The following is a 110,975-nucleotide window of genomic DNA, read 5'->3' on the forward strand; positions in this document are numbered from 1 at the left end:
TGCCAGGGCAGGGCCATGATATTGATTTGCCCCAGTTCCCAGCCTGCCACCGGATAGAGCAACACAGTTCCAATAGCTGTACTCCAGGCGGTGGCACTCAATACCGGTATTTCCTTCATCACCTGGCGGCTGCTGAAAATATAGACTGTCCAGATGAACAAATCCAGCACCATGGTCAGGTCGCCCCAGTTCAAACCCAGCCGGGTCAAGCGCTGCCAGGAACCCTGGCTCACTACCCAGACCACCCCGGTGAGGGACAGGCCCAGCCCCAGCAGCTGGCGGCGGTTCAGTTTCTCCCGAAACAGGAAATAGGCCAGGGCAGCGATCACTACCGGATTAGCACTGCTGATCAAAGCTGCATTAGTCGGAGTAGTATATTTCAAGGCCAGATACACCAGGGAGTTGAACAAAAATACCCCGCTTATCCCCATTAACAGTAAATGCTTCTGGTATTTTTTTATCTGGGGCCAGGCCAGTTTTTCCTGCCACCAGGCCCAGGGCAGCAAAATCAAGGAAGCTACTGTCCAGCGCAAAGCGGCCAGGGTCCAGGGCGGAATCATTTTAACCAGGAATTTGCCAAAAACGAAATTACCGCCCCAGAGCAGGTTGGTTAACACCAGTATCAGCATGGCCAGACGGTTTTTGTTCAATGCTTACACCTCCAGTAAAGAAAAAAGCACCCCTGTTAGGATGCTACCATGTTACCATTCTATAATAGCTATTATATCATTCCCTGTACCCAGTACAAAATCCTAATGTCATCCTTTTTCCCCGCAATAACCGCAAACCCCCATCCTGGGAGAATTGACTACAGGTAGCATCATATCCTCACCACATTCATGTTCCTCGCCACATTCAGTACAATAAAAGGCATCTTCTTTATAAATACAGCAACTGCACAATTGTACCGCCGGTCTCCCACACTCTACACAAACAAACTCAGGTGGAAGGTTGCGGGCCATTAGTATTACTTTTTCTTTGCGCTTTGCTCCTGTCTTTGTTGATATTACCTTTAATTTTAATACTGTAGTTGAGCCAAAATCATATTCATGTATAAATTCAAGTCCTTCATACAAAACATCATTCAACTTCACTTTCATACTCTTATTTCTTCCAAACATGATATCTGGGTCAGGGTCTGAATCATAAATTTTGCCCTCAATTCTGAATCTGCTCAAATGACCACAACACTCCAGCCACCTGTCTCTTAAAAACTGATCCAGATCCTTTAAAGAAGCTTTCGCAGACACATCCAAATACATACAATATTCTTTCTGATAGTAACCCTGAACCTGGACCCAATAATACACCTCTTCCCCGGGCTGAGTTTTTTCTTTTCTAACCTCACACTTCTCCAGATGCCTCTTGATGGCAACCTTTCCGAAAAGTTCCCCACAATAATTACATTTGATACCTTCATTTTTCTTCTTCATTTTATTCCTTCCTTCTATTTCCTTTGTGTTTACTTTTACACCTTTTTAGCAGTATTTTATCAAATTCACCTTGCCATTTCCATGGTTTATTACTCTTTTATATCATTAATTACCATTCCCAATCAACCAGTTGTACTTCAATAATATATCGTTCCCTGAGCCGCCGTATCCTGCTCTGGGGAGTGACCCCTTCCAGCACCCCTCCCTGCAGGCGAAAGGAGGAAAAAAGCAACTCTTTGGCCTGCCCCTGCCAGTAATATATGATCCGGATGCCTTTTCCTTCCTGCCAGGCCTGCTGCAACAGGCCCCTGATTTTTTCCCTGTCCGCTTCCTCCAGCCTTTTCCAGGGCGGTTTGCCTGCCTGTTCGTGAATAACCAGTTCCCGCATTTCCGGCAATAACATGCGATGTCCCTCCCACAGCTTATTCCCTCTGTCCATAATGAATCCCCGCCTCAGTCAAGGTTCCTCCCCGCATGATGCTGTAACGGCCAAAGCGTTCCCGAATCAGATCACAGGTCTGGTTTAACCGCTCCAGTTTCAGCTTTTCCCCGAAAACATCCAGCTGCAAGGCGGTTTTGGGGCGCAATTTAGAAAGGCCCACTCCTACCAGCCGTACCCTTTTCCCTTCCGGCCAGTAGCGCTCCAGCAAAGTGCAGGCCTGGCGGTAAATATCCTCGGTCAAATCCGAATATTTCCAGAGGCTGGCCGACCAGGAATAGAAATGGAGTTCACTATCCCGCAGGGTCAGGGAAACGGTTTTGCCTTCATATCCTCCCTGACGTACCCGCCGCCCTACCATTTCCGCCAGTTCCAGAATCGCTGCCCTCAACTCCCGGTAACTGGCATAGTCCCGGGGCAAAGTCATCTGATTGCCAATGGATTTGGCCGTTTCCAGGGACCCCGGACTGACCGGGCTGTAATCAATGCCATTGGCTGACATATGTAATACCCGCCCGATGATGCCAAACCGCCGCTCCAGCACCTCTACCGGGAAATTGGCCAGGTCACCGATGGTCTTGATGCCCATAGCCTGCAATTTCCGCTCCGTTCTGCTACCCACGCCAAAAAGCTCCCGCACCGGCAGGGGCCAAAGCCGCCGGGGCACATCTTCCCCGCGCAGCAAAGTTAAACCATCGGGTTTTTCCAGTTCTGCCGCCATTTTGGCTACCAGCTTATTGGGCCCAATCCCGACCGAACAGGTCACTCCTACTTCCTCCCGAATCCGCCGCTTCATCTCCCGGGCCACTGTAAGAACATCACCAAATAACCCCTCACACCCCTTGAGATCAACAAAGGCTTCATCAATGGAAAAGGGCTCCACCAGGGGCGAATATTCCCGGATGATTTGCAGGATGCGGCGGGAGAAAGCCAGATACTGGCCATAGTCAGGACGGACATAGATACCATGGGGCAAAAGGGTTCGGGCCTCCCAGGCAGTCATCCCCGTTTTGACCCCGTATTTTTTGGCTTCATAGGATGCTGCCAGCACAATCCCGCGCCGCTGCTCCCGGTCCCCGCATACCACCACCGGCTTACCCCGTAAGCCCGGGTCCAGGGCCTGGTGAACCGAGGCAAAAAAGGCATTCATATCAATCAGTAGAATAGTGGGCTCCAACGCAACCCCTCCTCTGAACAAATGTTCCGTTTCAGCTCTATTATAATCTTTGAACATCTGTTCTGTCAAGCCCAAAAATAAAACAGAGGTTCGCACCTCTGTTTTATTGCCGGGCACACTCCCCTGTTTGTCCCTTCATAATCTCAATCCCATGGGGCAGGGCGGGCAGGATAACTTCCAGGCATTCCTGTACCGCCTTGGGACTGCCGGGAAGGTTAATGATCAGGGACCGTTTCCGCTGCCCGGCTACCGCCCGGGACAGCATGGCCCGGCTGGTTTTTTTCAGGCTTTCCATCCGCATCACTTCTGCAATTCCAGGAACCAGGCGGTCTATTACCTGCAGGGTAGCATCGGGGGTAACATCCCGCGGCCCCAGCCCGGTGCCACCGGTGGTAAGGATAAGATCCACTCCTCGTTCATCCACCAGCCAGAGCAGTTTTTCCTTAATTACTTCCAGCTCATCGGGAATCACCAGATATTCTGCCAGTTCTCCGCCGATTTCTTCCACCAGCTCCCGGATGACCTGGCCGCTCATATCCTGGCGCTCCCCCCGGGAGCCTTTGTCCGAGGCGGTCAACACCGCAAAGGTGAATTTAGCCATCCTGCAGCACCTCCACCTGGTCCCCTACCTTGATGGGACCACCGGTCAGGATTTTGACAAAAATCCCCTCTTTGGGCATGACACAATCCCCCGCCTGATAATAAATAGCGCAACGGGTGTGGCACTCTTTGCCGATCTGGGTTACCTCCGCCACAGCCTGCGGACCCAGGCGCAATTTGGTGCCCACCGGCAAGCTGAGCAGGTCAATCCCTTCTGTGGTCAGGTTTTCGGCAAAATCTCCGGGGCCTACCTCCAGTCCCAGCTGCCGCATTTTCTCAATGCTCTCCAGAGCCAGCAGGCTAACCTGGCGGTGCCAGGGTCCGCCATGGGCATCTCCGGCCAGACCGAAATCAGGCACCAGTTCCCCGGCACCCACATTTTTCTTGCGCATGCCTTTTTTCTCACTGATACACACTGCTACTATTTTCCCCATTGTTCTTCCCCTTCCCGTAGATAGTGGCCGCTTTTGCCCCCCGTTTTTTCCACCAGGCGAATTTCGCCGATAACCATGTCCTTGTCCACGGCCTTGCACATATCATAGATGGTCAGAGCCGCAATGCTTACTGCCGTCAGGGCTTCCATCTCCACTCCCGTTTGCCCGGCCGTCTTGACCCGGGCCTCGATCAGCACCCGGGAATTGTTTTCATCCAGCTGAAAATCCAGGCGCGCCCCGCTGATAAAAAGAGGATGACACATGGGAATCAGGCTGGCAGTAGCCTTGGCACCCATGATGCCCGCTACCTGGGCTACAGCCAGCACATCCCCCTTGGCCATTTTCCCCTCCTTGATCAAAGCCAGGGTCCGGGGGTGCATTCGTACTTCCCCGCGGGCTACCGCCTCCCGCCGGGTCACTTCCTTGGCAGAAACATCCACCATACGCGCCCGGCCCTGGGAATCAAAATGGGTCAGTTCCACCGCTTCACCCTCCTATCTGAAACATTTTGCGCTCATTTTCACCCCAGCCCGTTTCCCCCATGCTGTGGGCCTGGGGCTTCTGGCCGATGACATCCTGAAAAATTGCCACCAGTTCCTCGAACCTGGCCCCCTGCCGGAGGGGGGTTTTGATATCCACTTCCCGTCTGGCATGGAGGCAAGGTCTGAGCATCCCTTCGGCTGTCAGGCGCAGACGGTTACAGGTGCCACAGAAATGCTGGCTGATGGGGCTGATAAATCCCACCGTCCCCCGGTAACCCGGCACCTGATAATAGCGAGCCGGTCCCCAGCCGGCAACCCTGGGCCCTGGTTCTAAGGTATAGCGACGGCCCAGCTGCAAAAGAATCTCTTCCATCGTCAGACGGCGCTGATGGGCCCAGGCATCGGCCGTGCCAATAGGCATCAGCTCGATAAAGCGGACGTGCAATTCCCGCTCCCTGGTTAGTTCCACAAAATCAAACAATTCATCATCATTGAAGCCGCGCATGACTACCATATTGAGCTTCACAGGAGTGAGACCATGCTCCAGGGCCGCCGCCAGCCCCTCCCAGACTTTTTCAATTTGTCCCCCCCTGGTCAGTTCCCGAAACCGGTCAGAGCGCAGGGTATCCAGGGAAACATTTACCCGGTTTAACCCGGCAGCTTTCAGTTCTGCTGCCAGAGGAGCCAGCAAAACCCCATTGGTGGTCAGGGCAATATCGTCTATGCCGGGAATAGCCTTGAGCTGGCGGATAAACTCCACCACACCCCGTCGGACCAGGGGCTCACCGCCGGTAATGCGGATTTTGCTGATACCTACTGCCGCCCCGGCTCGCACTATTTCAGTGATTTCCTCCAGGCGCAAAATGTCCTCATGTTCCTTTAGCTCCACTCCGTCTGCCGGCATGCAGTAAAGGCAGCGCAAATTGCAGCGATCAGTAATGGAAATGCGTAAATAATTAATTTCCCGTTCAAAGGTGTCCTTCATCTCAGGTCCCGCCTTCCCAGCGGTCCAGCAGGAAGGCCTTTTCCGGCCGTACCAAAAGCCAGACCTGTTCCTCCTGTACCGGTTTAAATTGCAACTGATAAAGTTCAGCCACTTCCTGACTGCACCAGGCCCTGGGCCACAGCCCCGCCATCACTGCTGCCGCACCTTTAAGGAGATGACTCTCCTCCCTGCCCGGTTCCGGGCCAGGCTCGCTCTCCCGGTAAGCCCAGCCCATCAGCCGTTTTCCCAGCAACCGGGCGGGAAAAGCAGCCGGGGGCTGTTCTCCCGCCCAGAGAGTTCCATGAACTTCCCCCCGGCTGAGGGCGAGAAAACCGGCCTGGGAGCCGGTGGGGTAATAGCCCACTTTTTGCCCTTGCTGAGCCAGTTCCAGCAACTTTTCTTCAAAGGGCTGCCAGTAAGTACCGCCAAACCACCACTGTTCCTGGATTTCCGCCAGGGGGCGGAAAAGCTGGACTTCCACTTCCGTCCCGGCTTCAAAGCCCTCACTGAGGCGCGGAACCACCAGCAAACCATCGGCCTGGACCAGGGAAGAAATGGCTCCTGCTCCCCGGCCCAGGGGCACAGCGACCAGCTCCGCTTCCTGGGCCAGCAGTTTAACCCGCACAAACTCCTCCTGGCCCAGGGGAGATACCACCTTGCGGACCAGGCGGGCCCGGGCCGTCGCCCGCCCTGGCAACTGCCCGCCCCGCAGCAGTTCCAGCACCGGTTTCACGAAAAGTTCACAGGTAAGGGCCGCGGATACGGGATAACCGGGCAGACCGATCACCGGCTTACCCTGAACCTCGCCCAGAATCACCGGTTTGCCGGGCTTGATGGCTACCCCGTGACTGACCAGGGTGCCCAGTTCCGCAATCACCCGGGCGGTAAAATCCTCGGAACCGGCAGAAGAGCCGGCATTGATGACTACCAGGTCATAGTTTGCTGCCGCTTCCGCCACCCTGGCCTTGAGCAGCTCATAGTCGTCAGGCAGAGCGGGTTGCCGTTCTGCCACTGCATCCCATTCCTCGATCAAACCGGCCAGCAAACGGGAATTGAATTCCAGGATATCCCCAGGCTTCACTTTACTCCCTGGTTCCACCAGTTCCGTACCGGTGGGGAAGACGGCCACCCGGGGCCGGGCCCGTACTTCTACCTCAGTTACATTGGCAGCCAGCAAAGCCGCCGCCAGATATGGAGTAATGCGATCCCCCGGCCAGGCCAGCACTTCACCGGCAGCAATATCCTCCCCTACCAGGCGTATGTGCTGCCAGGGCGCAGCCGCCCCATTGATTTCCACATACTCTCCCCGGGGAGTCGCCTGTTCAATCATTACCACTGCATCATAACCGGCGGGAATCACATCCCCGGTATCCACATAAACCGCCTCCGACCCCACCAGGAGCCGGGCCGGTTTGGTCTCGCTGGCCCCAAAGGTGGTTTCCGCTCTGACCGCATACCCATCCATAGCTGAAGCCGGATAATGGGGATTGGCCAGCTGGGCCCGAATGGCCCTGGCTACCGTCCGGCCCAGGGCCTGTTCTACCGCCAGCCGCTCTGGAAGCAGCGGTCTTACCCCTGCCTGCTCCAGCTGGCTCAGATAATTGGCCAGGGTTTCCTGCCGCGGTAAATTATCCAGATAGACTTTCTTGCCCAAATTTAACCCTCCTCAAACAAGCCGATACTGACCAGTTCCCCGGCACTGATGCCATCCTGTTCCAGAGGAATGCGCAAAATGCCATCGGCTTTGACCATGGTGGATAATAGGCTGGATTTGCCCAGAATGGGGACTGCCCACAATTCCCCCTCCCGCCACTCCAGGGCACAGCGCACATGATCCTCCCGGGCCGGACCGGAGAGGACATTCCGCTCCAGCCGGGCAGTGACTGTCAGTCTGCCTTCCCGGTCCCGGTAGGGAGCAGGAGCGGGTAGCCCCAGCAGAGCCCGTAAAATGGGGCGCAGGAACAGGTCAAAAGTCACCATCGCCGAAACCGGATGTCCGGGTAAACCCACCGCCAGTTTCTGGCCACAGCGGGCCAGAATAGTGGGCTTGCCCGGCCGCACCGAGATGCCGTGCACAAATACCCCCGGTTCCCCCAGGGAGGCCAGCACTTCCCCGGTAGCATCCCTGGTTCCCACCGAACTGCCCCCGGAAACGATCAGCACATCATTTTCCTCCAGGGCCTGGCGGGCCACCGCCAGCAACTGCTCTTTCTGGTCCCGGATAACACCATACAGCCGGGGTTCACCCCCCAGTTCGTCCACCAGGGCATATAGGGTATAGGAATTCATATCCCGCACCTGGCCCGGTCCCGGTTCCTGTTCAGGAGCCACAATCTCGTCTCCGGTGGAAATCAGAGCTACCCGGGGTTTGACCGCTACCGTAACCTCGGTGATGCCCAGCCCGGCCAACAGCCCCAGATCCTGGGCCCGCAGGCGCCGTCCCGCCGGCAATACCTCCTGACCAGGAGTCACATCCTCCCCCGGCCGCACCACATTTTCCCCCGGCGCTACCGGTTTCAGTACCGCCACCATTCCCGGTGCCATTTCCGTATATTCCAGCATCACAATGGCATCCGCCCCCTCAGGTAACATGCCACCGGTGCTGATGGCCATGGCACTGCCGGGCGGCAGGGGCCCGGGAGGGGCCTGTCCCATCAAGACCTCCCCCACCAGGGGCAAAAAGACCGGCAAATCCTCCGTAGCCCCGAAGGTATCCGCTCCCCGCACCGCATAACCATCCACGGTAGAACGGTAAAACCCCGGCACTGCCGTCGGACTGACTACCTTTTCTGCCAGCACCCGGCCCCGGGCTGCCAGCAGGGGCACCCGTTCCGGGCGAGGGCGAAAGTCCTGCAAATGTTGTTCCAATCTGGCCAGTGCCTCTGGCACAGTGATTACCTTCCCGAACTCAGCCATATAAACCTCCTAGAAACAGCCCAGCTGACAGGCCTTAATACGAATTCCCAGTTCATTGCATATTTTCCCCACCAGTCCCTTTTCTACGCCCAGCTCTTCCGCCAGAGCCCAGGCCTGGGCACAGGTGATTCTGCCTTCAGGCGCAGCTTCTTTTAATAATTGCCGCAATTTTTCTACCTTGTCCATCTTTCTCCCTCCTGTGATCAAAATAAAACAGCCGGCTTCCCGGTGTCAGCCGACTGTTTTCCTTCCATCCACAGCAGACTGTTCCTTTCCACCGGGAGGCAAAAGGGTTTCCCCCTTTACCCTCGAGCCTCAAGCATGGCTCTGGCCAAAGGCCTTGGGCAAACAGCCTGTAGGTCCTTTGACTCGGAACATAAGTTAAATTATGGTTGCCGCCAGCTCAGCCAGCTCTGACCTTTCCCCTTTGGTGAAGACCACATGGCCGGCGATAGGCTGGTCCTTGAATTTTTCGGCCACAAAAGTGAGGCCATTGCTATTGGAATCCAGATAAGGATGATCCACCTGGAATGGATCACCGGTTAAGACTATTTTAGTACCTTCTCCCACCCTTGTCAAAATGGTTTTAACTTCATGAGGGGTCAGGTTCTGGGCCTCATCCACAATAACAAACTGATGAGGGATGCTGCGGCCCCGAATATAGGTTATGGCTTCCAGCTCCAGCTGGCCCCTTTCCTTGAAATAGCGCAAAGTGGTTTCAATACTGGTAGGTTTGCTGTCCTTTTCCTTTTTGCCTTCTTTGACTCCACTCAGTATATATTCGATATTATCATAAATGGGACTCATCCAGGGACGCAGTTTCTCATCCTTCTCCCCGGGCAGAAAACCGATATCATTGCCCAGGGGCACGATGGGCCGGGTTACCAGCAATTTTTTGTAATCCTCTGTTTCTACCACCTGTTCCAGACCGGCGGCAACAGCCAGCAGGGTCTTACCGGTTCCGGCCTGGCCTACCAGAGTCACCAGTTTGATGTTAGGATCAAACAGCAATTCCATGGCAAAACGCTGTTCCTTGTTACGGGCTCTGATGCCAAAAGCATCTTTGTTGCCATAGCGCAAAGGCACAATCGCCTTTTTGCTATGGTCAAACCGTCCCAGAGCAGACTGTCCCGTCTCTTCACAGAGCAAGGTAACAAACTGGTTGGCAACCAGCTCCCCGCCGGTGAAATCAACCAGCTGTCCCTCCTGATAGAACCGATCAATCTGGTCTCCTGCTACCTTAAGGGTAGTGGTACCGGAGTACATCTCTTCCACATTGACCCGGTCGGTTTTGTAATCCTCGGTCTTGATGCCCAGGGCATCAGCCTTGATGCGCAGGTAAATATCCTTGGTCACCAGGGTAACTTCCCGTTCCGGATATTTGTCAGCATACATTTTGGCCAGAGCCAGGATGGAGTTATCCGCTTTGTGGCTTTTGATTTCCGGGATTTTGGGCAAATCGATGGCCAGTTCCACCCGCAGGAAGCCTCCACCAGGAGTGGGAATGCCTTCATGCAATTTACCGGATTGGCGCAGCTGATCCAGAGCTTTGGCAACCCGCCGGGCATTGCGCCCCACCTCATCCATGCGTCTTTTCTGTTCATCCAGCTCCTCAATCACCAGCAGGGGTAAAACCACCTCATGCTCCTGAAAGCGAAACAGGGATTGCGGATCATGCAGCAAAACATTGGTATCCAGTATGAAGAGTTTTTTCAAGCCGCCTACCCCTTTCTGTATCTATTTCCTGTTAAATTCGCCATCAGCTGCAGTTTTTCCTTCCTGCCTGAATATTATTTCTTTTTTCGCCATCTTTACGCTTATCGAAAAACAGCTTATAATATAACTGTAAATACGACATCCTCGTATGGATGGTCGTAAGCTGCCCTATAAGTTCTCCATGATTAAGGACGTTCGAAGTTCGAGGTTGAAGATTGAAAGGGACAGTAGTAAGCTATACTACTGTCCCTTTATTTGTCTATTCTTTTCTGTGCCAGTAAGTAAACCTCATCATCTGCCCTGGCAGAAATAATAATAATCTTCATAACCTCTTTTTCTCTTACCAGCTTATATACCACTCGAAGGCCAAGCACCTGTAAGCGCTGGCTGTGGTCAAGGCGCATCAAGTCCTTGATTGCTTCTTTCAAGTATTCTACCTGCCACATAGTTATTCTATCTCCACATCTACATTTTCTAAATCCGTGCTAATTATACCAAGATCAGATAAAACTTTTTCCTGAGGGATAAAATCATCCTCTTTGGCTTTTTCCATACGCCTTTCGGCTTCCAGCAGCAGACGGTACTCCTCTATAGCTTCAAGCATTTGTTCATACAGCTCAGGCTTTAAAAGCACGCATGCCGGAGTGTTATTTTTCACCACAATCTTAAATCCCGTTTCCCTGACCTCTTCAAAGATTTTATTAGCCTCCCCTTTATTAAACCTGGAAATTGGCACTAGAGAATTTAACACCCTGCTTACGGTGATTTTTTCAAACATAATATCAGCCCCTTTCATAATAGACTTCCTGAAAATATTGTATGTTTGATTGATAAATTTGTCAATATTTTTATTGATATTTCTCTCCTGCCGGAGAATATAAAAATCGCCCCTGCACAGGGGGCGATTTTCGCTTTTCGTCCTATTTTTTCTTTTCCACTGACAGGGCACAATCAGGACATACGGTCTGACAAATGCCGCAGAGGATGCATTTTTCCATATCAGCCACTACGGCCGGAGTCCCATATACACCCAGGGTTTTGGACCAGGAAATACAGGAAACCGGGCATTTTTCGATGCACAACCCACAGCCTTTGCAAAGGCGCGGAAAAATGGCCCACTGCCCTTTTTGTCCCTCGTGGATTTCAACCTTCTTCAAGTAGTCCACTGTTTTTTCCCTCCTCGGTTAAGCCTGCTGGGCCAGGGCATAGCCCTTCTCCAGGGCAGCGAAGTTCAAGTCTCTCAGTTTGGGGTTTTGTTCAAACTTGTAACCGAGTTTCTTTTCAATAGCATTTTTAGCCTGTTCTAAAGTTACCACCCCGGTTGCCCCGATAACTGCACCCATAATAAGGATATTGAAAACCCGGGGGTGCAACTCGTTTTTGGAAATTTCCAGAGCCGGAATGCCCATGACTTTCTTAGCATTTTTAGGGAGGTATTCTTCTACCTCTTCGATAGATGTATCATAAACAAACAGGGTATTAGGCCCTACATATTGCTGAGTGCGAACTACTGCCCGGTCGCTCAAAGCCACTACGATATCACCTTTAACGAATTTGGGTGCAGCAATTTTTTCATCATCGATCTGCAAAAAGGCAATGGATACGCCACCCCGTTGCTCCACGCCGAAGTTGGGAATATAGAGGGCTTCCCGCCCGGCCTGGTTGGCGGCCTCAGCGATAATTTCCGCTACGGATTGAACCCCCTGGCCCCCTTCACCGGCCAGAGCGATTTTCACCAGTTTGCTGGACATATTCTTAGCCCTCCTTCTGTGCCGGGGTCTTGATTTCCCCTACTTTGAAGTACTTGGTCATTTCCTTTTCAATAAAGTTCCAGGTATCCCGGGCATTGGTCCGCCAGTTGGTGGGACAGCCAGAGAGAGCTTCCACAAAGGAGAAACCATTGCCTTCCATCTGGTTTTGCAGGGCTTTCTTGATGAAGCCCTTCAGCTGCCGCATATTGGCTACTGTACCCCGGGCCACATAGGCTCCATCCTGTGTAATAGCTGCCACTGCCTCCGGACCCTGGGTGGGATAGCCCATGGTTTCCACATCGCGACCATAAGGAGAGGTTTCGGTTTTCTGGCCCGGCAGGGTAGTAGGAGCCATCTGACCACCGGTCATACCGTAGTTGGTGTTGTTGACCAGGATAACAGTTACATTTTCGTTGCGAGCAGCAGCATTGAAAAGGTGCTGAGAACCGATGGCATAACCGCCACCATCCCCCATATAAGCAACTACAATCCGGTCGGGGCGGGCCCGTTTGATCCCGGTCATCACCGGGGTTGTCCGGCCATGGTGGGTCTGTACACTATCTACATCAAAAAAGTCCCAGGCCAGCAGGGAGCAACCGATATCACAACCGAAAACTACTCTATCCTGAATCCCCAGTTCATCAATAGCTTCCCCCAGAGCCTTTAACACATCACCGTGACCGCAACCGGGGCAAAACTTGTGGGGTTTGGATTCTTTCCGCCAGCATTTAGGCATACGCAACAATTCCACGGACATGGCTTAACCTCCTTCCGTTATCTACCCGATCCTAAAGCAAAGATTTTACTTTTTCTTCCACTTCTTCAGCAGTAATGCCCACACCGGGTTTGAACAGGCCTTCAATGGGAGTATTGATACCATAAATAGCCTGCTTGACCAGCTTATCCAGCTGACCCAGAGCGGATTCCACTACCAGCAGCTTGCCGGTTTTGGCAGCTACTTCTTTCAGCTGCTGCTCCGGGAAAGGCCGCAGGGTGATGGGCCGGAAATATCCAACTTTATACCCGGCAGTCCGCAGGGCCTGGTAAGCCCCCAGAGCGGCCCGGGAAACTACGCCAGCGGAGACGATGACCAGATCGGCATCTTCACAATCGCGGGCATCATATTCGATGATTTCCGGTGCTACCCGGTTGTACTCCTCAGCATAGCTCATGACGATTTCATACAATTCTTCTTCGGTGTTGTAGGTATTGCGCATATGATTGGGCTGCCGGTCAACTCCGATGGAACCTTCCTTACCTACAAACGGATAGGGTTCAACCAGCTTGATACCTCTTTCTTCGGGATCATAGAGAACTACTGATTCCCGCATCTTGGCCTGGTAGCCATCCCCCAGCACAAAGGTGGGCCAGCGATAGGTCCAGGCAGTATTGAAGGCCTTGATGGTGTAGTCGAACAGCTCCTGGTGAGTGGCAGGAGCATATACAATCCGGAAGCCTTCTCCGTTACCACCATATGTAGTCAGAGTGACTTCCTGCTGGGAGTAGATAACGGTAGCTGTAGACGGGCCACCCCGCTGCTGGACAATCAGGACAGTGGGAATGCGCATCATTTCTGCCATGGCCATGGGTTCCTGCATCAACACATTACCAGGGCCTGCAGTAGCGGTAAAGGCTTTTTTCCCCGCCAGCACGCCGCCAATGGTAGTAAAACCGGCAGATAATTCGTCTTCAGTTTGGAGGAATTTCTTGTCATACTTGGGAGCAAGACGAGTCCAGTAATGCATGATTTCGTTCTGGGGAGTAATGGGGTAACCATACATGATGTCAGCTTTGGCAGCTACGGCCGCCCAGGCGATGACCTCATTACCGGTCATAAATGCTTTCTTCTCCCCTTGAATGGGCTTTTCAGCCATGTAACCTACACCTCCTGTATACTTCTCCACGGGCGGGTTTATACCCTTACCACATGGCTTTCGGCATCAGTCTTCGCAAAAAACGCACGGGGTTTCCCAGAGGGTCTCTGCCTTCCGGAAAAGCAGAGCGAAATTTCTCGTCTACTGAAGTAGCAACAATGGGCATACCCAGAATTTCAGCTGCCTCAGCCACCAGCCGTAAACCTTCTACGATCACTTCCAGGGTGGTTTCATCCCCCAGATGGGTATTATTGATCAAGCCATGAACAGTTCCCATTTCCCGGACATGCTGAACGATATCGGCTACCGCAGCAGTCATGGGTCGACTGGCATTGATCACAGCCAGTACTTGCAGCTCCTCGCTTTCCCGGGCCCCTTCCACCAGATTCAGGGTTTTGGCCCCCTCCACCCCATAACCGATGTCCAGGATAATATCTCCCGGCCGCCAGAGAGCCCAGCGCATTTCCGGTTTTATCACCGAGCCAGCCTCGCCCAGACCCATAGTTTCGGCAGTATCCCAGGCGATTACATCCACTTGCTGCTCTTTTAGCTCCTGTTTAATGGGGCGTAAAGTATAAAAGGGCTCTACCAGATCAAGGTCCACCAGTGTCACCTGCCGTCCCAGAGCCGCCAGCTCCAGAGCCCGGTTAACGGCGTTTTCCGATTTGCCACTGGCATATTCACCAATATAGGCTTCGACAATGCGCGCCAACGCCCCACCTCCCCGTTGTGGGTATCAAATTTAGTTTGCGCAAAAAGCCGCAAACTATTAGGTTCCTGCCGGGACACTTCACGTCCCCCCATAAACATGATGGTCCCAGAGTTATTTGAACCATTAGTTTAAGTATAACTTTAATAATGGTCCAGGTCAAGAAAGTATATGGTATACATGGGGCAAAAAAGAGAAGAGGACTAATGGTTAGACCATCAGTCCTCGAAGTTTAGCTTTTTAAGTGCTTTTTGCAAAATATCAGGAGGCAATTCCGAGCCAGTTATTTCCTTGATTTTTCGCCCCACCAGCTGAACAGTTTCTTGCGGCGGCATATTTTTGATTGCCTTCACAGCTTCTTGATGTCCTTTAACAAAATTATCTATCAAAGCTTGTTTGGCTTGATATTTTTCGGGAGTAGTTACCATAACAGCACTTACACCTTCATCCTGGTATATCACCTTTGCCAGCCCTTTTGCTTCCAGCATACTGGGCCAGGGTTCAGCCAGGAGAGCTGCATCCAGCTGTTTTTGTACAAACAACCCGCTGATGGTTGCAGGTTTTTGAGCGCGAATTTCCACGTCCCCGCCTTCATAGGTCGACTTCAGTCCTGCATCATTCAATAATTTACGCAGAATTTGATCCTGGGTATTTCCAATACCCGGGACAGCGACTTTTTTACCGGCCAGGTCTTTAATGTCCTTGATATCTACTCCCTGTCGCACCACCAGAGCCGATCCTCCCCGGGTTACTTCAGCCAGGACCTTTATCTTTAATCCTTGTTTGCTCCGTTGTTCCACCGGTCCCGGGCCTACATAGCCCAGGTCCACTTCCCCTACTGCCAGAGCATCCAGCAATTCCTGACCATGGTTAAAATATCTTTCTTCAATCTTAATATCCCGGCCTATATATTTTTGAAATAATCCTTTTTCAATCCCTACCATGGCAGGTGCGTGAGTTATATTAGGGAAATAGCCGATCTTCAAAGTTTTCTGTTCCTCCGTTGCTTGATTGCCACAACCGACCAGTCCAAATAAAAAGGTAACTATTCCCAGAAGAAAAACCCATTTTTTCATTAACCCTCACCTCCTGAAAACTATGCTCGGTTTAACCCCCAGCGCATCATTACTCGTTGTTCCAGACGACGGAACAGGAGACTATCCGTTAACATTCCCAAAAGGGCAATTATCACCATAATTGCCAGTACCAGAGCCATGTTCCCCAGGTCTCTGGCCCACATCAATACCTGGCCCAATCCTGTCCCGGTGCCGATTAGCTCCCCGGCCAGCAGAGCCCGCCAGCAGAAGGCCCAGGCTAGCCGCATAGCTGTAATTAAATGGGGAACAGAGGCTGGCAATTTCACCCGCCAGAAAAGAGGTAATCCCTTTAACCCCATGGTTTTCCCTACTCTAACCAGTAGTGGAGGAACGTTTTTAATACCAGCTACCGTACCCATAGTCATTGTCCAGACCCCGCCCAGAGTAACTACAAATAGAATGGCTCCTTCCCCCATTTTAAACCAGAGCAAAGCCAGGGGTAGCCAGACAATACTTGGAACACTCTGCAAAGCGACAATTAACCCCCCCAGGGTATCCTCCCACCATTTATGACTGCAAATTAATAAACCAAGAGCCAGCCCTATAATCACTGCCAGAAAATATCCAACTATCAATCGCAGCAAGCTAACGCCAACTGCTTTAACTAATGTGCCATCAGCAAAGCCAGTCCAAAGAGCTTTTACCACCTGTCCTGGCGAAGGAAAAAGAAAATCTGGCCACACTTTCAGATTATATATAACTGCCCAGATCCCGATCAGGATGCCAAGGAAAACCACTCTTCTTAAGATGGTAGTCATCCCCCAGTTCCTCCTTCAACACTTTTTCCATTTCTTCCCGCAGTTCACGCAGGATCTGGTTTTCCAGCTGCAACAACAGTCCATCCCCTTCCAGCCGCGGATGAGGAGCCTGGACTTTGAACTCGGCTTTAATCCGTCCCGGCCGGGTGGCAAAAACCAGAATACGATCGGCCAGACGCACCGCTTCCCGGATATTATGGGTAACAAAGATGATTGTCTTGCCCGTTTGCTGCCAGATATCCTGCAGCTCCACATGCATGGCCATGCGGGTTTGTTCATCCAGAGCAGCAAAAGGTTCATCCATCAAGAGAATCCGCGGATTGAGAGCCAGAGCCCGGGCGATGGCCACCCGCTGTTTCATTCCGCCTGATAATTCATGGGGCCAGGAGTGGGCATAGCGGCTCAGATGGACCAGTTTCAACAGCTCCAGGGCCCGTTCTCGCGCCACCGCCTCGGTCAGCCCCTGCCGCCGCAGGGGAAAGGCCACATTTTCCAGGACATTTAACCAGGGAAACAGGCCGGGCTCCTGAAAGACCATGCCCCTTTCCGGTCCAGGAGCAGTCAATACCTGCCCGTCCAGACGCACTTCCCCCGAGGTCGGCTGTTCCAGTCCAGCGATAATATTCAGCAAAGTGGATTTACCACAACCCGAGGGCCCCAGAAAAGCTATGAATTCCCCCTGTTCCACTTGCAAATCCACCGGAGCCAGCACCTGGTGCTGAAAATATTTAGTGACCTGGCAGATTTCCAGCATCTCCCTCACCCCTTATATCCGAGTATTTCGATATGTTTTCTTATATTTTTGGTTAGTATCATTTTACTGATAATCCCCTTCTGCGTCAAGAGAAAAAAGAAAAAACCCGACAGGAATTTTCCCATCGGGCTTACATGGCAATTTTTAAAGCTGTCAGTAACACAAATCCCGGTATGCCCAGAAATCCCACCAGGGCCGTACTGGCCCAGTTAAAGGGATAGCTGAAACCCAGCCAGCCGGTAAGCCAGTTGACCAGCAGCAGAGTTGCCGCCCCCAGGGCCAGCCGCGTTACCAGCCACCAGAGAATTTTCAGGGGCCGGGTCAGATAGAGCCCCACCGCATATAAAAGCAACAGCAGGACCGCCGCTGCGACCAGGTAACTGAGGACCATGCTTGTCACCCCCCGTTACCTTCAGCATATGCGGCAGGCTGTCCCGATATTACTGCCTAAATTTCCCGCCGCCCCGCCAGGGCACTGGCCAGGGTCATTTCATCGGCATATTCCAGTACACTCCCCGCCGGCAAACCATGGGCCAAACGGGTTACTTTGACCCCCAGGGGTTTAAGCAATTTGGCCAGATACATGGCGGTAGTCTCCCCCTCGATGGTGGGGTTGGTGGCCAGAATTACCTCTGTGATGGGCTCTGTCTGCAGGCGCTGCAACAGCTCCTTGATTTTCAGCTGTTCCGGGCCAATGTCCTCCATGGGCTTGATGGCTCCATGCAGAACGTGATAATAACCCCGGTAATCCCGCAAACGCTCAAAAGCTGCCACATCCCGGGGCTCCTCCACTACGCAGAGCAAATCCCCCTGCCGGCTGTCATCCCGACAGATTTCACAGAGATCGGCCGTAGTGAGGTTGCAGCAGCGCTGACAGAAGCGGATTTGCTCGCGGGCCTCCAGGATAGCCTCCGCCAGCTCCCGGCTCACTTCGGCAGGGGCATTTAACAGATAAAAAGCCAGGCGCTGGGCAGTTTTGGGCCCGATGCCCGGCAAGCGGGAAAAGCGATTAATCAAACGGGCGATAGGCTCAGAATAACTATACATGCCAATCATCCTCTGTCTATCAGATTAGAAAAGACCGGGAATTTTCAACCCTCCCGTGATTTTGGCCATTTCCGCTGCCACCATTTCCTGGGATTTGCGCAGGGCTTCATTGACAGCTGCCAGAATCATATCCTGCAGCATTTCTACATCTTCCGGATCCACTGCTTCCGGCTTGATTTCCAGGCTCAGCAGCTCCTGCTTACCATTGGCCACTACTCGCACGGCACCGCCGCCGGCAGTGGCTTCCACTGTTTTCAGAGCGATTTCCTCCTGCAGTTTGGCCATTTCCTTTTGCATTTTCTGCACTTGTTTCATCATTTGATTCATATTGCCACCAAACATTTTCCTGCCTCCTAATCCTTTATTTCCACCGGTACCGCCGCCCCAAAGGTTTCCTGGACAGTTTTGACCAGCTCCTCAGGAGCCAGATCCGGTTTATTCTCCTCTTCAACAGCTGCGTTGGACGAACCGGCAATCTCACTGGTCAGCAAAGCCTGCACCCTGAGGGGCCGGCCCAGCACTTTCTGCACCGCGGCTTCCAGTATCTCCAGATTCGTACCCTGCAGCAGCCGATCGCGATGAAAGCTTTTTCCGTCAGGGAACACCAGACTCAAGGTCTGGCCATCACAGTGCAGTGGCTCCCCTTCCACCACGAAGGCACGCACCTGCATACGCTTGCGCAACAGTTCCAGCACCCGGGGCCATTCCTCCTGAACCTGTTTCATTAATACAGGGTCACTGGCTGCCAGTTCCACTTTTTTGCCCCGTGTAACCGGCCTGGCGACCGGTGTTGTCCGAGGGGCCGGTCCAGCCGTTACCGGTCCTGCTGCCTTCAGTCGTTCCAGTTCAGCCTGCAGCTGAGCTACCTGCTGTTGCAGATTGTTCTCTACCTCAGACCCTTCCTGACTTAGCCCCTTGATCAAAGCCAGCTCCAGCAACAGGCGGGGCTGCTGACTCCAGCGCATGCCCTGTTCGGTTTCTGTTAAAATATTAATCATTTGCTGTACCCGGGCCGGTGACAGAGCTTCGGCCTGGGCCTTCAAGCGTTCCCAGTACTGGGGGGAAGTGCGTAGAACCTGATCCACATCCCTGGCTACCCGGATAACCAGCAAATCCCGCAAATATTCCAGTAAATCGCGCACAAACTGGCGCAAATCCTTGCCCTGTTCCACCAGTTCCCCTACCAGCTGCAAAGCTCCTGCCAGATCGCGGCGGATCAGCTGGTCCAGCAGCCGGGCGATTTTTTCCCCGCTGACCGCCCCCAGGATGGCGCGAATATGGTCGCCTTCCACCTGTTCTCCCGCCATGGCCCGCGCCTGGTCCAGCAAGCTGAGGGCGTCCCGCATACCCCCTTCCGCTGCCCGGGCGATGAGGAGCAGGGCTTCTTCTGTTACCTTAATTCCTTCTCCTGCCGCCACCTCCTGCAAGCGCGCCATAATATCCTCTAATGGTATGCGTTTAAAATCAAAGCGCTGGCAACGGGAAAGGATGGTGAGAGGGATTTTATGGGGTTCCGTAGTCGCCAGAATGAAAACCACCTGGCCCGGGGGTTCTTCTAAGGTCTTGAGCAGGGCATTGAAGGCTTCATTGGTCAGCATGTGTACTTCATCGATTATGTAGACTTTATAATAACCCTCGGTAGGGGCAAATTTGACCTTTTCCCTCAGTTCCCGAATTTCATCGATACCGCGATTGGAAGCAGCATCGATTTCCAGGACATCCATGCTGTTGCCCTGGTTGATACGCTGACAGTTTTCGCATTCATTACAGGGTTCCGGCACCGGTCTACCATGGCCCGTGCGGCAGTTCAATGCTTTGGCCAGCAATTTGGCTGTGGTAGTTTTGCCGGTTCCCCGCGGCCCACAAAACAGATAGGCATGGGCGATCCTGCCGGTGCGCAGGGCATTTTGCAAAGTCCGGCTGACATGCTCCTGCCCTACTGTTTCCGCAAAGGTTTTGGGCCGCCATTCCCGATATAAGGCCAGATAAGCCATACCTATCCCCCCATGGCTTTAAAAAAAAGGCGGTTAAAAAACCACCTGCTGGAGCAAATTTAATGGCCGTGCACCCGGCATTGAATCCTGCCTCCCAGGCGTTATCCCCGCAGTTAGCTCAGGCCAGGCACTCCCGCGGCACACCCAAGACATCCCTTAGTGCTGCTTCCGTCAGGACCTGACACGGTTCGAGAGCTTGTGTTGCGCAGGACCCAACCGTCCACACCACTTACGGAGACCGGACCCCATGAAACAGACCCGCTGCCGGGCATCGACCCCACTATAGCGGATTGTGGGTTACAGGGCACCGCTACCTCCCCATCTAGCACGACCAAACTTTATTGACTGCTTTGACTTGTTTATTATACCCTGAAAGCAAGGATAAATGCAAGAGGAAAGGAGTGGCATAAATATTTTAGTGCCACCACATGGGCAGCATAGATGCCTGTTTCAATTTTACTATCAACTTCTATCAAATAATCATAAAGTTGACAGCAAAAGCAGTTTACGCTCTCCGAGAGGCCGGGTACCCCCACCTGCCCGGCTGACGGGGCAGGCGGACCACGGGCTTCTGGAGTCCCGCCCGAAACAGTCACGCTGCAAAAACGCTTCCAAACGGCGGGGTGGTGTTGACACCCGGCGCACAGTTGCCTGAGTACCGGGCTCCCACCTGAAGGGCAGGAACGGTTTGGCCGGCCGAAATGCCGTTCGCCGTACATCTCAGCCCCAGCTACCCGGCGGCGCTCAGTTTCCCGGAGGGGAAACCTCATCGTCAAAGCCCGCTTCGCGTGCGCCGCTGTCAGCCAACGCCCGTTCCGTCGGAGCTTTCTCCCACCCGGGCCAATCCCTGCCCTTTCCCGGGAACATCCCGGGAGACTAAAAGGTTAATTAGCCTTTTGATTATAACGCTGGAGCAATATTTCTTTCACTGTTTTATACGGGGTGTAACGGGTTATCTCTTCGTCGTGCAGCCTTTTTTTCAGGTTCATAGCTGCTACCTGGTCAGCATCGGCAGTAAAACCGCATTGGCGGCATTTAAAAATGTCTCCATTGCGATTCTTGGCGTCAACCCAACCGCACTGCGGGCACTCCTGGCTGGAATAGGCCGCGTTTTGCGGTCCGGGGTCGGTGACGGAGTAGACGTAGTTCTTGTATTCCCGGCGCTCCTTGATGATGTTTCGCTGCCAGCCGCTCACCTTGCGGGAGAGGCCTTTGCTTTTGGCTTTGCCGCGCAGGTGGGCGAGGTCTTCATAAGCGATGATCTGCGGCCGGCGTTTTTTGTAGAGTTCGTTAAACGCCCGGTTGATTTCGTTTTCGCACCTAGCCCGATATCTTTTGTTTCTCCTGGTTTGCTTGATAAGGCCCAGGTTGTGTTTTAAGATACGCCGGGCTTTGGGTGGGTCCTGCTCCAATAATTTCCGGCGCAAGGCCCAGAGTTTTCCGCGTTTCCGGCTATTGTCCAAAATATGGTCGGACATTTCTTGCAGAGCCTCACCATATTCGGGCCGGTATTTTCTGCCAGTATCATCGGTAAATACTTCCGTCACGCCCAGGTCGATGCCCGCCTCTCCCTCACCAGGCGAGTAAGTATGCGGTTCCCTGCTCAGATGGATTTCCACCGCTTGTTCGTCCGGAAAGAGGACTACCCGCAGGTTGCCTCGCATGGCGTGTATCCCAGTCAAGGGTATGACCGCCCTTTCGCCGGGGGTTAATGTCGCTACGGCAATATACTGCCGCTTTCCCCTGTTAAATACACGGTACATTTGCTGGTCTACCACGAAACTGCGGGCTTTTTTGACGCGGGGCCTTGTGCCTAAGATGCGGCGAAAGGCGCGCTTCAGATAATTTCTCACCTTGGCACGGCCCTCTGAGTCCAAACTTATTTTTTGATTAACCACGTCTTCATGAGTGAAAATCGCCTGGAGCCTCTTCCAATCCCGGCCGCGCTTTTCATCTCTATATAAAAGCCAGAAGGCGTAGTGCTTTTCTTCGTCAGACAGGCCTTCATGACGGTAAAGCCGCTCTTTGACCCCGACGATGGCGGCCTCCCACTGCCTCTCCAGGGTGAACAGGGCGTCGTCCAAAACCAGCTTCCACTGGCGGGCCTGTAGCCCGAAAGGGCTGGTGAAACCGGCTGCAACCAGCTCGTCCCGCAGCTTCCGCTTTTTACCCAGATAGTGCAGGTATTTCACATGCCCGTACTCCACCAGGAAGGAGTTCTTCTGCCTGGCATATGCTTCTGCCGTCTCAGTTATCCTGGCCCACTTATCTTTGTTCAGCGGCAGACTTTTCTGCTTGACCGTCTGCTGCACTGGCTAACACCTCCCTCACCGTTTTGGTCAACTTGCGAGCTTTATAGGTCCTCTGGCCGTACAGCCGTGCCGCGAAATGCTGGACGATGCTGATCAGGTCTTCGGCCAACTCTTGGGCTGGGGACATGTCTTCGGATTTGTTGGCCACGAGGATTTCGCAGCCGAATTTGGCGAACAATTCCTCGAAGAAGTCGAATCCAAACCGAACCAGCCGGTCTTTATGGGCGATGATGACCGTTTTGACTTCTCCCCGGGTGACCATCCCGCACAACTTCAAAAAATTCTTGCGCTTATAATTGAGGGCAGAGCCGACATCGGAAAGTATTTCGTCCACAGCCAGCCCTTTGCCGGCGGCGAATTCCTTCAGATAATTCAACTGGTTTTCCAGATCAGGCTTTTGCCCGGAGGACGATACCCGGGCGTATAAAACAATTTTCTTTGGTTCCTGGCGGTTCTTTATTCCCAGCGCCCGGTATAACATTTCTTCCGTGTATCTTCTTTTATTGGTAGGCGTGCTCAGGGCGACCAATTTGCCTTCTTTGTCCCATGCACGCAAGGTCGATACGCTGACCCCAAGTTTTTCAGCGAATTCGCTCACTGTGTAAAGTTTCATAAAACATCACCATATTGGTGTATCAGGTGATGTTGGTTGTCAATACCTATTTTGGATAATTGCTAAAAGAAAAGAAGCTGTTTCTTACCTCCTGGCCCCAGCTCCACTAAGGCCCGGTCAAAAGGATCAAATACTGCCTGCCGGTACAGAGGCGGCAATTTGCCGCGACAGGCAGCCAGCCGCTGTCGCAGCTCCTGGTAGTCCGCGGGATCAGGTGGGCCAGGTTCATATTTGAGAGCCGCCTCCCTGACCTCCTCAATACAGGCAGACAGATTGCGCAATTCCCCCATCTTTACTCCCCCATTTTTTGTCTTGATTTCATTTTTCTGTTTTCGCCAGAAGGTGGAAAATTCCTGCTGCCTGTTGACAGGCGGAATAAAAAAGTCTAAGGTTTAAATATAAAATATTTAAGGAAGGATAAAATACCCATGAATGTGCCAGAAATCAGTGAAAAACAAATCAAACAAGCCGCCTCCAGCCCCAAAGTCTACGAACGGGGCCTGGAATATTTTGCGGACGGTCTGGTTAAGCACATTGAATATGACCATGACAGGGACGAATTTCGGGCCATAGTCAGCAATCGCAATCTTTACAATATTCGTCTCCGCTTTTACCCTTCAGGTACCTGGCATTATTACTGCACCTGTCCCGCCCATGACCAGTTGCCAGGAATCTGCAAACATGTAGTTGCGGTACTGAAGGCATTACAAACCGGTTATGCCTTTGACCCTCAGGCTATGCAAAACCGGAGAGCCCGTCAGCTGGGGGCTAAACTGCTCAGTCATTTAGCCGTTACCCCTACTTCTCCCATTAAGCAGGAACTAAATCTGGAAGTTGAATTGACCCTGCAACCAATGGATCATGTTATTTTTGCTTACCTGGGCCTGAAAATCGGTCTGTCCCGCCTCTATGTCATAAGGGACCTGAATCAGTTTGTCAGTTCTCTTCAAACAGGACAACCGCTGGAATTTGGCCAGAAATTTACATTTGAACCGACCAAACAATCCTTTGCCGCCTGTGACCAGCCGGTAATTGACTTTTTGCAGGAAATGTACGAACAATATGCCGCTGTTGACCGATATGAGACCACTTCCCATTTCAAACAACGTCCCTTGCCCCTGAGCGATTACCATCTGGCCCAGCTGCTACACAGTTTGAAGGAAAAATCTTTTGTTTTATGTTTACCTGGCAATCACAGCAAACTAACCCGGATTAAACAGGGTTTATCCCTTGGCTTTAATTTAGCTGCCGCAAATGACGAACTGGTATTATCCCTGGTGGAAAACGACCTTCCCCCCCGCCCCCTGACCCGGGATGGCAGCTTTTTCTTCTATCAGGAGGAAATCTGGCAGGTCGAAGACGATCAGCAAAGAAGATACTTTTTACCTCTAGCTCAGGTGTTAAATCAGGAAAAGCGATTGATTTTTGCTTCAGAACACAAAGACCGGTTCGCTACCGAGCTCCTGCCCGCTCTGGAAAAAATAAGCAAGCTGGAGATCGCACCAGAACTGGCCAGCCGTTTTATCCGCCAGCCCCTGGCAGCCCGCATCTATTTCGACCGCTACGGGGAACAGGGAATCAGCGCCCGGGTAGAGTTTGAATATGGTACTATTACTATCAATCCCTTCAGCAACCAGATTCCGGCCAGAGATATTTTGCTGGTGCGGAACCAGGAAAAGGAAAATGCCATTCTCTCCCTGCTGGAACTGGCCGATTTCACCGTCAACCAGGGTCAAATTTACCTGGATGAGGAAGAAAAGGTACTGGAGTTTATTACTGCTTATCTGCCCCGGCTGCAGGAACTGGCTGAAATCTTCTATTCCGAGGAATTTAAAAAACTGCGGGTACGCCCGACCCTGGATTTTTCCGGGCGGGTGCGTTTGAATGAGGAAGATAATCTGCTGGAAGTCAGTTTTACTTTCCCCGACCTGCCCGAAGAGGAATTGCGGGAGATCCTGGCTTCCCTGCAGGAAAAGAAAAAATACCACCGGCTCAAGGATGGCTCTTTCCTGCTCCTGCAGCAACAGGAACTCCAGCAACTGGCCCGGCTGCTGGAAAACCTGAATCTCGATGCCAGCGCCCTGCAGGAAGCCACCATCCAGCTGCCCAAATACCGGGCCATGTATCTGGACAGTTTTCTGCGCCAGCACAATCTGCCCAATCTTCGCCGCGACCGGGCTTTTAAACAGCTGGTGCAGTCCATCCTGGAGCCCCAGGACAATGATTATGAAGTGCCTGCTTCTTTGCAAAAGGTGATGCGAGACTACCAGAAAACCGGTTTCCGCTGGCTGAAAACCCTGGCCGCCCACGGCCTGGGCGGCATCCTGGCCGATGACATGGGGCTGGGGAAAACCCTGCAGGTCCTGGCTTTCTTGCTTTCAGAACAGGACACTTCTCCAGGACCATCCCTGGTCATCGCTCCTACCTCCCTGGTCTATAACTGGGAAGCCGAAGCTCGCAAGTTCGCCCCTGAACTGAAAGTTCTGGTGGTCTCGGGGTCCCCCAAAGACCGGCAGGCCCTGCTGGAAAACCTGAGCCAGTGGGATCTTGTCATCACTTCCTATGGCTTGATCCGGCGGGATATTGAACTTTATGCCCGGCAGCAATTTGTTTACTGTTTTCTGGACGAGGCCCAGCACATCAAAAATGCTCAGACCGTTAATGCCAAATCGGTCCTGCAAATCAATGCCAGAAGCTATTTTGCCTTAACCGGTACACCCATAGAAAACTCCCTGGCCGAGCTCTGGTCCATTTTCAATTTCATTCTCCCGGGCTATTTCCCCCATTATCAGGAATTTCGCCGCAAATATGAATTGCCCATTGCCCGGGGCAATCCCGAAGTTCTGGCCGAACTCAGCCGTCTGGTCAAACCCTTCATCCTGCGCCGGGTGAAAAAGGATGTGTTGAAGGAGCTGCCGGCAAAAATCGAGACGGAAATCAAGGCTCCTCTCACCGCCGAGCAACAAAAAGTCTATCTGGCCTATTTGAAAAAGGCCCGGGGTGAAATCGCGCAGGAGCTGGCTGCCGCCGGTTTTGAGAAAAGCCGAATGAAAATCCTGGCCGCCCTCACCCGGCTCAGGCAGATTTGCTGCCATCCCGCCCTCTTCCTGAACAACTATCGGGGGGACAGCGGCAAATTCCAGCTCTTCCAGGAAGTCCTGACTGATGCTCTGGCCAGCGGCCATCGGGTGCTGGTTTTTTCCCAGTTTACCTCGATGCTGGACATATTGCACCAGTACCTGTTAGGAGAAGGTATCGAGCATTTTTATCTTCATGGTTCTGTCAAGCCAGAAGAACGCCTGAGCATGGCCCACTCCTTTAACCAGGGCCAGGGCAAAGTCTTCCTGATTTCCCTGAAAGCCGGGGGTACCGGTCTCAATCTTACCGGTGCCGATATGGTTATTCACTATGACCCCTGGTGGAATCCCGCTGTCGAGGAACAGGCCACGGACCGGGCCTACCGTATCGGTCAAAACAAGGCCGTTCAGGTGATTAAGCTGATCAGCCAGGGCACTATTGAAGAAAAGGTTTTTGCTCTACAACAACGCAAAAAGGAACTGATCGCTTCCGTCATCCAGCCCGGTGAAACTTTCCTCTCCAAATTGACAGAAGCAGAGCTAAGGGAATTGTTTGATCTGACCACCACTGGTTGACAATTTACAGCCAGACGGTCTAAGGTAGAAATGAAAAAAATGGGAGGTAAGAGAGAAATGAACTGGGAGAAAGTGAAACTGGAACAAAAAGGGGCAGTAGCTTTCATCACCCTCAACCGGCCCCAGGAATTCAACGCTCTGGATGGCCAGCTGGGCGAGGAGCTGATCCAGGCCATCGAGCACTGCCGGGAAAATGACGCCATCCGGGCGGTGGTGATCACCGGTGCCGGCAAAGCCTTCAGCGTGGGCGGAGACTTAAAAAAGGCCAGCAGTGCCATCGGCACTCCCCAGCAGAGTATTTTCTTCCGGGATGTGACCAAGAGCCTGAACCGCTTCATTATGGACCTGCGCCTGCTGCCCAAGCCGGTCATCGCTGCCATCAATGGCGCCGTAGGCGGTGCCGGCTTCACCCTGGCTCTGGCCTGTGACCTGCGCCTGGCTGCCGCATCTGCCCGCTTCAAGCAGGCCTATACCAGCGCCGGCCTCACTCCTGATGGAGCCTTCACCTACCTGGCCGGAGCCGTGCTGGGCCTGGGCCGGGTCAGTGAACTGCTGTTACTGGACCCGGTGGTCAGCGCGGAACAGGCCCTGGCTCTGGGGCTGGTGCACCGGGTGGTAGCCGATGATGAGCTGCTGGCTACTGCGATGAAACTGGGGGAACAGCTGGCCGCCGGACCCACCCTGGCCTTTGCCCGCAGCAAGGCCCTGCTCAATGAGGGGCTGTTGCCGGAACTGGCCCGCATCCTGGAACTGGAACGGCAGACTATCATGCAGTCCTGTATGAGCGAGGATTATGTGGAGGGGGTAAGGGCGTTTTTTGAGAAGAGGAAACCGGAATTCCGGGGAAGGTAGGGGAAAAGGGAGTTTCAGCGTACAGGTCTGAGACTCCCTTTTAGTATTTTTGCAAACCTAATTTCGCACCCGGTCCATACTTATAAAAATCAATTACTTCCTTAATAGTTTTACAGGGAAGCTGCCTCTTTTTATTAATCATCTCTGTCCATACATTTTGAGCCTCAGTTTCTGAAATCACCTTTTTACAAATGGCATCATACATTATTGCTCTGGTGCTCAACAAAGCAAGATTGTATTTCTGACAGTAGCGGAGAACATCTCTCAGGTTATTACTACAAATCGTCCCGCCATTAACTTTTGCATAGGCCATAACAGCGGCCTCATCACTACCGTATTTGCCAGTTTCTCTTAAAGCGACAAAAGTTTGTCCATCATCACCCAATGGCTGTAAACTAACAACCTCGATGTATTTTTTATCTACTGAGCGGGTTAACTCTGCCTTAAGATGTTGAACCCTTCTATTACTAATTTCATATACTACCTCTGCTGGCACAACCATTTTGCCTGAGTAAAGTTTCTCAAGTATATCCATTCTTTTTACCCAGGCAAAACAGGAAATAACATCCGTATCAAGAACAAGAGGAGGTCTAGTCAACATAGTCTAAGACCTCCTCTTCTGTATATAAATCAAGTCCTATTTCTGCTAATAATTCTTCATACCGTGAAAATGTAATTATCCCTTTATCGAAGGCCATTTTAATTTTTTCAGCGTATTCGGATATTATGGCTTCTTCGTTTGTAGGCAAATATAGATAATCGTCATATCCCAAAACCCTGGCATTATATCTAATGTTGGGTGATAATTCTTCTTTCTTATCTTCCGATATCAGTCCAAGCTGCACAAGTCTCGTTAACATTGCCTTATGACTAACACCATATAACTGTTCTAGAAATATTACATCATTAATATCAATGTCTTTAATATTACGAGCTCTTTGGTATATATGATGTAAAATACCATCCTCGGGCATTAAAAAATACGCAGCAAATAGGTCAGCCAGCAACTCTCTTTCATCTTTTTTGTCAAAGCGACTGGTAGAACAAGCAATTTCTACTAAGCCGTCATCAAAATAGCAATGATAAAGCTCATGCGCAGCCGTAAAGTGCTGGTGTCCAACGGTTTTTGACGTATTAATAATTATAACCTTCACCTTCCCTGTTTTCAGATATATACCCGATATCTTGCTCATTGGTTTTTTAATACATGAAATATTTGACAATTTTAACACTTTAAATGTATCAACAGGTTCGATCGTATTTAAATTATTCATTTTTCTTGCTTCAATCGCACAATCTCGTGCCTTTAACTCTAATTGATTCATTATTATTCCTCCAGTAATTGTTTAATAGAACTTAAATTTCTGGCAAACCTTTTGGCCCAGGCCAGAACTTTTAAATCTTCATTGGATAATTCCTCGGTCCGAAAAGCTACCGATAAGGATGATATATCTTCTTCCTTTTCCGATTTTAAAAAATATGATAGCGAATAACCGTAAAGATCAGCTAGTTTGCTAAGGGTAATAGTGTCTATTGGTCGTGTACCATTCTCATAATAAGAGATGTTTTCTCGACGAATGCCCAAATAATTGGCAACCTGCGACTGAGTAAGACCTGAAAGCTCCCTTGCAGTTTTTAGACGTTGCCCGATTAATTCATAAGTCAAGTCAGACATAAATATCCCCCTTTGTTACTTTTATCTGTCATTATATTATATTTGTAACCGTTTTGTTACATTCGTATTCAACACGTGGTCTCGATTTTCCTGCTTTAATTAGCTCGATACAAAAATTTTTCTATGTAATTGAAACCAATGTAATTGCTATCGGCCCCTCTAACCTTTTTCAGAGAAGATAAGGAAAGGGAGTTTCAGCGGAAAGGCTGAGACTCCCTTTTTAAAGCCCTATATTTTTCCCTTTGCTGTCTTGTTAGCATTGGTCATTTTCCTTTAGCTTTTATCTTTGATTGTTTGGCTTTTTTAATCAAGTCACTCTTTACTCTCTTGAAGTAACTACTGGTATATTGCTTAAGCAATTGCAGGCGTTTCTTTTGGTTTCTTTCATCTTTTTTCAGTTCTTTAGCTTCAATACTACCCGGGGTCACTTTCATTTTGCTGTCATAAAAGCGTTCTTTAATAATTAATTCAAGCTGCTTAAAAAGCCATTCTGCCTTTTTTTCGTGGGCTCTTAGTTCTTTTAAAGTCTTTCCTTTAAAAACAAAATTACTGGCAACAAACCGCTTCATTTCATCTTTTGTTAAATCTTTAAAAATAAAGCCACTAAACAAATGATCAATAAATGAATTATAAATGCGCCAGTCAGTTTCTGAACTGGTATATTTAATATCATTAAGTGTAATACCGGCATTTAAGTTATATACCTGAGCTGATACTGAAACATCTGTTCCGCGATTGTTACCCTCTTCTCCGGCAAATACAGGAACTGATGTTGCAAACATGGTCACCATTAATACAGCTGCAATTTTTTTCTTCATAAAAATATCCTCCCTCACGCACGTAACGCCTCCCTCAATAACAAATTATAAATGAATTACTTCAGATCAGTAGCGTTGCATTAATTTTATGAATGGTAGTCAACTATGTTTTGGTCATTACGCATTATGGTATATATGACATTTATGTAATTATATGTAATTAAGGACTCCAGTTCTTTGGCCAAAAGGGCTAGTAGTAATAGAGGGTAGCCCTATTCCACATTTTGTCAGCCATTTTGCTTTACAATATAATTGGGTCATAACTCACTTCATTCAGAAAATTTGTTTCTCCGTCCATTACTTGCCTTACTGTTAACTCATATATTGCTTCGTAATTTAGTCTTCGTCGTCCTTTGGACGTTCGCTTTTTCTGTTTACTTAGTTTTTTCCTAAATACCTCGTAGGGCTCATAAATACAGGCGCAAACAAACCTTTTTACAGTCAGCAGTGGTCCTTCACACCCTGTCCTTATTTGGATCATCTTCAATAAACAGTATGTTGCCAATGCGATATATAACTGATTTTCTACTGCCTGCTGACTAAGACCATATAAATGTTTGACGTGCAGGTGTTGCTTGAGCCACTTGAAGAAAATTTCAATCTGCCAGCGGTAGCGATATAACTGCACGATTTCTTCGGCATTCTTTTCAAAGACATTCGTTACAATTGTAATTTGATTCCCTTCTGTATCCGTTGTTTCAATCAGACGTACAGGGTGCTTCATTCTTGATGAACCCCAGCCCAGGATAGCTATGTAATCCCTGCTAATTTCGCTTTCCGGCGAAAGTGGCAATTCTTTTTGCACATACACCACAGCATTTGACTTGAGACGAGTTACAAAACCTATTCCTTTTTCACAGTAGTGATCGAATTTTTTGTAATCAACATAGCCGCGGTCAAAAATATTAATTGCATCCTTCTCTTCAACTATCAGATTGTCCATTTCTGTCTTATCACTATGTTTTGCTGTGGTAATTGTTGCGCAATCCGGCAGGACCCCTTGCCCAAACAAATTAAGCCTGAGATGAAGTTTTATACCGCCTTTCTCTTTAAGGAATTCTGCCCAGCGATAACGGCTTAGACACAAGCTAATAACCGAGGCATCAATTAGATAAATACGTCCCAATGAATTACGGATTTTCTGGAAACCAACTTTCTCTCCAATTTGCCGCGTAAGATCTTGAAAGATTGATTTAAAAATGCTTACTGGCAATGCGTTCAGCCTACGTGATATCTGAGAATGGCTTATAGAGTCAAGAGCAATGCATATACTTTGAAGATCGTTATTTAAGCTATTGCTAATATCCCGTAGACCTTTTAATTGTTCTAACTGGGCATAGGCCAGAAGATAGAATAGCTTAAGTGCTGTCAGTTTTTTAACGTATTTGTCAACACCTGCGTTATTAATAAGCTGAAAAATTTTTTCGTGAAAAATTGGCTGAAACAATTGAAAAAATGTGGATTTTGTGATATCCTTACCTCGCATTATAGCTTCTCCTTTATATTAGAGATTTGGGCAAGGACTACCCTTAATCTCTATTATAAAGGAGATTTTTATATTTCTCAGCTAAAAAACGCATAATTCGGCCTATTTTGTGTTAAATTGAATTAATTCCCAGCTTGACAAATTCTAAAAAATTTTATGCAACGCTACTGGATATTGCATATTTTTTTTAAAAAAAACTTCAAATCATCACCTTTTGTGAAACCTGATAATTGTGAAGAATTATTTAACCTTACATCAATCAAAGACTCAATCTTATTTTTTTTAAGTAAATTAAAAAATACCTCCGCTCTTTTTTGGGTAAAACCGATAGTATAAATTTTCAATCTTCATGCCCCCCATTGCTTAATTTTCTATTATGAACCTGCCAGAACTTTTCTCTTTCTTCCTTCATTGTTAAACTATGTTTTATTTCGTATCCACGTTCATAAAACTCTTTAGCTACAAGAATTGACCTGTGACAATCAAAAGGATCTTTTTCTGAGCACATCAAAGCAATTCTAAAACCTTTTTCCACCCCTTTCATAACTCTTGATACCTTGCCGAAAAAATTCCTGCTTTGCGACCGCTTCAAAATCAAGATAACCTTCCCGGGTATAAATGTTTTTATCCTTATGTCTTGCACCAAGCTCTTTTCCCATATAAAGATAATAAATATTTAGATTGTGCGCAGGTCAGATGCCAGTTTATCCATATTGAATTGTGGTGCTGCTTTTGAATATGGAGTGCTCCTGATATCAACAATACAGTTAATGTTATAAATATTTATTAAGCTGATAAATTTTCCGATCGAATGGGTAGAATGTCCAATGGTGTATAGTAGTTTTTTCAATTCAACCACGCCCTCATAGCTTTACTCTATACAGATATTATATCATAAATATACCAGGAAAAACCAGAACAGAAAAGCCTGGCGAACCCATCCAGTTCACCAGGCCTTCTTATTATCATATGGCGGAGAGAGTGGGATTCGAACCCACGAGACGGGTTTTGGCCCGCCTACTCGATTTCGAGTCGAGCGCCTTCGACCAGCTCGGCCATCTCTCCGCATGGCTCACGCCCTATATTGTAGCACATTTTTATCAGCTTCACAACTACAAGTTTTGACAACAAAACCCGGGCCTAAACCCGGGCATCTTTCTGCTTATTCAGCCTTAACTTCCGAAAAAACTCTTTCATCAATTCCTGGCATTCCTCCGCCCGCACCCCGGCAGTCACTTCCACCTGATGATTCAAGCCCGGATGCCGGACCAGATCCATTAGACTATCTACCGCCCCAGCCTTGGGATCGGCGGCACCATAAACCAGCCGTTCAATGCGGGCCTGGACAATGGCCCCGGCACACATAGGACAGGGTTCAATCGTTACATACAGGGTAGACTCGGTCAGGCGCCAGCCGCCCAGCCGGCGGGCAGCTTCCCGTATAACCAGCATTTCAGCATGGCCAGTGGGATCCGGGGCCAGTTCCCGCCAGTTGTGGGCAGCAGCCACTACCTCACCCCGGCGCACCAGCACAGCGCCAATAGGTACTTCCCCCAGGGCCATGGCCTTTCTGGCCTCAGCCAGGGCCAACCCCATGTAATATGCATCATCGTGCTCCAGCTGCATCGCAATTCCCTCTGATGGTGTCCTCGTCAGGAGTCGAACCTGAATCTACCGCTTAGGAGGCGGTTGCACTATCCGTTGTGCTACGAGGACGGAAAATGGCGCGCCCGGCAGGATTCGAACCTGCGACCACCAGATTCGTAGTCTGTTACTCTATCCAGCTGAGCTACGGGCGCGTAAATGGCGGAGAGAGAGGGATTCGAACCCTCGATACGGGTTTTAGCCCGTATAGTCGCTTAGCAGGCGACCGCCTTCGACCTACTCGGCCATCTCTCCAGCTTCTGACTGGCGGAGGGGGTGGGATTCGAACCCACGGAGCCCGTCAAGGACTCAACGGTTTTCAAGACCGCCTCCTTAAACCGCTCGGACACCCCTCCGCGATACATAAAAGAGTATAGCATAAGCTATTTTTCCTGTCAATAAACTCTGTTTAATTGCCTGTTAACTACCATTGCAGCCAGCAGCATGAAAAAACAAACTGCACTGAGCCAGAGCCAGCCGCCCCATTGCCAGACATAACCCAGAAAGTAGCCACCAGCAGTTCCCCCCAGATAATAGCAGAGCAAATAGAGAGCCGAAGCCGCTGCCCGAGCCTGTCTGGCTTTACGGCTGACCCAGTTGCTGGTTGCAGCATGGGCAAAGAAAAAGCCGAAACAGAAGAAAATCAAGCCCGCTACAATCAAAAACAGCGGTTTTAGTATCATCATGACCAGGCCCAGTAACATCAAGACCAGACCGGTTAAAATGCGTTGCGGTATGGTCAGCCTGCCATCCAGCCGCCCCGATAAAGTGGAACTAAAGGTACCGGCCAGATAGGTTAAATACAAAAAGCCGGTAGCAGTAGCAGAAAAATAATAAGGAGCCTGTTGCAGGCGGAAACCCAGATAATTGAAGAGGCCAACAAAAACAAATAATATCATGCCACCTAGAAGAAAAGCATTACGCAAAACAGGATTAGACCAGTGTTCCTTGATTTCCGCCAGAGCTTTCTGCCCGTTGAAGGGCCGGCTGCGAAAATGCCGGGAGGGGGGTAGCCACCAGAGGAAAAGCAAATACCCCAGAAGGCATAAGCCTCCCAGGACTAAAAAGGCATAACGCCAGCCCCAGTAATCGGCAATCACGCCGCTGATAATCCGGCCACCCATACCGCCAATGGAATTGCTGCTGATAAACATACCGATAGCAGCAGCCACAGCCTTCTGTTCATATTCCTCCCCAATGTAGGCATAGCCAAGGGCCGGTAAAGCGGCCAGAAATACTCCCTGCAAAGCCCGTAACAGAACCAGCTGAGGAAAGTTCTGCACAAACACAGCCGCAAAAGCCAGCAGGGCTGTTAATAGCAAACCGGCAGCCATGATCTTTTTTCTGCCCCAGGCATCGGAGACCGCTCCAAAAACCAGCATAAACACGCTCAGGGTAAAAATCACCGCCGAAACAGTCAAGCCAGCCTCGGCCGGTTTGACCCCAAACTCCCGGGCAAAAAGGGGTAAAAGGGGCTGGGTGAAATGCAAATTGGCAAACACCGCCATACCCCCGATGCTCAAGGCAATATTGGCTTTCAGATATTCCCGGCTACCTGCCTGGATCCTGGTCTTGCTTGCAACTTCTATACTCTCCCCCATAGCTGTCTCCCTTCCCCGTAAATGAGCTAACAGACACGGGCACTATACCCGTGTCTGTCCCTTTTTCTATCTAATTACTTCCAATCCACCCATGTAGGGCCGCAGGACTTCCGGTATCACTACCGAACCATCTTCCTGCTGATAGTTTTCCAGAATGGCTGCCAGAGTGCGGCCGACAGCCAGCCCTGACCCGTTCAGGGTATGGACATATTCCGGTTTGGCTTTGGCATCCCGGCGGAAGCGAATACCAGCCCGCCGGGCCTGGAAGTCTTCGAAATTGGAACAGGAGGAAATCTCCCGGTAGGTATTGTAACTGGGCAGCCAGACCTCCAGGTCATAGGTTTTGGCCGATGAAAAGCCCAGGTCACCGGTACACAATACCACTACCTGGTAAGGCAGGCCCAGTAGTTGCAGCACCCGTTCCGCATTGTTGACCAGTTTTTCCAGTTCCTCATAGCTGTCTTCCGGTTTGGTGAATTTGACCAGCTCCACTTTGTTGAACTGGTGCTGGCGAATGAGGCCGCGGGTATCCCGGCCGTGGGCCCCGGCTTCGGCCCGGAAGCAGGCACTGTAGGCACAGTGATAGATGGGCAGCTGACTGCTATCTAAAATCTCTTCCCGGTACAGGTTGGTAACCGGAACCTCAGCGGTAGGAATCAGGTAGTAATCTGTCCCTGAAACAGCAAACATGTCTTCCGCAAATTTGGGCAGCTGCCCGGTCCCGGTCATGCTTTTGCTATTGGCCAGAAAGGGTGGGAAAACTTCCACATAGCCATGTTCCCGGGTATGTAAATCCAGCATGAAATTGATCAGCGCCCGTTCCAGACGGGCCCCTGCCCCCTTGAGGAAGGTAAAGCGGGTACCGGTCACCTTGCCGCCCCGTTCAAAATCCAGAATGCCCAGGGCTTCACCGATTTCCCAGTGAGGTTTGGGTTCAAAATCAAATTGCCGCGGTTCTCCCCAGCGCCGCACTATCGGGTTATCGTTACTGTCAGCGCCAACAGGAACGGAGCTATGGGGTACATTGGGGATAGTCAGAACGATTTCTTCCAGCCTGGCTTCGATTTGAGCCACCTGCTCATCCAGTTCCTTGATGCGATTGCCCACTTCCTTCATAGCCGCCATCAGCTCAGTAGCATCCTGACCCTGTTTTTTCAAACGGCCAATTTCTTCCGAAGTGGTATTGCGCTGATTTTTCAGCTGCTCAACTTCCACCAATAACTTCCGTCTCTGCTCATCTAGTTGCAGGAACTCCTGCAGGGAAACCGCTGCCCCCCGGTTTTTTAAAGCCTGTTCCACTATTTCCGGGTTCTGGCGGATGAATTTGATGTCCAGCACGAATTTCGCCTCCCATTTCCTTGATTAAGGAATATTTTACTATATCTATTCCTGTTTGGCAAAGGGCTTTTGCTGGCATTATGCATACATTATACCTGGTCGCAGGAAAAGTATCCCCACTTCCATTGCGGAAGTGGGGATAGGTAGTTATAATGCCTTCTGATCGACATCCCAGATCAGGGAGCCCAGATGACAGGTATCATTGAGTTTACTCAGCCGCCAGCGACCATCTGGCAGGTATTCCACCACATTGATACAGGTGTTGTCCTGGCGGAAGAGCCAGAAGTTGGCCAAATCCATGCCCAGGGCATAACAGAAGAAAGCGCGGATAGTGGCATCATGGCTCAGTACCAGCACCGTCTCCCCGGGATGGCGTTTGGCGATCATCTCCAGAGCTGCTACTGCCCGATCCTGGACCTGCTTAAGGCATTCCCCGCCCCCGGGCATGGTGATTTGATGGGGAGCGGATTGCCAGATCTCCAGTTCCACTCCGTATTGTTCCTTTACCTCATGGGCATACAGCCCCTGCCAGCAGCCATGGTGAATTTCCGTCAATCCCTCCACGATTTCCACCGGCAGCTGATGCTTTTCTGCAGCTTTTTTGGCAGTTTCATAGGCCCGGCTCAGCGGACTGGAATAGACAGCGGTGATGGGTAATTTAGCCAGGGCCTCAGCCAGCCTTTCCGCCTGCTGCCAGCCCAGCGGAGAAAGTTCAGTGTCCAGCTGGCCCTGATAACGCCCTTCCCGGTTCCAGTTGGTTTCACCATGGCGGGCAAGAATAATTCTGGTCATAAACTAAAGCTCCTCCCCGATTAGTTTTTCTATAAAGAAACGAACTTGACATCGATAATGCCATCTATTTTGGCTATTTCTCCTAGAATTGCCTCCGGTACCACATTATCCACCGCCAGCACCATCACAGCCCGGCCACCCACCTGTTTGCGGCCCACCTGCATTCCAGCAATGTTGATGTCATGCTCACCAATGAGGGTGCCCACCCGCCCGATGATCCGGGGCTTATCAATATGGGGGGCAACCAGCATGTAGCCTTCCGGCACCATGTCGATGCGATAACCGTCTATTAAGACGATGCGGGCATCATTATCCCGGAAGAGGGTACCGCCAACGGCTTTAGGACAGGGCCCGCCTGTCAGTTTGACGGTAATCAGGTTGGTATAGTCATGGGCCTCTTCTTCCCTGGTTTCCATGATGCGCAGGCCCCGCCCCTTGGCCAGCTGTACCGCATTGACATAACTGACCGGCACATCACTGTAGGATTCCATAATCCCCTTGATGATGGCGGTAGTCAGGGGAGCGGTATTGATGCAGGCTACATCCCCGGCATAGGTGATCTCGATATTCTCAAACTCGGAAGTGAGCTGGGAGATAAACTTGCCCAGCTTTTCCGCCAGGGCCAGATAAGGTTTAACAACCAGTGCATCTTCTTTGGGAATGGCCGGCATATTCACAGCATTCTGGGCCATGCCGCCCTGCAGGATGGTGACAATCTCCCGGGCCACATCCAGAGCCACATTGACCTGGGCTTCCTCGGTAGATGCCCCCAGATGCGGGGTAACTACCACATTGGGCAGTTCAAACAACGGGCTTTCCGTCGTGGGTTCCACTTCAAAGACATCCAGCGCTGCTCCGGCCACCTTACCTGTCTTCAGAGCCTCATACAGATCCTGTTCATTGATGATGCCACCGCGGGCAACATTGATAATCCGTACCCCCGGCTTCATTTTGGCCAGGGCTTCCCGGTTAATCAGGTTAACCGTTTCCTTGGTTTTGGGCAAATGCACGGTGATAAAGTCCGCTTCCCGATAGACATCCTCCAGGGACACCAGTTCCACCCCGATTTCCCGGGCCCGCTCATGGGTGATATAGGGGTCATAACCGATGACCTTCATGGCAAAGCCCTGGGCCCGTTTGGCCACCGCGGTACCAATCCGCCCCAGCCCAATAACCCCCAGGATTTTATCCCGCAGCTCCACGCCGGTAAATTCCTTGCGCAGCCATTTCCCCTTTTTCAAGGCCTCATTGGCCTGGGGTACATGGCGAGCCAGGGCCAGCATCAGGGCCAGAGTGTGTTCAGCCGCGGCAATGGTATTGCCATCGGGAGCATTGACCACAATAATACCATGCTGAGTAGCAGCCTGAACATCGATATTGTCCACCCCGACACCGGCGCGGCCGATTACCTTCAGGTTTACCCCCGCCGCAATAATGGGGGCAGTGATCTTGGTAGCACTGCGCACCACCACGGCATCATAGGCGGGAATCATCTCCACCAGTTGCTGTTCACTCAGCTTTTCCTCGATAACATCCACAGTAAACCCGGGTTCCCGCAAGATATCTATTCCTTTTTCACTGACACCATCTAAGACCAGTATCCGCATAAAAATCCCCTTTCCCCTTATCTAACTTCATTAACTGCGAAACCTCTTACCCTTCCAGAAATACCTTCTGGGCGGCAGCCACACCGGCACCCAGCTGTACCGGATAGCCCACTTCAACCAGGGCCATTTCCAGCGCCCCAATAGCCAGGATAATATCCAGCTTATCGGCATAACCCATGTGGCCGATACGGAAAATCTTGCCCTTCAGTTTGCCCTGGCCACCGGCAAAAGTCACCCCGTATTTGGTACGTAATACCTTGCGCAGGTCTTCGGTATTGAGCTGGTCATTGCCCTTAACAGCAGTTACAGTATGGGAAGCTACTTCATCAGCAGCCAGCAACTCCAGGCCCAGTGCTCTGATAGCGGCCCGGGTAGCTTTTGTCATAAGGGCATGCCGGGCAAAGACTTCCGGTAAGCCTTCCGCCAGGATCATGTCCAGAGCAGCTTCCAGCCCGTAAAAGAGGGTAACATTGGGAGTCCAGGCGGTATTCCACTCCGCCATATTTTTTCTGGCCTGCTTCAGGCAGAAGTAGAAACGGGGAGCTTTGGCCGTCTCCATAGCCTGCCAGGCCTTTTCACTGACACTGACCAGAGCCAGCCCCGGCGGCAACATCAAGGCCTTCTGGCTACCGGTAACCATGATATCCACCTGCCATTCATCAGTGCGGATATCCATCCCGCCCATGGAGCTGACGGCATCCACCAGCAGGACAGCATCGGTTTTGGCCACCAGGGCTCCCAGACCCCCGATATCATTGGTAACACCGGTGGAAGTCTCATTGTGGGTAGCCAGCACGGCCCGGTACTGATTGGTAGCCAGCTTTTCCTCTACCTGTTTCAAATCAATGGCTTCACCCCAGGGGAACTCCAGAGCATCTACCTCTGCTCCGTATAAACGGGCGATTTTGGCAAAACGCTCGCCGAAGTTACCGGTAACCAGGGCCAGTACCTTGTCCCCAGGGCTGATCACATTGGCCACTGCCGTTTCCAGTCCCCCCGTACCGGACTGGGTGAGAATAAACAGGTCCTTTTCAGTCTGAAAAACCTGTTTGGCCTTTTTAATCAGCCGTTCGTGCAGTTTGGCAAAGTCCCCACTGCGGTGACCGATCATGGGCCGAATCATGGCCTGCTGGACCGCCGGTGGAATAGGTGTCGGCCCAGGAATCATTAGATACTTTTTGTCCTGCAACATTAAAATCAACCCCTCTCCCGGATTTAGATGATTATTATAAATAGAAAAGCTCTCATCCATAAAGCCTCAGCTTTAGGGACGAGAGCTTGTTCCCGCGTTGCCACCCTAATTGGCCAAAAGGCAATAATATCCCCTTGACCCTCTCGATGCGATAACGGCGCCACCGTATCCACTTACCAGGCCACGGCCCTTCGGTGGATCCCCTCCAGGGCGGATTCAGCAGTTCCCAGGACCGGTTCGCACCAACCACCGGCTCTCTTGCCTGTTTCCTGCCTATGTTCCCTTTCAACGGGTTACCCTTATGAGATGATGGTTAGATGGAATTATAAGAAAGGACCAATCTCCTGATTGGTCCTCTGGTCACTGCTGCTAAAAGGGTAAACGAAGCCACAAACGCATCCTGTCGCTCCCTGTCCTTTTGCCTGAGAGATTGACCTGCCGGCTGGCAGGCTTGCTCCTTCGGCGCCCGGTCTTGCCAGGTCTCTCCAGAGGTCTGTCCGGTTACAGTACCTGGCTCAAAAGCCACCTGAGAGTTTGAGCGGCATAATACCGCCTTGCCCCTTCGGCGGTAACGGGTAAACCCCGTTACCTTCTTCTGCAACCTTCATCCAGAAGCTGTATTCATTTTTGTTTACAATTATACGAAGACAAATGTCTTATGTCAAGTGACATTCACTTATTTTTTACACAAATCCACAAAATACTGATGCAAACGATAATCCTCGGTCAGCTCGGGATGGAAAGCCGCCGCCAGCGCCTTGCCCTGTCGGGCCAGGACGATCTTGTCCTGGAAGGTAGCCATTACCTCAACCCCGGAACCAACTCGTTCAATGTAGGGGGCCCGGATGAAAACCGCCCGCAGGGGCTGTGCTCCGATAGCGGGAACCGGCAAATCCACTTCAAAGCTGTCCACCTGTCGACCATAGGCATTGCGCTTGACAGTCATCTCCATCAAGCCCAGCCGCGGCTGTTCACTGCCCATAATCTCGGTTGCCAGCAGAATCAAGCCGGCACAGGTTCCAAAAACCGCCATCCCCTGCTGAAAACGCTCCTTGATTTCGGAGAGCAGGCCAAAATCCACCATCAATTTGCCGATGGTAGTTGATTCACCTCCGGGGATTACCAGCCCCGCCAGCTCTGCCAATTGCTCCTTTTTACGTACTTCAACAACTTCCACACCCAGTTTTTCCAGCACCAGCCGGTGCTCCCGAAAAGCACCCTGCAGAGCCAATACCCCGATTTTCATTTTACCAGCCCCGATCCTGCATTCTCATTTCTGGAGTAATAGTGGAAATATCGATCCCGACCATGGGCTCACCCAGGTCTTTAGAAACTTCCGCCAGCACCTGCGGATCATTGTAGTGGGTTGTGGCAGCTACAATGGCCCGGGCCCGTTTGACCGGATCCCCGGATTTGAAGATACCGGAGCCGACGAAAACACCATCACAGCCCAGCTGCATCATCAAAGCTGCATCAGCAGGAGTAGCGATGCCACCAGCAGCAAAGTTCACCACCGGCAACTTCCCGGTTTTGGCCACTTCCACTACCAGTTCATAGGGAGCGCCCATCTCCTTGGCTGCAGTCATCAATTCTTCCTGAGGCAGCATCTGCAGACGGCGAATTTCTCCCATCACCGTGCGGAAGTGTTTGACCGCTTCCACCACATTACCGGTACCAGGCTCGCCTTTGGTCCGGATCATAGCTGCCCCTTCCCCAATCCGGCGCAGGGCTTCCCCCAGGTTTTTAGCCCCGCAGACGAAGGGTACCTTGAACTCCCATTTATTGATGTGGAATTTATCATCCGCAGGAGTGAGGACCTCACTTTCGTCAATATAGTCCACACCCAGGGACTCCAGGATCTGGGCCTCCACAAAATGACCGATTCGGCACTTGGCCATTACCGGGATGGTGACCGCATCTTGAATGCGCTTGATTACCGTGGGATCGGCCATGCGAGCAATTCCGCCCGCGGCCCGGATATCGGCCGGTACTTTTTCCAAAGCCATAACGGCACAGGCGCCCGCTTCCTCAGCGATTTTAGCCTGTTCCGGTGTAGTTACATCCATAATGACGCCGCCTTTCAGCATTTCTGCCAGGCCAGCTTTAACGCGAAAAGTTCCCCTTTCCATGATGTTCTTCCCTCCTACACTTTGTTCCTGAATATTTTACTACACTTTTCCTGCGCTGACAAGCTATCTGTACTATTCCGATAGAGAAAGTATAAAAAGTAAATGCCCGGCTCTCAATTCTGCCGGGCATGGCAAGATAAAATATTTCCTATTGTTTGGGTACATTCTCTCCGTGACAATCCTTACATTGATTGGTAGCTTTGCTGCCATTATGACATTTCAGGCAGACCGGCATTTTGATCCTGGGACTTCCTGGCTGCCGGGTGGAATGCACCAGACCAGCATGACAATCCACACAGTCTACTCCCTTCTGAGTATGATATTCATGGGGAACCACCAGCCCCCCCGGAGGAGAAATATCCCGCTGCCGGCTATGGCAATCCAGGCAGACTGCATTGGGCACTATGGTTTTCTTCTTGATGGGTTGATTGTAAAAACCGCGCCAGTGTTTATAAGCCAGCTCGGTCATGGGTACATTGGGATGGCATTTGAGACAGCCAATGCGGCCATGGGTAGATAAGCGCCAGGAATTGATCTGTGGTTGCATTTCATGGCAACTTCCGCAAAGGCTGTTTTCTTCTTTATTTTGGGTATAACCGATACTGCCTACGCTAAAAAAAGTAGCAATCAATAAACTCACTACCAGCATGGCCATCGTCAATGTACCCCAGACCCGAAATGTTTTGACCATTTTCCTGTCCCTCCTTTAGCTTAACCCCAGAGGCAAATATTCAGCCAGAAACCAGCCCAGGATGAGAAAGTAAATGATCATTTCAACGATAATCAAACCTTTGTTGCGACTGTGTCTGAAGACGGCCATGCCTCTCCCTCCTGTCCTTCCTCCGGTATCAGGATGATTTTTTCCTGCTCCTTTTTAATTCGCTCCAGTTCCAGGGGATGTTCGTGTTCCATTACCCTAATATCCATCAACCCATTAAACCAGGTTGTGCTGCCCGGGAAAAAATCGGGATTGAAGTGAACATTATAAAAATGCCAGACAAAGATAGCCAGAATGGCCAGTACCGCCTCATCACTATGACCAATCCGCCAGCAATCAATGAGCCAGCGGGGCATCAGGGCCGCTCCCCATTCCGGCATCATCATGAAAATACCGGAACCACCAATGATGAACATCCCCCAGAATACCGCCCAGTAGTCAAACTTCTCCTTGTAGGAATAGCGATCAAACCGGGCTGGTTGGTCAGTAAAACCCAGCTGGTATTTCAGGTGTTGCACCAGGTCAGTTACATCCTTTAAAGCTGGCATAATGGCCCAGCCCAGATCTTTTTTAACCAGCATTTTGTAAAACATCCAGACCAAATGATAAATACTAACTGCAATCATGGTTAATCCGCTGCCGATATGAATATTGAGCATGGTATCCGGCCCGCCAAACCAGCGGGCAAGGGCCAGGGATAAACTGTTATCATGCCATTTAATGGGCAAGCCGGTAATAGTACAGAGAATAAAGGTAGAAAACATACCAATATGGTGAATACGTTGATGAAGATTCCAGCGTCTAACTGCAGCCCGGTAGTGCCTTTTTTCCATTCCAACCCCTCCTAGTGTTGCTGTTCCCCGCTGGCCAGCGCATTTCTAAGCTTGCGATACAGTTCCAGCTGCATATGAATGATTAACAAAGTAACAACAATTATAGTTAACCAGACAAAAAACTTCAGGGTATAGTACATGGGAGCTCCTTCACCCTCTTTTTCCAGAAGAAAATGCTCTTTCCCCGCAGCAAAATTGACTTCAGGCTTAAAATGACATTTAGCACAGGTTTTTGGGGTATTGGTTTTGCTCACCGGCGAAGCCGCCATACCGGGCCCCTTAATTTCATGGGAACCATGACAATCCACACAGCTGGCCGCTTTCTGACTGCCCAGCAGAACCGCTTTGCCATGGAAGCTCTCTTCATAGGACTCCTTGATCCGCCCACTGTGACATCCTGCCGCAGTACAGGTATGGGGGATTTGCTGTTTGGCTACCAGCGCCAGGGCGTCTTCTTTTTTGCGGATATTGTGCACCCCATGACAGGCACTGCACCGCACCTTCCCGTTATGCACACTGTTGCTGTATACCGCAGTTACATCCTTATGACAGTCCCGGCAATTATTATCAATAGCTACTCGCATTTTTTCCCCGGTCAGGGCCCCGGTATGGGGATATTCAGTAATATCCCGATGACAGGTGGTACAGCGATTGGTTCCATGCTGGGAAACCAGATATTCCCCTTCATCAACATAAAGACTGACTATTTTGCCATCCATTTTGGTTTTCAGCCCGATGGCGCCATGGCAGCGCAGACAGCCTTCATTGAAGCGGCGATTTTCCGCCAGTTTGGCAGCAAATTGTTCTTCAGCTCCAAAAGCCGTCCCCTGTTTAAACCAGCAGAGGAACAGCCCCATTAATATCAGTAAGGTCAGCCTCAACGGGCTCATTGTTTTTTTCATTATTTCGCCTCCTTATCAGTACCCGTCTCACGGATGCACCATAACCCCTGCTACAGCAACGGAAATAGCTCCTATCCAGATCACCAGGGTCAGTAAAACAAACAGGAGCATACCCGAAACATTTCTGGCTTTCACCTTATAAAGGGTAACATAAGCACTCACTGCCAGAGAAAAAAGCAAACATAATACCCCCAGCTTTATTAATACAGCCTTTAACATGCTCAATCCCCCCTTACATCACCGCCGGCCAGACCAGACTGACGGCCAGCACAAAAGTTATTGCCGAAATGAGCACCCCCAGGAACATGGTTAACAGAGACCTTACCACTCCATTGCCAGCAGGCAACACATAGAACGCTACATATCCGCCTGAGCTAAAACCAAACACCAGTGAAAGAAGTGCACCAATTCCCAGCAAAGTTAACATTGGACAACCCTCCTCCACAAAAAAACCGAACCTCCCTGAGGCCCGGCCAGCTACCGGTCTCAGGACTTGAAAGTCTCCGGACTGGGTTTAACGGTATTTGGTTTCCCAGTTACTGCAATCTTCCCTGGTATCGATGATAATGAAGCGCTTGCAATGTCTGCATTTAATATAGATTTTGGTACGTGCTCTTTGTGCAACGATTTTGCCACACATACAACGAACATCAGCCAGTAAATGACTTACTTCCGCCCCTTCCTTGTGGGGAATAATACCTGCCACACCTTTCACCTCCTTCGCCAAAGAAAAAGACCGGTCAGGAGTTCCTGTCAGGAACTCCTGCCGGTCTCCGGACTCAAAGGTCTCTGGACTCTAGAATCTCTATGAAGTTTTAAAATGAATAACAGGCTTGGTACGCGTTTCATTTAAACGGATTAGAATAAACCTTTTACAATGACGGCATTTAATGATCAAAGTATTATCCACAACCTGACAGATCAGTTTACCACACTGACAATTAACATTGCCCATACAAAACTCACTTCCCTCCCCGGCAGTAAATCTTCGCTGACTTACCGCCTCTCCCAACCATAACCGCTGCAGGAGATTGTGGCCAATTTCACATTCGCGGCGCCGCTTGCTTGTGAAACTTTGTACGTATATTATTCTTCTTCGGTTGCAAAAATCCTGCTTATTGTCCTTCAATTTTTTAAATTTTCCTTCGAATTTATTCGACAAATTTTTTTGTTGACAACATGGGCATATCGGTGTATCATATTCTTTGCGACGGGGCGTAGCGCAGCTTGGTAGCGCACCTGCCTTGGGAGCAGGGGGTCGCAGGTTCGAATCCTGTCGCCCCGACCATCGCAATTCCAGGATATAATGCAAGAAAAAGTGTTGACAAACACGGAATGGTTGTGTAAAATACAGAAGTGCATATGGCCCCTTGGTCAAGTGGTCTAAGACACCGCCCTTTCACGGCGGTAACACGGGTTCGAATCCCGTAGGGGTCACCAACCTGCCGGCGTAGCTCAACTGGTAGAGCAACTGACTTGTAATCAGTAGGTTGCGGGTTCAAGTCCTGTCGCCGGCTCCAGAATATCTATGGAGGAGTTCCCGAGTGGTCAAAGGGAGCAGACTGTAAATCTGCCGGCTGACGCCTTCGTAGGTTCGAATCCTACCTCCTCCACCATTTCGCTGGGGTGTAGCCAAGTGGTAAGGCAGCGGACTTTGACTCCGCCATGCGTTGGTTCGAATCCAGCCACCCCAGCCACTTATTTCGCGAGCCATTAGCTCAGTCGGTAGAGCACCTGACTTTTAATCAGGGTGTCGCTGGTTCGAGTCCAGCATGGCTCACCATTATCCGCGCGGGTGTGGCGGAATTGGCAGACGCACTGGATTTAGGTTCCAGCGGGAAACCGTGGGGGTTCAAGTCCCTCCACCCGCACCAATTGTGGGCATTATGCGGAAGTGGCTCAGTGGTAGAGCATCGCCTTGCCAAGGCGAGGGTCGCGGGTTCGAATCCCGTCTTCCGCTCCAGGCGCCCGTAGCTCAGTGGATAGAGCGCAGGTCTCCGGAACCTGGTGCGTAGGTTCGATTCCTACCGGGCGCACCATCAGCTTGCCACTATAGCTCAGTAGGTAGAGCGCATCCTTGGTAAGGATGAGGTCACCGGTTCAATCCCGGTTAGTGGCTCCAGTTTAGCACGGAGAAGTACTCAAGTGGATCAAGAGGCAGCACTGGAAATGCTGTAGGGGGCGCAAGTCCCGCGTGGGTTCGAATCCCACCTTCTCCGCCAGTTTAAAATGCGGGTGTAGCTCAGTGGTAGAGCCCCAGCCTTCCAAGCTGGTTGCGTGGGTTCGATTCCCATCACCCGCTCCACTATCAACGCGGGGTAGAGCAGTTGGTAGCTCGTCGGGCTCATAACCCGAAGGTCGAGGGTTCAAGTCCCTCCCCCGCAACCAAACACGGGCGATTAGCTCAGTTGGTCAGAGCGCTTGCTTGACATGCAAGAGGTCACAGGTTCAAGTCCTGTATCGCCCACCATAATAAAGCCAGAAAAACCGCTAATATCAAGGCTTCGCGCCTGATTAGCGGTTTTTGTTTTCTGGCAACTTTTGTGCAATTTTATGCCCTTTTCGGCACCATAGAGACACTTTTGGGCACCATTTCGGCACCACGGGCACCATTATACTCTAAACTTAAAGCAGGCTTTTGCCTGCTTTTGTTGCTTTCTGTCACTAGTAGCAACAAAAAAGCCCCGGAGGGCCGGGATAAAGCTAGCTATTTTTAATGGCAATACATATGATGCTGTTGCTTCAAAAAATTCTTTGTGAATTTATTTTGATCGCTTAATTGTTCACGAAGATGTAAGCGCCTTTCTTTTGGTTTTCTTTTTTTCATTTTTTCTGCTATCTCAAGTTGTGTATCGTAAATATGTTTTCCAGAAACACCTACTATTATTGGAAACATTATAATTACAGCTTTAAAAAGCAAAATAAAGACCCTTAATTTTTGCCATGGTGTAGCTTGTTTAATTGCTTCATGAAAAGCAAATTTTATTCCAGAATCGAAAATAATTATAGGCATAATAAACGGATGAATAAACAGTGTAAAACCCCGTACTCCTTTTAAATAGATTTTTATAAAGATGCCAAGAGCAAGTGTTAAATATAATATAATTAAAACATAAAGAAAGTTGTCGACTATCATACTTATCACCTCTTTTGATAAAAATTATGAGTTGAATTCATTTGCCCATTTTTTTGCGTTTTCTGCTGGATATTCACAAATAATCCAATCTAACAAAGTAATTATTACATTTACCATAAGTGCATACCAAACATATAATAAGCTAATATTTATATTTAGACTACGAAACGCAATAAAATCTTTACTTAATTGAATATGTAATTCGTTATTTAAAGTAATAATTTCAAAGACTCCTAAAATTCCAATGATAACCCAGAAAAAAGTTATACACAAACTAATTTTCTTAAAATATTTTCTTATTTTTTCTGATGGCTCAAATTTAAGATAGTCAACGCACAAAGGACTAACAAAAAATAATAATGAAACAAAAAAACTAGAACCTGCCGAATTCTTATATCCTAATAAAATCCAAGCAAGAAGCGTATAAATAAACCTGAACCCTAAATTAGCAATAAACCCAGGCTTATCAGGAGATTGATAAGCATACATACAGTATAAACAATATTCCTTTGTTTGTGTCTGTTCGCTTTCGTTATTAATTGTTACTGAACTTTGCATTTTCATATCCCTCTACTGAATATATTATCTGAATATATTATTCATTCTGTTTCAGTATATTCGCCAAAAAGCAGATAAATCCTTCATTTGATTTTCGTCAATATTCGACAAAATGCGCAGAAAAGCCGTTCTTTCTGCCGTCTGTCACGGAACAATAACTGGCACTGGTACAATCAGCTTCTCCTGGTTTTTGTTCGGATCCGGCTGGCCTTGCTGGTCCAGCGGGGTTATGGTGCAGGTGAACACGACTGGGTTACGGTTACTTACGGTCGGCTTTAGCAACACAAAAACCTTATGCCCATCCACCTGCGCTGGCCCGCTGGCCAATATGTTTCCAGCCGGGTCCTTATACTCATAAGTGGCGGTCACCATAAAATTAGTACCGTCAGTTGAGAACAGCTCTATCCCTATTTCTCGCTCTTCGCCAACCTGTATCACTCTCCCCATTTAGCTCAACTCCTTCCAGGTATAGCAGTCAGGCAATACCTTAACAACCCATCTATCCGGCAACTCTTTGTGAGAGTATCGGTCCGGTGATACTCGCCAGCTGTATGCTGGCGATTTCTTTTTGGGCGCAAAAGCAGCAACCGTCGGTGCCAAACAGGTTGCCAGGGCCAACATAATCGCAGCTTGTATAATTGCCTCGACATTAACCTGCGGCAAATGCACTCCTGCTGCCGCCAGTGCAAAGCCTGGAGCGACTACGGCCTGCCCACTAAAATTTGCACTGGATCCTGCGACACTCACCTCTGCCACAGTTGCCGTGATGTCAGCGCTGCAAACAACTGCCGGTGCTAGTGCTTGTGCTGTTGCAGATGCAGTTGCCCCGGTTGTGTTAGCACTGCCGCTTACATTAACTCCTACCGCTGTCGCAGTCCCGTTTGCCGGGGCTGGGCCCACAACTGCATCAATCACAGCTGCCGTGTAGGTTATAACCAGCTTCGGACGCAAGGTGGCGTCAGAATAGTCGGAACTGTAAAAACCGGCATAGGTATAAGCTCCGCCTTCTGGGTCTTGTTTAAGCACTATGCCATTGTTAGCGGTTTTCCATGTAGTTGCCACAGGCGTGAGGTCGAAATTATACCAAGTACCAGTCGCTGTAACAGATACAGGCCCTGTTATTTTGCTTCCAATCGCAGGTTGATTGCCCCATGTTATTGCAGCTTCGTCCCACGTTGTTGATGGTAAATACGCCGATACTTGAGGCCCTGCTCCCGTAACATAGTAGGCATATAACTGCAAGGTGATATTTGTTATATCTCCTTGTATAGATGAAATATCGAACTGCAAATAACTGCGAAAAGGTGTGCTATAGATTGGGTGGGTGCCCACAAAAAGAGCAGTATTGGTCCCATAGTTTGTACTACCATTTGTTTGCCAAACATAGGCATCTTTGCTTGCAGCAGCTTCAGGCTGTAACGTAGTCGTAGGGTCAATCCGAACAGGGTAGGTGGCGGTAGACAGCCAGACGGGGTCAGGAGTAAAAATTATATCGTTGCCTTCCAGCCGCAAATCAACCGGGCCAACATCGCCGCTTGCATCGATCGCAAATGGAGCCAGCACCCGGCCGACTATATCCCCCTGCCTTGTAAAAACAACCTCCTGCCCAACCTGCGCCATTTCGCAATTCTTGGTATATGCGCCGAACCTGAATTCAGCCGGATGACCTGGCGCTTTTAGCACTATTTCAGCTTTAACCCCGCTCGGGCCGTTGGTATACTCCAGATCGCTATTTACCCAGGCATCCGATATTGTTAAATTGCGTCCCGAAACAGTCCTGGTCCCGGCGGGCAACTTGTAGTCTACATAAACCCCTGGTGCAAAACCAAACCGCAGGTAGCCAGGCAGGATACGCAGATTATACCCTGCCCGCTTTACCTTGTGGCCAAATCCCGGCTCGTATTCCCAGTTTTCGATAATTTCCTGCCAGCCGTTGCCGTCATGATAGTGGATATCGTTTAGGTATACTTCTATTTTCCCGTCAGGTCTAAGATAGTGTTTGCTATTTCTTGTCCTCTTTATCTCCTGCATGGGGTTTCACCCCTTAGCCTACGGTAATGTTAAAGATGCCTGCTGCATCCCATGCAATCGTAAAATTGCCGTTGGTACTGCTGACATCCTGCCCGAAGTCCACATAGCCCAGCAGCGGACTTGTAGCCGGGTTACCGGTATCGGCATAAATAACCGCATACCTGGCGGTTATGGTGGCATTAGGCCAGGTGACATCGGCTGCGTCCAGCACCACCTTATTGTTTACCGCATCATATGTTATCGTTTTGCCGGCCAGCACTTGCCCACCAGCTGTATAACCAGTCCCGGTTACCTCATAGTTGGTTATGCTGCTTAAGTATACATGGTTATCCTGATCTGGCACATACGCGCTGCTGCACAGCATTACCTTTATGGCGTCAGTGTCCCAGTTCAAGGCCTTAATCAGCGCCTGGCCGTACCATTTACCTATCGCCGCCATCTGCATTACCTCCCTTTAGAGCCGCCTTGGTCAGACCATAGATACCGCTGGCTGTCGCAGAGCCAACAATTCCCTCTTTCACTGCCTCCAGCACCGATCCGCCAAAGGCCCAGGCATTGAGGCCATTTAAGGCAGCGCCCAGAGCAATCACCAGCAGCCAGAGCCATTGTTTGGGAATTTTAAAAGATTGTTTTAGACTTTCGGTAAATCCTACCGTCAGAGCCATCACAAGTTCTAGTGGTAGCATAAGCTATTTTCCTCCCTTCAACTTCTCGGCCATACGCATGATCAGTGTCCCAGCATAATCGCCCTCAACCAGCTTACCTTTCCTGGCGTGGTCAAGCCAGTATTGCGGGCTGTTAATAATCCCCTGGGACTGCAACACCTTAACTGCCTCGGCAAGCTGGTCCTCCTGTTTTGGTGCCGGTGGCTGTCCTCTCCACCGGCCAAGGGCCATTTCGGTCAGGGGGAAATTTTGCCCAGGGCAAGCAGTCTGAGCCCAGTATTTATGCCCGTGCACAATGCGTATATTCGGCAGTTGCTGCTTGAGCCAATTAATAAGCCAGACGCCTGCATTGTACTGTGCGTCTGGCATTATGGTCTGCACATTATGGTAATCGCCCTGGAACCCGACCGATATCAGCTGCTCATTGTGTCCCTTGACTCCGGCCCCGACGTTAAAGCCTCGGCCTTGGTATATGGTCCCGTCAAAGCCAATCCAGAAATTATATCCGATGCCATTCCAGCCCCGGGACTGGTGGGCCCGGTGTACGTCCCAAAAACCCCAATTAGGGTTTGCCATATGGTGCAAGGCAATGCCGATAATCGCCTTCTTATCCAGCGGCTTTAAGTCGGCCGGGTCCTTCCAATTTATTTGCGGCGTAATAATTTTGTATTCCACCTTAGGCCCCTCCTTTTAAAATGAGCGCCAAAAAAGCGCCGATAACGGCGCCGATGATGGTTTTATATATCCAGCTTTTGTCTTGCTCCAGAATGACCAGCCGCCTCTCTAGCTCCGCTGCCTTTCCCCGGGCGCAGTCCGAACCGCATAATGGTACTATACTTAACCGCTCTTCTATCCTTGCCAAACGCTGGCTCATTTCATTCAGCCTGTCCGAAATTGTCCTAATATCCTGTTCCGACATCCGCCCGGCCTCCTTCCAGGTAAAATAAAAAATCGCTATGCAGTCGGCTTTTTTATGATTATGTGAAACGCAAATCAAGCTCATCCTCGGTATACAAGTACAAGTCTCTCACTGCTGTATACCCAGATATAGGAGTTATGTGAATAGTTATTGTTACTGTTTGCCCTTTTGCAATGTTAGTGATGTCATAAATATCATTAACCCAGACGTCAAAACCATCTCCACTTATACTTGAACTTTTAACTACTGTATTATTGATTGCCACAGTGTAATTAGCAGAAGATGAGCCCGAACCATATGCATCTACAAAATGATAATACACTCTGACTTTATTGTGCCAATTTTGCTTTACAAACGATGCGCTGCTATCGGTGTTGCTTGCTGATGTATAAGTATATGCTTGTTGTTTATTTAGCGAATTAGGGTTGACAACCTTGACAACAGATGGCAAATCGCTAAGTACTACAAAATCACTAGCATGTTTCCCATCCACTGTATCCGCATCCAATCCGCTTCCCGGGCCGTCAACAGACAACAGTTGGGATAGGATGTTACTTGCCCCTATTTGATCAGCAGTTACACTATGCGGGTTGTCGGTGCGGTTTGCGTGGGCGTCCAGGGCCGCTTGACTTGCCGCTCCAATGTCGGCCGGAGTAAGTTGATCCGGCCCCCCTGTGGCATGTCTGCTCTTGTGTGCGGCCAGAGATGCCAGGGTTATGTCAGGGTTATCATACCAGTTTGCCTTGCCTGTTATCGCCTTGACCCGATTTGCCAGCCAGTCCAAAAATTGCCGCAAGCTGCCGCTGTTCCCCGTCGGTGCCTGGGCCGGGTCAATGGTCCTGGCGTTCTCCTCCACCGCCAGAATATTGCCCTCAATGCGGTTAAAATCAGAGGCCGTCGGGATGTTCCCGGCGGCCCAGTCAGTTTTAGGGTTCTGGTAGTTGTTCGGTGCGCTGCCCATTCAGCAATCACTCCCCATAATATCCATTAGGGTCAATGTATGGGTTTTCTGCAGTGCATTGCGCCCAATGTGCCTGCACCAATTGGCCCAGCGCCTCCTGGTCGGTATCCAGGCCGTAGTCGTACTCTTTCAGAGCCTGGAACTTGCCCCTGCAATAGCCACATTCCACAAAAGCATAACCTTCTAAAAACTGCGCCATAGCTTTACACCTCCGATGTGCTGCTAATTAGCTCAAAGCTGCCCTGTGATGTGCCGCCGTTTACATATTTCACCCGCCAGTATCTGGCCAATAACCGTACCGTTAAAGTGCGGGTTTCGCCTGCCGCCAGGGCTATGCTGTCGCCAACCGCCGACCGCCAGACCGAGCCGTCCCTGGACTGCTCAATATACAGCGTTCCTGGCTGATCCGCATAGGCCCGGGCGATAGCAAAAGCTGGGTAATTGTTTCCGTCAGTACCCAGGTCCCGGGTGGAGCCGGTATAGGTTGCATTAGCACCTAAAGCAGTCGTGCTATCGGTATAAACAGTCCGCCGGTTCCTCATCATCGCCGCAGGTGTGACGGCCAAATAAACCGGTACGCTCTGGCTTGCACCGCCGCCTCCTCTGCCCCCCGTAACCTCGGCTGTTAGCTCACTGATGTCCTGCACTACAATCGCATCAATATATAATGTGGTGCTACTGGTCGGCGCTATGGATAGGTTTTTGGCCCTGATTTGCACATAATATTCCTGGGTCGGGTCCGGGATTAACCGGGTCCTGCAGCCAATATAACTTTTCTGGCTGGTACTGTCCGCATAACGGCTTACAAAGTAAGTTTCATCCGGGAATAATTCAATTTCAAAAATTGTATAACTTGCGGACGATAAAGTGGTCATCGATATTGCTCCGCCATAAGTGCCGGCATTAGCGACATTATGCTTGCCACTCGTGGCCGAAGTGCCGTCCAGCAGCCATTGCGCTACCATGTCCCCTGCTTCGTTAACTAACTCCAGGTAAAACTCCTGGTTAGCTATGCGCTGTGACAAATAAGCGATAAACCATACCCGAAAAGGTATAGTAAACTTTTTGGTGCTGCGAATAATGGTCTCGGTATCAGCGGTGGTTCCGGTGGCGATACTTAAAACGCTATTCGCAACCGTTATGGTGTGCCCGCTGCCGGTTTGCACCACCTGCCAGTTTGTGTTCAGTCCAGTTCCAGGGAAGTCTTCCCGCCAGGGCTGTTGCATAGTGCCTACAATTAACTGTTTTCCGTAACTGGTAACTTCCTCGAAGTCGTCCAGCACCGGGTTATATGCCTGTGGTATAGGACGCCCGTTAGCGTCCAATTTTAAAGCATTATCTGCATAGGTCATTTTATAACCTCCTTGCGCTTAATTTTGTTCGCAATGCTCCGGCGAATTCCAGCTCCTGCTTAATCACGGCAAAAGGTTCCCAGGTAGTGTCCCCCTCAACGTTTGCCACATCTCCTAGTTCCAGCGCCGGGTTGCCTCGCCATTCAAGGTCTATATCCCTCCTCGGGTCCTTAAAACTTGCCAGCAACCTGTCTGCAATCTGCTGCGCCATCGTCAGGGTCTGTACCAATGGGTTCCCCGGGTAAACATAGCGGATAAGCCCATGCTCGGTTATGCTGACATCATCCCGGGCTATGGCTTTTTGTTTGTTTGCCACCTCCAGCGGCTGGGCCGTAATGCTTATTATCACTTGCTCTGCCGCCTGCCCACTGTTTTGCAATGTCAATTCTGCACCCCAGGCATAATACTGCACTGCCGCTATGACTGTGCTTGTGGCCCCCTGCAAGGCAGCAACCGCATTTATGCAGGGGGTTTTGTTGTAATATGCAATAATCTGTACCTGCTGGCCCGGGCCAACGGCGATCTGTTCATTACTGCGATATACTTCTTCGGCGCTTTTGGGGAGCAGCGGCTGAGTCTCCACCTCCACTAAATTCGCAATCTGTCCCCACTTTGTAGGCCGATCTAGCTTGTAATAATCATCTTTCCCTATGCTTATTCCAGCTTCCACATTAAAAAACGGTAGCAAATACTGACTGGCCCGCTGATATACATATTCCATGGTCTCCAGCCGCACCACTCCATCCCGGTCACAATAAACCTGACCCAGACAAGCCTCCGCTACTTTCCGCAGCGCTTCCCGGTGACTTATATCACCCAGGTAAGCGTAAGGTATCGTATGCTCTGCCAGCGCCGGATCAAGCCAGTATTCTCCCGTTGCCAGCCCGCCATCCTGCAGGATTGCCTCCGCCAACTGGTACAGGGTTATGTTTTGCCAGACCTGACTGCCCTTAAAGGTGCTTTTACTTAGCAAGTCCAGCCTGTCCCGGCCGGTTGTTTCCACATATACTTCATCCCTGGGTGCTTTCCAGTCTCCAGCCCAGAATACCCCAAGCGGCACCCACTCGGTTCCGCTCTGCAACTGCGCTCCCAACCAGGCTCTAATGCGCCTGTTAGGTTTCAGCAGCTGGTAAAGCGGGCTTTGTTTGTTGTCCGCATCAAACTTGCGGCTCGCATTACTTAGCCGCACGGTTATTTCGTTTGCGCTGATGTTCCCCACTGGCAAGCTACCATTGCTTATCTCCCGCTCTTCCAGCAAATATATGCTTATCAAATCTTCCCCCTCGTACACCTCGCTGATGCTGGTGTAAAATTCGGTTATTTTTACCTGTCGGCCAGGGTGACTCCATCGGCTTATCTCCAGTTCCATTTTGTTTACCTGTGTTACCGGCGTCCCCAGGGTTTTCGACCAGCTCACCTGCATATTCCCCGTTACCTGCTCTGTATGTAACAGGGTGGTCCCATTATACAGTCGGATCGTAAACTCAGTCGGATATTCACCTCGTTTGCTGTCCCCTACCACCGACAGTCGGGTTATCGGTCTACTAAAAAAAGATATGGTCAAGGTCGGATAGGGCTGGCTAAAATAGCCCACAGCATTCGCCAGTTGACTACCCCACCAGCCCATTTGCAACAGCTCTTCCTCTCCTGGTCCCGGTGCCAGGGCGAAAGTACCGTCCAGCACCCAGGCCCCGTCCAGCGCCGCTATTTTGGTAAACGGCTCAGCTACTCCGTCCGCCGTCTGGCCAGGATAGGAGATGTTGGCCTGTTCGTTTGCAGAGCAGGCTATGGATTGATCAATAAAAGGGTCGGTGTAATCAATCTGTACCCGGCCCAGAACTCTCCGCTCTGTTGATACCATGGCTTGCATAAACTCGTTGCTAACTTGCCGCATTATTGCTCCACCAGTCCTATGCTGACATCCCGCCAGTACCTAACGCCCCCGACGGTCTGCCAGGCGCTCTCTTTTATGTCACCCACATATACGGTTATGGTCTTTGCCCCGCCGCTCCCCTGTGGGTCAGGGTAAGTCAGGGTGTGAAATGTCTTGCTTTCCAGCTCATCCAGAATTGTTTTCAGGGCAGCCTCCGAGATAAGGTTATATTTAAGGGTAACGGACCTTTTAATAGCGATAATCTCCATCATCATTTTACCAGCAGCGGTCCGCTCCGCTTTGCTTATGCGGTACTGACCTACTTCAATATCAGACGGGTCAGCGATCGCCCGTCCGTTAATTGTAACCAGCGCCATGCCATCACCCCCCTATGATTACGGTGCGGCCCAGCCGCTGGCTTTCCCGGGTCAGCGCCGGGATCAGCGCCCGGCCGATGCGGTTGCCATCTATCTCAAGCACGATTTCCTGCTGCCGGTGCTCCCCGCTATTGCTTGCGCTGTGCATCCGCAAAGCGTCCCGGACTGCAACATATACTGCCTGTGCGATCTGGTCCGCAAAGGCGGCGCCCCGCGAACCGCTTAAGGGAACAACTGCCTCCGGGCCGGCTTCGCCAACCATCGCCAAAGTGGGGCCGGTGACTATGCCGCCTTTGGCCAGAAACGGGATTTTGGGCAGCTTCACAACGCCAACGTCAAACCCGCCGAAAGTCAGGCCCCCGGGTAGGCTGACTTTTGGTACGCTGAACCGCAGACCGTTCCACATATCAATTAGCTTGTTAATAAAGCCAATAACGCTATTAATGGCAGTTTTAAGCACCGCCGTAATCCCATCCCATTTGCTTTTTGTGGCCTGCTTCAAGCTGTCCCATAGCTCAGCAACTGTGTTTTTGGCGGCCTCCCATTTGTTCGCTACCCATTGGGTTGCTGCTGCTGTGCTGCTCTTTATTGTATCTGTCAGCGCCCCCCATTTTGACCCGGCCCAGGATTTGATATTGTCCCACGCCTGGGAGAGATAGTTTGCTATTGTGTTCCACTTCTCGACCGTCCCTGTTTTTAAGTCAGCCCATAACTGTCCAATGCCCATAACAAGAGCTAAAAACTTCTGGGCCGCCCAGGATTTTATATTCTCCCAAGCCTGGCTCAGCCAAGCAGTTAATTCGGACCATTTTTGCTTTGTCCAGGCACTGATTTCGTCCCAGTAAAAGTATATTACAACCGCCAACGCGATAACGGCTGCGATTAGCCACCCGATTGGACCGATTGCGGCTATCCAACTTGCTGCCATCCTTGCTACATACCCCACAACCGCCAGCGCATAGCGCCCAAATAAACCTAATGCCCAGCTTATATCTAACAACCTTTTTACCAGCGGTATTTCAGCTATAAACTGCATTATTCTGCCCAGCGGCAGTAGCTTCCCGATAAAACTGCCCACTTCGACCGCAAGCTTAATAAATTTACCCAGCATTAATGCAGCCACAATATACCCGACCGCCTCCAGGATAGGTCTGGCCTTCTCCATTGCTGCTGCCAGCTCGTCCCACTTCTTTGCCAGCTCACCTATAGGGCCGGTAGCTTGACTCAGGTCCGGGATTTTTGGAGCCGCAATATTGGGAGCCGCTACCTGTGGCATCGCCATATTCGCCGCAGCTCCGCTTGCAGCATCGGCCATGTCCTCCTGCAGGGTGTAAACCTGGTCAAAAACCTGCAGGTTTTTGCCTGCTTTTTTGCCAGCCCCCTCGACTGCTTTACCTAACTGTTGCTGCGATTGCGCTGCTTTTTGTCCGGCCCCGGCAATTGCCTGCTGCTGTTGCTTTATCTTGTTGCCTACCTCCGCTGTTTTGTTGCTCGCCTGCCCTAATGTGTTGCTATAAGCAAATATCCGGTCTGCTACCCCGGCCAGCGGTGGAATAAGCAGGCTCAATATCCGTACTACCGACCCAATCACTCGAAGTATAAACACACCAACTGCAGCTATTCCGCCCCCAGCATCTCTCCACGCTTTTTGAATTAGGTAAGCCGTTGTTGCAATAGCTGCTCCTTGTAACATAAACGGTCCGAGAGATGCTAGTAAGGCTATAGCCGCTTTTGTTGCTAATAACAAGGCCGGGACCAAAGCACCCACTATAGCCCCAGCTAAGGCCACAACCAGCATTTTGACCTCTGGGGAGAATGCCCCCATTATAGCCTCCCGCAAACTATGTCCCTCATTTTTAAGCTGCCTTATTCGTGCCGTTAGGTTGCCCAGCTCATTAGCCACCTGCTGCATAATGTCCTTAATGCCAAATGCATCAATTAGCTCCTGCCCGACAGAACGCATTATAAATATTAGCTGGTCTTTTATGGTACTCCATAAGCCCAGCATGGTCTTGCTTTGTTTATCCATCGCCCCGGCGAAACGCTTTTCCATGCCCGCCAGGATAGCATTTATTCCGGTAGCCCCGGATATTGCCCCCTTTTCCGCCAGCTTCATTGCTTCCGGGATACTTGTTCCAATAGCTCGGGCCAGCATTTCCCATGCCGGTATGCCTAACTCGGCCAGCTGCATCATTTCCTCGGCCGACACCTTGCCCTTGGCCTGCATCTGACCCAATGCTAAAGTAACTCGGCTTATTTCGGCTTGTCCTCCTCCTAATGCGGCCACAGCATCTCCGATGGCGGTCATCATGGGGATAATCTGCTCTGCGCTAAAGCCAAAGGCCAGCAGCTTCCTGCTGGTCTCGGTTAGCCCTTGCAACTCGAACGGGGTCCGGGCTGCAAATGCATCCAATTCCTCTAAAAACGCCTTCGCCCGTTCTCCGCTCCCCAACATGGTAGCAAAAGCCATTTCCGTCTGCTCCCACTCAGCTGCCAGCTTTACGCCAAAGCCAGCTGCCGCAGCTGCTGCTGCTCCGATTGCCCCTACAAAAGCTGCTGCGGCCGTGGAGGCTCCCCCGGCGCTGCTGGCTACCCTGTTTAGCTTTTCCTTGGCTTCATCTAACGCCTTGTGAAATTCCGAGGTCCTGGCTGTTAATCGGACAAATAATTCGCCTACTTGCGCCATTTTATCGCCTCCTCATCCTGCTGGCCCTGGCTTTTTGCTCGGCCTTTTTATCTTCGGCTTCCCGCTCTTTGGCCTCCGCTGCGTAAAATGCTATCCACTCCACAAATTCCCTGGTGCTCATCTTCCGCTCCAGCTCCGCAACAGTCATGCCCAGGTCCCGGGCCAGCCGAAACGTGAAAACTTTTTCCCACTCATCAGGGTATCGCCTGGGGTCCTTAAACCCCAGGACGAAAGGATTTCATAGCCTCTTTTTGTGCTTCTTCGGTCAGTCCGGCCAGCTCCAGGATTTCCCGCAGAATACGGTCGATCGCTGCGGCAGATTTGTTTTTAAGCTGCTCTGCCTGCTCCAGGGTGATTGCTGGCTCCACCAAACAGCTGGCCAGCATGATTGTTTCCAGCTTGTCGGTGTCAATCTGGCCATTTGCAGTGCTGGCCTGCCGCCGCATAGCCTGCTGCTGTGCCTTAGTAAGTCCGCGAATTTTAACATAGCCATCCCATTCGGGCACAAACAATTCTTTTTCATCAAGATCTGGTTTGTTGATGATATCCTCAAAAGCCAAATACTTACTCACAAATAAACCCCCTTATTAATTATTAAGCGGTTGTCCGGGTAACGGCACCGCTAACCTGGAATTCAGCGCTAAAGGTGCCGGCCTCATCAACGGCAGTCTCCGGATTGTAACTGGTCAAAATGCAAGTACCGGTAAATTTCGGGTTGCCGGTCGTGGTGCCCTGCGGGTAGTATTCAAAAGTCCTGGTCATACCAAAGATGCCGCCCAGGGTGCTATCTACCATCGGGTCATACACACCCTCGATGCTGATAGTTGCATCGAGTAGGCCAGGGATATAACTTTTTGCGGTGCTCCCTAGTGTGGTCGTTTCGGAAGTTTCCGCTTCCTGGCTAAATGAAATGCTGGTCAGATACTGGCTAATATCAGTCAGCGTGCCGCTGCTGTTCTGTACCTTAAATACCGCCTTGCTACCGTGTGCAAAAGCCATTTCTCATTCCTCCTTTACTTTCTCGCAAATGCAACATTGAAGGTAAAGCTCGGGCTCGTCCCGCTTATGGTCCAGGTAGCCCGCAAATACCGGTTCACGGTTCCGGTTACAACTACCCGCTGTGCATTATTACTTGCCGTAACATCAGCGAATGCAGCCAAATCCGCCCAGGTGATGCCGTCAGCGCTGTGTTGTACCTTAATTGTTGCCGACGGGCTAACGCCGCTGACTGCAGTTACCTGCAAATAAGCCACTCCGCCGTTACTGCTTGCGGCACTGTTATCCACTTGCCCGCCGCTGCCGGTGCTGGTTCTGGTGGCCAGCTGGTGTAAAGACACTATATTATCCAGCCCTTTGCTCGACTGCGCTTCAGCAGTAACGCTAACTACATCATCAACCGGGCTTTCTACCTCATAGCTGGTAAAGTATGCCGCTAGCCCATAGCCCCGAGCCCCCAGCGCATCTCCTTGCGGATAATAACACCAAGTGCTTTCGTTGCCAGCTCCCAGGGCCGCCTGCACCACATATTCAATTTCACCGACAGCTGGGGAATGTATCCCCTCGGCGCTAATGGTTGCATCTTGCAGGCCCGGAACATAGCTTTTAGCGGTACTGCCCAGGGTTGTGGCCTCAACTGCTTCCAGCTCTCCAGAAACACTAACGCTGGTAAGGCAAGGGGTCAGATCGTACCCGTTACAATAAACTTTCGCTTTACTACCGTGGTCAAATGCCATTAGGTGTCACCCCCTTTTTCGGGTTCAACTGCCGTTATTGGCCTGATTAATCCCTGCTCAAGTAGCCACTTAATGCTTTTTTTCGGCAAGTCGTCAATAACATCGCCAGGCTCTACCCTTTTCCCGTTATACTCCAGCCCAGTCAGTGCAATGTACCTCATGCCCCCACCTCCCTCGTCGTCCATACTTCTAGGTTAAAAACCATTTCTGCGCGGCCTGCATCGTCACGCCCAAGGGTAAACGGTGGCTGCATGGCCTTGATTACCATTTCCCGACCGGACGGCGCCGTTTTCAATCCTTTGCCTCCATCGTCCAGCAGGTTAAAAATTCGCCATGCCCAATTGTGCGCTGTTTCGAATGTCTGGGCCCTGATTAGCACCTGTACCGTTGCTTGGATGTCCGGAATGGGAAGAGCCTGCTTGTAGCCGCCTGTTGCAAATATGGCCACGGCATCATCCGGAGTATCCGGCAGCTGGCCCAGGAAAATATTAATGCCGACGGTTCCTTCGCCGCCGGCCTGAATCATTTCCGCAATGTCACGTATCAACATCTTCGCCCCTCCTTACTTCAGGGCTTCACCTATTCCTTTCTCGATTATTTTTTTATAGGTCTCAACATTTTCTTTGTATGGATCCTCTAGAAATTTAGCTTTACCGCCTTTTGGGTGATTAAAGTGCAGCGATTCATGCTGTACAATAGCATATGGCAAATTATACCCAACTCTAATACTAGCTTTCCCTTTCCTTTTCGTCAACTTACTTACATTACAGTTTGCCCTCAAATCACCCGTGTCCACAGGTGCCTGTTCAGCACTTTTCCTTTGCAGATCAGCCGCACAAATACGCAAAGCCTCTTCTGTTTTTCTGTCAACCTTTTTAGCTATAAATTGCCATTCCCATTTCAGATCTTTGCCCATTGAAATTCACCTACTTACAGTAAGCAACCCTGTACATTATGGCTCCGTTCAAATCTACTGATTCAGTCACGGATACAATTTCCCATCTTCGGCTAGCATATTCAATTTTATCCCCTGGCTTAACCTCTTCCAGGCAAAAGAAACGGGCCTCGGAGACTACCTCCTGGCCCCTGCTATCCCTTATTACTTTTATTCGGTTCTCCCATCTTACGTTGATGGCCAAGCTGCTAAAAAGCGATTCCCCGAATTCATTCTGCCCGGTTTTTTTTAGCAATATCGCTGACTGCCTTAAGTATTCCTTTACCATATTGGCACCGCCCCGGCAATATATGGCTTTAGCAGTTCTAATGCTTCTCTGCTAAGTAACTTTAAGCTGGCTCGATATTCTTCACTGACATCCCCAAAACTTACCCGCACCACATTTTGTTCCTGAGCATTCGTTCTGGCATTATTCCCAAATTTTAATAGTGCTAGTGCTTCTTCGCATGTAGCTGCCTTTACCTCCGGGCTTATTTCTTCTTCCTGCGTAAATCCGAAAGTTGCTTGTCTTGTCCAGGCAAACTCTCTGGGGAATTCCAGCAACTGTGCCGGATCTGCCTTTTTGCCAATAAAGGGCAATCTGTTTATCCGTTTCGTCGCCGTTATCAATGCCTTTTCCTTGGTGTAACTGTCTGCATTTTCCCATTCTTCGCAGAAAAGTTTCCCGGCAAAGTATTCCTCCGCCTCGCTCAGGGTTACATAGCTGTTGATTCCTACCTGCAAGGCCATAAAACATCACCCCTTCTAGTTTTTGCCGGGAGATTTCTTCTTCAATTGTGCTTTTTCCTGCTCTGTCTGTAATTTTTTTTCATTTTCCTGCTGTTGTCTTTGCAGCTCTAGCTCTCGTCTTTTTCGGTTAAATGCCGTAACACTCATTTTACCACCTCATTTAAAAAGGGAGGCAGGATTAACCTGCCCCCGCTTAGATCTTGTGAATGAACGCGACCATGCGAATTGCTTTGGGTTCATAAACCCGCTGCCAGTTGGTACCTGTTTCAAGTTCGGCATTGCTGGGGCTGGAACCAGCAGGAGTTCCTACCCACTTGACACCGCGCGGGTGCAGAATAAAGGTTCGGCGGTTAATTAGGTAGTCCTCGCCGGCCAGGCTGTCCCGGTCAGTCTCTGTGGGAACGAATCCTACAGGATTGCCTTCGCCGTAAGCAATAGCACCAGCACCAAAAATATAGGTTGTGTACACTCCGGCAGAGGCTGGACAGCTGTCGTCAACAATTACCCGCTTGCCCATATAGGTAGGCACCTGCGGGCTGGCAGTAGACGGCTGAATGTACTGAATTAAATTCTGCTTCGCCAGGGCTGCCTCAACAGCGGAGTGCATAATCACAGCGGTCAGTTGGTCTTTGGCGTCGCCCAGAAGCTGTACAGCGTCGATGAAGCTGGATGCGGAAATCTTCTCCGCCCCGCCGGTCAGGCCAGAAATATCCAGCTTATTGCTGTTCATGCTGGCCGAAGCGAATACGCCTTTCAGAACGGAAATCAAAGTGGCCTGGTAACGGCGCGCCCAGTAACTGGCCACAAGATCGCCGATTACTCGCATCGGATCATCACCGGCAAGGTTGGCAGCCAGGTCGTTGGCGCCCCAGGCCTTGCCTCGACGCAGAATAGTTGCAACATCCTGGTCAGTACCGATTTTGCCAGGAGTTAAGGCCCCGGTATCAGACAGCACTTCATCTGCGCCAGTAAGGTCGGTCCAGTAGGGCATATTGATAGTTTTAGCTCCACTGGAAGCCAGCCGGTCAAATTCAGCAGTTCTCTGCACGATTCCACTTCCAAAGATTGCGGACAGTTCCATTGTTTTTTGCACTACATACGGGTTAAACACCTCAGGAATAATTACATCAGCAATTTTGGTGGTCACGGTTCATCATCCTCCCTTTCGTTACTTTATCCCCGCTTCAGCCATAAGTTTTTGAGCCAAAGCAGGATTTTCCCTGAGAATCTTACCTTGCAAAGTAAGGTTAAAAGTATCTTTGTGCCAGGGATTTTGCATCCCGCTGCTGGTTGTTGTAGGATTGGTTCCTCCGCCAATAGGCTTTGAAGCTATGCCCAGGAGTTTCTTGAGCGTCTCTGCATCCCGCCTAATCGCCTGTTCATCCTCGCCAAAAATTCTCCCGGCCAGGTCCAGTGGCAAGCCCAGTTTGGTCAATACCTTTACCTTGGTTGCCTGTATTTGCGCTTCTTTGGCCTCTCGCTCTTTTTCTTGCAGGATCCGCTCATATTCCTGGAGCTTGGCCTGCAGCTTTTCCTGCTCCGTCATCTGGGCTTCCTTGAGTTTCTGCAATTCCTCAGCCGCTTTTTTAAGTTCGGCGTAGTCTTTGTATTTTTCTCTCTCCCGCTTGAGGCGCTCGGCGATGATTCGCTCGATGTCCTCCTGCGTAAAGGTTTTAGGTTCCGCCTGTTGATTGTTCTGTGCGTCCTGCCCGGCGTCAGCAGGATTGATATTGGTATTGTTGAAATCATCCATAAAAAAACTACCTCCTTCTAATTTCCGTGCTTAACCGGCGCACGTTGCCGTAGTTTAGGCATAACAAAACCACCCTTGCATTTTAGCTTGGGTGGTTTTCACTGCTCTTTTATTCTCCATGTTACCCTCTCTATCTGGTCAGGAGAAATCTCCTCAACTTCACCCTCGTCTTCCGGGAACTCAACCAGGTATCCGAGAGGATCTTTCCCAACGTAAACGACAGTACCTTCTCTGCCATCTTTCAGTAAAACTACATCGTGTTCCTCCACAATCATTTTCATCACCTCTTATCAACATAGATGGTTGTTAATCTTGGTCTCCCAGTCTCTTTTTCGATAAGCCAACCTGTAACAACTGGTGCTGTCTTGCCATTCGGGCCTGTTAGTTCCATCCTTACCTCATACTTGTCGCCATACTTCGTTTTGCCCTTATAGACCGCAGGGTATTTGGATAAATTTGCTTTTACATCCTCTATTAACTGCCGATAGTTAATTTTATTATACCCCAGCGCTTTCTCAAATGCTATAGCCTTGTCACGCCCGCCCTTGGCATGTTCCATATTTAGCGCGTAACCAAGTAGTTTATTCTCAGGAATATGGGCGTTTTCTGGCGTTATTATACCGAACCTGGCATTTTCTTTAAGCCAGTCCTGATAATGCTTCAAAATTGCAGCATCCTGGCCTCTGGGCTTTTGCCCAGCCTTCTCGTATGACCGTTGCAACTGTCGGGCCGCTTTCAATTTATCTTCCAGCGGTGCGACCTCGTTATAAAGCACTTCTCTTGCCCTTTTCCGGTTAGTAGCGATTGTCACCGCATCCCGCATTTCTTTGTAAGCTTGCTTTTCTTCTTCGCTTCGTGGGTCTTTGATAAGCGAAGTATTGCTGTATTTTTGTACCTTATCTGCTTCCGGATCCAGCTCTCTCACATAAGGATGTAAGGAATGCCGACAATTCGGATGAATTGGCGGTCTATATCTATCTTCAAGCTTTGGATAACGTTTATCTTGGCCGGAGATACTAAATACCTTACCCTGGAGCGGAGCACATTTTTCGCAGGTCGGATAATGCGTCGTTATCTTCACCAAATCAAGTCCCGCTTCCCGGCAGGTGTTTATCGTGGCCGCGCTGGCCGCTTCCCTGGTAGTCGTTCTGGCCACCATCTCAGCATAGCTATCTAACCGCCACTTTCTCCCCAGCTTATCCACGAAAGCTGTTTGCCCCTGGTCGAGCAGCCGCTGGATCAACCTCTGTTTCATGTCATCAATCGTAGTCCCGCTGGCCATTTTACGGCCAGCTTCCTCAAGTGCAATGCGTCTGAATTCATCGTCAATCCGCCGGCCTATGAACTGAAAGGAGTCGTGCATACTCATGATCATACTGGAAGCTATTGCATTTATGGCCCGCTGGTGGATCTGGGTAAAGTTTGGATCAACTTTAGTTACGATATCTAAACCTTGCAGATACGTCCTTGTTTCCGCACTGGCCTTTGTATATACCTGACCAACTACCTGCTCAACCCATTCCTTTGTTTCGGTATCAAGTTGCTGCAGTATCTCGTATACTTCCTTAAGCAGGTCTCGCCAATACCTCACCGCTTGCTTTTTGGCCTCTTTTTCAATTATCCGGCGCAAAATCTCTTCAAATCCCCAGCGATAAAGCTGTATCAGTTGCTGGATCAGCTTTTCTTCATCCAACTGCGGCATTATTCTTCACCGCCTGTACTAGTTTCAGGCGTTATCGGTTTTGTTTGTGGTATCGCCGGTTTAAATATCAGCGGCACCTGTGTGTTTGCCTCAGCAGCTATCCGCATAAGTTCTTCTCTCAAAGTGTCTGCTTCAAACTGGAATAGTCGCCGTATTGCAGTTTCCCGGCTTTCCAGCCCGTTTTGTACCAGTATGGAATGAATTTCCGCTTGCTCTTTATCATCCTGCGGTAAGCCGTCATTCCACGTTATCTCGATATTCTCCAATTTAACCGCTCCCGGCTTGCCCTGGGCTACTTCAAGTTCGCTGGCAAGTCGCAGGACTTTTTTCAGTGCCGGATCAAAACGCATCCGGATTCGATTAACTTTAGCGAGTGGAGCCATCATCAGCCGACGTAGTGCGCTCCCACTTTCGGCAAGCCCGCTTTTAAGCTGGCCAAATGCCGCTGCGCTGGTTTCGCTCAAAATATAGAGTTGCTCCATCAGCAGATCAATTTGCCTGAATGCCGCTTCAAGCTGGCCATCCCAGGTGACGTATCCCGGCGGTTTCTCGTCAGGTCCTACCGGGAAGTATTTACCGCCACCTCTGAACGTCAACTGCCCCGTCTGCGGGTCTTTCTCCAGCGCCGTATCTGGGCCGTACATATTTGGGTCGGCATGCTTGTCCAGGATGCGGCTTATTTGTGCTACCCTTATCTCCAACTCCTGAATAATGCTGTCCAGGTCGGAGTAGTCGTCCATGCCGGTTACCCGGTCTGAGGTTAGAATATTGTTTGTGGGCACTATCAAGAAATCGTCTACTCCGGTTGTAACTTCTTCCTCTTCCAGCAACCCGGCTATTACCCCGTCTTTAAGCGCATATCTTCTGGTAGTGATTTTTCCTTTTTCGTGGATTTCGGTTATTAAATACTGCTGTTTTTTAGTCCCCAGCAAGGTCGAAACCGTTTCCTCTACCACATAAGCCAGGACGTGAGCAACTATCTCTTTTACATTGTCCGGCTTCACTACTGGAAACCATACTGCCGGCTGCTGGGCATCGATTATCGCCCGCCCATCGTAGCGAATTTTGTAAAGGCCGGTCCCAAAACGGCTTGTGTCCAAAACTACCTCGTAGGACACATTAAAAAGCTGGTTTTCTTTTATAATCCGCTCAAGGTTTTGCTGTTCAGAGCTGTTTCTATCGCCTGCGCTAATTCTCGGCGGCTCTCCTAAGAGTAAGTCTGCCCACAGCATGCTAAGCCGCTTGTGCCAGTTCAGAATAATCTCCAGCGTCGCTGCCTGGTCCTGGCGGAGCAGTTTAATCCACTGGGTATATACCTGGTCATGTTTACCCTCAAAAAGCTTGCGGTTGTTATCGTATAAGGTCAATCTTTCTAATTCCGTCGGAGGCGGCCATTTCTGGCCAATCGCCAGGAAATCTAAACTTGTAAGCAAAGTCATCACCAACCTTTTGGTTTATCTACCACCGTTCTATTTCGTTCAACCATGTCATTTTCTAACGCATATCTAACAGCATCAATGCTATGGTTGTTTTTATCGGGGAAATCGGCTTTGAAATTGCCGTTGTTATCTTTTTCTAACTCGTAATTCAAAAACTCCCTGGCTGTATTCGGGCATCTTTCCGGGTCTACCACTATCTCTTCTAAATCCTGCAAAAACTTAATACCAAATTCGACGCTTCCTGGACCTTTCTTGGCACCATATACTTTCAATCCATAACTCTTTAACTCTGCAATTGATTTTGGCTCTGCATTATCAGCGGTAATTAGAGAATTCAATTTGTTTTCCTCCTTGATTAATTCAGCCAAGCGTCGATTTGATAATCCAACTTGGTGAATCTCATAAAAAATAAAAAGCCGCCTGCGAGTGCGATCATAATGGCAAACTGTATAGTGAACGGGATCTATCGCATAACCCCAGTCAATCCCCCGGCGGATGCGGTCAAATGCTTTTATTTCGTCATCGGTAATTTTTCGAATTGTGATGTTACTGAATATTTCCCCACCAGTTCCGGTAACTTCCCCTAAATACTCATGCCGGTAAGCTTTCTCGTTAATCCGTCTTAAATGCTCTGCTTCAATAAAAAACTGTTCCCCAAGCCATTCACGAGGAACAGTCAAATACGTGCTATGATGTATCTTTCTGTCTGCTCTTTCAATTAAAACTTCTTCATTTACCCAGCTCCGTACTGAATTTGGCGGGTTATAGGTATAAAAAACACAAAACTGTTGCCCGCCCCTCATTAAGGACTGGTTTATTACCCGGATTTCTTCTATGCCATTGAATTCGTCTACTTCTTCATACCAAATAAACTTCACATATCCACGACTAACCTTGATTGATTTGATTTTTTTCGGCTTATCAGCCCCGCGGAATAAAATCTTTTGCCCTGTCGGGAGATAAGTTAATTCCATCGGGTTATGTTTAATATCCCAATACTCAGTAACTTTTAGCTTCTCGATTGCCCAAACTAATTGCTCGAATACGCTATCTTTGATTGTTTCTTTGACCTTTCGCAGGGCCACTGCATTGGCGTCAGGGTCCTTCATAAGACCAAGGATTATTTCCAAACTAACGAAGGACGATTTAGTCGAGCCACGGCCACCTTTTAACCAGTAATGAGTGTAGCGGTTGTTCTTTATGTCTTGATGTACTTCGTAAAACGACGGCGCTATCAAATCGCTAAGCTTAATCTTCATCGCTATCATCTGCCTTGATGTCATCAACAATTACGACGCCCATGTTGCCGCTAACGTTGACCTTTTCGGTAAACAGTGCATATCTTTTTCCTAAAAGCTCCGCTGCTTTTACCCGATCCTTTGTGCTTGGTGCTTTCTTTTCTTTAACCGGGCCACTTTCAGTAAAGCCAACTACTTCTTCGGTTTCTTGACCGCGCATAACTCGAGTGAGGAATTCTAACACTTCGTCCTGGGAGGCAATACGCTCGGATTCCTTTTGCTTCATTCTTTCCTCGATGTATTTGCGAACCTTAACATTTCTTAACATTCTACTTGCAGCCGCATTAGCGGCATCTTCACTTTTAACCTTATAACCTGCTCTTTTATAACTTTCAGTAGCATTTAGCATCTCAATGTAATAATCACAAAACGCTTTCTGTTTTTCCGTAAGTTTCACATCACCTCACCTGCCTCACATTTTTGGACATGAAAAAAGAGCCCGAAGGCTCTAATTGTAGGTTAATTTTTATATCTGTACTTTACAGAGGTATTGTTTCCGTTAAGCGGCTCAACTTCGATTGCAATAATATCTCTTGGAAGTTCATTTAAGATTGATAAAATTACTATTTGTTTAATTCCTGTATCTTTTGAAATTTGCTGAATAGTTTTTGCTTCTCCTACGCTTTTAAGATAATTTATTATCTTTTCTTTTTCTGTCATTTTCCCCACCTCCTGCTTTTAAGCATTCGGTGGATTTATGTTAATTCCTGCATTGTTTCAACAAGTTTCTGCATTTCCTCTGCTATGGTCTTGAGTATTACTGCCGGTGGTACGCCCTCCATCTTTTCGGCAATTATGGCCGGTAATTGTTTTGCTGTTTCCAGAATTTCTGCCGGATCCAAAATCGATCACTCCTTAACTCGAGCCGTCCAATCGCCGCAACTGACAACATATCGCCCGCAGTGTATCACAACGTTCCGCTTGGCATAGTCCCAAGTGTTTTTATCTCCAATGCTGTATAAATATGCAGCCTTTACTGCTTCGCATGGAGGAAGCATGAAATATAAAACCTCGCCAGTTGCAAGGTTAAGTACTGCTGTTTCTAAAATTTCAGCTGGGTTCACTGCTTACCCTCCTCAGGCAAACGCCAGGCCATTATCTTTAAGTACCTGGTATAAACAGCTTGCCAAAGCCGTTATCTGCCTGTGGTCAAGACCTAATTCGTATTCCAAGTTTATCTTTTCGATTATCTCATGCAACAACGTTACTTCTTTGTGATCATCCGGCTGCACCCCATCAATGACTATTCTCCCCTTTATATGATCACATTCTCCAAATCTGTCATTAGAAGCAGCTAGTCTATCATCCAGGATTACATCCAGGTATAATCCCCCGATTTTGATTTTGTTTGGCAATTTCATGTTATCACCTCAATAAGTCTTAAATAAAACAAAACCAGCACCCTTTTTTACTCTAAATAATAGACCGGCCTCTAATGAGACCGGTCCAGGAAAGGGGGCAGAAAAGAATGACAGGACATGCAGGCTGCCGCCCTTGCGGCGGCTTCGCTTCGCTAGTTTAATTATAAATTATTTGTACCCCTTTCAGGCTCCGAAAAAACTCTAAGCTAATACCAGCCCAGTCGCTCAGCAACTCCATAGACAAAACCAGTTCGGTAAGCATAGAAAGTGCTTTCTGCTATGGGAATCATGTCTGCCATTTCCCTTACTGACATATCAAATCGGTTCCGCCCTTTCATCTTGGCCACAAGTTCCTCAGGCGGTTGCCAGTCTATCGCAAGTCCATACTTCACCCATATTACCCGGCGTGCTTCTTCTTTTGTTCGGGAGTAAACATCAGTTATTGCCCTGGTTATACGCTCCATCTCTTTCAGCAGGATAGAGTCTGCTAACCGGGTAGCCCTGCGTTCTACAATACTTCCAACATAACCCCCGCCACTTACGGCCAATTCCTCCTGTTTCCCTGCCAGAATAATATCTCTCCGCAGTTCTTCTATCGCCTTAAGTGTTTCCTTATAAGCAAAAATCTCCGCCTCAATATGCCTGTATGTTGCCCGCTTCAGCTTCAACTCTCCCACCCCTTTCATCTAGCTTGCTCTGATTGTCACCTCTGGCTTTTCACTGGACCTAGCAAGCACCTCAAGTAATTCTGTAATTGCCGCCAACCCCTTAAAGGTTAACTTCATTGCAGGTTTGCCTGGCACTCTAATCTCAGCAGCCCAAGCTGGATCCTTTTCTTTACAAGCGCAACTCTTTTCTGTTTCCATGACTTTCTCCTCCATTTTCTGTTTTTCTGGAGTTTCTACAGGTACAGGTGCAGGCATGACCTCATCAAGCTGCTGGCCCTTTTTCTCAGCCTTCGGCACTACTTTCCCCTGCTCCCGGTCCCAATCATAGCCATTATTTCTCAGGTGGTATATCACTGCAGTATAAGTTTTGTTTATCTCCTGGGCCAAACGATGCGGATTTCCAGCTTTATGTATTGCTGCAATCAGGTCCTCAATGTTCTTGAAAACTCCCATTATAGGCCTGTAATCCTGCGCCACAGCACCAGCCCCCCTATTCAGTTTTTCGTTCTCCGCCTCAATCAGCTCGGCCAGCGGTACCGGCGGAATTTCCTCCGGTTCCGTCACAGGAATTATCTCCCCGGTCCGCCTGTAATGTTCCACGTCCATAAAATACCTTTTGCAGGGAAAAAGGTTGTCCATTCTTAAACCACCCTCCGGCAATCCAGGCAACACCTCAAATCCAAGTCCGGGTAATCCTTTAGTTCTCTTCCTCCGCAAAACGGGCAATACCCCTCATAGCGATACATTCCAGGCATTGTTCCTGGGCTTTTTTGTCCATTCGGATTGTTGCTAATATCCAACCCATCATAAATGCCATTGGCAAGCCCAATGCTGTTAGCCACATCGTTCCACCTCCTCAACCTTCCATATCCGAACTACTGCCCGTTCCTCGCCTTTATCGCAGAGCCGCTTGATTACTCTGCCGTCCACTATTTGGCGGTCGTCCTTGTAAGCCACTTTGTTTAGCGCATCTGTTATAGCTTTTCCGTAATTGTCCCAGTCGCCAGTTTTTTTGTCTGCAAGGTAGATAATTATCTCTACCGCTACTGGTCCATTTATGCGCTTAATGCCAGCTTTTATTGCATACCAGGTGACCAGTTCTTTGTAAGCTATGTATTGCTGTGCTCTTTGCTTTACAAATTTCCCTCTTTGCGTCATCCGGACCGCCGGCACTGGCCGCCCGGGGACCTCGAATTCAAAAATCTCTTTTTCGTAGCTCATCCTGAATCTTTCTTAACCTCCGTATTTGTAATTCCATCGCCAGTACAGGCAGTAGCAGCACTACTACTCCAATTATGTATGCAATTACTAGGCCTAATTTGGTCACTATCCCGCCCTCCTCTGCTTCACTTTCTGGCCATAACCTAACCTGGCCTTCCTCTCTTCCCAAGCTTGTTTAATTTGCAGTTGTATTTTTTCTTCTTCAAGCCGTCTGATTCGTTCCACCAGCTCCCATTCTTCAGGAGTATAGCTGCGGAAATACGCAGGGGCCGGTTCGCGGCTAACCAGTACACCTAGCTTTATGTCAACAACCCTCAATGGATTGGCAAACAGGTCGTTGAATTTCCTGAGCTTGCTTTTATGTTCCTTTGCTATCCTATCCTTATTTGGCTTACTATCCCCATTAGACCAAGGCGATTTCTTGGCCATTAGTTCCACCTCCGATTTTTAGAATAAACTTAATTGCTTCAATAACTCTTTTTGAGGCACATCTTTATAAACTTCAAGTTTCTCTACGTCTATATCCCAGAAACCATTTTTTGTCCCTTGAACCAAAAGTTTATTTTTGTTGATGTAAAAGAACGCATAAAACATATTCTCGGTATCACCTGCATTAGTGCCGAAAAGCAAAGTTTTTTTGACCATGCCAATATATTTCAAGTAAAAGCCCGGCTTCATCTCAAAACTGGCGCGCTTCTTATGCCCCAGTTTGCATACATAGTCTCCCGGATATAGCAACCTGTCACCCAGTTCGACTGGTACTTTTAATAGCTCATCATGTTCATCAAGCTCTGCATACATTGCGCCGCGCCCAAAATATATTTGCATGCTCACCGCCTCCTGTAAGGCTATTTTGGAGGCCCCGTGCTGGTTCGAACAGCCGCCCTGGCTTGTGCTACACCAGGTCACTCCTACTGGCAGGGCCTTGTTAAGGCTGTTGGTCGGCCAGGCCAACATTTACCCTTTCTCTTGCCACTGCAAAGGGGAGCTTTGCCGAGGACTTGGCAGGCACCTTGAATTAAAACGGCAGGTCTCCTGCTTCTACGGCTGGATCTGGCAAATCATCCAGGCCGTCATTATAGCCTGGCTCGGGCTGGCTTCTCGGACTTAAGAAGCGCACATTTTCTGCAACTACTTCGGTAATTTGTCTCCGGTTCCCGTCCTTCCCCTCAAAGGAGCGGGTTTCCAGGCGGCCATCCACCGCTGCCAGTTTACCTTTGCTGAGGTACTTGCTGCAGTTTTCAGCCATTTGGCCCCAGACCACAACGTTGATGAAATCTGCTTCCCGCTCTCCGGCCTGGTTCTTAAACGGGCGATCAATAGCCAGCGTAAATCTGGCCACCGCCTTGCCGGTATTTGTATATCTTAGCTCCGGGTCCCTGGTTAGGCGGCCGATGAGAATGATTCTGTTAAGCATTTGCCGCCTCCTCATATTCGCCCAAATATTTTTCTACACGCAAAAGACATTCCTGGCATACGGGATTTTCCATGCTTAGATTTCTGGCTCCTCGCAGACATCGCACCTTTAACTTGCTTTTTGCAAAGGCACAAAGCAAAACTGCCTTCAGGATCGAACTAATATGCTCCACCCCTATCACCCCTTCTCCAGGTTATAAAACCTGGTGCAATACTTATCGAATTTGACTTCTACGGTCCCAACAGGTCCTTCCCGCTGCTTAGCCACGATTATCTCCGCAATGCCTTTTTTGTTAGTATCAGGGAAATAATACTCCGGTCGGTACAGGAACAAAACAACGTCGGCATCCTGTTCAATAGCTCCTGATTCCCGCAAGTGGCTGAGACTCGGTCTTTTATCCTGAGTGTGTTCGACAGCTCTACTGAGCTGCGACAATGCGAGCACCGGTGTTTTTAATTCCATGGCCATAAGTTTGAGGCCACGTGTAATCTCACTTACTTCACGTTCCCTGGTCTCTCTCCCCTTGCCAGTAGGCTTGATTAGCTGAATGTAGTCGATGATCACCAAATCCAAGCCTTGCTCTAATTTGGCCTTACGACACCTGCTCAGTATTTCCGGGACAGAAATATCAGGTGTATCATCCAGCATTAAGCCTGATTGCGATACCAGACCTGCTGCATCAATGATTTTTTTGTTTGCAGTTTCATCCAGGAGCCCCAGGCGCACTGCCTGAGCATCAACCTTAGCTATGTTTACAATCATCTTCTCGACTATCTTTTCTTTGCTGGTTTCAAGAGAAAAGAATGCTACTCGTTTTTTCGGTTTTAAAGCATTGTTGATAGCTATTTGAACAGCAAAGCTGGTTTTCCCCATTGCTGGTCTGGCTGCCACAACTATGAGCTGATTCGGGTGCAGCCCTGCAGTCATTGCATCGAGATCATAAAAACCTGTGGGTAATCCAGTAACACCATTCCTGGGTTTTCGCTCCAAAATATCATCCATGGCCCGGTGAGTTACTTCCCAGGCGCTGGTCAAGCCACTCGTGTTTTTAACGCTTACAGAAAGCCCGAAGATATCCCGCTCTGCCTCATGAATCAGCTCATTGATGTCTTCGTAGTCCGATGATATTGCCTTGGCTTTTACTATGTCTGACAGCCTGATTAACTGACGTGCTATGGATTTTTCTCGAACTATCTCAGCGTAATACCGAGCATTTGCAACTGAAGGCAGTTGATTTGTTAATGTGGCAAGGTAAGCAAATCCACCAACTCTTTCTAACTTGCCGTTCTTGGTCAGCTCTTCCCCCAGTGTTACTAGATCTACCGGGATCCTGGCTTCATGCAGTGTAATTATGGCCTCATAGATCTCGCCATGGGCAGCATTGTAAAAGTCTTTCTTAGCAAGCAATGGCTGTACTTCCAGGATGGCCTCTTCAGCCAATATCATTGCACCCAGCACAGACTGCTCAGCGTCGATGTTGCTAGGAAGAGTCTGCCGCAATTACTCCAGCCTCCTTCCAGATCTTTTTCATCTGGGCCATAAGATTTTCGTTGTAGACGTCCTGTTCAGTCTTTTGTTTTGGCGGAGGCTCACTTTGGCTTACCTGGCTTGACTTGCTATTTGTTTTTTTTGGTGTCTTGATCAAGGCAAACCTTTGCCGGTCGGCTTCCACGTCCGCAACTGACTTAAAGCCTTCATTCGCCCAGCGCGTAAAGACACCTTCGACATACTTCAGATTTCTGGTATTTGTCATAGCCATTTCTTCCAGGGCCACCTTGAGCATGTCAAGATCCCAGCCCTGTTCATCAAGCCACAAATACAGTTTTTTAACTGCAAATGGCGACGGGTTTAATATGCCTGCATTGGCCAGCATCTCCGAAATCGTCTGCATGCCTTGCTTCAGCTTGGCTTTTTCCGTAACCTTTTCAGCACCAGCACCACCAGCAGCTGTTTCTTCTATCAACACAGTATTATCTAGATCTATACTTTCTGTATTAGCTGGTGCTGGTGGTATATTATTTATATTTGTATTACTAGAAAGAGATAGTGAAAGAGAAGGTGAAGGTACAATTTTTTGCAATTGTTGCAGATTATCTGCAAAAAGTGGGTCATGAGTCGCTGTTTGTTGCAGATTATCTGCAATATTAGTGGGTTGTTGCTGGGTTTGTTGCAGATTATCTGCAATGTTTGCAGATTTTTGCTGATTGTTTGCAACTATCGCAGATTGTTGCTGATTATCTGCAATCTGTTTTTCCCAGGGCGGGTTAGGTGATGCAGGATACTTTGATGCTTGTTTCTTCTTGCGATCGGCTGTTATGTATGTTTGATACTTAAACCAAACATTGGGATTGATAGCCAGGTAGGGCTTGCCGTCAACCTCGTATTTATGTGCTATACCATACTCATCATACAACTGAATGGCTTGTGCTATTTCCCTGGAGGTGAAAGGAAAGGCGGGAAACAGAGTCAGTTTTACCTCAACTGGGTTTGCACTCATGCGTCCCCAGTCATCAAAAGCGGTTATAAACCAGGGCCACATAAGAGCGGCTGTAGGGTTAATTTCAGCTATAGATGCAAGTTTTTCGTCCGTACTCATTTCACTGGTAATAAATCTTTTGCGCGCCATCCTTTTCACTCTCCCCTAAATATACTGCAGTTAGTTGTGGCTACTACTTTTCTCCGACAACAGTCATCGTGATCACAAACGGCGGATAAAGCCTGGCAATATCCTTCGTTGAAGTTGCTGCATCGCAGACACTGGCAGGCCACCCTTTTGTTGCAGGGTATTCTTAGATTAAGCTCCGGACTCACTTCTTTTGATTTTGCCGGTTCAGGAGCAACTGGCCATTGCAACCAGCTGCTCCCTGTAAACATATAGCTTGACGGCCGACTTTTTCTTCGCCTGCTCAATTTTCATCACCAAGAGGTATCTTTAATATTTGCCCAGGGAAGATCATCGGCTCCAACGGTTTCCCGTCCTTTTTATTAGCCTCACAGATGAGATCTACTCCATCCCTAATGTCCCTTTGGTGAGGATAAAATCGTTTTGAAATTCCGTAGAGCGTATCCCCAGGCGCTACTACGTAGGTCGTATAACTTTTTTCCGAACTCGATGCATAATCCGAATAAAAGTTGAGTAAACTTAGTATCAGGGAGACTATGACCAAAATTGCGACTAAATTTAAGCGATACTTTTTCCGTTTCCGCATGGCTTTTCTTCCCCCAGTTCCCTAGCCGCCTGTCTAATCTGGGCCAGTGTGGCATCCCCTTTCGCATAAGCGGTCAGCATGTAAGTGTTAACCATTACATCCAGGGCCGCATTCGCTGCCAGTACTTCTGGGTGCTGGATGGTCCCGTATTTGTTAATCAGGCGCTCAACCTTTTTGCGCTGCTTGGCTATTGCCAGTAGTGGATGCATTTTAATCCCTCCCTTTTTAAGGACCGGCGGGACTAGCCCGCCGGTTTTACATTAAAACGGTAGCGGTTCGTTTACATCAAACACAGCCTTTGCGCCCTTAGTGCATCGTTCGACCCTCGGCTTTGTCCACGCTTCCTCGTCCGGTGAGTACGTCCGACCACATGCCTTGCAAGAATACCAGGATATTGGCAGGGTATATATAATGCCCATATATTCTACTTCTTCGTATTCTTTGTTCATGTCTTTTCCGCATTTACACCTCATTGTTATCACCCTTCTCCGCCACCAGTGCCTCGATCCTGGCGCAAATCTTGTCGTAGTTAACCTTGTCCACCTCAGAGCTACCCTGGTAGCCAAACTCGTTGAGGACCTGCCTTACAATCTCTTGCTCCCCTTTAGCTATGGCAAACATCCTCTTGGCCTGCTGGGTTGTAATTTTGCCGGACTGGTCAGTTGCTACCCTGCTGTTTTGCTCGACATGATCAACGTCTATCGTTTTAGTCGGCAGTTGCGAGTCATCAATCGGCATTTCCTCCGGCGAATACATTCCCTGGAATGTTTCTGGGAATGCTTCCCTTAAAGCTTGCACCAGGGCAACCTTCCTAATCATTGTAGCTGGCATCTCTTTCCAGTTCCGCATTGGTGTCCCATCTTTTTTTCTGCGTTCGTATTCTTTTAGTGAGACCGTTATCTCTAATGGTTCCTTCCAATCTTTTCGGCTCACTCTTGCCCAACCACCGACAAGTTCTTCATTGGGTAATACCAGTGTCCCTTTCCGATAGTCTATATTTCCGTCTTTCTTTTGAACGATTATTCCTGCTTGCCAGCCGGTGCATAGCTCGTTTTTGGCAGCTCGTTTTGTAAAGGTTTCTTTTCCGGTAACAATCGTGGCTGGTTCATTACCGTATTTAATTAAATATGCTTCTCTAAGGAAAGGATTAAGCTTTTGATACTTACAAAGCGCTAAAAACATCATTACTTCCTGGTCCGTTATTTTATCTGCTTCGCCGTTTACTAAATACCTCTTGACCGTCTCAGGTGAAAGTTTTATCGCACCAGCATCAGTTTCATATTCGATAACAGCTAAAGCTTTTGATTTATCATTCATTGTTTATCACCGCCTTATGTTCCAATCTTTTAATTGCTTCAGGCATCATTAACCGCATTGCTTCTACTTCCGGCTCCCATCTTTTTAGCCACTTCCAAACCGCCGCAGCAGAAAAATTAAAATAATCTGCAATGTCTTCAATAGTAAAGCCAAAAGCTCTTAACCATATAATTTCTTTCTTGTAATTCGGGACTTTTGGCTCAATTAAGTGCGGGGATATATCTTTTCTGCCATGACAGGACAAACAAAGAGTTTCCATATTTTCTAATCGGTTATCCTTATGATTTTTGTTTTTGTGGTGAATTGTGATTGGTCTGCCCCACTTCTTTAAGTGTTCTTCTGCTGTCATTCCACACTCAACACAACGATAATTATCCCTCTGCAAAACCGCATCTCTTAGGCCTTGATTATCATAATGCCTGCTTAATGAATAACCATGCTTTTCTTTAAATTCCCTGCGCTTTTTACGCTGCCAAGCAAGTTTGTATTCCTTTCTTGTCATTTGCTTTGCCCCTTTCTTCCAGACAGTTAGCCCTCTGTATGGCCCCTTGTGCCTCTCTGTTGATTCTGATATAATTAAGTTGAGGTATTTTCTTAAGCCGTGCTTTCTAGTCGGCTTTTTCTTTTTTTCTGGTAAGTTTAAAGCCTTCGATTACCCGTTCGCGGATAAAAGGAGTTAAATCAATTACTTTCCCCAGCTCATCTTTGTCAAGGTCCTTTCTCACCTGCCGGTATATCGTGCAAATATATCCGGACAGTTCAGCCTTTTCAAGGCTATTTTCACGCATCCAATTTTTCAGTCTTTCCTCGTGCTGCTTTTTCTGCAACTCAAGTTCCTGGATCATCTGCCGCAACCGATCAATCTCGACCGGCAATTCATGTATTGCAAACTCCATGCTATCCCCTCCAACCTACCAGCTCAGCTACAAAATCCAGCAAACTCTCTTCCTGATCCTGCTTTTTCGCTTCACCCTTGAGCAGCTTTTTGTAGCAGGTTTTGCCATAGCCCAGCTTGATTGATTTTTCGTCCTTAAGCGTACGCCCGCAAGCCCCGCATTTCATTGCTGTCCTCCTCCTTTGGTCCACCAAACTCAATTACATAGTATGGTTTTTGCTGATAGTAAATGGTTCTGATCTGGACCCGATTGTACTCTTTGCGATATTCCTCTGCCACGGCCTCTGCGCAAGTGCGTTGAGGTATCGGCAGAGTCCAGCTTGTCCCGGTCATGATCGCAATGCGGACAATATCAATGTCCATGAGAATCACTTCCTCAGTACGCGGCCAGTGCCGCTTTTTCTTTTACATAGCCGCGTTCGCGGCATTTTTTATTGTGGGCATCCACGAGCTCTGCAACGTCCACCATGCGGCCCAGGGCCAGTTTGAGAACCTCTATTGAGTGTTCAACGTCCAGAAACTCTTGAACTACTTTCCGGAACTCCTGCCATTCTTTGTCCTGGAAATCGTCACGTTTCTTTTTGTTTACCACTAGCCGCAAAGCCTTGGCCATTACTTCCCGGGCCTCTTCCAATTCTTCGGACAGCTTTAAAACTACATGTGCCAGGTCAGTATTTACCGCATCCAGCACCTCATAACTGTAGGCCCGTCCTATAGCGCATACTCTGCGGCAATATCTCATTGTCAGCTCCGGCTGTCGATAAAACCGGGCCATCCCCAAAACTATTTCCGGATTAGGCACTACGTCCCCTAATTCGTAAGCCCGCAATGTCCTAATGCCGATATGCAACCTCTCTGCAGCTTCTTTTTGCGTCAATCCTGCCGCTTCCCGTGCTTGCATGTACATTCCCCTCACCTCCTCCCTGGGATAAAATGTAATTGTATCCCTCCTCAATTGCCGGCCTCGCTTCCGGCGCTTACTCTTAGATGATGTACTTTATCAGGTACCTGACCGCAGTGGCCAATGTCGTCGCATCGACCGGGTTGTCTATTTCCACGTATTCCATGATGTCCCCGGGACTGCAATCTGCCCTTACAATTCCACACCGGCTGAAATTCGGCACCGATACCAGGTAGCCTTTATGAGTCTCCGCAAGGTACACATCCAGCCTGGTCCCGCGCCCGCTTACGATAAACCCATCACCCATTCTTTCGATCCTCACTGGCCAGCTCTCATTTCTCCACAACGACTCTGGCCCCCGAGCTACTATGTCAGCCAGCAACTCCTTTTGATTAGCCATCCTGATCTGCTCAATCAGCAACACCTTTACATCCTTCATGCTTATCCCTCCTATCTGTGCTTGCGTTCATTTTTTCCTTCATGGATTGGATTACAAATCGTATAGCTTGCCTAATACAGCTTTCATCCTGGTCAACAGAAACTACGGTTACCGTGAATTCCTGGGGCTTCCTTTTCACTCTCCCTCACCTCCTTCACGCCGATTTATCCTTTGGGCCGTCCTCAATGAGCTCCGTTACTGAGACGCCTAAGGCTGAGGCAATCGCTTCTATTGTCTTAACCCCAGGATTTATTCTTTTGCCTGATTCGATTTCACTAATTGTAGACTGCGGAATTTGCGCTATATCTGCCAATTGTTTTTGGCTCCATCCCCTGCCTTTTCGCAGCCTACGTAATTTGGTGGCTAAACCATGCATTTGGCATCCCTCCTTTCTGTATCCTGATTACTATTTTATCTGCATATAGATTATTTGTCAATCTGTTATCAGATAGTTTCTGTAAAAAAATTTGTGGTACAATCTGAATAAAGATATTTACAAAGGAGCACCTGTTTTATGGATATTGGAAAGCATATCAAAAAACTTAGGGACCAATATGAATTAAGCATGAATGAACTTGCCCGCCGTTCAGGTGTTGCACAGTCAAGTATTAGCGAAATAGAGTCTGGTAAAAGACAACCTACTTTTGAAGTTCTGGAACGCATCATTTCTGGATTTGGTCTTTCTTTCGCCGAATTCTTTTCCGAAGAAACTCCGGACATGCCTCCGGATCTGCGGCAGTTACTCCAGGAGGCCGAATCCTTAACTCCTGAGCAAAGACAGCTATTGACTGCTTTCCTCAAAAGTCTGAAAGGAGAATGATTATGGAAAAGAAGATAGACATGCTGCTTGATTACGTTGCACAAATTACCCAGGAACTTACGGATATCAAGAACACCCAACAGCAGCACTCTCAACAACTGGCTGCAATGCAACATTCTATTGCTCGCATTGAAAATGAATATGGGGAAAAGATTACCGCCCTATTCGATGGTTACTCTATGCGCGGTGACCAAATTGCCCATCTGCAAGAACATCTTGATGAACGCCTGGATGCTATTCAAACCGACTTGTCCTATATTGTGAGCAAAATCGCCCAGCATGAGAGAAAACTCGTTCGCCTTGATGCAAAATGAATTTAACAAGGATTGCCATAGGCGGGACAAGCCGGCTTAAAAGTCGCCAAAAACCTTGACTCGTTTAACTCGAAAATCTTTAATGCCCCGACAAGTCCCAAGGAGAGTGTTGCCAATTGAAAAGCTTTGAAATTACCAAGGAACTTACATTAGCGATTATTAACTCAAAGAATTTTGTATTACCCAATGTCGATAATTCAATGGATTTCAATACTAAACTCGCAGAAGAAATAGGTAAAATATACGCGACTATCTTTAACACAGTCAGTAAGCTTGAAAAAGAAAATAGACCTCGTCCTGGCGATTTAAAATAACCTGTTTATTCATTTAAAAGCCTTAATGCCAAAACAATAGTTTCAATATTTTTACGGACTTGCTCGGGGTCAACTAACTTCTTGTTCCATTCAATAAGTAATTGGATTTGGCTTATTAAAACTTCTTCAAACCAGCTATTCCTCACTCACCCTCACCTCCTACCCTGTGTCGCCGAAAACCTTGACTCGTTTAAGAGGATTGCTACACCTCCTACCCCGCCTTGGGCTTTTGTTCTGCATGATTGACAGTATCGTCAAAAAAAATTTCCTCTACTTTACAGCCAAGGGCATTTGCTATCTTTAGCATAAGTTTCCCGCTAACATTATATTTCCCGTTTTCCAGATCGGACAAATATGGTCTGCTTATTTTTAATATGCTCGCCAATTCCTCTTGCGTCATGCCAAGCGCCTTTCGCTTTAAGGCAATTAAATTCCTCATCAACTACACCCCCTCTCATTCGTTCTGCATTCCTTACATGTAAAGCATAACATACATTAATTTAGGCTGTCAAGTATGTTTTACAAAAAAAATTACAATTTACGTATGGTATGTCTTACATTCATGTTAAAATGTACATGGAGTGATTTTATGGATAAATTAGGAGAATACATAAGAAACAAAAGAAAAGAGCGAGGGCTTTCTCTGCGCGAATGCGCTCGGATGTGTGATATAAGCCATTCATACCTCGACAGTTTGGAGAAAGGCAAAGACCCTAGAACAAACAAGCCAGTTTCACCAACAATCGATACCCTTAAAAAAATATCTAAAGGACTTGGCGTGCCAATAAATGAATTACTGGAAGCGGCCGATATAAAAACCGACCCCAACCATTGCCCCGATGAAATGGAAGCGATTGAGGAGTGCCCGCCTTCAGATTTGGACCTTGAAAAGATACTGCTTGAATCGAATGTTATGTTCAACGGTGAACCTCTGGATGAAGAAGATAAGCAGGATATAATCGAGTTCCTGAAGGTAGCCTGGAAGACAATAAGGAAGAAAAAAGGGAGAGGTGTATAGAATCTTGGCATGGTATGATCGACCAACTATTATTGATGATTGGCCAGAAGAAATTGATTATATCATGTTTGTAGATGAAAATGGTTCTCACAACCTTAAATATCTAATGAGAAAGTTAAAAAATAACATTAATCACTCTTCTTCAGACTTGGAAAATTTTTTTACTGTTACTGGTTGTGTTTTAGCACGCAGTAATTTTCCTGAAGTGAGAAACGCGATTATTTCATTAAAAAATAAATATTGGGAAAATGGGTTGTTTTATTATAATAAACAAGATACCTATAAACGTGTATGTTTTCATTCTTCGGAAATTAGAAATAAAAGAGGACTTTTTCTGCTGAAGTAATAAATTATTGCGATTTTATTGCGGATCTTACAGCTTTTATGACAAGCCTAGATTATGTGATTTTTTCTTCACATATTAATAAGCTCTCTCATTTGTGTACTTATATAAACCCAAAGCATCCATATGCCTTGTGTTTGGAATTTATTATAGAACGATTTGGAAAATTTTTTCTAAAACCAATAAATAAATCTGGTTTAATAGTTCTTGAATCAAGAGGTAAGAATGAAGATAAAAATTTATTAAAACGGATTTGTGAAATCTTAAAAAATGGTACTAAGTTTGTAGAAAGTTCAGATTTAGCCAATATAAAAGGTGTATACTTTAACCCGAAATGGGACAAGTCAGAAAAAAGAACCTATTTTGGTTTAGAAATCGCAGATTTAACTTCTTACCCAATTCATAAATATTGCATCTCAAAAGAAAAAGATAGAGCCTATCAATCCATTGAAAGCAAATTCTATGGTTATCCAGAGTACAACGGTAAAGGCCTTAAAATCTTCCCTAAAAATTAAAAACCGCCTCATGGCTTAAGCCAAGGGCGGGCGGCCGTGAAAACGACCCCTAAGAATTATATTCCCGTTGTGATTTCATTATATTCAATCAATGGCTTATTGTCAACAAAAATCATTGAATAAACTATCTTCTTTCTGCCAATCAAAACTGCTACCCTTCAAGGGTAGTAGTTTTTCGCTTATAATGGCATTTCGACATATTTTGACACATCACGACAAGGCGGTGGCAGCATGACAAGTAAGAAGTACATCAAGACTACCGTCGAAAACCTCGCTGATCGGTACGGGACCAGGGATCCGTTTGCCATTGCGGAATACCTCGGTTTTACTATTATTCGATTCCCATTCAGGAAAATCAAAGGGCTGATTATTAACTTGTTTGGTTGCAAGATCATCGGACTCAATAGCCAACTATCTGAAGAAATGCAGCGCGTCGTTGTTGCTCATGAATTAGGCCACTTTCATTTGCACCCCCCAGGAGTTGGATATTTTTTCGTAATTAATAAGACATTCTTTAGTAATAGTAAATACGAATACCAGGCCAACCAATTTGCGGCTGAGCTACTCCTTGCAGAAGACAGGCCCTCCTATGGGGAAAGTATTGATGAATACGCCAAGCGAAAGAAAGTTCCTATTGAGTTGGCAAGAATTTGGTTTTTATATAAACAAAGGGAAGGGGGTTATCTTAAAAAAGAGATAAAGCAATATAGTTTTTAAAAATGGCAGTAGAAATTTAATTTCAATTCTAAAGGGGGTATTATGTTTGAGTTACATGAACGAATACATTGAAAAAGGTTACAGTGCATATGAACTTGAAGTAGAACTACAAAAACTTATCCATAAATACAATAAAGAACGAAATACTTATTTATTTGTATTTTCAACTGCTAATGAAAAAAGATTACGTGAAAATCAATTAGACCAAGAAGATTATTATACAATTTTTGACATGTTAAATCCTAAAAAAGGACTTAGTAATTTAGACTTTTACCTCGAAACACCAGGCGGTAGCGGTGAAGCAGCAGAAGAAATTGTTAGGTTTTTACATAATAATTTTTCTCACATCTCATTTGTTATTTCTGGAGAAGCTAAAAGCGCAGGCACTATTATGGCTTTATCAGGGCATGAAATATTTATGACTGAAACTGGCAGTTTAGGTCCAATTGATGCCCAAGTGCCTTTGGGGCGTTCAATTGTATCTGCTTATGATTACTTAGAATGGGTAAAGAAAAAAAGAGAAGAAGCAGAAAAAAATGAGACACTAAATCCATTTGATGCGATTATGATTGCCCAAATTACTCCTGGGGAATTAGAAGGGATTGAACACGCCTATAAATATGCTCAAGATTTAGTTATTCAATGGTTAACTGAATACAAATTCAAAAATTGGAATATAACCGAAGAAAGAGGTATTTCTGTAACCGAGGAGATGAAACAAAATCGCGCTAAACAGATAGCAGAAACTTTGTGCAATCACGCTAAATGGAGATTACACGGCCGTTCGATTAAAATACAAGATTTACATTATATTGGACTTAAAATAAATCAAATTGATGATAACCCTCGATTAGCTGAACTAGTTTATCGAATACAAACTGTTTGTCGATTAATTTTTACTTCAACAACTGCTTATAAAATTTATGCCACTCAAGATACAAAGCTGTTTAAACATGCTGCGCCAATTAAACAACCTAATACCCTCCCCCCTGCTTCTCCACCTGAAGTTATTGAAGCTAGAATAAATTGTCCACAATGCGGTAAAAATTATACGCTGTATATGAAATTTATTGACGATCCAAAAATAGATAATGATTTTTTGTCAAAAGGATTCCTTCCTTACCCCAGAAATGATAAAATAAGATGTAGTTGTAATTACGAAATAGATCTCTCAGGTATGAGGAATGAGATTGAAATGCAAGTAGGGAAAAAAATAATACTTAAACCAAAAAGGGGGGTCGATTATGAATAATATGATTAAAAACCAAGAACAACCTGAATTGGAAGTTTTAATTACCTTTTTAAAAAGAACTAAAGAAGGGAAATATGCAAAGATAGATGAAAATATGTTACAACACCAATATGCTCGATTGAACTATCTAAGACAAGATCCCATAGAAGATGTAATTTATTACCACAGTATAAATAATCGTTAATTAAATTTAAAAAAGCGGTTTAAACCGCTTTTTTATTTCAGTTTTCATCGAACATTTGTCAAAACGCATCTTGCAGGATCATCATAAGGATAAACAAAGGGGGATTGATAATGGCAGGACATATTGAACCAGCAGGGAAAGGGAGATGGAAGATTGTCGTCGAGGCTGGAAGGGACCCGGCAACGGGCAAAAGAAAGAGAATTACCCGCTACTTTAATGGCCGCAAGGCAGATGCGGAAGAAATGATGGCTCAGATGCTGATGGAACTAAAGCAGGGAACGTTTGTTGAGCCAACCAAAATGACTATTGCCGAATGGATTGATAACTGGCTCTATAACTATAAAAAGAACAATCTTCGCCCTACTACCTGGGAACTATATGAAACAATGGCACGTTGTCATATAAAGCCAGCGCTAGGAGCTTTGTATCTCCATGAGTTGCGTACTGATCACCTCCAAAAGCTTTACAATGATAAGCTCAAAGAAGGTAAATCTCCCCAAACTATCCACCACATTCACAAAGTTATTCACGGGGCATTGAGCCAGGCGATAAAGAACAAATTGCTAATTCATGACGTAAGCCAAGCTGTTACTTTGCCCAAGATAAAACGCAAAGAAATTAATGTTCTATCATCAGATGATATGGATAAGTTTTTAAGATTATTGCCTGGAGAACGACTTGGCCCTGCATTCTTGCTTCTACTCGGCACTGGTATGAGGCGCGGGGAACTGTTAGGCCTTTGTTGGGAGGATATAGATCTGGAAAATGGTTTAGTACACATCCGGAAAGGATTGGTAAGGACTAGGGAAGGCTTGATTTATCAGGAAACGAAAACTGATAAATCTGCAAGAACAATTCCTTTACCAAGCACAGTCAAGGATGCACTTGTAATGCACAAAAATAAGATGATCACCGAAGGACTGTATGGACCTACCATGCCAGTTTTTTGCACCAGTAAAGGCACCGTGGTTTCACCAAGAAATCTCCAGAGAAAATTTGATACACTTTGTAAAAAAGCGGGCATATCCGGAGTGACATTGCATGCTCTGAGACATACATTTGCAACCATGTTACTTGAAAAAGGGGAAAACATAAAAGTAGTCCAGGAGATACTCGGGCACTCCAAGATTGCTACCACTGCTGACATTTATTCTCACGTTACTCAAGACGTAAAAAAATCTGCAGTTGAAAAGTTAGATGAGCTTTTTACTCAGGGCACCATTTGGGCACCAAAAGAGTCAAACGGCACCACCGGCACCACCGCAAAACATTGATAATACTGGGTTTTTAGGTATAATAAAAGTTTAATTACTCTTGCTTGACATGCAAGAGGTCACAGGTTCAAGTCCTGTATCGCCCACCATAAGTACGATGAAAACCGCTAGTTCAGGTTCTAACCTGATTAGCGGTTTTTTGTTTCGTAGTACTGCTATTTATTTTTCTGTGCAGTCACAGTATAATGAAAATAGACAATTAATCCCTTTTAATACTTGAAAGGTGATAGCTATGGCTGGAATTCTTTTAAGTATTGACTGGGATTTTTTTGTGCCTGCCCGGCCGGAATGGCAGGTATCCTTGCGGGAAAGCGTCCGCAACCAGAATCAACTCTGGTATAAGCGGTATCTGGTAGCCAAACGCCAGGGCGAGGATTTAAGCAAAACTGTGGACGTTATCCCTTTCTATTATCTTTTTCCCTGCTATCTGCAAAAATATTTTTCTTATTCCCCTGATGCACTCTTGCTTGTGACCGATTCCCATAAGTATTCTTACGAACTGGCCAGAGAAATGGATATCGAGTATGTGATCCTTTTTGATACCCATGCCGATTTAGGATATGGCGGGCTGGCTTCCCTGGATTATGAAGTCAATTGCGCCAACTGGCTGGGGAAGTTATTGCAGGAAAAAATTATTAAGCGGGCAACCATTGTTTACAGCCCCCACACCTTAGAAGACCCGGGCTGGTTTAGCGAACAAAATCGTACTTTCCCCATAGGTTACACCAGCCCCTTTCTTCTTCCATCACCGCTCCCGCTCTCAGCCATTCATATTTGTCGTTCGGGCGCCTGGACACCACCCTGGCTGGATCAAAAATTTGAAAAACTGGTCCGGACTTTTAAGTTACCGGTACAAAAACAGGATCTACCTGCAAGGGTCTGGAAAACCTCTTTCACCCTTGCCGAACAAGTAGATGCTCTGATTTGTTAGGATTAATTTTGAGCTTTAAAACAAAGTTGTCCCAATGGTACACCTTGCGCCAGCGTGAGTATCAGGCAGTCATTTCTTTTACATTTGTCAGCCACTAAAAAAAAGAGTAAAATTGAATTGTGATTTTGGTAAAAAGGATGGTTGAAATGCATACCTTTGGCTTTGTCCGAGTCGGGGCAGCTGTGCCCCGTTTGAAAGTGGCTGACATCGATTATAACCTGCAGCAAATAATTCAGTTAATCCAGGCGGCCGATCAGAATAACCTGGCCGTGCTGGCTTTCCCGGAGCTGTGTCTTACCGGTTATACCTGTGGCGATCTTTTCCTGCAGGGCCTGTTGCAGGATAAAGCCAGACAAGCCCTCTTGGCTCTGGCCCAGGCTACCAGGACCAACGAGGTAGTGGTTGTAGTTGGTTTGCCTCTAGTCATCAAGCACCGCCTGTTCAATTGTGCCGCTGTCCTGCAACGGGGTGAGATCCTGGGGATTGTCCCCAAGATCTATCTGGCCAATCAGAAGGAATTTTATGAGAAACGCTGGTTTTCTTCCGGTCAGGAGTTAATTCGGGAACTGTCCAATGTAGAACTAACGCCAGGATACCCTGTTCCTTTTGGACAGCTTTTATTTCACTCTCCCCAGCTAGGCTATACTCTGGGTGTGGAAATTTGCGAAGACCTCTGGGCCGTTATCCCACCCAGTTCATTTCTGGCCGTTCAGGGGGCCAATTTACTCATCAATCTCTCAGCCAGCAATGAACTGGTAGCCAAAGCCGATTATCGCCGGGAACTCATCCAGCAGCAAAGTGCCCGCTGCCTGGCCGGTTATCTCTACGTTTCTGCCGGCGTACACGAGTCCACCACTGACACTGTTTTCGGCGGTGATTGTCTGCTCGCGGAAAATGGTGTAATCCTGACCTCCTCTCCCCGCTTCCAGCGGGAAAACCTGTTACTGTGGTCAGAAATCGATGTGGAACGCCTGAATCTGGAGCGGCTGGCCAATAAAACCTTTGCTGACAGCTGTCAACTGGTGACTCCGCCGGTACCAGCCCGCCAGGTAGAAATTCAGTATTACCGGGATTATGATTATACCAGTCAACCCTTACGGCGCCATATCTCTCCTCATCCCTTCATTCCCCAGGATAGCGGCGCCAGGGACCGGCGCTGTCAGGAGATTTTCCAAATTCAAGTGGCTGGTTTGGCCAAGCGCCTGGAGCATACCGGCGCCAAAACCGCTGTCCTTGGTATCTCCGGTGGCCTTGATTCCACCCTGGCTCTGCTGGTTACCTGCCAGGCCTTTGATTTGCTGGGTTATCCCCGCGAACAAGTCCTGGCGGTCACTATGCCCGGTTTTGGCACTACCGATATTACCTATACCAATGCCCTGCAGCTAATGCAGGCTCTGGCGGTAACCTGTAAGGAAATCGATATTAAACCCGCTTGTTTACAGCACTTTCAGGATATCGGGCACGATCCAGCCCGGCATGATATTACCTATGAAAATGTTCAGGCGCGCGAACGCACTCAGATCCTGATGGATTTAGCTAATCAGCACGGAGGGCTGGTAGTCGGGACAGGGGATTTGTCAGAACTGGCTCTGGGCTGGGCTACCTATAACGGGGACCATATGAGTCATTATGCTGTCAATGCCGGGGTGCCCAAGACCCTGGTCAAATACCTGGTGGAATGGGTGGCCGAACATGCTGCCGACCCCGCCACCGCCGCCTGTTTACATCGCATTCTGGCCACTCCCATCAGTCCGGAGCTACTGCCTCCTGATGCCAGTGGCAATATCCAGCAAAAAACAGAAGACATCGTCGGACCCTATGAACTCCATGATTTTTTCCTTTACTATCTAGTTCGTTTTAATCTGCCGCCACGGAAAATCGCTTTCCTGGCTGATCAGGCTTTTACTGGTAGGTATGCTGGAGATGAAATCCGCAAGTGGCTAAAAGTCTTTTATCGCCGTTTTTTCAGTCAGCAATTTAAGCGCTCTTGTTTGCCTGATGGACCCAAGGTGGGTTCGGTCTCCCTCTCCCCCCGGGCCGACTGGCGTATGCCCAGTGACGCCCAGGTTAACTTATGGTTGAAGGAACTGGAAAATTTTTAAAAGGCCATTAAAGGCCTTTTTATTTTTTATCTTAATAATTGTCCGTGTATGGTGTATTCCCGGAAACAAGTTATTGAATTTTTCCGAAAATTATGTTGCTATGTCCATGGTTGTTGCACAATACATATCAAAAAAGGAGGCTTTTTATGGCACAACTAGTCGACTTGCTCAACAGCTATGTCTGGAGCAAAGCCCTCATCTACCTCTGCCTGGGAGCAGGCATCTATTTCTCCCTGCGCATGCGCTTCTTCCAGGTCCGTCACATCAAGGACATGGTGAAATTGCTCCTTGGTGGTGGCAGCTCCGAACAAGGGGTATCTTCTTTCCAGGCCTTTGCTCTCTCCGTTTCTGGCCGGGTTGGTACCGGCAATATCGCCGGGGTTGCTACCGCCATCGCTTATGGTGGGCCTGGTGCAGTTTTCTGGATGTGGGCCATCGCCTTCCTGGGTGCCGGCTCGGCTTTCGTGGAATCAGCTCTGGCCCAGATTTATAAAGTAGAGAAAGATGGCCAATACCGGGGCGGTCCTGCCTACTACATCGAAAAAGGACTGGGTATGAAATGGTATGCTGTCACCTTTGCGGTAGCTACCGTGCTGGCTATGGGCTTCCTGTTGCCCGGTGTCCAGTCCAACAGTATTGCTGCCAGTATCCAGAACGCTTTTGGCGTCAGCCCGGCCATTACCGGTGCTGGTGTAGTGGCATTGCTGGGCCTGATTATCTTCGGTGGAGTCAAACGTATCAGCCGTGCCGCTGAATTGATTGTTCCTTTTATGGCAATCGGATATATATTAATGGCACTCATATTTATGGTTGTTAATATCACTGAAGTTCCCCATGTTTTTGCGCTGATTTTCAAAAATGCCTTCGGACTGGATCCCATGTTTGGCGGTATCCTGGGTTTGGCTGTTTCCTGGGGGGTAAAACGGGGTATCTACTCCAACGAAGCCGGTCAGGGTACTGGTCCCCAGGCAGCCGCTGCTGCTGAAGTTTCCCACCCGGCCAAACAGGGCTTTGTTCAGGCCTTCTCCGTATATGTGGATACTTTACTGGTCTGTTCTGCTACTGCTTTTATGATCTTGATTACCGGTAAATACAATGTCATCAATCCTGCCGGCGGCTTTATTGTCGAAAATCTGCCCGGAGTGGATATCGGTCCTGCTTATACCCAGAAAGCTGTGGAAACCCTCTTCCCCTCCATTGGTGCAGGTTTCGTAGCAGTTGCCCTGTTCTTCTTTGCTTTCACCACCTTGATGGCGTACTACTATATCGCTGAGACCAATATCGCCTATCTGTTTAAAAACAATAGCAAAATCGCTATAAACTTGCTGCGTTTCGCCCTGCTGGGCTCCACTTATTACGGTGCGGTCAAGACCGCTACCGTAGCCTGGGGCCTGGGTGATCTGGGCGTAGGTATCATGGCCTGGTTGAATGTCATCGCCATCCTGATCCTGCAAAAACCGGCACTGCTGGCATTGAAGGATTATGAAGAGCAAAAAGCTCTGGGCCTGGATCCGGTTTTCGATCCGGTCAAACTGGGCATCAAGAATGCCGATTTCTGGCTCACCTATAAACAGCGGCAACAGGGTCAAAACAAAGGCACAATGGCTGCCAAGTAGTAAGCAAGCCCCTCTGCTCCAGGACAGAGGGGCTTGTATTTTCCCGGCATATCTACTAAGCCGATAAGGTGAACTAAATTCTATTTTTCGACAAATGATACTAAAAATTTGGCGTAATTTCATGGAAAATGTTGGTTGATTTTTTTTTTTTAAATTATAATAATACTCGTGGGGCGCCCCTCTATCCATTTGATAGGGAGAGGTGATTTTAAATGAAAAATATTTTTAAAAAACTAATAAAATCATCTTTTTATTCAATACTAATTTTTATGCTTTCTGTTACATCGGCTATCGCTCAAGATTCATTTGATAATATCTCTAATGCACGTGAACAAGCCCTTAAAACCGGCGGGATAGATAAAACCCCTTTTCAAAAAAGATTTGCTGAACTAGATAAAGAGGTCCGATATAGCGAAATCTATAATCAATCAGTAACACCGGACCAACCAGATTTTCCACAAAAGTTTAAAAGCTTCATAATGAGAATAGATAAATATAATAAAAAAAATGGTTATAATAATAGTTTTAATGTCAAAGATATTCTTGACAGTAATAATATTTACCAAAATAGCTCTATTCCTATGGGTGGTGGAAATGGAGATGGCAAAAACGGTTTGGACCCAGATTATCTTTTAACAGGTGACATAGTTTTAGTAAATAATCCGGGAGTACACATACAAGGTCCTATTCAACATGCCGGGATGATGGATAAAAGATTGTATAAAGATTATAATTCCGGTTGTTACATTTCTGCACAACCAAAATTAGGAGTAATTTATGAAACTACAAACGATTATAGAAATAAATACGATGAAGCTTTTGTATGCGAAGTTAACTACTTAACTGACTATCAAGCAATTGCTGCCGTTGATAGAGTTACTCCTTACCTTGGCAAACCATATTATTGGTACGCTCCGAAAACAAGTACAGATAAATGGTATTGTTCTAAAGTTCCATGGTACGGATATTACTATGGAACTAAAAAAGATATTGATGCTGATGGCGGTTATTGGTGTCTACCAGTTGACATTCTTAACGATAATGATGTTAGTGTATTATTCTATTTTTCAAAAGTCATATTAACTTTCCTTCAGGAAATCAAGGGGCAAGCTATTCCGCTTACCTTGATTTCCTGATTCCTTTAAATATAGAAAAAAGGAGAAATATTTATGTTAGTGAGAGCAATCTTAGTTATATTTATAACATTAATGACCCTTTTAAATGGTGGATGTGCTAATGATAATCAGACATCGACAACAAACTCACAACCAGAGTTCCGTTTATACGCTTATGACATGGGAAATGTCCATTATGTAGAAGTATTTAATCTAGATAAGCAACAAATTAATTATAAAGTTAAATTAATTAATCTTAGAAAACAAGGACTGCTTGCCAGTGATATCTATCAGGTGCAAGAAAAGAAATTTTATTGCCCTAATTACAGTCATAAGGGAGAAATTGTGCCTGGCAGGATTGTAGTGCTTAATAATCTTGGTCAAATTATTAAAACAATTAATATCAAGGATAAGTATGGTGCGCATGATTTGATAGTTGATCCTGAAAAAAAACTAGCCTATGTTAGATTTATATTACAACCTGCACCATACAATCCTTCAGGAACTCCGTTTAAAATTATTAATACTGAACAAGACAAAGTGGTTAAGCCCTTTTATCTCAAAGGTTCGATTGACGGGTATGATATTAGCGGCAATTTTATTTACGTTATTGCTACTGCAGCAGGTTTGGGTTATAACGATGTGCCAAACAATTATATTGCTACAATTGACAGAAATACACAAGAACTAAAAATATTAACCCCTAATGGTTTAGACTTTTGCCCTACTGATTTAAAAATAGCACCTAATGGAAAAATTTATCTGGTTAGTAGCTTAAATAATCTGAAGTATGAGGGCTGTAATGAACCTAAAATCAGCATCTTTAATACTGATGGGAAATTGATAAAAGAAATTAAGTTGGATTTGCCTTACTGCAATCAAATTCTTATAAACAAAAATGGTATTGCCTACATAACCCATAATAACGGTGGAGAACTGGGTGATTCAATAACTATTTTTGATACAAATACAGATAAAGTTATCTCTCGCATTAAAGGATTTAGCGGTCCTACATATATGGCTATTCGAGATAATTATCTATTTGTCAGCAATTACAATACTGGCAAGATTTCTGTAGTAGATTTAAAAACAAACCAAATCATCGGTAACATAATGCTAGGAGAGGATGTCCATCCCTCGAAAATAATAATATATTAGAGCAAGCCCCTCTGCTCCAGGCAGAGGGGCTTACCTTTACCCTATTTTCTCCACGCGAACCGCCGCTACTTTCAATTCCGGAATTTTGGCAATGGGATCACGAGCGGTATTGGTCAGCAGGTTAGCTGCACTTTCGGCAAAATGGAAAGAAGTAAAGACTGTGCCAGGCCGTACCATCTCCGTCACTTTGGCCTTGATGGTGATGGCCCCCCGGCGCGACACCACCTTCACCAGGTCCCCATCAACAATGCCCAGACGGCAAGCATCCTGAGGATGAATCTCCAGATAATCAGCAGGCATAAATTCCGCCAGGCCCCGGGAACGCCTGGTCATGGTACCAGTATGGTAGTGGGTACGGCGCCGCCCGGTATTGAGTACCAGGGGATATTCCTCATCAGGCAGCTCTGCCGGTGGTGTAAAATCCACGGCATGGAACTTGCCCAGCCCCCGGCTGAATTTGCCCACATGCAGAATCGGCGTACCGGGGTGGTCAGGGCTGGGGCAGGGCCACTGCAAGCCACCCTGTTCCAGCCGCTCGTAGCTGATGCCACCATAAGAAGGTGTAACCCTGGCGATTTCAGCCATGACCTCTGCCGGATGGCTGTAGTCCATTTTCAGCCCCAGGCGGCGGCCGATTTCCGCCAGCACCTGCCAGTCAGCCCGGGCCCCTCCAATGGGCTCAATGGCTTTCCGCACCCGCTGCACCCGCCGCTCGCTATTGGTAAAGGTGCCATCCTTTTCAGCAAAGCTGGCGCCCGGCAGCACTACATGGGCCAGACGGGCTGTTTCCGTCAGGAAGATATCCTGGACCACCAGGAATTCCAGGTGCTTGAGAGCTTCTTCCACATGCTTGATATCCGGGTCGCTTAACATGGGGTTCTCACCCAGAATGAACATGCCTTTGATGGACCCGGCATGAGCAGCTTCCAGCATTTCTCCCACCGTCAAACCAGGGGTGGCAGGCAGATAATCCACTTCCCAGGCTTGCTGGAATTTGAGGCGGACCTGTTCATCTGTTACACTCTGGTAGCCGGGCAGGACATTGGGTAAGCCGCCCATATCGCAGGCTCCCTGGACGTTGTTCTGACCCCGTAAGGGATTGACCCCGGAGCTGGGTTTGCCCAGATGGCCACAGAGCAGAGCCAGGTTAGCAATCGCCAGGACATTGGCAGTTCCGGAAGTATGCTGGGTCACGCCCATAGTATAGAAAATAGCGGCTTTTTCCGCCCGGGCATAGGCCCGCGCCACCTGCCTAATGGTCTCTGCCGGCACCCCGACATAGTTTTCCACCAGTTCCGGTTTGAAGTTGGTCAGGCTGGCTGCCCATTCCTCAAAGCCTTCTGTCCGCTCCTTAACAAATTCCTTATTCCAGAGGCCTTCCTCAATGATAGTGTAGGCCAGGGCGTTGAGAAGCGGGATATTGGCCCCTGGTTTAATTTGCAGATGCTCTTTAGCCAGAGCAGCAATTTCCGTGCGCCGCGGGTCGACCACAAAGAGAGTGGCTCCCCGGCGGACTGCTTTTTGCATTTCCACCCCGATGATGGGATGGGCTTCAGTGGTATTAGAACCGATTACCAGTAAAACTTCACAGTCCTTGATTTCACCAATGGAGTTGGTCATTGCCCCGCTGCCAAATGCCATCGCCAGACCGGCGACAGTAGAGGAGTGTCAAAGGCGGGCGCAATGATCGATATTATTGGTGCCAAAGGCAGCCCGGGCCAGTTTGTTGAGAAGATAATTTTCCTCATTGGTGCAGCGAGCCGAAGCCAGAAAAGCCAATGCTTGCCCGCCGTCCCGCTCCTTGATTTCCTTCAGTTTACTGGTGACCAGGTCCAGAGCCTCATCCCAGCTGGCCGGTACCAGTTCACCGTTTTTGCGAATCAGAGGAGTGGTCAAACGCTCCGGGCTATGGATGAAATCATAGCCAAAGCGGCCTTTGATGCAGAGGTGTTTGCCATTGACTTCCCCGCTTTCATCTGTAGTAACCCCAACTACCTTGCCATCCCTGACATTCAGCTGAATGGTACAGCCGGTGCCACAATAGGGGCAGATGGTGCGAACCTTTTTCATCTCCCAGGGCCGGCCCTGGCCTACCATCTGCTTTTCCACCAGCGCCCCTACCGGACAGACAGCGACACAGCTGCCGCAGCCGATACAGACGGACTCGCCCATGCCGGTATCCAGAGCCGGGGTGATTTTGGTATTGAAACCCCGGTAGGCGAAATCCAGGACACTCCGCCCCTGGATTTCTGCACAAACCCGCACACATTTGCCGCAGAGGATGCATTTGTTATTATCCCGCAGGATAACGGGGCTGCTCTCATCAATGGGAAAATCATGCCTTTCCCCCTGGAAGGAGGGCTGGCGTACACCATAGCGGTAAGCATATTCCGCCAGCTTGCAGTTGCCGGTTTTATGACAGGTCATGCAATCTTCCGGGTGGTTGGCCAGCAGCAATTCCAGGATGGTTTGCCGGGCTTCCCGCACCTGCTGGCTTTCGGTATGGACCACCATCCCATCAGTCGCTTCAGTAACACAGGAGGCAGGCAGATTGCGCATACCCTCGATTTCCACCACACATATGCGGCAAGCGCCGGGCCGGGTTAATTCCGGATCATGGCAAAAGGTAGGAATGTCTAGACCGGCAGCCTGGGCTGCTTCCAGCACGGTAGTGCCTTTGGGTACAGTCACCTGCCGGCCGTCTATAGTCAAAGTAACAGTGCTCATCTCTCTCCCCCCTCTTTCTGGAGGTTAGCCAGGATTTCGGTCAGGCCCAGAGCCTCTGCCCAGGGTGCCAGGCGGAAACTGCCATCTTCATTGCGCAAGTAAGGCGGCTGCGCCTTGGGATTGTAGCGCAAATCCATGCCCAGGCGCCCTTTCAGGCACAGGGGGCGTCCCGGTGCTGCCTGCCCGGCAGCAACACCAACCACCTGCCCCTGCTTTTTGAGCAGGAAGAACTGACAACCCGCTTCACAGAAAGTACAGGTTTTTTCCTCCCGCTCCAGTTCCCAGGTACGGCCCAGACCAGCAGTGCGCTTATCCACCAGGGCCCCTACCGGACAGACGGAAACGCAGTTATTGCAGTAGATGCAGTTGGAGAAAGCCAGATCAGTATCCAGGGCCGGGGCGATTTTGGTACTAAAGCCCCGGTAGGCAAAGTGAATTGCATGCTGACCGCGGATCTCGGCACAGATGCGGACACATTTGCCACAGAGAATGCATTTATTCAAATCCCGCTGGATGTAAGGGTTGCTATCATCCAGGGGATAGGCATGGCGTTCGCCGCCAAAACCTGGGTCCCGTACTCCGTATTCATAGGCATACTGCTGGAGCAAACAGGCTCCGCTGGCCTCACAGGTGAGGCAATCATTGGGGTGGTTGGCCAGCAATAACTCCAGGATGGTTTTCCGGGCCTCCATTACCGCCGGGGAATGGGTTTCCACTTCCATTCCCTCTGCCACCGGCGTGACACAGGAAGCCGGTAGATTGCGGGCCCCTTTCACCTCCACCACACAGAGCCGGCAGGCCCCGGGTTTGGAGAGGCGGGGATCGTAACAGAGGGTGGGAATGTTGATGCCCAGCTCCCGGGCTGCCTCCAGAACCGTATATTCGGCGGGAACCGTCACTTTTTGACCATTGATAGTCAAAGTCACTTTATTCACCGACGGCCCACCTCCTACTTGCGCCCGACAGCGCCGAATTTACATTTGCTCATGCAGACACCGCACTTGATACACTTGGCGGGATCGATAACATGGGCTTCCTTGGTATTGCCGCTGATAGCCCCCACCGGACAGTTCTTTTTACACAACCCGCAACCTATACATTTTTCGGCATCGATATAGTAGGTGAGCAGATTGCTGCAGACTCCGGCCGGGCAGCGTTTTTCCCGGATATGGGCTTCGTATTCATCCCTGAAATAGCGCAGAGTGGACAGTACCGGGTTGGGAGCCGTCTGTCCCAGGCCGCAAAGGGAAGTGGACTTAATCACCCTGGCCAGCCGTTCCAGAGTTTCGATATCCCCTTCCCGGCCTTCCCCGGCACAAATCCGCTGCAGAATCTCCAGCATGCGCTTGGTCCCTTCCCGGCAGGGGGTACACTTGCCGCAGGACTCCTTCTGGGTGAAATTGAGGAAAAAGCGTGCCAGGTCCACCATACAGGTAGTTTCATCCATTACCACCAGACCGCCGGAACCCATCATCGCTCCAGCTGCGATCAGGGAATCATAATCAATAGGCAAGTCCAGCAGAGATTCAGGCAGACAGCCACCGGAAGGACCGCCGATCTGAACGGCCTTGAATTTCTTGCCATCCCGGATACCACCGCCGATATCAAAGATGATCTGCCGCATGGTAATACCCATGGGCACTTCCACCAGACCGGTATTGTTCACTTTACCGGTCATAGCGAAGACTTTGGTACCCTTACTTTTCTCTGTCCCGATAGCAGCATACCAGTCTGCCCCTTTGCGGAAGATGAGAGGCACATTGGCAAAAGTCTCCACGTTGTTAATATTAGTCGGCTTACCCCATAGCCCTTTGACAGCCGGGAATGGCGGTCTGGGCCGGGGCATACCCCGTTCCCCTTCAATAGAGTTGAGCAGGGCCGTTTCCTCACCACAGACAAAAGCACCGGCACCAGCCTTGATTTTAATGCGGAAACTAAAATTGCTGCCCAGGATATTGTCACCCAGATAACCGGCCGCTTCCGCCTGGGCGATGGCTACTTTCAGCCGCTTGATAGCCAGCGGATATTCGGCCCGCACATAGATATAGCCTTCATCGGCCCCAATGGCATAGCCGCAAATCAACATCCCTTCCAGAACAGCATGGGGATCCCCTTCCAGAACGGAACGGTCCATGAATGCCCCCGGGTCCCCTTCATCGGCATTACAGACAACATATTTTTTCTCACCGGGCGCTTTGCTGGTAAATTCCCATTTCAAACCGGTGGGGAAGCCGCCACCCCCCCGGCCCCGCAGGCCGGATTTTTTCACATCCTCGATTACCTGCTGGGGTGTATACTCCCGCAACACTTTTTCCAGAGCCTGGTAGCCGCCGGCAGCAATATATTCCTGAATGTTTTCCGGATCGATATGGCCGCAATTATGTAGAACTTCCCGCTGCTGTTTGGCATAAAAGGGCACATCCCGATAGGTAATCGCTCTTTGCTGATTGCCAGGATCCTGATAAAGCAGGCGTTCCAGGATATTTCCTTCAATGATGTGAGATTGCACTAATTCAGAAATATCCTCCACCTGTACCCGGCGGTAGAACACCCCCTGGGGTTCCATGATCACCAGCGGCCCCTGCTCACAAAAACCATGACAACCGGTCATAACCACTTCAATTTGTCCCAGTTGCCGGGCTGCCAGTTCTGCCTTCAGGGCATCCATAACCTTGACCGAACCGGAAGACATACAGCCGGTACCGCCACAGATTAAAATTCTCTCTACTTTTTGCAACTGTGCCACCCTCATTTCCCCCCTCTTATTCATACTGGGCCAGGATTTCCTTGACCTTGTCCGGTGTCAGGCGACCATGGGTATCATCGTTGACCATGATCACCGGTGCCAGCCCACAGGCTCCGATACAGGCTACTGATTCTAAAGTAAAGCGCAAATCTTCGGTGGTCTCCCCATCCTTAATATTGAGTTCATTCTGGATGGTTTCAAAAATCTTGGCCCCACCCCGCACGTGACAGGCCGTCCCCAGACAGACCCGAATAATATTGCGGCCCCGGGGCTTCAGATGAAACTGGGCATAGAATGTGACCACACCATAAACTTTGGCAAAGGGAATATTCAGCGCTTCCGAAATGCGCCGCAATACTTCCGGCGGCAGGTAGCCATAGATTTCCTGGGCTTCCTGCAGCACCGGAATCAGTGCCCCCTTCTGGCCAGCATAATGGGCCAGTACCTGTTCTAACTGTTCCTGTTTGGGATCCCTGGGCGTTTGCCCGCATTGACAACACGTCATCCCTTATTTCCCCCTCCTCCATGGTTTCAGATGAAATTTAAAGTCCTCTCCTCAGTCACCAGCCGGTGCATCCGGCAATCATGGGCTTCGGGATGGACATCAGGCACCAGTTGTAACTCAAAGATGGGAGCCAGCCAGCGGCAATCCGGCCTGGTTTGAGGCAAAAACCGGTCATAAAAACCGCCACCATAACCCAGCCGGTAGCCCCGATAATCAAAGGCAACTCCCGGGACAATTACCACATCCAATTCAGTCGGTACCAGACGGGGTAAAATGGTCTTCGGCTGCCGGATCCCCCAAACCCCTGGCTCAATATCCCGCTCCAGATCCTGGATTTGATACAACAAAAGGACTTTATTCTCGACATCCGTCACCGGCAATACTACTCGTTTTCCCAGCCGCAGCAACTCCTGCAACAAGGGCCCGGTCTCCACTTCCTGGCGGAAATCCATATAGGCCATTACCGTCTCAGCAGCCTTGATTTCCGGCAAGTCCAGCAGGGCAGCGATAATCTGCCGGCTTTTCTCCCCTACCTCCTCCGGCGTGAGGTTCTGGCGGGCAGCCAGGACCTGCCGGCGTAGTTCCTTTTTCATCCCCTGACCACCTTTTTGTGAATTTTCTTACTCTTTTTATTATATACCCGTCTTTTTTGGGATACAATAAAAAATTTGCAACTATTATACCACTTGCGCATATTATTTACCAGGAGGTGAAAAAGGGGGAGGGAAGATGAGGTTGGTGAAAGTGGTCGCAAGTACGCACAGAGAAAATTTAGCCCAAAAAGTACTATCGGGGGGAATCGTGCATAAATTAATAGTGAAGAAGGTGAGCTAAATGGAAGATATCCGCTGCTCCTGCGGCAAGCTCATCTGTCAGTACCAGGATAATATGATCATCATTAAATGCCGTCATTGCAAGCGGTTTTTAATCATCAGATTTAATCAGGCCAGTCAGACCAAGCCCCGTATCTTCTGGCGCGAATTTAAAAAAGAATATTGAAGAGAGTCCAGAGACGTTAAGTCCAGAGGCCAGCATTAGACTACTAATGCTGGCATTTTCTTTACGGTGGACTAAAAGAAAATGCGAGCATTTTTTAGTGCTCACCGGAGGACAAAGGCTTTCAGCCAGAGCCCGGAGACCCTGGAGTCCGGAGGCCGGCCTGTACGGAACTTTACCGTACAGGGCCGGCCTTTGGTTTTGATCAAACAGCAAGGGAGGGGGAACATGGAACGGGAAAGGCAACAGGGGCAACTGGAAAACGTCTACTGCAAATGTGGCAAAATCGTGGCCCAGAAAAAGAGATACAAACTCTACATCAAGTGCCGCCACTGCAAACGCTATTTGATTCTTTCTACTGGCGGCAGTCCCTGGCAGGTTATCGGTTCCAATGACCCGTGAGGTTGCAAAGGAGGTATGCTCTATGAAAGTTCTGTTTATCCTTGGCCTGGTCCTGATTCTGGCTTTTGGTTTTTCCCTGGGCGCCTGGGTGGCCTTTTATGGACTCAAGCTGAAGCATCCCGTCAGTAAAGGCCTGACCTTCTTGCTGCTGGGTGCCCTCATCTCCTTTCTGACCTTCGCTTTAAGCATCTTCATCGTCTGGCCCGGCGTCTAAATTCTCCTCATCCGGAAAGGGGTGATGCCCGTGAAAAAGTCCCTTCTCTTTCTTCTCTTGCTGCTTTTGACCTGGCCCGGCTGGGCCCTGGCTGATACCGACCTGGCTGCCGCCCGCAAGTTCAATGAAGGCTGTCTGCGCTGTCATGGGGCCCAGGGCTTGCATACACGAAGCAATGGCCAAAAAATCAGTCTCTATGTAGATGAGAGCAAATACTTCTCCTCTATTCACGGCACCAATCGCTGCACCACCTGCCACACCGATATCACCGACTACCCCCACGTTGGTGCCAAAACCGGTGCTGAACTGAGGCGGCTGGTAGAAAGCAATTGCCGGCGTTGCCATGATTATATTACCAGAGTCTATGACCAAAGTGCCCATGGGCTGGCCCGCCGGCAGGGTAAGCCCACCGCCCTCTGTCAGGATTGCCACGGCAAACACGATATCCGCAAGAAAGAAGACCCCCTGGCTCATACCTCTGGTCGCAATCAGACTGCTTCCTGCACTGCTTCCGGTTGCCATAACGGCAGGATCAAGGAAAGCTATACCGAGAGCTTTCATGGCAAAGCTGTGGATTTAGGAGGTACCAGAGCCGCTACCTGCAGTGGCTGCCATGGCAGTCACAACATCCTTGGTCCCAAAGACCCGGCTTCACCGGTAAACAAGGTGAATGTACCACAAACCTGTGCCAAATGCCATTTCCGGGCCGAACCCAATTTCGCCAAAGGCACTGAACATTTTCTGCTGGAAAAGGAAGGGCCCGGTTCCCCCATGTACTATACCCTCAAATTTTTTGTCTGGCTGACCATTGGTGTAATGGTACTGCTTACCATTCACATGGAACTGGAACTCTATCGCAAATGGAAAGCCGCTAAAGGAGGTGGCTCCTATGGCAGCCACTAAATCCGCCTACCAGCGCTGGGATATACACCAGCGTCTGCAACATATCGGTGTCTTCAGCAGCTTTACTCTCTGCGCCATTACCGGCCTTTCGATCAAATTCAACCACGCCCCCTGGGCCCGTAGCATAGTCGATTTCTTCGGTGGCTTTGAGACCATGTTCAAGTGGCATCTCTTCGGTGGACTGATCCTGACCCTGGCCTGTATCTACCACCTGGTCTGGATGGCCGTCAAAGCCTGGAAAGGGGAGCTGGGCTGGGCTGTAATGCCAACTCTCAAGGATTTTACCGACCTGGCTGACCACCTGAAATATCAGTTAGGTCTTTCTGAGCAACCGGCCAGGTTTGACCGCTATTCTTACAAAGAAAAATTCGACTACTGGGCAGTTTTCTGGGGGATGTTTATCATCGGCGGTTCCGGATTTGTCATGTGGTTTCCCGAATGGGGGGCCTCTTTCCTCCCTCGCTGGCTCATTGATTGCTGGCGGGTTGGCCACAGTGATGAAGCAGTCCTGGCCGTCCTGGTCATCTTCACCTGGCACTTTTACAATGTCCACTTCAACCCGGACTTCTTCCCTGGCAATACCCTCTGGTTCAGTGGCCTGATGGATGAACAGGTAATGGAACATGAACATCCATTGGAGCTGGAACGCATTCGCCAGGAGGTGAACCGCCATGGCAGTATTTAAATATAGCCGCAATCGCCTCCTGATTATTCTGGAAATGCTCCTCTACCTTTTCATTTTGCTCTGGTTCCTCTATGAATACATCCCACTGGGGTTGAGTTGAAGGAGGTGAACTCATGAGCATGAAAAGGCTGTTTATCTTCCTCCTTCTGACTTTGCTGGTGGCCCTGACTGCCGCCGTCCTTTTCAGCCAGGGCAGCATCGATTTCAGTCAGAATCGCCGGGAAGCCGCCCTCTGTGATAATTGCCATGAAATGAGCCCCAATGTCATTACCTGGCGTCTCTCTTCCCACCAGAAAATCGGCTGTCTGAACTGTCATCGGGACATTACCCTTACCACCTTTGCCTACCGGCACTGGCGGGGTTTTTTTCAGACCCCAATCCAGGGTAACTTCATCCCCGACCAGACTTGCCGTCAATGCCACACTAGCCGGCGCCAGTTAACCATGCCAGACAATCTGAACATTCCCCATTTCCTGCATACTACCAGGCAGGTGGATTGTGTTGACTGCCACGCTAAAATCGTCCACCGTGGCATCAGCAAAAGCCCACTCCTCAGGCATCTCAGCTTCCCCGGAGAATATACGGAAGCTAAACTCATACCCCTGGCCCAGCGTTTACCCTCCCGGGTGCAGATGGCAGAATGCAAAGGCTGTCATAACGGCGCTATGGCCAGTAACCGCTGCTCGGTTTGCCATCCGCAAAATAAGGGAAAATAGTGTTACTACCCCCGGCCTCTGCATATGGTATAGCAGAGGCATATTTTTTCAGATAAATTTGTGAAAGTTACAACTTTTACTCACCAATGAGCAGGAATTTTGCCAATCATGTCCAATATAATTGTGAATGTAATCGCATTTAACAAAGGAGGCCTGACCGATGAAAAGACTCTTCTCCACTGATGTGGTCTTTTTGCACGCCCCGAGCGTCTATGATTTCCGGCGGGATACCATTTTCTTCGGGCCCATCAGTGATGTGGTACCCTCCTCGCCGGCCTTCGAAATGTATCCCATGGGCATTACCAGCCTGGCTGAAACCCTGGAGAAAAATGGCTACAATGTGCGCATTGTCAACCTGGCCTACCTGATGCTGCGGGACCCGGATTTTGACCCGGAAAAGCTGATCGCTCGCCTCAAGCCCAGGTTGTTCGCCATTGACCTGCACTGGTTACCCCATGCCCATGGCAGCCTGGAAGTGGCCCAGCTCTGCAAAAAGTATCATCCGGATATCCCTGTGGCTTTTGGCGGCTTATCCTCTTCATACTATCATGAGGAATTGATCAGCTATCCTTATGTGGATTTTGTCCTGCGGGGTGATTCCACCGAAGAGCCGATGCGGCAACTGGTCAGCAGCCTGCGCCAGGGCCAGGCGGATTTCAGCTCTATCCCCAACCTGACCTGGAAAAAACCCGACGGGCAGCCGGTGGTCAACCCCCTGACCTGGATTCCCGATAACCTGGATTACACTACCATTCCCAGTTATCGCTATGTGATGGGCTCAGTCTTTAAATACGGTAGTTTACATAACACCATGCCCTACCTGGACTGGCTGAGCTATCCCATTACCGCCCTGCTTACCGCCCGGGGCTGTACCCAGAACTGTTCCATCTGCGGGGGTTCCCGCTCCGCCTATGCCAGAATCTGCGGCCGTCAGAAACCGGCTTACCGCTCACCAAAGGCCCTGGTGGAAGATATCCGCTTTATTAAGTCTTTTGGCAAAGCACCGATTTTTATCTTGCACGACATCCGCCAGGCCGGAATGGATTATGCCCGGGAATTTTTCGGTTTGTTGAAAAAAGAAAGGATCCCCAATGAGTTGATTATCGAGCTCTTTTTCCCGGCCGATGAAGAATATTTCCGCCTGATTAGTGAAAGTGTGCCCAGGTTCAGTCTGGAACTGACCATCGAGACCCATGAGGAACATTTGCGGCGCCTGAACGGCAAGTTCAAGTGCAGTAACGCTGCAGTAGAAGCTACTATTGCGGCAGCTCTAAAATATAACTGCCGCAAAATCGATCTCTTCTTTATGACCGGTATCCCCGGCCAGACTTACCAGAGCGCTCTGGCCAGTATCGACTATTGCCGGCAGCTACTGGAGAAGTTCAATGGGGATAAACGGCTCTCCTTGTTTATTGCACCTCTGGCTCCCTTTCTCGATCCAGGCAGCCCGGCTTTTGAAAACCCGGAAAAGTACGGGTATATCAAGCACTGCCAGACCCTGGAGGATCACCGTCAGGCTTTAACCCGGCCCAGCTGGAAGCATATTCTCAGTTATGAAACCACTACTATGAGCCGGGACGAGATTGTGGATGCTACCTATGAGGCCGCCTACCGGTTGAATGAGCTGAAACGGGAATATAACCTGATTCCGGAAGAAGTATATGAGGATATTCGCTATCGTATTACCCAGGCCCGGCAGATTATCGCCGAAATTGACCGTATCCTGCTCATTCCCGATGAAGAGGTTCGCCAGCTTAGTCTGCAAAAGTTGAAAGCCAGAGTAGCAGAGCTGAATCGCCATACCATCTGTGGCAAGGATGAGCTGAAATGGCCTCTGCGCCGCCGTTTTGCCGGATTGTGGTCCCTGGGTAAACTGTTGACAATGCTTTTTCTGGAGGAAGTAAAGCGAGTGGGATTGCGCCTGCGGGGTAACTATGACCAGCATCCGCTGGAAATGGGGTAAAGAAAAGAGGGGGTTGCTGGCCCCCTCTTTCCTTTTTAAAGTTATGGGATACTGTAGATAATCTTAGATTGATTATCTAATGCGGTAATGGATTTAACCCCATTCACCGCTTCCTCAGTAATGGCTAAAAAATCACCGTTTACTTTATTTGATATTGAGCCACCGCCACCTATGGACAACTGTTCATTTAAAGATGTTTTTGCAATTCCTCCGCCTCCACCTAAAAGTCTAATATCTGTGCCATTTACTTTAAATAACCTATAATCCACATGATGGCCGTCAGATAGATCATAAGAAAACAGGGCAATTTTCCCATTCCTGAAATCCTTAACCTGGATTAATTTAAAATTATCGTTTCCGGGAAGATCTTTCTTAAGCAAAAAAATTAGCTGATTGTTACTAAATGATTTAGGCTGACTTGTCGCGCAACCCAGAACCGAAAATGAAACCAGACAAACTAGAAGAAGTAGCAGATATTTGTTCATCAACACCAACTCCTAATTTACAGTTCTCCAAGTATATAATGTTATTTGATTGGCTATAATCCAGTTAGCTGGTACGGTATTCCAAGTCATATTGATAGACGGAGGATTTGGATAAGTCCAACTAAAACCAAAACTACTCAAATTTGCATCAGTCCAGGTGTGTTCATAATCCATTTTAATATAAATCGGTAATTCCTTAGGTCTTGAATCTAACCATGCCCACACTTGCCCTTGATAACCAATATATTGTGTACCAGACCATCCATCTTTGAAAGTATATACTATCCCAGATTTATCAATCTTAGATGCGTTACCTGCATTAGGATAATAGGTACCATTTTGACTATAAACTGCTATACCTGCTGGATTAGAAGCAAAGGTGTAACCTGTAACAGGACTCCAAGACCCGTCAGCTTTAGCCATCGCTAGAGATACTCCATCAAGGGCACCTGCTGTAGCATCTGGAGTACTATTCCATTTCCACCAACCCTTAATTAGATATTTTTTGGCTAATCCATCAAAGTATCCATCAATATTTGTTAAATAAGCTTGCCCTGGAGAACTAGTTGCCTGAACTCCATGCATATCTTGTACTTTGTTAACACCATTAGCCGCTAGCCATTCATCCACCTTGTCTGGACCTTGACTTCCAATTTTGATCATATTTTCTTCAAGAAATGCTCTTCTTACGACCCACTCATCCTCTTTTTTAGTATTTGCAGCAAAAGCAGTACTAGTAATGCATATTAGGAGTGTGCACAAAGTAAATATGGCCAAAAACTTTTTTCAATGCTCTCATTTTGATACCTCCCTAAATAAGATTTTAATTTCTCCGTTTTTCTCTTTTAAACTTAGAATTTCAATTTGCTAATAATCAATAATTTAGCTGATTATAACTTCAGTGCATAATCATGAATGAATATAGGTTGCTACAAACAGACCACTTATTGTTTTACAATATCTGGTCAGTGAGATTCCACATATTCTCCAGCGGCAACCCTCCCATGTTTCACATGGTCTTCGTCCTAAATTGCTTCGTTCTGCCTGCTCCTATAATAAACTTTTATAAACTAATGTAACAACAAATACATCCCACTCACCACAGCCGTTGCCATGCTAGTCCCCGACATGGTAAAATATAATTGTTCACTGGTGGTTTTGCCTGGTTTACCGAGTCCTGCTGCCTTTTGACTTGTGTTACCGGTAAAACCGCCTTTTCCTTTGGGTACATAACCAGTATCAGACTTTAATGACGTAATATTTACTCCCGGTGCATACCTGTCAGGTTTAGCTATCCCATCGATAGTCGGTCCCTGACTGCTGAAGAGCGCAATGATATCATCACCCGGGTCAAACGTCCCCTGATCATCTTTAGCCCCAACAGTAATGATATTCGGATTAATCCCCGGTGTTCGGATGGTTCCAGGCTCAGGCCCGTCATTTCCTGCCGCCGCTACTACCATTATCCCTGCTTACCAGGCCTTCTGAGCTGCCTGGCTCAAGGGATCAACCTGCCAGGATTCTGTAGCTTTTGCTCCTAGTGAAAGATTAAGCACATCTATACCATAGCGCTCTTTGTTTTCTATCACCCATTGAATCCCGGCAATTACATTCGATACTCTTCCGTTTCCGTACTGGTCCAGTACCTTGACTCCTACTACACCGGCTTCCGGGGCAATTCCTTTGTAAAGTCCGTTGGAACTGTAACCATTTCCGGCAATGATTCCGGCTACATGAGTACCATGACCATAATTTTTCGGTTATAAAAGCCGTAGAAAAATTAAATGGTATATAAGATGATAAGCCATCATGCCACCCCATTTTAAGGAATTTTTCTCAATTACTCCCATGTTATCATAAAGACAGGTTTTTTGCAATCTTTTTCCATGATTTCTAGACCCAAACCAGGCAAAAAAGGTTCGGCAGAGTATGTCCCTGCCGAACCTTCCAATTAATGCCCGCAAGTATTGCTGCAATTGTCTTTACTATAACCGTTATCACTGGCAACATACCTGGTAAGTTTAGCTGCTGAACTGGCATAAGGGATTTCCCCCTGATAAACAATCAAATGCTTGCGCTTATAACCATGGGGTATGGCGGCATGGCAATTCTGGCACGTGGCTTTTTTTTCCTTCACATGCCAGACATGCAAATTTGTACTTTCTTTCCGAAACCCGGTATAGGTGCCTCCGTAACCGTTAGAAGAATTTCCAGAATCCTTGTTAGTTGTATCAATATAGTTATTAATATCATGGCACCGGAAACAGAGGGCATCAGTAGAACCAGCACCAGTATTTGCGTCCCAGCTCCCTTTTAGTATCCGGTAATAACTGGAACCATGGGGCCCTACAGGATCAGTAGCAGTTTCACTGCCGTGGCAATCAGTGCAAAACATCAAGCGGTTAGGACCCCAGGCTACGCCAAAGCGGTCAGTGCCAACATAGCGGCCATTCCTGGTCTTACCTTGAGCTTCCACCGGATGGTAGGCTGCATTGGCCGGGTTGAATTCTCTGGCTACATCGGTCATAGTTTCCGCCGGACTCTGGTCAAAAGAATAGCTGCTGTGGCATTTGTAACAGAGCTCAAACTGGTACACCACCGTTTTGGGCTGATACAAACTGCTGCTAGCCGGCAAACTGGTCCAGGCCGGACGGGCACCGGTGAAGCCGACACCCTTGACATTTGCCAGTGCCCCCGATGGTTTGGGCGGTTCCGTTGGGTTTGTGGGATCATTTTGCGGTACCGGAGCTGTATTGCTGGCCGAATGGGGATCATGGCAATCATAGCACTCAGCATGCCGGTTCTCCAGGGCCAGGTTGTTGTAGTTTTCCGTATCCTTATGTTTACCATTGTCCACCAGAGTATTATGGTGATAGGCCTTGTTAAAGGGGGTTTTAACATCCGGAGCTCCAGCCAGAACCGGATTTTCTGACGCAGGCTTATGGCACTGGAAACAGATCCCATCCTGGCTGTCACTATCCTCCGGCAGTTTCAAAAGACGATCATAGTCCGAACCATGCTGTTCGTGGCACTGGCGACAACTCTGGATCCCGCGGTTCCAGTGGCCTGAGCCCTTAAAGGAGCGCTTATCCCAGCCGGAAGCATTGGTAGTGATCGGGGTGGCTGGCATTTGCACATCATAGGGAACCTGAATAGTTGCCGAATTCAAGGCCGTAGTTGGTGGACTGCCATCATGGCATTTCAGGCAAAAATCCACCAGCGTGCCCAGCCAGGGCTGTTTGGTGTTATCCGGATCGGAAACCGCCGCTCCGGTAGCGTTAGCTGGAAATAGTTTAGGTGCAACCGTATGGGGCCCATGGCAATTGACACATTCTACCTTAGTTCCATTGGCCTGCTGGTCAACAGTGAAAATATCATGCCGGGAGCCCTTGCGGTTGAACTGCTCCTGAATATCTGCCGTGCCGGAAGCGGAAACGGCCGGGTTGTTATGGCACTTGAAACAGAGACCTTCCTCCCGGGCCAGGGTCAGGCGCCGGTTGGGACTGGCGTGCTTGTCATGACATTTCACACAGGTTATCTGCGTGCCGGAAGCCGGCTGCAGCAAGCTCTTGCTCAGGTCATAATGAGCCGCCTGGGAATTGGTATGATCACCAAAGGTATTTTCCCAGTAATCTGCGCTCCAGTTACGGTCTACCGGGCCATGGCAGGCTAAACAATACTGGTTGCCCTGGTAATAGTAGTTGCTGCCATCACTGGATCGCAGCCAGCGAGGGTACAGGTCACTGGTCCCCGGAATTTTATCCCCGTGGGGATTATGGCAGTCAGTACAGGCCAGTAGAGCCCGGGTTCGTCCCGCCAGAGCTGCCTCACTGCCGCTGATGGGATGAAAGACATTATTTTGCCCCCAGGCCAGTAAATCTGGTTTCAGCAGATAGCGGCTGCCCCAGCCATCGTGGCAGGTCAGGCACAGCAGGGGCTGGGAAGGTTTGGCCAGCAAACGGGCCGTCAAACCCTGATGTCCCCGGTGACAGATACCGCAGCGCCATTCCTCCTCATCATAGTAGCCATGGGGACTGGGCGGAACAAAGACTGCTACAGGCGCACTGGGCTGAGAAGCCAGGTTGGCCTGATCTATGGCGATGACCCTGTACCAGTAGGTTCGCTTTGCCTGTACGGCGGTATTTTTAAACAGCAGATTGCCGGCAGCTACCTCCCCTACCACAGTAAAACTGCCTGGAGCTCCATTCAGGTCCGGGGCCCGCTCGATCCGATAAAAAGCCAGTCCTAAACCAGAATCCGTAGCTTCCTCCCAGCGGATTTCCACCTCACTGGAAGTCAAGGCCGTTGCCCTTACTCCCCGGGGCTGGGTCGGCGGGATGGTATCAGTCGGTTTGGTTTTACCGGTTGCTGTCGGTGATGGAACCGATTCATTGCCTGCTGCATCCACTGCAGTAATGTAATAGTTATATTCCGTATCCGGCTGCAAACCATTAACATCAGTATCAGTAAAGTTCAATTCACTGGCAGCAGTAGTACCCACCAGGGTGTAGGAGGAAGAACCTGCAGGTTTGCGATATACCCGATAAGCAGTAACCCCTATATTGTCGGTAGCATACTCCCAGTTCAGCTGGATTTGCCGGTCACTGATTACCTGTAAATTCAGCTGGCCTGGAGCCTGGGGCTCGGTGACATCAGGAATATAGATTCGTACCTCATCAAAGCGGATGGCGGTCCAGGTACCCAGGTCAGCATCATTGTTTTTCAATTTCCCATAAAGCCGGATGGTATAGGTGCCGGTGCTATTAAAAGCACTGCTGATATCCAGATCCTCTACCCGCTGCCAGCTGGCTTGATTGGCTTTAGTGGTATTGGACCAGAGGGTAACCGTGGAGCCATCCGGTCGCTTCAGGAAAATATAGGCATCCTGGAATTGCGGCTGCAGATTCTTATCATTAAACCAGTTTTTCTTCCAGGCAAAGGATAACCTGAAGGTTCTACCACCACCCGGGAGATAGGTGACTGGAAAAGATTGTTCCAGATAGCGCGCCCCCTGCCGCTCTTTACCGTTGGCTA

Annotated in this window: 134 protein-coding genes, 20 tRNA genes, 1 other RNA gene, 2 pseudogenes, 2 riboswitches and 1 other annotated feature (2 of these 160 cut by a window edge); of the genes and pseudogenes, 39 read left to right on the forward strand and 118 right to left on the reverse strand. The window is 48.8% G+C overall.

What is annotated here, in order from left to right:
- From CTH_RS10800 to CTH_RS10945, 30 genes are all read right to left on the reverse strand, one after another.
- Window positions 1-650, reverse strand: partial view of a DMT family transporter gene (locus CTH_RS10800; RefSeq protein WP_078664681.1) — the 5' portion only. 241 nt of this gene lie to the left of the window's left edge; only the first 650 of its 891 coding nucleotides appear in the window; the start codon lies at window positions 648-650; its stop codon lies off the left edge, out of view.
- A 108-nt stretch (window positions 651-758) separates the two neighbouring features.
- Window positions 759-1,433: an IS1096 element passenger TnpR family protein gene (locus CTH_RS10805; protein WP_078664682.1), complete on the reverse strand. Its 675-nt coding sequence runs from the start codon at window positions 1,431-1,433 to the stop codon at window positions 759-761.
- 109 nt (window positions 1,434-1,542) lie between these two features.
- Window positions 1,543-1,836 (reverse strand): hypothetical protein, encoded by a 294-nt coding sequence (locus tag CTH_RS10810; protein WP_078664683.1) that lies wholly within the window; start codon window positions 1,834-1,836, stop codon window positions 1,543-1,545.
- A gap of 19 nt (window positions 1,837-1,855) precedes the next feature.
- A complete protein-coding gene (gene dinB, locus CTH_RS10815) occupies window positions 1,856-3,049 on the reverse strand; it encodes a DNA polymerase IV (RefSeq protein WP_174183026.1) in 1,194 nt (397 codons plus the stop codon).
- A gap of 103 nt (window positions 3,050-3,152) precedes the next feature.
- The gene (locus tag CTH_RS10820) at window positions 3,153-3,650 is read right to left on the reverse strand and encodes a MogA/MoaB family molybdenum cofactor biosynthesis protein (RefSeq protein WP_078664684.1); all 498 of its coding nucleotides are present in this window, start codon (window positions 3,648-3,650) and stop codon (window positions 3,153-3,155) included.
- The gene (locus CTH_RS10825; RefSeq protein WP_078664685.1) at window positions 3,643-4,083 is read right to left on the reverse strand and encodes an MOSC domain-containing protein; all 441 of its coding nucleotides are present in this window, start codon (window positions 4,081-4,083) and stop codon (window positions 3,643-3,645) included. The genes CTH_RS10820 and CTH_RS10825 overlap by 8 nt, the downstream gene beginning before the upstream one ends.
- Complete coding sequence (gene moaC / locus CTH_RS10830) at window positions 4,071-4,526, reverse strand: cyclic pyranopterin monophosphate synthase MoaC (protein WP_242947935.1); 456 nt, start codon at window positions 4,524-4,526, stop codon at window positions 4,071-4,073. Before moaC ends, CTH_RS10825 begins: the two co-directional genes overlap by 13 nt.
- A gap of 43 nt (window positions 4,527-4,569) precedes the next feature.
- A complete protein-coding gene (gene moaA / locus CTH_RS10835; protein WP_078664687.1) occupies window positions 4,570-5,550 on the reverse strand; it encodes a GTP 3',8-cyclase MoaA in 981 nt (326 codons plus the stop codon).
- Window position 5,551: 1 nt separating this feature from the next.
- Window positions 5,552-7,204, reverse strand: coding sequence for a molybdopterin-binding protein (locus tag CTH_RS10840; RefSeq protein ID WP_078664688.1), 1,653 nt, complete (start codon window positions 7,202-7,204; stop codon window positions 5,552-5,554).
- A gap of 2 nt (window positions 7,205-7,206) precedes the next feature.
- On the reverse strand, window positions 7,207-8,466 hold the full coding sequence (locus CTH_RS10845; RefSeq protein ID WP_079933492.1) for a molybdopterin molybdotransferase MoeA: 1,260 nt from the start codon (window positions 8,464-8,466) through the stop codon (window positions 7,207-7,209).
- 9 nt (window positions 8,467-8,475) lie between these two features.
- Window positions 8,476-8,652 (reverse strand): hypothetical protein, encoded by a 177-nt coding sequence (locus tag CTH_RS14240; RefSeq protein ID WP_174182999.1) that lies wholly within the window; start codon window positions 8,650-8,652, stop codon window positions 8,476-8,478.
- Between the two features lie 65 nt (window positions 8,653-8,717).
- A riboswitch (molybdenum cofactor riboswitch) is annotated at window positions 8,718-8,853 on the reverse strand.
- Window positions 8,848-10,182 (reverse strand): PhoH family protein, encoded by a 1,335-nt coding sequence (locus tag CTH_RS10850; RefSeq protein WP_078664690.1) that lies wholly within the window; start codon window positions 10,180-10,182, stop codon window positions 8,848-8,850. Its footprint overlaps the riboswitch before it by 6 nt.
- 251 nt (window positions 10,183-10,433) lie before the next feature.
- Window positions 10,434-10,628 carry a hypothetical protein gene (locus CTH_RS10855; protein WP_078664691.1) on the reverse strand — a complete coding sequence of 65 codons (195 nt, stop codon included), beginning with the start codon at window positions 10,626-10,628 and terminating at the stop codon, window positions 10,434-10,436.
- A 2-nt stretch (window positions 10,629-10,630) separates the two neighbouring features.
- Window positions 10,631-10,978 (reverse strand): type II toxin-antitoxin system Phd/YefM family antitoxin, encoded by a 348-nt coding sequence (locus CTH_RS10860; RefSeq protein WP_242946593.1) that lies wholly within the window; start codon window positions 10,976-10,978, stop codon window positions 10,631-10,633.
- Between the two features lie 124 nt (window positions 10,979-11,102).
- Complete coding sequence (locus CTH_RS10865) at window positions 11,103-11,348, reverse strand: 4Fe-4S dicluster domain-containing protein (RefSeq protein WP_078664692.1); 246 nt, start codon at window positions 11,346-11,348, stop codon at window positions 11,103-11,105.
- Window positions 11,349-11,366: 18 nt separating this feature from the next.
- A complete protein-coding gene (locus CTH_RS10870) occupies window positions 11,367-11,933 on the reverse strand; it encodes a 2-oxoacid:acceptor oxidoreductase family protein (RefSeq protein WP_078664693.1) in 567 nt (188 codons plus the stop codon).
- 4 nt (window positions 11,934-11,937) lie between these two features.
- Window positions 11,938-12,690 carry a thiamine pyrophosphate-dependent enzyme gene (locus CTH_RS10875; RefSeq protein WP_078664694.1) on the reverse strand — a complete coding sequence of 251 codons (753 nt, stop codon included), beginning with the start codon at window positions 12,688-12,690 and terminating at the stop codon, window positions 11,938-11,940.
- A gap of 31 nt (window positions 12,691-12,721) precedes the next feature.
- Entirely contained in the window at window positions 12,722-13,807 is a 1,086-nt protein-coding gene (locus CTH_RS10880) for a transketolase C-terminal domain-containing protein (protein WP_078664695.1), read from the reverse strand.
- Window positions 13,808-13,853: 46 nt separating this feature from the next.
- On the reverse strand, window positions 13,854-14,519 hold the full coding sequence (locus tag CTH_RS10885; RefSeq protein ID WP_078664696.1) for a hypothetical protein: 666 nt from the start codon (window positions 14,517-14,519) through the stop codon (window positions 13,854-13,856).
- Between the two features lie 215 nt (window positions 14,520-14,734).
- Window positions 14,735-15,592, reverse strand: coding sequence for an ABC transporter substrate-binding protein (locus tag CTH_RS10890; RefSeq protein ID WP_079906317.1), 858 nt, complete (start codon window positions 15,590-15,592; stop codon window positions 14,735-14,737).
- A 20-nt stretch (window positions 15,593-15,612) separates the two neighbouring features.
- Window positions 15,613-16,371: an ABC transporter permease gene (locus CTH_RS10895; RefSeq protein ID WP_078664698.1), complete on the reverse strand. Its 759-nt coding sequence runs from the start codon at window positions 16,369-16,371 to the stop codon at window positions 15,613-15,615.
- On the reverse strand, window positions 16,304-17,125 hold the full coding sequence (locus tag CTH_RS10900) for an ABC transporter ATP-binding protein (RefSeq protein ID WP_078664699.1): 822 nt from the start codon (window positions 17,123-17,125) through the stop codon (window positions 16,304-16,306). The genes CTH_RS10895 and CTH_RS10900 overlap by 68 nt, the downstream gene beginning before the upstream one ends.
- A 130-nt stretch (window positions 17,126-17,255) precedes the next feature.
- Window positions 17,256-17,516, reverse strand: coding sequence for a pro-sigmaK processing inhibitor BofA family protein (locus tag CTH_RS10905; protein WP_078664700.1), 261 nt, complete (start codon window positions 17,514-17,516; stop codon window positions 17,256-17,258).
- 56 nt (window positions 17,517-17,572) lie between these two features.
- Window positions 17,573-18,172 (reverse strand): recombination mediator RecR, encoded by a 600-nt coding sequence (gene recR, locus CTH_RS10910; protein ID WP_078664701.1) that lies wholly within the window; start codon window positions 18,170-18,172, stop codon window positions 17,573-17,575.
- Window positions 18,173-18,196: 24 nt separating this feature from the next.
- Entirely contained in the window at window positions 18,197-18,514 is a 318-nt protein-coding gene (locus CTH_RS10915; protein ID WP_078664702.1) for a YbaB/EbfC family nucleoid-associated protein, read from the reverse strand.
- Between the two features lie 11 nt (window positions 18,515-18,525).
- Window positions 18,526-20,166, reverse strand: a complete 1,641-nt coding sequence (gene dnaX / locus CTH_RS10920) for a DNA polymerase III subunit gamma/tau (protein ID WP_078664703.1) — start codon at window positions 20,164-20,166, stop codon at window positions 18,526-18,528.
- 66 nt (window positions 20,167-20,232) lie between these two features.
- Window positions 20,233-20,497: signal recognition particle sRNA large type (gene ffs, locus CTH_RS10925), an RNA gene on the reverse strand.
- Between the two features lie 553 nt (window positions 20,498-21,050).
- Window positions 21,051-22,478 carry a zinc ribbon domain-containing protein gene (locus CTH_RS10935; protein ID WP_078664705.1) on the reverse strand — a complete coding sequence of 476 codons (1,428 nt, stop codon included), beginning with the start codon at window positions 22,476-22,478 and terminating at the stop codon, window positions 21,051-21,053.
- Entirely contained in the window at window positions 22,432-23,091 is a 660-nt protein-coding gene (locus CTH_RS10940) for an IS607 family transposase (protein ID WP_078664706.1), read from the reverse strand. The genes CTH_RS10935 and CTH_RS10940 overlap by 47 nt, the downstream gene beginning before the upstream one ends.
- 62 nt (window positions 23,092-23,153) lie before the next feature.
- Complete coding sequence (locus CTH_RS10945) at window positions 23,154-23,381, reverse strand: hypothetical protein (RefSeq protein WP_078664707.1); 228 nt, start codon at window positions 23,379-23,381, stop codon at window positions 23,154-23,156.
- A 138-nt stretch (window positions 23,382-23,519) separates the two neighbouring features.
- On the opposite strand from CTH_RS10945, the gene CTH_RS10950 reads away from it, so the two are divergent.
- Both CTH_RS10950 and CTH_RS10955 read left to right on the forward strand, forming a co-directional pair.
- Complete coding sequence (locus tag CTH_RS10950) at window positions 23,520-26,744, forward strand: DEAD/DEAH box helicase (RefSeq protein WP_107753871.1); 3,225 nt, start codon at window positions 23,520-23,522, stop codon at window positions 26,742-26,744.
- A gap of 57 nt (window positions 26,745-26,801) precedes the next feature.
- The gene (locus tag CTH_RS10955) at window positions 26,802-27,596 is read left to right on the forward strand and encodes an enoyl-CoA hydratase/isomerase family protein (protein WP_159073872.1); all 795 of its coding nucleotides are present in this window, start codon (window positions 26,802-26,804) and stop codon (window positions 27,594-27,596) included.
- A gap of 40 nt (window positions 27,597-27,636) precedes the next feature.
- On the opposite strand, the gene CTH_RS10960 is transcribed toward CTH_RS10955, so the two are convergent.
- The 26 genes and pseudogenes from CTH_RS10960 to CTH_RS11090 form a co-directional block, all read right to left on the reverse strand.
- Complete coding sequence (locus CTH_RS10960; RefSeq protein ID WP_107753875.1) at window positions 27,637-28,197, reverse strand: PIN domain-containing protein; 561 nt, start codon at window positions 28,195-28,197, stop codon at window positions 27,637-27,639.
- Window positions 28,187-28,921, reverse strand: a complete 735-nt coding sequence (locus CTH_RS10965) for an ImmA/IrrE family metallo-endopeptidase (protein ID WP_079906310.1) — start codon at window positions 28,919-28,921, stop codon at window positions 28,187-28,189. The genes CTH_RS10960 and CTH_RS10965 overlap by 11 nt, the downstream gene beginning before the upstream one ends.
- Before the next feature lie 2 nt (window positions 28,922-28,923).
- Complete coding sequence (locus tag CTH_RS10970) at window positions 28,924-29,271, reverse strand: helix-turn-helix domain-containing protein (protein WP_079906309.1); 348 nt, start codon at window positions 29,269-29,271, stop codon at window positions 28,924-28,926.
- A gap of 263 nt (window positions 29,272-29,534) precedes the next feature.
- The gene (locus CTH_RS10975; RefSeq protein ID WP_107753877.1) at window positions 29,535-30,089 is read right to left on the reverse strand and encodes a hypothetical protein; all 555 of its coding nucleotides are present in this window, start codon (window positions 30,087-30,089) and stop codon (window positions 29,535-29,537) included.
- Window positions 30,090-30,330: 241 nt separating this feature from the next.
- A complete protein-coding gene (locus CTH_RS10980; RefSeq protein WP_107753879.1) occupies window positions 30,331-31,575 on the reverse strand; it encodes an IS4 family transposase in 1,245 nt (414 codons plus the stop codon).
- A gap of 164 nt (window positions 31,576-31,739) precedes the next feature.
- A complete protein-coding gene (locus CTH_RS10985) occupies window positions 31,740-31,919 on the reverse strand; it encodes a DUF488 family protein (RefSeq protein WP_107753881.1) in 180 nt (59 codons plus the stop codon).
- Window positions 31,916-32,434, reverse strand: a pseudogene (locus CTH_RS14390) (DUF488 domain-containing protein). Before CTH_RS14390 ends, CTH_RS10985 begins: the two are co-directional and overlap by 4 nt.
- Before the next feature lie 111 nt (window positions 32,435-32,545).
- A tRNA-Ser gene (locus CTH_RS11000) sits at window positions 32,546-32,640 on the reverse strand.
- A gap of 75 nt (window positions 32,641-32,715) precedes the next feature.
- Window positions 32,716-33,195, reverse strand: coding sequence for a tRNA adenosine(34) deaminase TadA (gene tadA / locus CTH_RS11005; RefSeq protein WP_477021186.1), 480 nt, complete (start codon window positions 33,193-33,195; stop codon window positions 32,716-32,718).
- A 21-nt stretch (window positions 33,196-33,216) separates the two neighbouring features.
- Window positions 33,217-33,291, reverse strand: a tRNA-Arg gene (locus tag CTH_RS11010).
- 6 nt (window positions 33,292-33,297) lie between these two features.
- Window positions 33,298-33,374: transfer RNA gene (locus CTH_RS11015), tRNA-Arg, on the reverse strand.
- 5 nt (window positions 33,375-33,379) lie between these two features.
- A tRNA-Ser gene (locus CTH_RS11020) sits at window positions 33,380-33,474 on the reverse strand.
- 10 nt (window positions 33,475-33,484) lie between these two features.
- Window positions 33,485-33,575, reverse strand: a tRNA-Ser gene (locus tag CTH_RS11025).
- 39 nt (window positions 33,576-33,614) lie between these two features.
- Complete coding sequence (locus CTH_RS11030) at window positions 33,615-34,820, reverse strand: MFS transporter (RefSeq protein ID WP_107753889.1); 1,206 nt, start codon at window positions 34,818-34,820, stop codon at window positions 33,615-33,617.
- Window positions 34,821-34,886: 66 nt separating this feature from the next.
- The gene (serS, locus tag CTH_RS11035) at window positions 34,887-36,158 is read right to left on the reverse strand and encodes a serine--tRNA ligase (protein WP_107753891.1); all 1,272 of its coding nucleotides are present in this window, start codon (window positions 36,156-36,158) and stop codon (window positions 34,887-34,889) included.
- A 147-nt stretch (window positions 36,159-36,305) separates the two neighbouring features.
- A complete protein-coding gene (locus tag CTH_RS11040) occupies window positions 36,306-36,950 on the reverse strand; it encodes a histidine phosphatase family protein (RefSeq protein ID WP_078664722.1) in 645 nt (214 codons plus the stop codon).
- Between the two features lie 29 nt (window positions 36,951-36,979).
- Entirely contained in the window at window positions 36,980-38,557 is a 1,578-nt protein-coding gene (gene serA, locus CTH_RS11045; RefSeq protein ID WP_078664723.1) for a phosphoglycerate dehydrogenase, read from the reverse strand.
- Window positions 38,558-38,603: 46 nt separating this feature from the next.
- Window positions 38,604-39,749, reverse strand: a complete 1,146-nt coding sequence (locus CTH_RS11050) for a pyridoxal-phosphate-dependent aminotransferase family protein (RefSeq protein WP_078664724.1) — start codon at window positions 39,747-39,749, stop codon at window positions 38,604-38,606.
- Between the two features lie 71 nt (window positions 39,750-39,820).
- Window positions 39,821-40,047: a binding site (T-box leader), on the reverse strand.
- Between the two features lie 102 nt (window positions 40,048-40,149).
- Window positions 40,150-40,248, reverse strand: a riboswitch (glycine riboswitch).
- Window positions 40,249-40,425: 177 nt separating this feature from the next.
- Window positions 40,426-40,995, reverse strand: coding sequence for a pyridoxal 5'-phosphate synthase glutaminase subunit PdxT (pdxT, locus tag CTH_RS11055; protein WP_078664725.1), 570 nt, complete (start codon window positions 40,993-40,995; stop codon window positions 40,426-40,428).
- Between the two features lies 1 nt (window position 40,996).
- Window positions 40,997-41,881, reverse strand: a complete 885-nt coding sequence (gene pdxS / locus CTH_RS11060) for a pyridoxal 5'-phosphate synthase lyase subunit PdxS (protein ID WP_078664726.1) — start codon at window positions 41,879-41,881, stop codon at window positions 40,997-40,999.
- Between the two features lie 145 nt (window positions 41,882-42,026).
- A complete protein-coding gene (locus CTH_RS11065; RefSeq protein ID WP_078664727.1) occupies window positions 42,027-42,569 on the reverse strand; it encodes a cytochrome c3 family protein in 543 nt (180 codons plus the stop codon).
- A gap of 92 nt (window positions 42,570-42,661) precedes the next feature.
- Complete coding sequence (locus CTH_RS11070; protein ID WP_107753893.1) at window positions 42,662-43,429, reverse strand: formate dehydrogenase subunit gamma; 768 nt, start codon at window positions 43,427-43,429, stop codon at window positions 42,662-42,664.
- 11 nt (window positions 43,430-43,440) lie between these two features.
- Complete coding sequence (locus tag CTH_RS14395; RefSeq protein WP_078664729.1) at window positions 43,441-44,331, reverse strand: cytochrome c3 family protein; 891 nt, start codon at window positions 44,329-44,331, stop codon at window positions 43,441-43,443.
- A gap of 27 nt (window positions 44,332-44,358) precedes the next feature.
- On the reverse strand, window positions 44,359-44,550 hold the full coding sequence (locus tag CTH_RS11080; protein ID WP_107753895.1) for a hypothetical protein: 192 nt from the start codon (window positions 44,548-44,550) through the stop codon (window positions 44,359-44,361).
- Window positions 44,551-44,563: 13 nt separating this feature from the next.
- Window positions 44,564-44,758 (reverse strand): hypothetical protein, encoded by a 195-nt coding sequence (locus CTH_RS11085; RefSeq protein WP_078664731.1) that lies wholly within the window; start codon window positions 44,756-44,758, stop codon window positions 44,564-44,566.
- Between the two features lie 87 nt (window positions 44,759-44,845).
- Window positions 44,846-45,037, reverse strand: a complete 192-nt coding sequence (locus tag CTH_RS11090) for a hypothetical protein (RefSeq protein WP_078664732.1) — start codon at window positions 45,035-45,037, stop codon at window positions 44,846-44,848.
- 505 nt (window positions 45,038-45,542) lie between these two features.
- Between CTH_RS11090 and CTH_RS11095 the strand changes: the two genes are divergently transcribed.
- The 14 genes from CTH_RS11095 to CTH_RS11160 all read left to right on the forward strand — a co-directional run bounded on the left by CTH_RS11095 (window position 45,543) and on the right by CTH_RS11160 (window position 46,801).
- Window positions 45,543-45,619: transfer RNA gene (locus CTH_RS11095), tRNA-Pro, on the forward strand.
- Window positions 45,620-45,695: 76 nt separating this feature from the next.
- Window positions 45,696-45,771 (forward strand) — tRNA-Glu (locus tag CTH_RS11100).
- Window positions 45,772-45,775: 4 nt separating this feature from the next.
- Window positions 45,776-45,851, forward strand: a tRNA-Thr gene (locus tag CTH_RS11105).
- A gap of 10 nt (window positions 45,852-45,861) precedes the next feature.
- Window positions 45,862-45,947, forward strand: a tRNA-Tyr gene (locus CTH_RS11110).
- A 6-nt stretch (window positions 45,948-45,953) separates the two neighbouring features.
- Window positions 45,954-46,028: transfer RNA gene (locus CTH_RS11115), tRNA-Gln, on the forward strand.
- Between the two features lie 10 nt (window positions 46,029-46,038).
- Window positions 46,039-46,114 (forward strand) — tRNA-Lys (locus CTH_RS11120).
- An 8-nt stretch (window positions 46,115-46,122) separates the two neighbouring features.
- Window positions 46,123-46,205: transfer RNA gene (locus CTH_RS11125), tRNA-Leu, on the forward strand.
- Between the two features lie 14 nt (window positions 46,206-46,219).
- A tRNA-Gly gene (locus tag CTH_RS11130) sits at window positions 46,220-46,294 on the forward strand.
- A gap of 1 nt (window position 46,295) precedes the next feature.
- Window positions 46,296-46,370, forward strand: a tRNA-Arg gene (locus CTH_RS11135).
- 7 nt (window positions 46,371-46,377) lie between these two features.
- Window positions 46,378-46,453, forward strand: a tRNA-Thr gene (locus CTH_RS11140).
- Between the two features lie 9 nt (window positions 46,454-46,462).
- Window positions 46,463-46,553 (forward strand) — tRNA-Ser (locus CTH_RS11145).
- 9 nt (window positions 46,554-46,562) lie between these two features.
- Window positions 46,563-46,636 (forward strand) — tRNA-Gly (locus tag CTH_RS11150).
- A gap of 7 nt (window positions 46,637-46,643) precedes the next feature.
- Window positions 46,644-46,719 (forward strand) — tRNA-Met (locus tag CTH_RS11155).
- A gap of 5 nt (window positions 46,720-46,724) precedes the next feature.
- A tRNA-Val gene (locus CTH_RS11160) sits at window positions 46,725-46,801 on the forward strand.
- Window positions 46,802-47,044: 243 nt separating this feature from the next.
- Here CTH_RS11160 and CTH_RS11165 read toward each other — a convergent pair.
- The 51 genes from CTH_RS11165 to CTH_RS11405 form a co-directional block, all read right to left on the reverse strand.
- The gene (locus CTH_RS11165; RefSeq protein ID WP_078665720.1) at window positions 47,045-47,467 is read right to left on the reverse strand and encodes a hypothetical protein; all 423 of its coding nucleotides are present in this window, start codon (window positions 47,465-47,467) and stop codon (window positions 47,045-47,047) included.
- Between the two features lie 24 nt (window positions 47,468-47,491).
- Window positions 47,492-48,025, reverse strand: a complete 534-nt coding sequence (locus CTH_RS11170) for a hypothetical protein (RefSeq protein WP_078665719.1) — start codon at window positions 48,023-48,025, stop codon at window positions 47,492-47,494.
- 144 nt (window positions 48,026-48,169) lie between these two features.
- Entirely contained in the window at window positions 48,170-48,472 is a 303-nt protein-coding gene (locus tag CTH_RS11175; RefSeq protein WP_107753897.1) for a hypothetical protein, read from the reverse strand.
- Window positions 48,473-50,056, reverse strand: coding sequence for a DNRLRE domain-containing protein (locus tag CTH_RS11180; RefSeq protein WP_107753899.1), 1,584 nt, complete (start codon window positions 50,054-50,056; stop codon window positions 48,473-48,475).
- Window positions 50,057-50,069: 13 nt separating this feature from the next.
- Complete coding sequence (locus CTH_RS11185; RefSeq protein ID WP_107753901.1) at window positions 50,070-50,495, reverse strand: hypothetical protein; 426 nt, start codon at window positions 50,493-50,495, stop codon at window positions 50,070-50,072.
- On the reverse strand, window positions 50,479-50,742 hold the full coding sequence (locus CTH_RS11190) for a hypothetical protein (protein ID WP_159073875.1): 264 nt from the start codon (window positions 50,740-50,742) through the stop codon (window positions 50,479-50,481). Before CTH_RS11190 ends, CTH_RS11185 begins: the two co-directional genes overlap by 17 nt.
- A 3-nt stretch (window positions 50,743-50,745) precedes the next feature.
- Window positions 50,746-51,396 carry a peptidoglycan recognition protein family protein gene (locus CTH_RS11195; protein ID WP_107753905.1) on the reverse strand — a complete coding sequence of 217 codons (651 nt, stop codon included), beginning with the start codon at window positions 51,394-51,396 and terminating at the stop codon, window positions 50,746-50,748.
- Between the two features lies 1 nt (window position 51,397).
- Window positions 51,398-51,640: a hypothetical protein gene (locus tag CTH_RS11200; RefSeq protein ID WP_107753908.1), complete on the reverse strand. Its 243-nt coding sequence runs from the start codon at window positions 51,638-51,640 to the stop codon at window positions 51,398-51,400.
- A 58-nt stretch (window positions 51,641-51,698) separates the two neighbouring features.
- Entirely contained in the window at window positions 51,699-52,601 is a 903-nt protein-coding gene (locus CTH_RS11205; protein ID WP_107753911.1) for a hypothetical protein, read from the reverse strand.
- Window positions 52,602-52,608: 7 nt separating this feature from the next.
- The gene (locus tag CTH_RS11210; RefSeq protein ID WP_078665710.1) at window positions 52,609-52,800 is read right to left on the reverse strand and encodes a hypothetical protein; all 192 of its coding nucleotides are present in this window, start codon (window positions 52,798-52,800) and stop codon (window positions 52,609-52,611) included.
- 4 nt (window positions 52,801-52,804) lie between these two features.
- A complete protein-coding gene (locus CTH_RS11215) occupies window positions 52,805-53,953 on the reverse strand; it encodes a hypothetical protein (RefSeq protein ID WP_107753913.1) in 1,149 nt (382 codons plus the stop codon).
- Between the two features lies 1 nt (window position 53,954).
- Window positions 53,955-55,847 (reverse strand): hypothetical protein, encoded by a 1,893-nt coding sequence (locus CTH_RS11220; protein ID WP_107753915.1) that lies wholly within the window; start codon window positions 55,845-55,847, stop codon window positions 53,955-53,957.
- The gene (locus CTH_RS11225; RefSeq protein ID WP_107753917.1) at window positions 55,847-56,203 is read right to left on the reverse strand and encodes a hypothetical protein; all 357 of its coding nucleotides are present in this window, start codon (window positions 56,201-56,203) and stop codon (window positions 55,847-55,849) included. Before CTH_RS11225 ends, CTH_RS11220 begins: the two co-directional genes overlap by 1 nt.
- Before the next feature lie 4 nt (window positions 56,204-56,207).
- Window positions 56,208-58,889, reverse strand: a complete 2,682-nt coding sequence (locus CTH_RS11230) for a tape measure protein (RefSeq protein WP_107753919.1) — start codon at window positions 58,887-58,889, stop codon at window positions 56,208-56,210.
- 215 nt (window positions 58,890-59,104) lie between these two features.
- Window positions 59,105-59,461 (reverse strand): hypothetical protein, encoded by a 357-nt coding sequence (locus CTH_RS11235; protein WP_107753921.1) that lies wholly within the window; start codon window positions 59,459-59,461, stop codon window positions 59,105-59,107.
- Between the two features lie 22 nt (window positions 59,462-59,483).
- Window positions 59,484-59,888: a phage tail tube protein gene (locus CTH_RS11240; RefSeq protein WP_078665704.1), complete on the reverse strand. Its 405-nt coding sequence runs from the start codon at window positions 59,886-59,888 to the stop codon at window positions 59,484-59,486.
- A 14-nt stretch (window positions 59,889-59,902) separates the two neighbouring features.
- Window positions 59,903-60,622, reverse strand: a complete 720-nt coding sequence (locus CTH_RS11245; protein ID WP_107753923.1) for a hypothetical protein — start codon at window positions 60,620-60,622, stop codon at window positions 59,903-59,905.
- Window positions 60,622-60,783, reverse strand: a complete 162-nt coding sequence (locus tag CTH_RS14175; RefSeq protein ID WP_159073876.1) for a DUF7210 family protein — start codon at window positions 60,781-60,783, stop codon at window positions 60,622-60,624. The genes CTH_RS11245 and CTH_RS14175 overlap by 1 nt, the downstream gene beginning before the upstream one ends.
- Entirely contained in the window at window positions 60,780-61,172 is a 393-nt protein-coding gene (locus tag CTH_RS11250) for a minor capsid protein (protein WP_107753925.1), read from the reverse strand. Before CTH_RS11250 ends, CTH_RS14175 begins: the two co-directional genes overlap by 4 nt.
- Window positions 61,173-61,184: 12 nt before the next feature.
- Window positions 61,185-61,538: an HK97 gp10 family phage protein gene (locus CTH_RS11255; RefSeq protein WP_207656815.1), complete on the reverse strand. Its 354-nt coding sequence runs from the start codon at window positions 61,536-61,538 to the stop codon at window positions 61,185-61,187.
- 300 nt (window positions 61,539-61,838) lie between these two features.
- A complete protein-coding gene (locus CTH_RS11265) occupies window positions 61,839-62,306 on the reverse strand; it encodes a DnaT-like ssDNA-binding protein (protein ID WP_078665699.1) in 468 nt (155 codons plus the stop codon).
- Window positions 62,307-62,321: 15 nt separating this feature from the next.
- Complete coding sequence (locus CTH_RS14400; RefSeq protein ID WP_278308374.1) at window positions 62,322-62,453, reverse strand: hypothetical protein; 132 nt, start codon at window positions 62,451-62,453, stop codon at window positions 62,322-62,324.
- A 46-nt stretch (window positions 62,454-62,499) separates the two neighbouring features.
- Window positions 62,500-63,453, reverse strand: a complete 954-nt coding sequence (locus tag CTH_RS11270; RefSeq protein WP_078665698.1) for a major capsid protein — start codon at window positions 63,451-63,453, stop codon at window positions 62,500-62,502.
- A gap of 21 nt (window positions 63,454-63,474) precedes the next feature.
- Window positions 63,475-64,059 carry a capsid assembly scaffolding protein Gp46 family protein gene (locus CTH_RS11275; protein ID WP_107753929.1) on the reverse strand — a complete coding sequence of 195 codons (585 nt, stop codon included), beginning with the start codon at window positions 64,057-64,059 and terminating at the stop codon, window positions 63,475-63,477.
- Window positions 64,060-64,157: 98 nt separating this feature from the next.
- Entirely contained in the window at window positions 64,158-64,334 is a 177-nt protein-coding gene (locus CTH_RS11280; RefSeq protein WP_107753931.1) for a DUF4926 domain-containing protein, read from the reverse strand.
- A 5-nt stretch (window positions 64,335-64,339) separates the two neighbouring features.
- Entirely contained in the window at window positions 64,340-65,761 is a 1,422-nt protein-coding gene (locus tag CTH_RS11285) for a phage minor capsid protein (protein WP_078665695.1), read from the reverse strand.
- Window positions 65,761-67,200, reverse strand: a complete 1,440-nt coding sequence (locus CTH_RS11290) for a phage portal protein (RefSeq protein ID WP_107753933.1) — start codon at window positions 67,198-67,200, stop codon at window positions 65,761-65,763. Before CTH_RS11290 ends, CTH_RS11285 begins: the two co-directional genes overlap by 1 nt.
- On the reverse strand, window positions 67,200-68,468 hold the full coding sequence (locus CTH_RS11295; RefSeq protein WP_107753935.1) for a PBSX family phage terminase large subunit: 1,269 nt from the start codon (window positions 68,466-68,468) through the stop codon (window positions 67,200-67,202). Before CTH_RS11295 ends, CTH_RS11290 begins: the two co-directional genes overlap by 1 nt.
- Window positions 68,449-68,895, reverse strand: a complete 447-nt coding sequence (locus CTH_RS11300; protein WP_107753937.1) for a terminase small subunit — start codon at window positions 68,893-68,895, stop codon at window positions 68,449-68,451. Before CTH_RS11300 ends, CTH_RS11295 begins: the two co-directional genes overlap by 20 nt.
- A gap of 62 nt (window positions 68,896-68,957) precedes the next feature.
- Window positions 68,958-69,158 (reverse strand): hypothetical protein, encoded by a 201-nt coding sequence (locus tag CTH_RS11305; RefSeq protein ID WP_078665691.1) that lies wholly within the window; start codon window positions 69,156-69,158, stop codon window positions 68,958-68,960.
- Window positions 69,159-69,193: 35 nt separating this feature from the next.
- A complete protein-coding gene (locus CTH_RS14180) occupies window positions 69,194-69,340 on the reverse strand; it encodes a hypothetical protein (protein WP_159071965.1) in 147 nt (48 codons plus the stop codon).
- A gap of 6 nt (window positions 69,341-69,346) precedes the next feature.
- Window positions 69,347-69,562 carry a hypothetical protein gene (locus CTH_RS11310; protein ID WP_078665690.1) on the reverse strand — a complete coding sequence of 72 codons (216 nt, stop codon included), beginning with the start codon at window positions 69,560-69,562 and terminating at the stop codon, window positions 69,347-69,349.
- Window positions 69,563-69,574: 12 nt separating this feature from the next.
- Window positions 69,575-69,859 (reverse strand): hypothetical protein, encoded by a 285-nt coding sequence (locus CTH_RS11315; RefSeq protein WP_078665689.1) that lies wholly within the window; start codon window positions 69,857-69,859, stop codon window positions 69,575-69,577.
- A 206-nt stretch (window positions 69,860-70,065) separates the two neighbouring features.
- Window positions 70,066-70,527, reverse strand: coding sequence for a hypothetical protein (locus CTH_RS11320; protein WP_159073877.1), 462 nt, complete (start codon window positions 70,525-70,527; stop codon window positions 70,066-70,068).
- An 18-nt stretch (window positions 70,528-70,545) separates the two neighbouring features.
- Entirely contained in the window at window positions 70,546-71,244 is a 699-nt protein-coding gene (locus tag CTH_RS11325; protein ID WP_159073878.1) for a hypothetical protein, read from the reverse strand.
- Entirely contained in the window at window positions 71,225-71,371 is a 147-nt protein-coding gene (locus CTH_RS14185) for a hypothetical protein (protein ID WP_159073879.1), read from the reverse strand. Before CTH_RS14185 ends, CTH_RS11325 begins: the two co-directional genes overlap by 20 nt.
- Window positions 71,362-71,748, reverse strand: coding sequence for a RusA family crossover junction endodeoxyribonuclease (locus tag CTH_RS11330; RefSeq protein WP_107753942.1), 387 nt, complete (start codon window positions 71,746-71,748; stop codon window positions 71,362-71,364). Before CTH_RS11330 ends, CTH_RS14185 begins: the two co-directional genes overlap by 10 nt.
- Before the next feature lie 105 nt (window positions 71,749-71,853).
- Complete coding sequence (locus CTH_RS11335; protein ID WP_107753944.1) at window positions 71,854-72,177, reverse strand: hypothetical protein; 324 nt, start codon at window positions 72,175-72,177, stop codon at window positions 71,854-71,856.
- Window positions 72,178-72,195: 18 nt separating this feature from the next.
- Complete coding sequence (locus tag CTH_RS11340) at window positions 72,196-72,705, reverse strand: hypothetical protein (protein WP_159073880.1); 510 nt, start codon at window positions 72,703-72,705, stop codon at window positions 72,196-72,198.
- 61 nt (window positions 72,706-72,766) lie between these two features.
- Entirely contained in the window at window positions 72,767-73,165 is a 399-nt protein-coding gene (locus CTH_RS11345; RefSeq protein WP_107753948.1) for a single-stranded DNA-binding protein, read from the reverse strand.
- Between the two features lie 177 nt (window positions 73,166-73,342).
- Window positions 73,343-74,665: a replicative DNA helicase gene (dnaB, locus tag CTH_RS11355; RefSeq protein ID WP_107753952.1), complete on the reverse strand. Its 1,323-nt coding sequence runs from the start codon at window positions 74,663-74,665 to the stop codon at window positions 73,343-73,345.
- Window positions 74,646-75,791 carry a DnaD domain-containing protein gene (locus CTH_RS11360; protein ID WP_107753954.1) on the reverse strand — a complete coding sequence of 382 codons (1,146 nt, stop codon included), beginning with the start codon at window positions 75,789-75,791 and terminating at the stop codon, window positions 74,646-74,648. Before CTH_RS11360 ends, dnaB begins: the two co-directional genes overlap by 20 nt.
- Before the next feature lie 555 nt (window positions 75,792-76,346).
- Entirely contained in the window at window positions 76,347-76,583 is a 237-nt protein-coding gene (locus tag CTH_RS11370; RefSeq protein WP_107753959.1) for a hypothetical protein, read from the reverse strand.
- Between the two features lie 253 nt (window positions 76,584-76,836).
- Window positions 76,837-77,691 (reverse strand): phage recombination protein Bet, encoded by an 855-nt coding sequence (gene bet / locus CTH_RS11375; protein ID WP_107753960.1) that lies wholly within the window; start codon window positions 77,689-77,691, stop codon window positions 76,837-76,839.
- Window positions 77,684-78,193: a helix-turn-helix domain-containing protein gene (locus CTH_RS11380; RefSeq protein WP_107753962.1), complete on the reverse strand. Its 510-nt coding sequence runs from the start codon at window positions 78,191-78,193 to the stop codon at window positions 77,684-77,686. Before CTH_RS11380 ends, bet begins: the two co-directional genes overlap by 8 nt.
- A gap of 106 nt (window positions 78,194-78,299) precedes the next feature.
- Complete coding sequence (locus CTH_RS11385; protein ID WP_107753965.1) at window positions 78,300-78,587, reverse strand: hypothetical protein; 288 nt, start codon at window positions 78,585-78,587, stop codon at window positions 78,300-78,302.
- Window position 78,588: 1 nt separating this feature from the next.
- Window positions 78,589-78,753, reverse strand: a complete 165-nt coding sequence (locus CTH_RS14190; RefSeq protein ID WP_159073881.1) for a DUF6011 domain-containing protein — start codon at window positions 78,751-78,753, stop codon at window positions 78,589-78,591.
- A complete protein-coding gene (locus CTH_RS11390; protein ID WP_107753966.1) occupies window positions 78,722-78,949 on the reverse strand; it encodes a hypothetical protein in 228 nt (75 codons plus the stop codon). The genes CTH_RS14190 and CTH_RS11390 overlap by 32 nt, the downstream gene beginning before the upstream one ends.
- A 13-nt stretch (window positions 78,950-78,962) precedes the next feature.
- A complete protein-coding gene (locus tag CTH_RS11395; RefSeq protein ID WP_107753968.1) occupies window positions 78,963-79,493 on the reverse strand; it encodes a helix-turn-helix domain-containing protein in 531 nt (176 codons plus the stop codon).
- Window positions 79,494-79,569: 76 nt separating this feature from the next.
- The gene (locus CTH_RS11400; RefSeq protein ID WP_107753970.1) at window positions 79,570-79,926 is read right to left on the reverse strand and encodes a hypothetical protein; all 357 of its coding nucleotides are present in this window, start codon (window positions 79,924-79,926) and stop codon (window positions 79,570-79,572) included.
- 154 nt (window positions 79,927-80,080) lie between these two features.
- On the reverse strand, window positions 80,081-80,302 hold the full coding sequence (locus CTH_RS11405) for a helix-turn-helix domain-containing protein (protein ID WP_107753972.1): 222 nt from the start codon (window positions 80,300-80,302) through the stop codon (window positions 80,081-80,083).
- Between the two features lie 138 nt (window positions 80,303-80,440).
- Here CTH_RS11405 and CTH_RS11410 point away from each other — a divergent pair, with 138 nt between their 5' ends.
- The 3 genes from CTH_RS11410 (at window position 80,441) to CTH_RS11420 (ending at window position 81,374) form a co-directional block, all read left to right on the forward strand.
- Window positions 80,441-80,746: a helix-turn-helix domain-containing protein gene (locus tag CTH_RS11410; protein WP_107753974.1), complete on the forward strand. Its 306-nt coding sequence runs from the start codon at window positions 80,441-80,443 to the stop codon at window positions 80,744-80,746.
- 2 nt (window positions 80,747-80,748) lie between these two features.
- Entirely contained in the window at window positions 80,749-81,060 is a 312-nt protein-coding gene (locus CTH_RS11415) for a hypothetical protein (protein ID WP_107753976.1), read from the forward strand.
- 116 nt (window positions 81,061-81,176) lie between these two features.
- On the forward strand, window positions 81,177-81,374 hold the full coding sequence (locus tag CTH_RS11420; RefSeq protein WP_107753978.1) for a hypothetical protein: 198 nt from the start codon (window positions 81,177-81,179) through the stop codon (window positions 81,372-81,374).
- Window positions 81,375-81,379: 5 nt separating this feature from the next.
- Here the strand turns inward: CTH_RS11420 and CTH_RS14195 are convergent, their stop codons facing one another.
- Window positions 81,380-81,520: a hypothetical protein gene (locus CTH_RS14195; RefSeq protein WP_159073882.1), complete on the reverse strand. Its 141-nt coding sequence runs from the start codon at window positions 81,518-81,520 to the stop codon at window positions 81,380-81,382.
- 65 nt (window positions 81,521-81,585) lie between these two features.
- Window positions 81,586-81,813: a helix-turn-helix transcriptional regulator gene (locus CTH_RS11425; protein ID WP_078665668.1), complete on the reverse strand. Its 228-nt coding sequence runs from the start codon at window positions 81,811-81,813 to the stop codon at window positions 81,586-81,588.
- Between the two features lie 150 nt (window positions 81,814-81,963).
- On the opposite strand from CTH_RS11425, the gene CTH_RS11430 reads away from it, so the two are divergent.
- The 13 genes from CTH_RS11430 (at window position 81,964) to CTH_RS11490 (ending at window position 93,599) form a co-directional block, all read left to right on the forward strand.
- Window positions 81,964-82,392, forward strand: a complete 429-nt coding sequence (locus tag CTH_RS11430; RefSeq protein WP_159073883.1) for a helix-turn-helix domain-containing protein — start codon at window positions 81,964-81,966, stop codon at window positions 82,390-82,392.
- Between the two features lie 4 nt (window positions 82,393-82,396).
- On the forward strand, window positions 82,397-82,738 hold the full coding sequence (locus CTH_RS11435; protein ID WP_159073884.1) for a DUF3800 domain-containing protein: 342 nt from the start codon (window positions 82,397-82,399) through the stop codon (window positions 82,736-82,738).
- 38 nt (window positions 82,739-82,776) lie between these two features.
- The gene (locus tag CTH_RS11440) at window positions 82,777-83,250 is read left to right on the forward strand and encodes a DUF3800 domain-containing protein (RefSeq protein WP_107753984.1); all 474 of its coding nucleotides are present in this window, start codon (window positions 82,777-82,779) and stop codon (window positions 83,248-83,250) included.
- 231 nt (window positions 83,251-83,481) lie between these two features.
- A complete protein-coding gene (locus CTH_RS11445) occupies window positions 83,482-83,967 on the forward strand; it encodes an ImmA/IrrE family metallo-endopeptidase (protein ID WP_107753986.1) in 486 nt (161 codons plus the stop codon).
- A gap of 55 nt (window positions 83,968-84,022) precedes the next feature.
- A complete protein-coding gene (locus CTH_RS11450) occupies window positions 84,023-85,219 on the forward strand; it encodes an SDH family Clp fold serine proteinase (RefSeq protein ID WP_318262825.1) in 1,197 nt (398 codons plus the stop codon).
- On the forward strand, window positions 85,212-85,403 hold the full coding sequence (locus CTH_RS11455) for a hypothetical protein (RefSeq protein ID WP_107753991.1): 192 nt from the start codon (window positions 85,212-85,214) through the stop codon (window positions 85,401-85,403). Before CTH_RS11450 ends, CTH_RS11455 begins: the two co-directional genes overlap by 8 nt.
- A 110-nt stretch (window positions 85,404-85,513) precedes the next feature.
- Entirely contained in the window at window positions 85,514-86,677 is a 1,164-nt protein-coding gene (locus CTH_RS11460) for a tyrosine-type recombinase/integrase (RefSeq protein WP_107753993.1), read from the forward strand.
- Window positions 86,678-86,684: 7 nt separating this feature from the next.
- Window positions 86,685-86,766 (forward strand) — tRNA-Val (locus CTH_RS11465).
- Window positions 86,767-86,909: 143 nt separating this feature from the next.
- Window positions 86,910-87,608 carry a hypothetical protein gene (locus tag CTH_RS11470; RefSeq protein ID WP_078664733.1) on the forward strand — a complete coding sequence of 233 codons (699 nt, stop codon included), beginning with the start codon at window positions 86,910-86,912 and terminating at the stop codon, window positions 87,606-87,608.
- A gap of 119 nt (window positions 87,609-87,727) precedes the next feature.
- The gene (locus CTH_RS11475) at window positions 87,728-89,710 is read left to right on the forward strand and encodes an NAD(+) synthase (RefSeq protein WP_477021179.1); all 1,983 of its coding nucleotides are present in this window, start codon (window positions 87,728-87,730) and stop codon (window positions 89,708-89,710) included.
- A 146-nt stretch (window positions 89,711-89,856) separates the two neighbouring features.
- A complete protein-coding gene (locus CTH_RS11480; RefSeq protein WP_078664734.1) occupies window positions 89,857-91,326 on the forward strand; it encodes an alanine/glycine:cation symporter family protein in 1,470 nt (489 codons plus the stop codon).
- A gap of 212 nt (window positions 91,327-91,538) precedes the next feature.
- A complete protein-coding gene (locus CTH_RS11485; protein ID WP_107753995.1) occupies window positions 91,539-92,462 on the forward strand; it encodes a hypothetical protein in 924 nt (307 codons plus the stop codon).
- A 33-nt stretch (window positions 92,463-92,495) separates the two neighbouring features.
- A complete protein-coding gene (locus CTH_RS11490) occupies window positions 92,496-93,599 on the forward strand; it encodes a YncE family protein (RefSeq protein WP_107753997.1) in 1,104 nt (367 codons plus the stop codon).
- A gap of 36 nt (window positions 93,600-93,635) precedes the next feature.
- Here the strand turns inward: CTH_RS11490 and fdhF are convergent, their stop codons facing one another.
- The 5 genes from fdhF to CTH_RS11515 are packed head-to-tail and all read right to left on the reverse strand — an operon-like array spanning window position 93,636 to window position 100,170.
- Window positions 93,636-96,326, reverse strand: coding sequence for a formate dehydrogenase subunit alpha (gene fdhF / locus CTH_RS11495; protein WP_078664735.1), 2,691 nt, complete (start codon window positions 96,324-96,326; stop codon window positions 93,636-93,638).
- Window positions 96,323-97,261: an NADH-quinone oxidoreductase subunit G gene (locus CTH_RS11500; RefSeq protein ID WP_078664736.1), complete on the reverse strand. Its 939-nt coding sequence runs from the start codon at window positions 97,259-97,261 to the stop codon at window positions 96,323-96,325. Before CTH_RS11500 ends, fdhF begins: the two co-directional genes overlap by 4 nt.
- 14 nt (window positions 97,262-97,275) lie before the next feature.
- Window positions 97,276-99,078: an NADH-quinone oxidoreductase subunit NuoF gene (gene nuoF / locus CTH_RS11505; RefSeq protein WP_107753999.1), complete on the reverse strand. Its 1,803-nt coding sequence runs from the start codon at window positions 99,076-99,078 to the stop codon at window positions 97,276-97,278.
- 10 nt (window positions 99,079-99,088) lie between these two features.
- On the reverse strand, window positions 99,089-99,577 hold the full coding sequence (gene nuoE / locus CTH_RS11510) for an NADH-quinone oxidoreductase subunit NuoE (protein ID WP_079907691.1): 489 nt from the start codon (window positions 99,575-99,577) through the stop codon (window positions 99,089-99,091).
- A gap of 26 nt (window positions 99,578-99,603) precedes the next feature.
- Window positions 99,604-100,170, reverse strand: coding sequence for a 5-formyltetrahydrofolate cyclo-ligase (locus CTH_RS11515; protein WP_078664739.1), 567 nt, complete (start codon window positions 100,168-100,170; stop codon window positions 99,604-99,606).
- A gap of 241 nt (window positions 100,171-100,411) precedes the next feature.
- On the opposite strand from CTH_RS11515, the gene CTH_RS14200 reads away from it, so the two are divergent.
- The 7 genes from CTH_RS14200 to CTH_RS11545 all read left to right on the forward strand — a co-directional run bounded on the left by CTH_RS14200 (window position 100,412) and on the right by CTH_RS11545 (window position 105,456).
- Entirely contained in the window at window positions 100,412-100,576 is a 165-nt protein-coding gene (locus CTH_RS14200) for a hypothetical protein (protein WP_159071943.1), read from the forward strand.
- A 225-nt stretch (window positions 100,577-100,801) separates the two neighbouring features.
- Window positions 100,802-100,975, forward strand: coding sequence for a hypothetical protein (locus CTH_RS14205; protein ID WP_159073885.1), 174 nt, complete (start codon window positions 100,802-100,804; stop codon window positions 100,973-100,975).
- Window positions 100,976-100,997: 22 nt separating this feature from the next.
- Window positions 100,998-101,189, forward strand: coding sequence for a hypothetical protein (locus CTH_RS11525; protein ID WP_078664740.1), 192 nt, complete (start codon window positions 100,998-101,000; stop codon window positions 101,187-101,189).
- 30 nt (window positions 101,190-101,219) lie between these two features.
- A complete protein-coding gene (locus tag CTH_RS11530) occupies window positions 101,220-102,092 on the forward strand; it encodes a molecular chaperone DnaJ (protein WP_107754002.1) in 873 nt (290 codons plus the stop codon).
- A complete protein-coding gene (locus tag CTH_RS11535; protein WP_107754004.1) occupies window positions 102,079-102,777 on the forward strand; it encodes a formate dehydrogenase subunit gamma in 699 nt (232 codons plus the stop codon). The genes CTH_RS11530 and CTH_RS11535 overlap by 14 nt, the downstream gene beginning before the upstream one ends.
- Before the next feature lie 113 nt (window positions 102,778-102,890).
- A complete protein-coding gene (locus CTH_RS11540; protein ID WP_107754006.1) occupies window positions 102,891-103,493 on the forward strand; it encodes a hypothetical protein in 603 nt (200 codons plus the stop codon).
- Window positions 103,494-103,653: 160 nt separating this feature from the next.
- Window positions 103,654-105,456: a TIGR04190 family B12-binding domain/radical SAM domain protein gene (locus tag CTH_RS11545; protein ID WP_107754008.1), complete on the forward strand. Its 1,803-nt coding sequence runs from the start codon at window positions 103,654-103,656 to the stop codon at window positions 105,454-105,456.
- Between the two features lie 41 nt (window positions 105,457-105,497).
- On the opposite strand, the gene CTH_RS11550 is transcribed toward CTH_RS11545, so the two are convergent.
- From CTH_RS11550 to CTH_RS11570, 4 genes and pseudogenes are all read right to left on the reverse strand, one after another.
- On the reverse strand, window positions 105,498-105,941 hold the full coding sequence (locus CTH_RS11550) for a hypothetical protein (protein ID WP_107754010.1): 444 nt from the start codon (window positions 105,939-105,941) through the stop codon (window positions 105,498-105,500).
- 12 nt (window positions 105,942-105,953) lie between these two features.
- Window positions 105,954-106,718, reverse strand: coding sequence for a hypothetical protein (locus tag CTH_RS11555; RefSeq protein ID WP_107754012.1), 765 nt, complete (start codon window positions 106,716-106,718; stop codon window positions 105,954-105,956).
- Window positions 106,719-107,011: 293 nt separating this feature from the next.
- Window positions 107,012-107,680: pseudogene (locus tag CTH_RS14405) on the reverse strand (S8 family serine peptidase); the annotation flags it as partial.
- Between the two features lie 212 nt (window positions 107,681-107,892).
- Window positions 107,893-110,975 carry the 3' portion of a cytochrome c3 family protein gene (locus CTH_RS11570; protein ID WP_159073886.1) on the reverse strand. Its footprint extends 1,156 nt past the window's final position, so 3,083 of the gene's 4,239 nt are visible here — the last part of the coding sequence; its start codon lies beyond the right edge, outside the window; it ends in the stop codon at window positions 107,893-107,895.

Source organism: Carboxydocella thermautotrophica (assembly GCA_003054495.1).
GTDB lineage: Bacteria > Bacillota.

Excerpts from the sequence above, each read along its gene's own strand:
- CTH_RS10805 (WP_078664682.1), bottom strand. The coding sequence starts at position 1,433 with ATGAAGAAGAAAAATGAAGGTATCAAATGTAATTATTGTGGGGAACTT.
- CTH_RS10810 (WP_078664683.1), bottom strand. The coding sequence starts at position 1,836 with ATGTTATTGCCGGAAATGCGGGAACTGGTTATTCACGAACAGGCAGGC.
- CTH_RS10820 (WP_078664684.1), bottom strand. The coding sequence starts at position 3,650 with ATGGCTAAATTCACCTTTGCGGTGTTGACCGCCTCGGACAAAGGCTCC.
- CTH_RS10825 (WP_078664685.1), bottom strand. The coding sequence starts at position 4,083 with ATGGGGAAAATAGTAGCAGTGTGTATCAGTGAGAAAAAAGGCATGCGC.
- moaC (WP_242947935.1), bottom strand. The coding sequence starts at position 4,526 with ATGGTGGATGTTTCTGCCAAGGAAGTGACCCGGCGGGAGGCGGTAGCC.
- moaA (WP_078664687.1), bottom strand. The coding sequence starts at position 5,550 with ATGAAGGACACCTTTGAACGGGAAATTAATTATTTACGCATTTCCATT.
- CTH_RS10845 (WP_079933492.1), bottom strand. The coding sequence starts at position 8,466 with ATGGCTGAGTTCGGGAAGGTAATCACTGTGCCAGAGGCACTGGCCAGA.
- CTH_RS14240 (WP_174182999.1), bottom strand. The coding sequence starts at position 8,652 with ATGGACAAGGTAGAAAAATTGCGGCAATTATTAAAAGAAGCTGCGCCT.
- CTH_RS10855 (WP_078664691.1), bottom strand. The coding sequence starts at position 10,628 with ATGTGGCAGGTAGAATACTTGAAAGAAGCAATCAAGGACTTGATGCGC.
- CTH_RS10860 (WP_242946593.1), bottom strand. The coding sequence starts at position 10,978 with ATGAAAGGGGCTGATATTATGTTTGAAAAAATCACCGTAAGCAGGGTG.
- CTH_RS10870 (WP_078664693.1), bottom strand. The coding sequence starts at position 11,933 with ATGTCCAGCAAACTGGTGAAAATCGCTCTGGCCGGTGAAGGGGGCCAG.
- CTH_RS10875 (WP_078664694.1), bottom strand. The coding sequence starts at position 12,690 with ATGTCCGTGGAATTGTTGCGTATGCCTAAATGCTGGCGGAAAGAATCC.
- CTH_RS10880 (WP_078664695.1), bottom strand. The coding sequence starts at position 13,807 with ATGGCTGAAAAGCCCATTCAAGGGGAGAAGAAAGCATTTATGACCGGT.
- CTH_RS10890 (WP_079906317.1), bottom strand. The coding sequence starts at position 15,592 with ATGAAAAAATGGGTTTTTCTTCTGGGAATAGTTACCTTTTTATTTGGA.
- CTH_RS10895 (WP_078664698.1), bottom strand. The coding sequence starts at position 16,371 with ATGACTACCATCTTAAGAAGAGTGGTTTTCCTTGGCATCCTGATCGGG.
- CTH_RS10900 (WP_078664699.1), bottom strand. The coding sequence starts at position 17,125 with ATGCTGGAAATCTGCCAGGTCACTAAATATTTTCAGCACCAGGTGCTG.
- CTH_RS10905 (WP_078664700.1), bottom strand. The coding sequence starts at position 17,516 with ATGGTCCTCAGTTACCTGGTCGCAGCGGCGGTCCTGCTGTTGCTTTTA.
- recR (WP_078664701.1), bottom strand. The coding sequence starts at position 18,172 with ATGTATAGTTATTCTGAGCCTATCGCCCGTTTGATTAATCGCTTTTCC.
- CTH_RS10915 (WP_078664702.1), bottom strand. The coding sequence starts at position 18,514 with ATGTTTGGTGGCAATATGAATCAAATGATGAAACAAGTGCAGAAAATG.
- dnaX (WP_078664703.1), bottom strand. The coding sequence starts at position 20,166 with ATGGCTTATCTGGCCTTATATCGGGAATGGCGGCCCAAAACCTTTGCG.
- CTH_RS10940 (WP_078664706.1), bottom strand. The coding sequence starts at position 23,091 with ATGAAACTTTACACAGTGAGCGAATTCGCTGAAAAACTTGGGGTCAGC.
- CTH_RS10945 (WP_078664707.1), bottom strand. The coding sequence starts at position 23,381 with ATGGGGGAATTGCGCAATCTGTCTGCCTGTATTGAGGAGGTCAGGGAG.
- CTH_RS10950 (WP_107753871.1), top strand. The coding sequence starts at position 23,520 with ATGAATGTGCCAGAAATCAGTGAAAAACAAATCAAACAAGCCGCCTCC.
- CTH_RS10955 (WP_159073872.1), top strand. The coding sequence starts at position 26,802 with ATGAACTGGGAGAAAGTGAAACTGGAACAAAAAGGGGCAGTAGCTTTC.
- CTH_RS10960 (WP_107753875.1), bottom strand. The coding sequence starts at position 28,197 with ATGTTGACTAGACCTCCTCTTGTTCTTGATACGGATGTTATTTCCTGT.
- CTH_RS10965 (WP_079906310.1), bottom strand. The coding sequence starts at position 28,921 with ATGAATCAATTAGAGTTAAAGGCACGAGATTGTGCGATTGAAGCAAGA.
- CTH_RS10970 (WP_079906309.1), bottom strand. The coding sequence starts at position 29,271 with ATGTCTGACTTGACTTATGAATTAATCGGGCAACGTCTAAAAACTGCA.
- CTH_RS10975 (WP_107753877.1), bottom strand. The coding sequence starts at position 30,089 with ATGAAGAAAAAAATTGCAGCTGTATTAATGGTGACCATGTTTGCAACA.
- CTH_RS10980 (WP_107753879.1), bottom strand. The coding sequence starts at position 31,575 with ATGCGAGGTAAGGATATCACAAAATCCACATTTTTTCAATTGTTTCAG.
- CTH_RS11030 (WP_107753889.1), bottom strand. The coding sequence starts at position 34,820 with ATGGGGGAGAGTATAGAAGTTGCAAGCAAGACCAGGATCCAGGCAGGT.
- CTH_RS11040 (WP_078664722.1), bottom strand. The coding sequence starts at position 36,950 with ATGACCAGAATTATTCTTGCCCGCCATGGTGAAACCAACTGGAACCGG.
- serA (WP_078664723.1), bottom strand. The coding sequence starts at position 38,557 with ATGCGGATACTGGTCTTAGATGGTGTCAGTGAAAAAGGAATAGATATC.
- CTH_RS11050 (WP_078664724.1), bottom strand. The coding sequence starts at position 39,749 with ATGTTGCAGGACAAAAAGTATCTAATGATTCCTGGGCCGACACCTATT.
- pdxT (WP_078664725.1), bottom strand. The coding sequence starts at position 40,995 with ATGAAAATCGGGGTATTGGCTCTGCAGGGTGCTTTTCGGGAGCACCGG.
- CTH_RS11065 (WP_078664727.1), bottom strand. The coding sequence starts at position 42,569 with ATGGTCAAAACATTTCGGGTCTGGGGTACATTGACGATGGCCATGCTG.
- CTH_RS11070 (WP_107753893.1), bottom strand. The coding sequence starts at position 43,429 with ATGGAAAAAAGGCACTACCGGGCTGCAGTTAGACGCTGGAATCTTCAT.
- CTH_RS14395 (WP_078664729.1), bottom strand. The coding sequence starts at position 44,331 with ATGAAAAAAACAATGAGCCCGTTGAGGCTGACCTTACTGATATTAATG.
- CTH_RS11080 (WP_107753895.1), bottom strand. The coding sequence starts at position 44,550 with ATGTTAAAGGCTGTATTAATAAAGCTGGGGGTATTATGTTTGCTTTTT.
- CTH_RS11085 (WP_078664731.1), bottom strand. The coding sequence starts at position 44,758 with ATGTTAACTTTGCTGGGAATTGGTGCACTTCTTTCACTGGTGTTTGGT.
- CTH_RS11165 (WP_078665720.1), bottom strand. The coding sequence starts at position 47,467 with ATGATAGTCGACAACTTTCTTTATGTTTTAATTATATTATATTTAACA.
- CTH_RS11170 (WP_078665719.1), bottom strand. The coding sequence starts at position 48,025 with ATGCAAAGTTCAGTAACAATTAATAACGAAAGCGAACAGACACAAACA.
- CTH_RS11175 (WP_107753897.1), bottom strand. The coding sequence starts at position 48,472 with ATGGGGAGAGTGATACAGGTTGGCGAAGAGCGAGAAATAGGGATAGAG.
- CTH_RS11180 (WP_107753899.1), bottom strand. The coding sequence starts at position 50,056 with ATGCAGGAGATAAAGAGGACAAGAAATAGCAAACACTATCTTAGACCT.
- CTH_RS11185 (WP_107753901.1), bottom strand. The coding sequence starts at position 50,495 with ATGGCGGCGATAGGTAAATGGTACGGCCAGGCGCTGATTAAGGCCTTG.
- CTH_RS11190 (WP_159073875.1), bottom strand. The coding sequence starts at position 50,742 with ATGCTACCACTAGAACTTGTGATGGCTCTGACGGTAGGATTTACCGAA.
- CTH_RS11200 (WP_107753908.1), bottom strand. The coding sequence starts at position 51,640 with ATGTCGGAACAGGATATTAGGACAATTTCGGACAGGCTGAATGAAATG.
- CTH_RS11205 (WP_107753911.1), bottom strand. The coding sequence starts at position 52,601 with ATGGGCAGCGCACCGAACAACTACCAGAACCCTAAAACTGACTGGGCC.
- CTH_RS11210 (WP_078665710.1), bottom strand. The coding sequence starts at position 52,800 with ATGGCGCAGTTTTTAGAAGGTTATGCTTTTGTGGAATGTGGCTATTGC.
- CTH_RS11215 (WP_107753913.1), bottom strand. The coding sequence starts at position 53,953 with ATGACCTATGCAGATAATGCTTTAAAATTGGACGCTAACGGGCGTCCT.
- CTH_RS11220 (WP_107753915.1), bottom strand. The coding sequence starts at position 55,847 with ATGCGGCAAGTTAGCAACGAGTTTATGCAAGCCATGGTATCAACAGAG.
- CTH_RS11225 (WP_107753917.1), bottom strand. The coding sequence starts at position 56,203 with ATGGCGCTGGTTACAATTAACGGACGGGCGATCGCTGACCCGTCTGAT.
- CTH_RS11230 (WP_107753919.1), bottom strand. The coding sequence starts at position 58,889 with ATGGCGCAAGTAGGCGAATTATTTGTCCGATTAACAGCCAGGACCTCG.
- CTH_RS11240 (WP_078665704.1), bottom strand. The coding sequence starts at position 59,888 with ATGGCTTTTGCACACGGTAGCAAGGCGGTATTTAAGGTACAGAACAGC.
- CTH_RS11245 (WP_107753923.1), bottom strand. The coding sequence starts at position 60,622 with ATGGCATTTGACCACGGTAGTAAAGCGAAAGTTTATTGTAACGGGTAC.
- CTH_RS14175 (WP_159073876.1), bottom strand. The coding sequence starts at position 60,783 with ATGAGGTACATTGCACTGACTGGGCTGGAGTATAACGGGAAAAGGGTA.
- CTH_RS11250 (WP_107753925.1), bottom strand. The coding sequence starts at position 61,172 with ATGTTGATACGTGACATTGCGGAAATGATTCAGGCCGGCGGCGAAGGA.
- CTH_RS11255 (WP_207656815.1), bottom strand. The coding sequence starts at position 61,538 with ATGGGCAAAGATCTGAAATGGGAATGGCAATTTATAGCTAAAAAGGTT.
- CTH_RS11265 (WP_078665699.1), bottom strand. The coding sequence starts at position 62,306 with ATGGCCTTGCAGGTAGGAATCAACAGCTATGTAACCCTGAGCGAGGCG.
- CTH_RS14400 (WP_278308374.1), bottom strand. The coding sequence starts at position 62,453 with ATGAGTGTTACGGCATTTAACCGAAAAAGACGAGAGCTAGAGCTGCAA.
- CTH_RS11275 (WP_107753929.1), bottom strand. The coding sequence starts at position 64,059 with ATGGATGATTTCAACAATACCAATATCAATCCTGCTGACGCCGGGCAG.
- CTH_RS11280 (WP_107753931.1), bottom strand. The coding sequence starts at position 64,334 with ATGATTGTGGAGGAACACGATGTAGTTTTACTGAAAGATGGCAGAGAA.
- CTH_RS11285 (WP_078665695.1), bottom strand. The coding sequence starts at position 65,761 with ATGCCGCAGTTGGATGAAGAAAAGCTGATCCAGCAACTGATACAGCTT.
- CTH_RS11290 (WP_107753933.1), bottom strand. The coding sequence starts at position 67,200 with ATGACTTTGCTTACAAGTTTAGATTTCCTGGCGATTGGCCAGAAATGG.
- CTH_RS11295 (WP_107753935.1), bottom strand. The coding sequence starts at position 68,468 with ATGATAGCGATGAAGATTAAGCTTAGCGATTTGATAGCGCCGTCGTTT.
- CTH_RS11305 (WP_078665691.1), bottom strand. The coding sequence starts at position 69,158 with ATGACAGAAAAAGAAAAGATAATAAATTATCTTAAAAGCGTAGGAGAA.
- CTH_RS11315 (WP_078665689.1), bottom strand. The coding sequence starts at position 69,859 with ATGAAATTGCCAAACAAAATCAAAATCGGGGGATTATACCTGGATGTA.
- CTH_RS14185 (WP_159073879.1), bottom strand. The coding sequence starts at position 71,371 with ATGTGGCTAACAGCATTGGGCTTGCCAATGGCATTTATGATGGGTTGG.
- CTH_RS11330 (WP_107753942.1), bottom strand. The coding sequence starts at position 71,748 with ATGAGCTACGAAAAAGAGATTTTTGAATTCGAGGTCCCCGGGCGGCCA.
- CTH_RS11335 (WP_107753944.1), bottom strand. The coding sequence starts at position 72,177 with ATGGCCAAGAAATCGCCTTGGTCTAATGGGGATAGTAAGCCAAATAAG.
- CTH_RS11340 (WP_159073880.1), bottom strand. The coding sequence starts at position 72,705 with ATGTTGGCCTGGCCGACCAACAGCCTTAACAAGGCCCTGCCAGTAGGA.
- CTH_RS11345 (WP_107753948.1), bottom strand. The coding sequence starts at position 73,165 with ATGCTTAACAGAATCATTCTCATCGGCCGCCTAACCAGGGACCCGGAG.
- CTH_RS11360 (WP_107753954.1), bottom strand. The coding sequence starts at position 75,791 with ATGGCGCGCAAAAGATTTATTACCAGTGAAATGAGTACGGACGAAAAA.
- CTH_RS11370 (WP_107753959.1), bottom strand. The coding sequence starts at position 76,583 with ATGCATCCACTACTGGCAATAGCCAAGCAGCGCAAAAAGGTTGAGCGC.
- bet (WP_107753960.1), bottom strand. The coding sequence starts at position 77,691 with ATGAATGATAAATCAAAAGCTTTAGCTGTTATCGAATATGAAACTGAT.
- CTH_RS11380 (WP_107753962.1), bottom strand. The coding sequence starts at position 78,193 with ATGACAAGAAAGGAATACAAACTTGCTTGGCAGCGTAAAAAGCGCAGG.
- CTH_RS11385 (WP_107753965.1), bottom strand. The coding sequence starts at position 78,587 with ATGGAGTTTGCAATACATGAATTGCCGGTCGAGATTGATCGGTTGCGG.
- CTH_RS14190 (WP_159073881.1), bottom strand. The coding sequence starts at position 78,753 with ATGAAATGCGGGGCTTGCGGGCGTACGCTTAAGGACGAAAAATCAATC.
- CTH_RS11390 (WP_107753966.1), bottom strand. The coding sequence starts at position 78,949 with ATGGACATTGATATTGTCCGCATTGCGATCATGACCGGGACAAGCTGG.
- CTH_RS11395 (WP_107753968.1), bottom strand. The coding sequence starts at position 79,493 with ATGTACATGCAAGCACGGGAAGCGGCAGGATTGACGCAAAAAGAAGCT.
- CTH_RS11400 (WP_107753970.1), bottom strand. The coding sequence starts at position 79,926 with ATGAAGGATGTAAAGGTGTTGCTGATTGAGCAGATCAGGATGGCTAAT.
- CTH_RS11405 (WP_107753972.1), bottom strand. The coding sequence starts at position 80,302 with ATGCATGGTTTAGCCACCAAATTACGTAGGCTGCGAAAAGGCAGGGGA.
- CTH_RS11410 (WP_107753974.1), top strand. The coding sequence starts at position 80,441 with ATGGATATTGGAAAGCATATCAAAAAACTTAGGGACCAATATGAATTA.
- CTH_RS11415 (WP_107753976.1), top strand. The coding sequence starts at position 80,749 with ATGGAAAAGAAGATAGACATGCTGCTTGATTACGTTGCACAAATTACC.
- CTH_RS11425 (WP_078665668.1), bottom strand. The coding sequence starts at position 81,813 with ATGAGGAATTTAATTGCCTTAAAGCGAAAGGCGCTTGGCATGACGCAA.
- CTH_RS11430 (WP_159073883.1), top strand. The coding sequence starts at position 81,964 with ATGGATAAATTAGGAGAATACATAAGAAACAAAAGAAAAGAGCGAGGG.
- CTH_RS11440 (WP_107753984.1), top strand. The coding sequence starts at position 82,777 with ATGACAAGCCTAGATTATGTGATTTTTTCTTCACATATTAATAAGCTC.
- CTH_RS11445 (WP_107753986.1), top strand. The coding sequence starts at position 83,482 with ATGACAAGTAAGAAGTACATCAAGACTACCGTCGAAAACCTCGCTGAT.
- CTH_RS11450 (WP_318262825.1), top strand. The coding sequence starts at position 84,023 with ATGAACGAATACATTGAAAAAGGTTACAGTGCATATGAACTTGAAGTA.
- CTH_RS11455 (WP_107753991.1), top strand. The coding sequence starts at position 85,212 with ATGAATAATATGATTAAAAACCAAGAACAACCTGAATTGGAAGTTTTA.
- CTH_RS11460 (WP_107753993.1), top strand. The coding sequence starts at position 85,514 with ATGGCAGGACATATTGAACCAGCAGGGAAAGGGAGATGGAAGATTGTC.
- CTH_RS11470 (WP_078664733.1), top strand. The coding sequence starts at position 86,910 with ATGGCTGGAATTCTTTTAAGTATTGACTGGGATTTTTTTGTGCCTGCC.
- CTH_RS11480 (WP_078664734.1), top strand. The coding sequence starts at position 89,857 with ATGGCACAACTAGTCGACTTGCTCAACAGCTATGTCTGGAGCAAAGCC.
- CTH_RS11485 (WP_107753995.1), top strand. The coding sequence starts at position 91,539 with ATGAAAAATATTTTTAAAAAACTAATAAAATCATCTTTTTATTCAATA.
- CTH_RS11490 (WP_107753997.1), top strand. The coding sequence starts at position 92,496 with ATGTTAGTGAGAGCAATCTTAGTTATATTTATAACATTAATGACCCTT.
- nuoF (WP_107753999.1), bottom strand. The coding sequence starts at position 99,078 with ATGAGGGTGGCACAGTTGCAAAAAGTAGAGAGAATTTTAATCTGTGGC.
- nuoE (WP_079907691.1), bottom strand. The coding sequence starts at position 99,577 with ATGACGTGTTGTCAATGCGGGCAAACGCCCAGGGATCCCAAACAGGAA.
- CTH_RS11515 (WP_078664739.1), bottom strand. The coding sequence starts at position 100,170 with ATGAAAAAGGAACTACGCCGGCAGGTCCTGGCTGCCCGCCAGAACCTC.
- CTH_RS14200 (WP_159071943.1), top strand. The coding sequence starts at position 100,412 with ATGGAAGATATCCGCTGCTCCTGCGGCAAGCTCATCTGTCAGTACCAG.
- CTH_RS14205 (WP_159073885.1), top strand. The coding sequence starts at position 100,802 with ATGGAACGGGAAAGGCAACAGGGGCAACTGGAAAACGTCTACTGCAAA.
- CTH_RS11525 (WP_078664740.1), top strand. The coding sequence starts at position 100,998 with ATGAAAGTTCTGTTTATCCTTGGCCTGGTCCTGATTCTGGCTTTTGGT.
- CTH_RS11535 (WP_107754004.1), top strand. The coding sequence starts at position 102,079 with ATGGCAGCCACTAAATCCGCCTACCAGCGCTGGGATATACACCAGCGT.
- CTH_RS11540 (WP_107754006.1), top strand. The coding sequence starts at position 102,891 with ATGAGCATGAAAAGGCTGTTTATCTTCCTCCTTCTGACTTTGCTGGTG.
- CTH_RS11545 (WP_107754008.1), top strand. The coding sequence starts at position 103,654 with ATGAAAAGACTCTTCTCCACTGATGTGGTCTTTTTGCACGCCCCGAGC.
- CTH_RS11550 (WP_107754010.1), bottom strand. The coding sequence starts at position 105,941 with ATGAACAAATATCTGCTACTTCTTCTAGTTTGTCTGGTTTCATTTTCG.